The 115,343-nt window shown below is 38.0% G+C and carries 67 protein-coding genes and 1 CRISPR repeat array (1 of these 68 cut by a window edge); of the genes, 23 read left to right on the top strand and 44 right to left on the bottom strand.

What is annotated here, in order from left to right; all coding sequences use genetic code 11:
- Positions 1-2,156, top strand: the end of a protein-coding gene (locus tag ACYVHJ_RS23160; RefSeq protein ID WP_460519910.1) for an amino acid adenylation domain-containing protein. 6,877 nt of this gene lie to the left of the window's left edge; only the last 2,156 of its 9,033 coding nucleotides appear in the window; the start codon falls outside the window, past its left edge; it ends in the stop codon at positions 2,154-2,156.
- A 335-nt stretch (positions 2,157-2,491) separates the two neighbouring features.
- Positions 2,492-4,222: a CRISPR direct-repeat array (repeat unit 46 nt; unit sequence GTTGTGAATTGCTTTCAAATTGGTATCTTCATAGGATAATCACAGC).
- Between the two features lie 109 nt (positions 4,223-4,331).
- Here the strand turns inward: ACYVHJ_RS23160 and cas2 are convergent.
- The 4 genes from cas2 to cas9 form a co-directional block, all read right to left on the bottom strand.
- Entirely contained in the window at positions 4,332-4,679 is a 348-nt protein-coding gene (gene cas2 / locus ACYVHJ_RS23155; protein WP_460519907.1) for a CRISPR-associated endonuclease Cas2, read from the bottom strand.
- Positions 4,672-5,568 (bottom strand): CRISPR-associated endonuclease Cas1, encoded by an 897-nt coding sequence (gene cas1, locus ACYVHJ_RS23150; RefSeq protein ID WP_460519904.1) that lies wholly within the window; start codon positions 5,566-5,568, stop codon positions 4,672-4,674. The genes cas2 and cas1 overlap by 8 nt, the downstream gene beginning before the upstream one ends.
- Before the next feature lie 62 nt (positions 5,569-5,630).
- Positions 5,631-6,230, bottom strand: a complete 600-nt coding sequence (locus tag ACYVHJ_RS23145; RefSeq protein WP_460519900.1) for a transposase — start codon at positions 6,228-6,230, stop codon at positions 5,631-5,633.
- A 2-nt stretch (positions 6,231-6,232) separates the two neighbouring features.
- Positions 6,233-10,834: a type II CRISPR RNA-guided endonuclease Cas9 gene (cas9, locus tag ACYVHJ_RS23140; RefSeq protein ID WP_460519897.1), complete on the bottom strand. Its 4,602-nt coding sequence runs from the start codon at positions 10,832-10,834 to the stop codon at positions 6,233-6,235.
- 424 nt (positions 10,835-11,258) lie between these two features.
- On the opposite strand from cas9, the gene ACYVHJ_RS23135 reads away from it, so the two are divergent.
- Positions 11,259-12,509, top strand: a complete 1,251-nt coding sequence (locus tag ACYVHJ_RS23135) for an endo-1,4-beta-xylanase (RefSeq protein ID WP_460519894.1) — start codon at positions 11,259-11,261, stop codon at positions 12,507-12,509.
- A 9-nt stretch (positions 12,510-12,518) separates the two neighbouring features.
- On the opposite strand, the gene ACYVHJ_RS23130 is transcribed toward ACYVHJ_RS23135, so the two are convergent.
- From ACYVHJ_RS23130 to ACYVHJ_RS23020, 23 genes are all read right to left on the bottom strand, one after another.
- Complete coding sequence (locus tag ACYVHJ_RS23130) at positions 12,519-14,048, bottom strand: sulfatase family protein (RefSeq protein ID WP_460519891.1); 1,530 nt, start codon at positions 14,046-14,048, stop codon at positions 12,519-12,521.
- Between the two features lie 12 nt (positions 14,049-14,060).
- Complete coding sequence (locus tag ACYVHJ_RS23125) at positions 14,061-15,533, bottom strand: sulfatase (RefSeq protein ID WP_460519888.1); 1,473 nt, start codon at positions 15,531-15,533, stop codon at positions 14,061-14,063.
- An 8-nt stretch (positions 15,534-15,541) separates the two neighbouring features.
- On the bottom strand, positions 15,542-16,975 hold the full coding sequence (locus ACYVHJ_RS23120) for an alkaline phosphatase family protein (RefSeq protein WP_460519885.1): 1,434 nt from the start codon (positions 16,973-16,975) through the stop codon (positions 15,542-15,544).
- 280 nt (positions 16,976-17,255) lie between these two features.
- Positions 17,256-18,839: a RagB/SusD family nutrient uptake outer membrane protein gene (locus tag ACYVHJ_RS23115; RefSeq protein WP_460519882.1), complete on the bottom strand. Its 1,584-nt coding sequence runs from the start codon at positions 18,837-18,839 to the stop codon at positions 17,256-17,258.
- A gap of 18 nt (positions 18,840-18,857) precedes the next feature.
- Positions 18,858-22,220, bottom strand: a complete 3,363-nt coding sequence (locus ACYVHJ_RS23110; RefSeq protein WP_460519879.1) for a SusC/RagA family TonB-linked outer membrane protein — start codon at positions 22,218-22,220, stop codon at positions 18,858-18,860.
- 90 nt (positions 22,221-22,310) lie between these two features.
- Positions 22,311-23,309 (bottom strand): FecR family protein, encoded by a 999-nt coding sequence (locus ACYVHJ_RS23105; RefSeq protein WP_460519876.1) that lies wholly within the window; start codon positions 23,307-23,309, stop codon positions 22,311-22,313.
- A gap of 106 nt (positions 23,310-23,415) precedes the next feature.
- Complete coding sequence (locus tag ACYVHJ_RS23100; protein WP_460519873.1) at positions 23,416-24,009, bottom strand: RNA polymerase sigma factor; 594 nt, start codon at positions 24,007-24,009, stop codon at positions 23,416-23,418.
- 76 nt (positions 24,010-24,085) lie between these two features.
- Entirely contained in the window at positions 24,086-25,549 is a 1,464-nt protein-coding gene (locus tag ACYVHJ_RS23095) for an alkaline phosphatase D family protein (protein WP_460519870.1), read from the bottom strand.
- A gap of 348 nt (positions 25,550-25,897) precedes the next feature.
- Positions 25,898-27,535 carry a RagB/SusD family nutrient uptake outer membrane protein gene (locus ACYVHJ_RS23090; protein ID WP_460519867.1) on the bottom strand — a complete coding sequence of 546 codons (1,638 nt, stop codon included), beginning with the start codon at positions 27,533-27,535 and terminating at the stop codon, positions 25,898-25,900.
- A gap of 11 nt (positions 27,536-27,546) precedes the next feature.
- Entirely contained in the window at positions 27,547-30,615 is a 3,069-nt protein-coding gene (locus ACYVHJ_RS23085; RefSeq protein WP_460519864.1) for a SusC/RagA family TonB-linked outer membrane protein, read from the bottom strand.
- Between the two features lie 291 nt (positions 30,616-30,906).
- Positions 30,907-32,436, bottom strand: a complete 1,530-nt coding sequence (locus ACYVHJ_RS23080; RefSeq protein ID WP_460519861.1) for an alkaline phosphatase D family protein — start codon at positions 32,434-32,436, stop codon at positions 30,907-30,909.
- 22 nt (positions 32,437-32,458) lie between these two features.
- The gene (locus tag ACYVHJ_RS23075; RefSeq protein WP_460519858.1) at positions 32,459-33,934 is read right to left on the bottom strand and encodes an alkaline phosphatase D family protein; all 1,476 of its coding nucleotides are present in this window, start codon (positions 33,932-33,934) and stop codon (positions 32,459-32,461) included.
- A 328-nt stretch (positions 33,935-34,262) separates the two neighbouring features.
- Positions 34,263-35,963 (bottom strand): RagB/SusD family nutrient uptake outer membrane protein, encoded by a 1,701-nt coding sequence (locus ACYVHJ_RS23070; protein WP_460519855.1) that lies wholly within the window; start codon positions 35,961-35,963, stop codon positions 34,263-34,265.
- A 29-nt stretch (positions 35,964-35,992) separates the two neighbouring features.
- A complete protein-coding gene (locus ACYVHJ_RS23065) occupies positions 35,993-39,088 on the bottom strand; it encodes a SusC/RagA family TonB-linked outer membrane protein (RefSeq protein ID WP_460519852.1) in 3,096 nt (1,031 codons plus the stop codon).
- A gap of 659 nt (positions 39,089-39,747) precedes the next feature.
- The gene (locus ACYVHJ_RS23060; protein ID WP_460519849.1) at positions 39,748-41,745 is read right to left on the bottom strand and encodes a RagB/SusD family nutrient uptake outer membrane protein; all 1,998 of its coding nucleotides are present in this window, start codon (positions 41,743-41,745) and stop codon (positions 39,748-39,750) included.
- Positions 41,746-41,757: 12 nt separating this feature from the next.
- The gene (locus ACYVHJ_RS23055; RefSeq protein WP_460519846.1) at positions 41,758-45,267 is read right to left on the bottom strand and encodes a SusC/RagA family TonB-linked outer membrane protein; all 3,510 of its coding nucleotides are present in this window, start codon (positions 45,265-45,267) and stop codon (positions 41,758-41,760) included.
- A 136-nt stretch (positions 45,268-45,403) separates the two neighbouring features.
- Complete coding sequence (locus ACYVHJ_RS23050) at positions 45,404-46,372, bottom strand: FecR family protein (RefSeq protein WP_460519843.1); 969 nt, start codon at positions 46,370-46,372, stop codon at positions 45,404-45,406.
- 167 nt (positions 46,373-46,539) lie between these two features.
- Entirely contained in the window at positions 46,540-47,100 is a 561-nt protein-coding gene (locus tag ACYVHJ_RS23045; protein ID WP_460519840.1) for an RNA polymerase sigma-70 factor, read from the bottom strand.
- Between the two features lie 330 nt (positions 47,101-47,430).
- A complete protein-coding gene (locus ACYVHJ_RS23040; protein WP_460519837.1) occupies positions 47,431-48,315 on the bottom strand; it encodes a glycerophosphodiester phosphodiesterase in 885 nt (294 codons plus the stop codon).
- A gap of 301 nt (positions 48,316-48,616) precedes the next feature.
- On the bottom strand, positions 48,617-49,771 hold the full coding sequence (gene uxuA, locus ACYVHJ_RS23035; protein ID WP_460519834.1) for a mannonate dehydratase: 1,155 nt from the start codon (positions 49,769-49,771) through the stop codon (positions 48,617-48,619).
- A 19-nt stretch (positions 49,772-49,790) separates the two neighbouring features.
- A complete protein-coding gene (locus ACYVHJ_RS23030; protein ID WP_460519831.1) occupies positions 49,791-51,212 on the bottom strand; it encodes a Gfo/Idh/MocA family protein in 1,422 nt (473 codons plus the stop codon).
- Between the two features lie 56 nt (positions 51,213-51,268).
- Positions 51,269-52,141, bottom strand: coding sequence for a ThuA domain-containing protein (locus ACYVHJ_RS23025; protein ID WP_460519828.1), 873 nt, complete (start codon positions 52,139-52,141; stop codon positions 51,269-51,271).
- 37 nt (positions 52,142-52,178) lie between these two features.
- The gene (locus tag ACYVHJ_RS23020) at positions 52,179-53,426 is read right to left on the bottom strand and encodes a DUF6807 domain-containing protein (protein ID WP_460519825.1); all 1,248 of its coding nucleotides are present in this window, start codon (positions 53,424-53,426) and stop codon (positions 52,179-52,181) included.
- A gap of 367 nt (positions 53,427-53,793) precedes the next feature.
- Here ACYVHJ_RS23020 and ACYVHJ_RS23015 point away from each other — a divergent pair, with 367 nt between their 5' ends.
- Positions 53,794-54,819, top strand: coding sequence for a LacI family DNA-binding transcriptional regulator (locus tag ACYVHJ_RS23015; RefSeq protein ID WP_339901426.1), 1,026 nt, complete (start codon positions 53,794-53,796; stop codon positions 54,817-54,819).
- Positions 54,820-54,884: 65 nt separating this feature from the next.
- On the opposite strand, the gene ACYVHJ_RS23010 is transcribed toward ACYVHJ_RS23015, so the two are convergent.
- Positions 54,885-57,668, bottom strand: coding sequence for an alpha/beta hydrolase family protein (locus ACYVHJ_RS23010; protein WP_460519821.1), 2,784 nt, complete (start codon positions 57,666-57,668; stop codon positions 54,885-54,887).
- A 415-nt stretch (positions 57,669-58,083) separates the two neighbouring features.
- Between ACYVHJ_RS23010 and ACYVHJ_RS23005 the strand changes: the two genes are divergently transcribed.
- The 11 genes from ACYVHJ_RS23005 to ACYVHJ_RS22955 all read left to right on the top strand — a co-directional run bounded on the left by ACYVHJ_RS23005 (position 58,084) and on the right by ACYVHJ_RS22955 (position 69,134).
- The gene (locus ACYVHJ_RS23005; RefSeq protein ID WP_014022680.1) at positions 58,084-58,557 is read left to right on the top strand and encodes an Lrp/AsnC ligand binding domain-containing protein; all 474 of its coding nucleotides are present in this window, start codon (positions 58,084-58,086) and stop codon (positions 58,555-58,557) included.
- Between the two features lie 253 nt (positions 58,558-58,810).
- On the top strand, positions 58,811-60,256 hold the full coding sequence (sufB, locus tag ACYVHJ_RS23000) for a Fe-S cluster assembly protein SufB (RefSeq protein WP_339903093.1): 1,446 nt from the start codon (positions 58,811-58,813) through the stop codon (positions 60,254-60,256).
- A 12-nt stretch (positions 60,257-60,268) separates the two neighbouring features.
- Entirely contained in the window at positions 60,269-61,030 is a 762-nt protein-coding gene (gene sufC / locus ACYVHJ_RS22995; protein WP_014022682.1) for a Fe-S cluster assembly ATPase SufC, read from the top strand.
- Positions 61,031-61,055: 25 nt separating this feature from the next.
- Positions 61,056-62,363: a SufB/SufD family protein gene (sufD, locus tag ACYVHJ_RS22990; protein WP_460519816.1), complete on the top strand. Its 1,308-nt coding sequence runs from the start codon at positions 61,056-61,058 to the stop codon at positions 62,361-62,363.
- Positions 62,338-63,594, top strand: a complete 1,257-nt coding sequence (locus tag ACYVHJ_RS22985; RefSeq protein WP_460519813.1) for a SufS family cysteine desulfurase — start codon at positions 62,338-62,340, stop codon at positions 63,592-63,594. Before sufD ends, ACYVHJ_RS22985 begins: the two co-directional genes overlap by 26 nt.
- Positions 63,594-64,025, top strand: coding sequence for a SufE family protein (locus ACYVHJ_RS22980; protein WP_460519810.1), 432 nt, complete (start codon positions 63,594-63,596; stop codon positions 64,023-64,025). The genes ACYVHJ_RS22985 and ACYVHJ_RS22980 overlap by 1 nt, the downstream gene beginning before the upstream one ends.
- A complete protein-coding gene (locus ACYVHJ_RS22975) occupies positions 64,018-64,368 on the top strand; it encodes a DUF59 domain-containing protein (RefSeq protein ID WP_339903089.1) in 351 nt (116 codons plus the stop codon). The genes ACYVHJ_RS22980 and ACYVHJ_RS22975 overlap by 8 nt, the downstream gene beginning before the upstream one ends.
- A gap of 23 nt (positions 64,369-64,391) precedes the next feature.
- Positions 64,392-64,808 carry a BrxA/BrxB family bacilliredoxin gene (locus tag ACYVHJ_RS22970; protein WP_460519806.1) on the top strand — a complete coding sequence of 139 codons (417 nt, stop codon included), beginning with the start codon at positions 64,392-64,394 and terminating at the stop codon, positions 64,806-64,808.
- 294 nt (positions 64,809-65,102) lie between these two features.
- Entirely contained in the window at positions 65,103-66,389 is a 1,287-nt protein-coding gene (locus tag ACYVHJ_RS22965; RefSeq protein WP_339903088.1) for a citrate synthase, read from the top strand.
- A 261-nt stretch (positions 66,390-66,650) separates the two neighbouring features.
- Positions 66,651-68,345, top strand: a complete 1,695-nt coding sequence (locus ACYVHJ_RS22960) for a DEAD/DEAH box helicase (RefSeq protein WP_460519803.1) — start codon at positions 66,651-66,653, stop codon at positions 68,343-68,345.
- A 150-nt stretch (positions 68,346-68,495) separates the two neighbouring features.
- Positions 68,496-69,134 carry a Pr6Pr family membrane protein gene (locus tag ACYVHJ_RS22955; protein WP_460519800.1) on the top strand — a complete coding sequence of 213 codons (639 nt, stop codon included), beginning with the start codon at positions 68,496-68,498 and terminating at the stop codon, positions 69,132-69,134.
- A 50-nt stretch (positions 69,135-69,184) separates the two neighbouring features.
- Here ACYVHJ_RS22955 and ACYVHJ_RS22950 read toward each other — a convergent pair whose 3' ends face one another.
- A complete protein-coding gene (locus ACYVHJ_RS22950; protein WP_339904925.1) occupies positions 69,185-70,114 on the bottom strand; it encodes a ketopantoate reductase family protein in 930 nt (309 codons plus the stop codon).
- 196 nt (positions 70,115-70,310) lie between these two features.
- Here ACYVHJ_RS22950 and ACYVHJ_RS22945 point away from each other — a divergent pair, with 196 nt between their 5' ends.
- From ACYVHJ_RS22945 to ACYVHJ_RS22925, 5 genes are all read left to right on the top strand, one after another.
- Positions 70,311-71,006, top strand: a complete 696-nt coding sequence (locus tag ACYVHJ_RS22945) for a class I SAM-dependent methyltransferase (protein WP_339904923.1) — start codon at positions 70,311-70,313, stop codon at positions 71,004-71,006.
- Positions 71,007-71,317: 311 nt separating this feature from the next.
- On the top strand, positions 71,318-72,160 hold the full coding sequence (locus ACYVHJ_RS22940) for a hypothetical protein (RefSeq protein ID WP_460519795.1): 843 nt from the start codon (positions 71,318-71,320) through the stop codon (positions 72,158-72,160).
- Positions 72,157-72,567 carry a hypothetical protein gene (locus tag ACYVHJ_RS22935; RefSeq protein ID WP_339904919.1) on the top strand — a complete coding sequence of 137 codons (411 nt, stop codon included), beginning with the start codon at positions 72,157-72,159 and terminating at the stop codon, positions 72,565-72,567. Before ACYVHJ_RS22940 ends, ACYVHJ_RS22935 begins: the two co-directional genes overlap by 4 nt.
- Before the next feature lie 2 nt (positions 72,568-72,569).
- The gene (locus ACYVHJ_RS22930; RefSeq protein WP_339904917.1) at positions 72,570-72,731 is read left to right on the top strand and encodes a hypothetical protein; all 162 of its coding nucleotides are present in this window, start codon (positions 72,570-72,572) and stop codon (positions 72,729-72,731) included.
- Between the two features lie 178 nt (positions 72,732-72,909).
- Positions 72,910-74,379, top strand: coding sequence for a Gfo/Idh/MocA family oxidoreductase (locus ACYVHJ_RS22925; RefSeq protein WP_460519791.1), 1,470 nt, complete (start codon positions 72,910-72,912; stop codon positions 74,377-74,379).
- A 135-nt stretch (positions 74,380-74,514) separates the two neighbouring features.
- Here ACYVHJ_RS22925 and ACYVHJ_RS22920 read toward each other — a convergent pair whose 3' ends face one another.
- From ACYVHJ_RS22920 to ACYVHJ_RS22885, 8 genes are all read right to left on the bottom strand, one after another.
- Positions 74,515-82,173, bottom strand: a complete 7,659-nt coding sequence (locus ACYVHJ_RS22920; RefSeq protein ID WP_460519789.1) for a PAS domain-containing protein — start codon at positions 82,171-82,173, stop codon at positions 74,515-74,517.
- Positions 82,174-82,637: 464 nt separating this feature from the next.
- Positions 82,638-83,669, bottom strand: a complete 1,032-nt coding sequence (locus tag ACYVHJ_RS22915) for a Gfo/Idh/MocA family protein (RefSeq protein ID WP_339902706.1) — start codon at positions 83,667-83,669, stop codon at positions 82,638-82,640.
- Positions 83,670-83,684: 15 nt separating this feature from the next.
- Entirely contained in the window at positions 83,685-84,686 is a 1,002-nt protein-coding gene (locus ACYVHJ_RS22910) for a Gfo/Idh/MocA family protein (RefSeq protein ID WP_460519785.1), read from the bottom strand.
- A gap of 378 nt (positions 84,687-85,064) precedes the next feature.
- Complete coding sequence (locus ACYVHJ_RS22905; protein WP_460519782.1) at positions 85,065-86,342, bottom strand: Gfo/Idh/MocA family protein; 1,278 nt, start codon at positions 86,340-86,342, stop codon at positions 85,065-85,067.
- Between the two features lie 53 nt (positions 86,343-86,395).
- Complete coding sequence (locus ACYVHJ_RS22900) at positions 86,396-87,829, bottom strand: DUF1501 domain-containing protein (RefSeq protein WP_460519779.1); 1,434 nt, start codon at positions 87,827-87,829, stop codon at positions 86,396-86,398.
- A 64-nt stretch (positions 87,830-87,893) separates the two neighbouring features.
- The gene (locus ACYVHJ_RS22895; protein ID WP_460519776.1) at positions 87,894-91,172 is read right to left on the bottom strand and encodes a DUF1553 domain-containing protein; all 3,279 of its coding nucleotides are present in this window, start codon (positions 91,170-91,172) and stop codon (positions 87,894-87,896) included.
- A 175-nt stretch (positions 91,173-91,347) separates the two neighbouring features.
- A complete protein-coding gene (locus ACYVHJ_RS22890) occupies positions 91,348-92,886 on the bottom strand; it encodes a RagB/SusD family nutrient uptake outer membrane protein (protein WP_460519773.1) in 1,539 nt (512 codons plus the stop codon).
- Positions 92,887-92,891: 5 nt separating this feature from the next.
- Positions 92,892-96,038 carry a SusC/RagA family TonB-linked outer membrane protein gene (locus ACYVHJ_RS22885; protein ID WP_460519770.1) on the bottom strand — a complete coding sequence of 1,049 codons (3,147 nt, stop codon included), beginning with the start codon at positions 96,036-96,038 and terminating at the stop codon, positions 92,892-92,894.
- A 431-nt stretch (positions 96,039-96,469) separates the two neighbouring features.
- Between ACYVHJ_RS22885 and ACYVHJ_RS22880 the strand changes: the two genes are divergently transcribed.
- Complete coding sequence (locus ACYVHJ_RS22880; RefSeq protein WP_460519767.1) at positions 96,470-100,405, top strand: heparinase II/III family protein; 3,936 nt, start codon at positions 96,470-96,472, stop codon at positions 100,403-100,405.
- Between the two features lie 421 nt (positions 100,406-100,826).
- On the opposite strand, the gene ACYVHJ_RS22875 is transcribed toward ACYVHJ_RS22880, so the two are convergent.
- From ACYVHJ_RS22875 to ACYVHJ_RS22860, 4 genes are all read right to left on the bottom strand, one after another.
- Positions 100,827-102,440, bottom strand: a complete 1,614-nt coding sequence (locus tag ACYVHJ_RS22875; RefSeq protein WP_339900897.1) for a RagB/SusD family nutrient uptake outer membrane protein — start codon at positions 102,438-102,440, stop codon at positions 100,827-100,829.
- 18 nt (positions 102,441-102,458) lie between these two features.
- The gene (locus ACYVHJ_RS22870; RefSeq protein WP_460519763.1) at positions 102,459-105,710 is read right to left on the bottom strand and encodes a SusC/RagA family TonB-linked outer membrane protein; all 3,252 of its coding nucleotides are present in this window, start codon (positions 105,708-105,710) and stop codon (positions 102,459-102,461) included.
- Positions 105,711-105,790: 80 nt separating this feature from the next.
- On the bottom strand, positions 105,791-106,753 hold the full coding sequence (locus tag ACYVHJ_RS22865; RefSeq protein WP_460519760.1) for a FecR family protein: 963 nt from the start codon (positions 106,751-106,753) through the stop codon (positions 105,791-105,793).
- A 185-nt stretch (positions 106,754-106,938) separates the two neighbouring features.
- The gene (locus tag ACYVHJ_RS22860; RefSeq protein WP_339900892.1) at positions 106,939-107,478 is read right to left on the bottom strand and encodes an RNA polymerase sigma factor; all 540 of its coding nucleotides are present in this window, start codon (positions 107,476-107,478) and stop codon (positions 106,939-106,941) included.
- 471 nt (positions 107,479-107,949) lie between these two features.
- Here ACYVHJ_RS22860 and ACYVHJ_RS22855 point away from each other — a divergent pair, with 471 nt between their 5' ends.
- Together ACYVHJ_RS22855 and ACYVHJ_RS22850 are read left to right on the top strand one after the other, a co-directional pair.
- Entirely contained in the window at positions 107,950-108,771 is an 822-nt protein-coding gene (locus tag ACYVHJ_RS22855; protein WP_460519756.1) for a helix-turn-helix domain-containing protein, read from the top strand.
- A 77-nt stretch (positions 108,772-108,848) separates the two neighbouring features.
- The gene (locus ACYVHJ_RS22850; protein ID WP_460519753.1) at positions 108,849-111,308 is read left to right on the top strand and encodes a TonB-dependent receptor; all 2,460 of its coding nucleotides are present in this window, start codon (positions 108,849-108,851) and stop codon (positions 111,306-111,308) included.
- A gap of 28 nt (positions 111,309-111,336) precedes the next feature.
- Here the strand turns inward: ACYVHJ_RS22850 and ACYVHJ_RS22845 are convergent, their stop codons facing one another.
- On the bottom strand, positions 111,337-112,737 hold the full coding sequence (locus ACYVHJ_RS22845; protein WP_460519750.1) for an aminotransferase-like domain-containing protein: 1,401 nt from the start codon (positions 112,735-112,737) through the stop codon (positions 111,337-111,339).
- 269 nt (positions 112,738-113,006) lie between these two features.
- Here ACYVHJ_RS22845 and ACYVHJ_RS22840 point away from each other — a divergent pair, with 269 nt between their 5' ends.
- A complete protein-coding gene (locus tag ACYVHJ_RS22840; protein ID WP_460519747.1) occupies positions 113,007-114,047 on the top strand; it encodes a branched-chain amino acid transaminase in 1,041 nt (346 codons plus the stop codon).
- Between the two features lie 100 nt (positions 114,048-114,147).
- Here the strand turns inward: ACYVHJ_RS22840 and arfB are convergent, their stop codons facing one another.
- Both arfB and ACYVHJ_RS22830 read right to left on the bottom strand, forming a co-directional pair.
- Positions 114,148-114,564, bottom strand: a complete 417-nt coding sequence (arfB, locus tag ACYVHJ_RS22835; RefSeq protein ID WP_460519744.1) for an aminoacyl-tRNA hydrolase — start codon at positions 114,562-114,564, stop codon at positions 114,148-114,150.
- A 270-nt stretch (positions 114,565-114,834) separates the two neighbouring features.
- On the bottom strand, positions 114,835-115,302 hold the full coding sequence (locus ACYVHJ_RS22830) for a DUF6428 family protein (protein ID WP_339900884.1): 468 nt from the start codon (positions 115,300-115,302) through the stop codon (positions 114,835-114,837).
- Between the last annotated feature and the right edge of the window lie 41 nt (positions 115,303-115,343).

Raw genomic sequence — 115,343 nt, 5'->3', positions numbered from 1 at the left:
CCTCCGGATCTACAGGAAAGCCAAAAGGAGTAATGCTAACCCATGGCAACTTGTATAATTTCCTTAAAACCGTTAGCCATAAACCCGGAATCACGGCCAAAAATAAATTTCTTGCCGTCAGCTCTGCTTCTTTTGACATTGCACTTCTGGAGTTAATATTACCCTTTGTGCACGGGGCTCAAATTGTAATCCTTGATCAATTCGAAAGGAAAGATCCTCGAGTAATTTTACAATATTTGGACCAGAATAAAGCAGACATTATGTTCGCCACTCCCACCCATTGGAAAATGCTTTTGGAAAGTGGCTGGAAATCTCCTGTAGAAAACCTTCAAATAATTAGCGGTGGTGAAGCTTTAAGCAAGGATTTAGCCAGTCAACTATTGCCGTTATGCGATGGGCTCTGGAATATCTATGGCCCTACGGAAACCACAGTTTTCTCCACCATAAAAAAAATAGAAGCCAATCAGCCAATCATTACCATAGGGCGAGAAGTACTGAATACTAAAATTTATCTGCTTGATGAAAATCAAAAGCCAGTACCAAAAGGAAAGGAAGGAGAAATCTACATTTCCGGTAAAGGTGTAGCAAAGGGATACCTTAACCAATCTGAGTTAACCAGTCAAAAATTCTCCAAAGATCCTTTTCAATCGCAATTAGGTATCTGTATGTATAAAACTGGTGACAGAGCAAAATTCCTACCCGATGGGGAAATCCAAATCCTTGGTAGAATTGACAATCAAATCAAATTGAGAGGTCATAGGATTGAGCTTGAGGAAATTGAACAGGCCATAAATGAACTGAATTCAGTCAAAGAAAGTGTGGTTTTATTTAGAAAAACTTCTCGTAATGACATGGGTTTGGTGGCCTACCTCCTACTTAAGGATGATTTGGAGGACAAGTCTAGCAAGAACACAGAAGTAACAAGCACTCAGGTAAAAAGATGGAAAAAAGAACTTTCTTTAAATTTGCCGGTCTATATGATGCCATTTGATTACGTTGTAGTTGATCATTTCCCGCATACAGCCAGTGGGAAAATTGATCGCCTAAAACTTCCTGATCCTGAGCCAATGGTTTTAGATGTTGTTTTACTACCTAATACAGATAAAGAAAAGATAATAGCGGAAATATGGAAGACGGCTTTAGGCTTAAAAAAAATCGATATCACGGATAATTTTTTCGATCTAGGTGGGCATTCATTGATTGCTGTAAAAGTAATGACCCAGATAGAAAAAGAGTTAGGAACACTCCTACCACTATCAATTTTGTTTAAATACCCAACAATACAGCAATTAGGATTATTTTTGGAATCAAATGTGGGTTTAAACAAGGAATGGAAGTCCTTAGTACCTATACAGCCAAAAGGAAAAAAAGACCCAATATACTTAGTGCATGGAGCAGGCTTGAATGTAATGCCATTTCAGACCATTGCAAAATACTTTGACCCGGAGCAACCCATCTACGGCATTCAATCAAAAGGAATGGATGGAGAAAGTCCTGAATTCGAATCCATTGAAGAAATTGCTGCTTCTTATATTGACGAAATAATGCAAAACCACCCCCAAGGAAATATAATTTTGGGAGGCTATTCCATGGGAGGAATTATCGCCTTTGAAATGGCTAAGCAATTGGCGGAGACCAATATATCTGTAAAACACCTCTTTTTACTTGACAGTTTTGCAACTTTTGCCAAAAGTAAAAAAACACCTAAAAATAAGCTTGCTGCTAAACTTTATCGTGAATTGAATAAAAAATTCTTCGACATTAAATTATTATTCCGACATCCCAATATTTTAAGAGATATAAAATCCAGGTCAATTAGCAAAAAAATCAATGGTTTACTTGTCAAGCTTAGGGTAAAAACAAAAAAAATAGATAGTCCTATTATTGAAAGGATAAATAATATCAAAGCCATGCATGTGCTTGCTTGCAAGAATTATTCGCCAGGATTTTATGCGGGAGAGATAGTAATGATAAGGGCTAAAATTCGGACAAAATATTTCTTTGATCCAGAATATTTAGGATGGAAAGGCTGTTCCAAATCCATGCGAGTAATCGATATAGAATGCATACATTCGGACATGTTTACAGCACCAAATGAAAGTGAATTGGCCGCCATTATAAAACAAGTGATTGAGGGAGTTGAAGCGATCGAGTGATAGGGTGACCGTGATGCGGTTGTGAATTGTTTTCAAATTGGATAATCAATGTGGAAATGGTTAATTATCAATTGTTAATTAGGGTCTGAACAGAGCTGAGGGGGAAAAGATTTAGAGTGATCTGTGATAGGGGATCGCTTTACATCACTACATCACCCGATCACCCCATCTTACCCGAAAAGTTGTAAATTATTAATGGTTAATTGTTAATTTCGTTCTACATCAATAAAATCCAGAATGATAAACATACATAAAATTTCTTTCATCCTTTTTAGCCTAGTTATCCTGATTTGTACGTGCGTGCAAGCTATCGTTCAAGACGATACTATAAAGGTGTTGTAAATTGCTTTCAAATTGGTATCTTCATAGGATAATCACAGCTTAGCGATTCGTGGGAAGCTACTCCAGAATGTTGTGAATTGCTTTCAAATTGGTATCTTCATAGGATAATCACAGCTCGGCATTAGGGTGATCACGGAGCCAAGCCTGTTGTGAATTGCTTTCAAATTGGTATCTTCATAGGATAATCACAGCCTGAAGCTGTTCCTGAAGCTGTTCCTGAAGCTTCTTCTGTCTGTTGTGAATTGCTTTCAAATTGGTATCTTCATAGGATAATCACAGCGAAATTGGTCTGGTATTTATTATACAAATCGTTGTGAATTGCTTTCAAATTGGTATCTTCATAGGATAATCACAGCAGGCATATGGCACAGAAAACCACCATCGCAGTTGTGAATTGCTTTCAAATTGGTATCTTCATAGGATAATCACAGCAATCTGATTTGAATAAATTGTTTCACACACGTTGTGAATTGCTTTCAAATTGGTATCTTCATAGGATAATCACAGCAGGGAAACCGCTTGTTTTAAGAATTGATAGTTGTGAATTGCTTTCAAATTGGTATCTTCATAGGATAATCACAGCGTCTTTTCGGTCATGTTAGGTAAAAGTACGGTTGTGAATTGCTTTCAAATTGGTATCTTCATAGGATAATCACAGCGGTTGTCAGAATATTATGGTATGGTATGTCGTTGTGAATTGCTTTCAAATTGGTATCTTCATAGGATAATCACAGCTTCTTGGTGCATGTTGTTTATTTTAACGTAGTTGTGAATTGCTTTCAAATTGGTATCTTCATAGGATAATCACAGCTTATGAGGCGTATAATGAGTATTATTTGTTTGTTGTGAATTGCTTTCAAATTGGTATCTTCATAGGATAATCACAGCATTTTGGATATTTGGTACATGAAACCTACTGTTGTGAATTGCTTTCAAATTGGTATCTTCATAGGATAATCACAGCTATTGTTTTATGGAATGATTTTAAGTATTGTTGTGAATTGCTTTCAAATTGGTATCTTCATAGGATAATCACAGCCATTGCAGTGGGCATGCATTACAAGTGGTGGTTGTGAATTGCTTTCAAATTGGTATCTTCATAGGATAATCACAGCAAATCCAAATCGGGATTATCCTTTATTATCGTTGTGAATTGCTTTCAAATTGGTATCTTCATAGGATAATCACAGCCGCGTACCAAATCGCTTGGTCTTGTGTGGTGTTGTGAATTGCTTTCAAATTGGTATCTTCATAGGATAATCACAGCATGCTTTAAAGTCGGGAGGTGTCTCTTTGGGTTGTGAATTGCTTTCAAATTGGTATCTTCATAGGATAATCACAGCAATAGAGAGCTTCTCAATGGCTGGATTTGTGTTGTGAATTGCTTTCAAATTGGTATCTTCATAGGATAATCACAGCCCGGTAATTACTTTTGTTGAACTCATTTGTGTTGTGAATTGCTTTCAAATTGGTATCTTCATAGGATAATCACAGCCAAGTTTAATTAAAATATAACATAAAACCTGGTTGTGAATTGCTTTCAAATTGGTATCTTCATAGGATAATCACAGCTTAGCTGATGTACTGAGCAGGTCAAAGGACGTTGTGAATTGCTTTCAAATTGGTATCTTCATAGGATAATCACAGCACCGTATTATTTAATGTTTCTATTTTGTTTGTTGTGAATTGCTTTCAAATTGGTATCTTCATAGGATAATCACAGCATACCCCACGATAAGTGGCTGGTATGCTGTTTTTTATATCAGTTTTTTGAAATTAAAAAATTAAAGGAATTTAGCAGGTAAAACGTAATACCAAGCAGAATTTCTACTTTTAGAATAACTCCAATTGTTGAGGTGGAGCCTCCTTTTCCTGTGGCTTGGCTCCATAAAACAATTCCATCATACCAAACTGTTTGTCCGTAATGCACATAATCCCTACTTTTCCTCTGGGTGGAAGATTTTTTTTCGTTCGCTTGGTATGCACCTCTGCATTCTCCCGGCTGGCACAAAAGCGCATATAAATGGAAAATTGAAACATGGAAAACCCATCGTCCAAAAGTTGCTTCCTGAATTTGGTGGCCAGCTTTCTGTCCTTGCGGGTCTCAGTGGGCAGATCAAAAAAAACTAAGACCCACAAACTACGGTATTGATTAAGACGTGAGAAATAATTTTCATCCATATTCCGGGTAAATGATTTTTCGACCAATTCCGGCAAAGCAATCAAACAAGGAGGATGTAGTCCGAGAAGCAGCCACCATCAAAGGGCTTTTTTGTCCATCAATCTTTACATCCAAGGCCGGAATACTAAGCAATTCTTTTTTTAATTCAGTAGTCAATTCATCATAGGCATCATACGTTTCAACTATATGCGCCACCACCAAATCCACATAAGGCCGGTAAGGTTCCATGATATCATCTGCCAAACAATAAGCATTGTATTTGTTTCTGTGCCAAATGCCCACCCCTGGTAGCATTCCTGAAGAAACCAAAGCCCTGGCAATAACTGCTCTAAGAATGGCATAGCCATAATTCAGTAAGTTATTGGGGGGTACACCAAATTGTCCACGGTTAAATTCAGGTAATTCAAATAAGTACTGCCAGTAAATCGCTGCTGCCTGTGCCTCATGGTTACCGGTATCACCTGAGGTTACATTTTTATACAAGTACTCCATTCGTTTGGATTCCTTTCCTTTCTCCTTCAGTAAATCATATTGATTTTTTATCTTAGCCGTAACTGTCTGCTGCCAAAGGTTTTTCTTTAAGGGTTGGGATGCGCTTAACTGGTACCGGACGCGTTCTGTTTGTTCGGAATGTCCCTGCATAGGCAATAATAATCCTTCCGGGAGGTGCTGGGCATTGCAAGAAACAACTGCTACTTTCCGGGCTGTTAATTTGGCCAATAGGCCATTGGTAATGGTGGTTTGCTGGTTTTCCAAGACAATCATTCCAATATCTTCTATGGCCACCATCCTGTCCTCCTTTTCAGCCTCAGGAAAGCTGATTTTCAGTTGTTCATTTTTGGTACTGAGGTAAGCCGGGTTACCAAAGAATAAGGTACGCTTGATCATCTATTCTTTTATTTTGTTCAAAAAAATCACTGACAACCTTTAAACATGTTTTGTTATAAGTCTCATTCTAAATTCTTATTTATCAACCATTCCTTTTTCATCTCCATAAGGTTCAAAATGTGGTCCCAGCTCTCAAAGAAATTCAGATAGTATGACCTGTCAAGGTTAGATGCCATATCCGGATGTTCATAGGTCTTCCAACTGGACCATTTCCAATTCTTAGGATCTTTTACAAAGCCATGTTTTAATGGATTGAGGTGAATATAGAGGAATGTTTCCTGCCACTGTCCTTCAGTTTGAATTGGTGTTCTTTTAAAATGTTCTACAAAAAGACTTCCTCTTCTATCAAATCGTTTGTTAAAAGCCTTGGTATACGAATTAAAAAAATCACTATAGGCTTTGGTAGCAGGATTTCTGGAGGCATGGCCAAGTTTGTTTTGTCCTTTCAGACCTGCCAGGTTTTTAAAACCTGGCAGGTCTTCACGTACGGCAACCAAAAAATGGAAATGATTAGGCATCAAGCAGTAGGCATAGGTATTTACTACCTCCCCAAGATATCTGGCATATTGCCTAAGAAAAAACCGATAGTTTTCCTCCTCCCGAAAAAGATTTTCAGATCCATTGGCATGGTTGTAGATATGATACGTTTGTCCCGGCTCCATTGTTATGCCTTTGTAATATTCCCCAGACGATCCACTCGAAGTTTAATGCAGCGTTCTTTAATTGGACTATCACTTAAACTAGCCGTTTTGGAATCAAAAGAACCAGAAGCTTTTTTCTTTTTATAATTGTACCGCATATCAACCTCTTTGGGATAAATTGATTTTGCCAATCTATTTGGAGTAAAATAGCAAGTAACCCCAGAGAAATCATTTACATTATAAATCCTTTCTAATTGATCCTTGTCCAAATTTTTAAAATCTAGTAAATTAAGGCTATCCATCTCTTCATTTGTGGGTACATATACTAAATCTAAAGGAGATAACATTTGTTCTAAATTTACTTCTACTTGGTTCCCTTTCTTGTCTATGATAATTTTTTTAATTACAAACTTTGTTCTTTCATTTTTAGGAAGAGTAGAAACATCCTTTTGATGAAAAATAACTTCATTTAATGGAATAGTTTCAAACAATTTCCCATTCAAACTATTATAAATAGCGAAAAATAAATTCGGTGAACCCTGTGCATATTTTTTAGAAGAAATATAATTTATACCTAGGGGAAATCTACCATTCCCTTGTTCATAAAGCCTTACCTTGTAAATAGGTTTATGAGCTTTTTCATTATTATAGGTAGAAATATTTTTGTTTAAATCTTCCAATCCTTCTGCACTGAAAGCTTCTTCGACTTTAAAATTTATATTTCCATTTTTTTCTGTTTCTTTAAATTTTTCTTGAGACAAGTAATTTATTAATATTTTTTGTATCCCTTTATCTGTTATTTTTCTAATTTTACTTGAAGTGAAAGTTTTATCTAATTTTTTTCTAGTAGCTGTAATAAACTTACCTTTTTCAAATTTAACCCATGGCAAATTCACGATGCCTGATATAGTTTCTTCATGCAGAGATCTTCTTATCGCCCAATTATCTCCTTTGGTTTGTACACGCAATTTCTTTTTTGGCTTACCATCTTTACCAAAGTTGAGCTTGCCATTTTCATCTGTATATGACCAAAATTTATTTGTTGCTTTATTAATGACACGTAGGTTTTGTTTGAAGCTGATTACTGTTTTTTCAAGTTGACTTTTAGCTTGTATACTAAAGCCCTCCCATGGCAATTGAAAATGCTTCGTATATTTACCTTGATTATTTTTAATCAGAAGCTTGTCTCTTAAACTATGGTTTTCTTTTTCTGCATTTAATGCACTTAAATAATTGGTATGGCTTCGAGTTGTACATGCCACTACCAGTGCATCTAAAGCATGATGTCGATGATCTATACGTTTTTTATTAAAACCCTTACTTATTTCATCAGGCACTTGAATCCTAAAGGCATTAATGCTTTGGTCCCAAAATCCAAAATTATTGCTTAGGCTAAGTTTATTTAGACGCTCAAAACGTGGCGCAATGATTTCGTTCCACTTGTCATTTAATCCCCAGTCCTGCTTTAATTTAGAAGTAACTGCACCAGTTACAGGAATCAGGTTTTTAGAAGTAGCCTCTTGTTCACCTTCTTCACGTACAATATTGCTTAACAAGCTTTTTATAAATTTACTGATGTAACGGCTATCATTGAGTTGCCTATTGATGAATCCTTCCGGTATATCTTCACTAAGTAGGTTTTTAAGCTTGGTTTTGTTTTTTTTGAAAAATTTATTTACGTGGGATTCGTATTCTTCGAGACCAAAGATTCTGTGTCCATTAATAATGCTACCACCTTTATTTTTTATAAATGCATAAGCGGTTTGGTTGCCTTTCTCAGTATTCACATCAGTTTCACAAATCACTTTGTTACCCAAAGAGTTATCAAAAAATCGAGATTGTGGGATAATGTGTTCTATTTCATATACATTTGTAAATAATGCACTTAATTGGATAGGACTTCCTGTATATGGTGAAATATAACCTTGGTCCATCCATAGCCTGTAACGTTGAATATCTTTCTTGGTAGGAGCGTTGCTTTTTCTTATTTTTAAAATTTCGTCTTGGCTCACTTTTGAATAATCCGCCTCCGGGTTTAGGAAAATACCTTCTTCAAATATTTTTAATATTTCTTGTTGACTTGGAGAAAAGGAACGAACATCACCTTCAATATTTGGGTCTGTCATCAATTCGTTCAGGATTTCCTTTATTCGATAGTTAGTATTCTCATTTTCAGTATTTTGACCCGATATCTTCTTCCGCTTATCAGCCGGGTTTTTCATTTCTCTTCCCAACTCTAAATGAATCTCATCAAAGTAGGGTTTGTAACTTTTTATATTTCGCTTCCTAGTAGGGTCATAAACCTCAGTAAAGTCAAAATTGAATTTTTCACCATAGAATTCCCAAATATCTCTAACTACCCGAAGTGTTTCAGTAACTACTTGTTCTACAATAGGGTTACGAAGAGAATGTTGTTTAAATTCACGAAGGTATTTGGTTATTTCAAATGAATGGTTCCAATGTAATATATCTCCAACTTCAGAATACTTACCATAAACAAGGTAGGTAGCTTGATAGGTATTCAAACCTTTCAATGGGTTTTTATTTTTAAGTGGAATAAAGCTTTTTACCATTTGTCGTGGTATATCATCATCACTCACCAGAGCCAGTGCTTCGGACAGATCTTTTGAAGTATAATTTTCTTTAAGATTTAAATGGTCAACCCGTTCCATAATGGCCGCTGCCCGATTTTTCACCTCAGTCGAGATGGCATTCTCTTTCCAATAATTACCTATCCGCATTACAGGGAGTAATTTGTTAATGGCTTTTTTAGAATAGCTGGAGTAATCACTTTTAAATGGTTGAAATTTAAGAAATTTCTCTACAAAAGAAACTTCGTCCAAATGATGTTTTATGGCGTATTTTTTTAGTGCCTTTTCGTATTCTTTCAGATCAGAAACAGAATAGATAATGTGCCACAACTGCTCCAGTCTACTAACTGAAGGACTGGTTTGCTTTTTGCCCAGCTTGGTTTTTTCGTCTAGAAAATCCTCGGGGTTCTTTATTCCTCCAACTTTGGCAATTCTTGTAATAAGCTGTGCCCTAGTCTCTGCAAAAGGGTATTTTTTATCTTCTGGATAGTTCCAGCGAAATTGATCTTTCTCCCTCTTGTCAATCAACCTGAGTTTTACAAAATGGTCTATGAATTGCTTTTGATCCAGTTCCTTCTTGGTATTTAGAAAGTCAAAAAGCCTAACCCAAGCATCCTCATCCGGTAATAATTGATAGGTTACATCTTTTAATCCACCTTTTTCTACAACTTCCTTGTTGTATATTTTCAAATTCTTAAGCCATTGCCAAATTCTAAATTCCTGAAACAATGGATGCGATTTTGACATGGTCTTTACAGGAACTTTTTTATTTTCAAATTTGCCTGTCTCATTATTTTCAATTTTACGATATCGTTCCTCAAACGGACAAGCTGCAATAGTTCCTTTTTGACTCTTGAGGGGTCTTTGGTAAAAAATTATGTCCTCAATAAACAGGTACAAAAAGTCTTTGTCTTTGATATTGTATTGGTGTGCTTCGTTTCTTGGATATAATTCTTTAATGCAAGCTTGATACAATTCATTAGAGAAGAATTGTTTATTATATTCGATTTGTTTGGACAGAATCTGTCTAAGTTCATCCTTGTATAACTTTCTTTCAATTGTTTTGATTAATTTACCTCTTATTTTTTGAGTTGGATTTATTAGTAAAGTATTGTAAATGTATTCACCTACAGTTTTACCGGATTTGTTAATATTCTGCTCAGTTTTAGATTTTATAGCAATCCAATCTTCCTGTGAGTCAACAGTCTTAAAAGTTCTCTTAACATCACCATTTTTCAATGTTTTAGTAGTTACAATAAATTCCTTTGTTCGACCTACCCAATTTTCAATTTTTAATATTTGTTTATCGAATTGCCAGCCGTTTTCAAATATAACATTGTACAAAGGTTTGCCCTTCATTTGCTCACCAGAATCAACCACCTGATCAACTTTTAACTCAACAAATTCTTTATCATCATCTTTATCAGCTTCCTCTCCTCTCATTTGATAATACCCACGCTTCTGATTGAAATTGAGAATTAACCATGCCAGTTCATGTTTACTAATTGGTTTTGAAAGTGCTTTCTTCCGAAGATAGTAAAGTGTCCAATCGTAAGGGATTTTGGTTTCAATACCATTGTTTTTTAGGTAAAACAAATCAGGTTGTGCCGTTTTAAACTCAGCCACCATTTCTTGAAAAGCTTCAGTAAAAATAAATTGGTAATTTCCCTGTTCAGTTTCTCGATAATTCAGCTTCACCTCTTTACCAGGTTTAAATTGTCCTAGTTTTTTATCGAAATCAATACTTTCTCTGTAATGGCTTGGTAAAAAGCCTAAAATATTTAAAACTCTATGTAACCGTTCCCTGCGCAAATTGTCTCGTTGATAGAGCCTTCTCTTACTGCGGTAACCTGTTCTTTCAGCTGTATGTGAATGCGATAGCCCTGCATCGAACTTCCCTAAAACGCCTGCATTCATCGGGATAATTCGAACCCCTAAGCCGTCTATTTTCCCTTCTTTCTTTTCAAAGTTATGGCTAATCAAACTCCATCCAATCGAGTTTGTCCCTAAATCCAACCCCAAAATTTTTTTCATAATTATAAAAATTTAACTTTTAAAAGCTATATTGCATTACCAATTTGAAGCAATTCACAATAAGGATTATTCCGTTGTGAAAACATTTATAAGGGCCTCAGTAGATGTTTTCTGCTGGGGTCGTTATTTTTTACACCCCTTGTATATACTATATTTATAAAGATTAAAAATTTAGTATTAAATTTCAAACATTATATTAGTTATTAAAATAAATTCTGGTTATTCACTCCCCTAACTGCATTAAATTCTATTTTTTAAAGAAATAAAACAGTAGCTATTGTCCAATATACATTTACCTCCATTATATGTCTCTCCTGCAATTACTGAATACTAATCCTTCTAGGCGTTTCAAAATCCCATTTTTATATCAGTGAATAAATAATATATTTACTACTCATTTCCCAAAAGACAAACCTATCTCTCCATGCTTAAAATTCATTCTCTCCTCCCTATTTTGGTTATATTGTTTTCTATAGCTATACCATGCTTCTCCCAAACAAACCCTATAGACCAAGCTATTGCTAAGCATAGAAAAGGCAAGCTGATTGTCAATGCCAAGCCGGGAACCAAGGTCTCCATCAAGCAACTTTCCCATGAATTTTGGTTTGGGGCAGCCATTGCCAATGGACTGGGATCAGGGAAAATGTCCCAAGAGGATCTCAACCAATACAAATCCCATTTTCTTAAAAACTTTAACAGTGCCGTTACAGAAAATGCGCTCAAGTGGGCCAATATGGAAAGGGAAAAAGGCCAAGTCAATCATTTAACCGTAGAAGGAATCCTAAATTGGACAGAAGAAAATGATATTCCCCTGCGGGGGCATAACTTATTCTGGGGCATAGAAAAATTTGTGCAGCCTTGGATAATGGAGTTGAGTGATGCCGAACTGGAGGCCACCATAAAAAATCGAGCCATTAGCATTGCCCGAAAGTACAAAGGCCGCTTTGTAGAATACGATCTGAACAATGAAATGATCCATGGAAATTATTATGAAGATCGGTTGGGGCCGGACATTACCGCCAAAATGGCCAAATGGGTGCTTGAAGGAGATCCTGAGGCTCAACTTTACCTCAACGATTATGATATCTTAACAGGAAATAGGTTGGCGGACTATTTGGCGCAAATTAGGAATCTACTGGCTCAAAACGTTCCGATTGCCGGAATTGGCGTGCAAGGTCACTTGCATGGCAGCACCTTTGACAGAAAGGAACTGAAACGTAGCCTTGACTCCCTGGCCCAATTTGGTCTACCCATTCGAATCACCGAATTCAATATGCCGGGTCAACGATCCAAATTCCATAAAGACACGCAATTGGTAATGAGCCCGGAGGAGGAACAGCAAAACGCTATCGAATTGGTGGATTATTATAGCATCTGCTTTGCCCATCCGGCAGTGGAAGGTATCCTAATGTGGGGTTTTTGGGAAGGAGTCAATTGGATTCCTGCCTCCTCACTATATACCCGAGACTGGCAACCAAAGCCTGCAGCACATGCTTATCAAAAACTTGTTTTTGACACTTGGTGGACGGAGAAAACCGGTACTACTACTACTGAAGGCCAATATTCAGCCGATGCATTTTATGGGAAGTACCAAATAACCGTTGGTGGGCAAACGAGAATAATTTCGCATAAAAAAGAAAATGGAGCAACCACCATTGATTGCTCCACTCCTTGATTCATTTATTTATTGATAATCCTTTCCGATCAAACTCTCTAAGACGGATCGTTGCCAATCATGTAAGGTATTTTCCATGTTTTCGGCTATTTCCGGGTGATCAGATAATATATTATTTTCCTCTGCCGGATCTGCATTGATATCAAACAATTCTTTTTCGGCTTCCTCTCCGGTGCCTCCATGGATCACCAATTTGTATTGATTACCCAATAAAGTTCTGGGGCCTGAAAAATCCTCCTCTTGGATATCCGTTTGTTTATAATTTTTAAAGTTTCTGGTAGGTATCCCATTCATCAATTTCACCAAAGGGGAGGTGCCTTTTTGTAATTCCGGGTCTATATAATCGGCCAAACCTTCACCATTATTTCTTGGTCTTCCATTCCAGAAAGCGATAGGCTCAGGTCTTGTATCCATTTTGCCTTCTAGCATGGGCAATAGACTGATTCCATCTATAGGTCGGTCAGGAAGTGCTTGACCGGTGAGATCACAGAGGGTAGGAAATACATCACTGGAAACACCATGAACCTCGGTAATAAAAGGATTCTTTATTTTTTCAGGCCATTCCAAAACAGAAGGAACCCGTACACCTCCTTCATATACCCTTCCTTTTTGACCTCTGAAAGGAACAGTTGCATTACCCTCCTGAGGCGTTCCATTGTCACCAAAGTACCATAGCAGGGTATTTTCTCGAATTCCCTCCCCATCAAGATAGGTTCTTAATTGCCCTATAGACCTATCCATGGCCGTAATTTCAGCAAATCGCTCTCGCAATACCTCTCGTTGTAAACGTTTCACCGGCTTTCCTGTCTCATTGGAGGTCAACCTTACCATTCGATTTCCGAAATCTTCAGGCAAACTATCATACAAGGCCAGGTCCTCCGGTTTTGCGCTATAAGGCTCATGAGGTGAACCATACCAGATCACGATAAAAAAGGGCTGATTTTTTTCTTTGGAACGTTCAATAAAATCGATTGCCTCTGCAATCAAAATTTCAGAACTCTCGCCTTTGAAAACCAGAGGGTCTGCCCCATTCCTTGATAAATGTGGATTCATTTCAAAGAAATTGTCGTGTGAAAGGTATTCATCAAACCCAAACTGCTTTGGATTAGTAGGTGAAGCCTCTTTGACAGGGCCCAGGTGCCATTTCCCCAAATGAGAAGTAACATATCCTGTATTTTTCATGAGCTCTGCTATACTAATTTCTTCCGGTCGTATAGAATAACCGGGTGTAAAAGTGCCATATCTATTGGGATGCCTCCCGGTAATGATACTACCCCTGGTAGGAGAGCAAACCGGAGATGCCGAATAAAATCGATCCATTCGTACACCGGATTTAGCCATTTCATCCAATACAGGTGTATGGAGAAATGGATGCCCATTGTATCCTGTTTCATCCCAGCCATGGTCATCGCCAAGAAGTAGCACTACATTGGGGAGGCTTTCTTGAGTTTCAGCCTTTTCACTGCACGAGGCCAACAACCACAAAGTGGAAATCAATAGAAATGAAAGCTTCATGCCACTAGTTATCAGGTTATTCATTGGGTATATTATTTATTGTATAACCGGTTTATTCGGCAAATCATTATTTCTAATTGCTGCTAATTTCTTATTGACCTCTTCCTTTAGCTGAGCAACAATCTCTTGATAGGCCGGGTAGCTTGCCAGATTATTAAATTGTTTGGGATCATGTTCCATGTCAAATAATTCAATCCCATCACTTCCATCTTCATTGTAAAGGGTTAAGGCCCATTTGTCATTCCTCAGTAAGAAAGCATGCTTTCCTCTCCACCTATTGACAGAAAAGGCCATGTCTCTGGTTTTAAAATCAGGGTCGTCCAGGGTTGGAACAAAACTTATACCTTGAATCTTATCCTCCACTTTTACTCCAGCCAATTCAGCGATGGTTGGATACAGGTCAATCAATTCCACAAAACTATTGGAAACCTGTGCTTTTTGGCCCGGGATTTTTACGATCAAAGGCACCCTTACCGATTCCTCTTTTAAACTTACTTTCATCCAAAAATCATGTTCTCCTAAATGAAAACCATGGTCAGAAGTAAAGACTACTATGGTATTGTCTTCAAGGCCTTCTTCTTTTAAAGTGTTAAGAATTTTACCTACCTGAGCATCCATATAACTTACAGAAGCATAATAAGCAGCAATGGCTTTCTTTTGTTGCTCCTCGGTCATTTTAGCATTTTTTGTGGTGACGTAATTTATCCCTCGGGCAGGAATATCATCCCAATCACCATCTACTTTGGGAGGAAGGATTACCTGTTTGTATGGGAACCTTTCAAAGTAAGGTTTGGGGGCAACAAAGGGCACATGGGGCCTCACCAGACCTACGGCTAAAAAGAAAGGTTCGTCTTTGTGGGAACGAATCAATTCGGAAGCTTTTTCGGCTGTTTTACCATCCGAATGCACCAAGTCATCACCATCTGCTTTCACAATAGTCATCACATTCCCTCCTTTTCTTGGCAATAGGCCATATGGATTATTTTGCACCAATTCCGCTTCACCATCTGCAGTCCACTCTGGGCCCTGACTATTGTACCTTTCATTCCATGAAGCTTCATCGTCTGTGCCATTAGACCCTTTCTCAATATCTATGGGAACGCCCATATGATAAATCTTGCTTACCCTGGCCGTAAACCAACCATTCTCTTTGAACAATTGTGGCCACATTTTTTTATCCGGACCAATATTCTCTCTTCCACTCACATATCCGAAAGTCCCTGTAGCATGAGGATAATATCCTGACATCATAGATGCCCTTGAAGGACCACATACGGGATACTGACAATAAGCCCTGGTAAACCTGGTTCCTTCTTCCGCCAGCTGATCTATATTTGGCGTATACCCGGCAGCATTTTCGTAGGAAGAAACTGCTGTAGTAGTGAGGTCATCTGAAATTATAAAAAGAATATTCGGCTTCTTTGACTTTTGAGCCATCGTTTCCACTGATAGCGATAAACACAAAAGGTAGGTCGCAAATAATGCTATTCGTCTTAGCTGGGTATTCATGAATTTTATTAATTATTATTGGAGGTATAAGGTGTCAGTCGTTCTCGTTCCAAATCACTCTTAATCTCCGCTTCCGTTAATTTAAATGGTTCTTCTAATTTTTTCACCAAATCAGGCCTTTTCTCAGCCAAGTCATTGGTTTCTCCGATATCTTCCTGAAGGTTAAAAAGCTTCCAGGGCTCTTCATTACTTTCTCTAAAGATCTTATAATCTCCCCATATCAATGCTTCCTGCCCTTTGTATTTAAAAAACATGGAGGCGTGTGGTGAATGGCTGGTCTCCCCATTCAATACAGGCAATGGGTTTCTCCCATCATAATACCTGTCTTGTGGCAGCTCAGCCTGTGCCAAACTGGCTGCCGCCTGCATCAAGTCCAATGACCAAAGCCGGGTATTTATGGTAGAATTGGCCTTGACTTTACCCGGCCATCTCACCAATGCAGGTACCCGAATCCCTCCTTCCCAAAGGGTTACTCCGGCACCATTCAAAGGCGCGTTGGACTGAATATCCAGATAAGGGTAAAATGCGCCATTGTCGGAATAGAAGAAGACAAAGGTATTGTCTGCAATTCCCAATTCGTCTAGGGAATCCATAACTCTACCTACCGCCATATCTATGGCGGTCACGATGGCATTGAACCTTTTTTTAGGGTCCTTTTCATTTGGTTTTAATCCATAAGGCTTGAAAGCGTAATCCGGTGCTTTCCAAATATTCTCTTCTCCCGGCTCAATGTTTCTATTACCCGGATGATGTGGTGCATCAAAAGGCAAATAAACCATCCACGGCTTTTTATCAGTGGTTTTCTCGGTAATAAAATCTATGGCTGCATTGGCAAACAAGTCCGTACTGTACTCACCATGCCTATTGATGGAAGTTGTATTGTGATAAAGATCATGTCTGCCGGCATATACATGGGAAAAGTGGTCTACATTTCCGGAAGCAATTCCCAAAAATTCATCAAAACCTCTTTCTGTTGGTCTTGAACCCGGGGCAAAGCCTATGTTCCATTTCCCAAATGCACCCGTTTGGTAACCATAAGGGCTGTTTTTCAATACCTTTGGAATAATAATTTCAGTTTGTGGAAGACCAATGCCATAATTTCCTGCCAGTCCCCCTAGTTGGTAGTCCAACTTGTTTCTCTGCGGAATCCTTCCGGTAAGTAAACTGGCCCTGGAGGCAGTACAGGTAGGAGAACCCGTATAGAAATTGGTAAGAACAGCACCTTGTTTGGCCAATTTATTCAAATTTGGCGTTAATATGGGAGAATCTTTATTAAGGAATTTAAAATCTCCATAGCCAACATTGTCTACAGTAATGATAAGAATATTGGGAGGAGCACTTGAATTGGAATTTTGTCTTCCGAAAGAAGAAATACTGCTTAAAGAACAAACTCCTATTAGAATAAGAGCGATACTTTTAAGTTTAATATAAGGTCTTTGCATGTGAGGTGGTTGTAAGCAATCAATAGATGGAATTAAAAGATAAAATCAAATTTATCTCTTTGATAAGGGATATTAATCAAAATTTCTGAAGCCTACAAGGTTAATCTATTTAAGGTATTTATTTCAAGCCATGAAAGGAATTATAGCTTACCAATGGCAGCACTTATTTTTAAATGAGTCTTTGACTTTTCTCTCAATCAATGCTCACAGAAGTTACTTGCCTTACACCCTATTAATCAAAAAAAGTAAGCACTCCCGGATTTTCCGGGAGTGCTTACCATTACCAACCTGTGTTTTGGGTCAGTGCTGTATTCAATTCTCTTTCCCTGTTAGGGATAGGCCACAGGTAATCCCTTTCAGGATCAAAAGACCTATCAAAACCATCAAGGGATATTTGAACCAAATTGCCATCGCCATCTACGTATTGCATCCCAAGTGGAACACCGGGCATTACGTCTTCAGCAATTTTCCACCTTCGAATATCAAATAAGCGGAAGCCTTCAAAAGCTAACTCAATCTGTCGCTCATTTCTAACAATTTCCCGCATACTTTCTTGAGTAGCTGATTGTTCAGGAGTAACTAAAGGAAGCATAACGCTCTCTCTTTGTCTCACCTCATTAATGGCAGCATACACCGTTTCATCCAGCTCGCCCATTTCTATCTTGGCTTCAGCATAAGTCAATAATACTTCAGCATAACGAATTAACATGATATTTAAACCTGAGTTTGAAGGATTGCTATAATCTGCAGCATCCACATACTTTCTTACATTATAGCCCGAAGCAGTAGAATAAACAGTAATTTGAACTGCATCTGAACCATCTGTGCCGGGAATAGTTCCATAAGTTCCACCATCAGGCAAAGGAGTAATTCCTGTTAGAAAGACCGACTGAGCCAACCTTGGATCTCTGTTTTCATGAGGATTGTATGGATCATAGCCACTTTCCGGATCATCTATAGGCAATCCATTGGCCATTGGATAAGCATCTATGATGGCTTTGGTGGGTACATACAAACTCCCACTACTTCCAGAGGTTTGGCTCCAAGGTGCTACGCTCGAATAAATATTATGTGCGTTTACATCCACTGCAAATTCTCTCGCGAGAATGACCTCAGAATTGTTTTCACCTTCATATTGAAACAGGTTAAAATAGTCAGGGTATAAACTAAAGACCCCACTATCCATGACTTCTTTGGCGGCTTCTGCAGCCTCACTGTACTTTCCAGCATAAAGCATTGCTCTGGCTTTAAGTGCCAAAGCTGCTCCTTTTCCTATTCTACCATTGTTTTCATATGGCAACCATTCTGCTGCTTGGGTAAGTTCATCTTCTATAAAGTCCCAAATCTCAGCAATAGGAGTCCTGGTAATCGTACGCCCTTCTTCTATGTCTATGCCTGACGTAATCAAAGGTACATCTCCATACAACATAATCAGTTTTAGGTAAATATATGACCTAAGGGTCATTACCTCACCCTTAAACCTATTGATGGCTTCTTGGTCATCCTCTTCTACAAGGTCTACATTGTCCATGAAATCATTGGCTCTACGTATACCTTGGTAAGCATTTTGCCATTCGGCATAGAATTTACCTGAAGCGATGGTACCAAATCCACGTTGTATATCCGTATTTGAATTGAAAGGATGATTGGTCATCAATTGATCTGTTATTCCATCATAATAGAAAATATTAGTTCCATCTAGAGCGGGATAAACAGCATTTGATGCGTATTCTAAATCTTCGAGTGTTTTCCAAAAGATCTCTTTTGAAATCCTGTCGTTTGGAATTGTTTCCAATAGATCTTCCTGACATGCCACCAGTGAAACAATGGTGAAGCATAGCAATATATATTTAAATTTCTTCATGTTATCAGCTATTCAATCTTAAAACTTAACATTTGCTCCTAGGGAATACATGCTCACTTGTGGGTAATATTGCCCTCTTCCTGAAGGTATTTCAGGATCTAAATCCCATCTGTTTAACTCTGAAAAGGTCAACAAATTGGTAGCCCCAACAAAAACGCGAATACTACTTACCGAGATCTTTTCAATTATAGACTCAGGCAGGGTATAGCCTAAAACAATATTCTTCAGCCTTAGGTAAGAGGCATCAATCAACTGTGTGTCTGAAGTTTGAAAATTTCTCGGATCCCCTTTAATTGGTCTTGGAAATTCTGCATCAGGATTTTCCGGCGTCCAATAGTTGTCGGTGTAAATTGCATGGGTAAATGTTTCATAAGTGGCGATTTGCTGAAAAGCACCATCCAATCTTGTTTTATGACCTGCAGCACCCTGAAATTGGTAAAACAAATCAAAATTGCCATAGGTGAAAGTGCCGTTCGTTCCAAAATCAAACTTGGGAAAAGACAAGCCCAGGTATTGATGGTCATTTTCATTGATGACACCATCTTCATTGACATCCACATATTTAACATCGCCCGGAGCACTATTCGGTCTTAAGGTAGGGTAATTATCCACCTCTTCCTGGGTCTGGAATATTCCATCTGTGATATAACCCCAGTGAGAGTTGATAGGCATTCCCTCTTGAATTATAAATCGTGGAGCTGTAGTACCTCCTGAAATATAAGGTCCGGAATTCACGAGATCTTTTACCTCATTTTTGTTTTGACTAAAATTGAGCCCAAGATCATAACTTAATTTATTACCACCACGGAAATTCAATCCAATTTCATAACCTCTGTTGTTTACCACTCCCGCATTCTGTACAGGTGCTCCCAAACCAATTAAAGCAGGGATTGGCAACTGAAGTAAGATTCCATCAGTGGTTTTATCATAATAGTCAAAAGTCAAAGAAACCCTGTCTTCCAAAATCCCCATATCAAAACCTATATTGGTTTGGTAAGTAGTCTCCCATGTCAAATTTTGATTGGCTAAATTGGTTTGGGTAAAACCTTGTACCGGAGATTCATTGAAAGAATAATTGATAGCGCTTAGGGTTTCGTAGAATGAATATAACCCTACCGCTTGATTACCTGTACCTCCATATGACCCTCTTAACTTAAATTCATTAATCAAATCTTTCCATTCAGACCAGAAAGTTTCTTCAGAAAGCCTCCACCCTGCAGAAAAAGAAGGGAAAAAACTGTACCTGTTATCTTTGTTAAATCGAGAAGAACCATCATATCTGGCATTTACTTCAAAGAAATAACGGTCGTTGTAATTGTAATTTAATCTGGCAAAATAAGACCTTAAACCCCACTCACTATCAACTCCGGTAGCATCTCTATTTTCATTTGACCCTTGACTCAAAGACTGCACATCATTGTTATAGAACTCTTGTCGATAACCTGTAATGTAATTGGTCTCATGCTCGATGGTTGAATATCCTAGCAGTCCGGTAAATTTATGTTTGTCCAAAACTTTATTATAGGTCAAAAGACTGTTTAAGGTTCCTTCCCGTGTATTGGACCTGTATTCCCTTAAGCTGTTGAAAGCACGCTGGGCAACTCTTCCTGTAAGCGGATCCTCATTCCTGTATTTATTTAAGAAAGTTTTCACCTGAACATGGGTATTTCTTACTGCATACTGGGTGGAAAAATTTAACCCGGGCAAGATCTCATAATCAAATTTTACACTACCTGTCAAGTAATCATTGATGGTCCTGCTATCTCCTGTTAATTCAGCAAACAACAGTGGATTATTGACTTGAGAGCCTAATCCATATTCTCCTGATTCATATTGTGGCCAAGAAAATTTACTTGCATGAAGCATGTACTGAAATACCAATGACTCACCATTCCCTGCAACAGACCTCCCCGCCGGCTGTAGTGATTCTTTGGTACGGTAATTTAAATCACCGGAAAACTTAATTTTTTCAGAAGCTTTAAGATCCAGGTTCATCCTGAATTCATTCAGTTTATCACTGAAATTCGGTGCTACCCCATCAATTGCCTGATGCCTTACACTAAATCTGCCTGAAAAATTTTCTCCTCCACCGCTTACAGAAAGTGTATGGTTTTGCTGAGGAGCCGTTTTCAACATACCAAGTTCATCTTTTCTCCAGTAAGGAAAAGGAAGTGGATATTCAGGACTCGGTGCATTGGCTACATAATTAGCAATGAACTCATCCGTATAAGGAATGTTTCTTCCGGCATTGGCATAAGCATCGTTTTCCAGATAAAAGTAGCTTTCCAGATCCATATGTTCCGGACGATTGGTCACTTCCTGAAGGGCAAAGTAACCATCATAGCTCACCGCAATTTTACCTTCAGAACCACGCTTGGTGGTAACCAAAATTACACCATTGGCAGCTCTTGACCCATAGATCGCTGCAGAAGAGGCATCTTTAAGTACGGTTACAGAAGCGATATCATTAGGGTTGATATCATTGATTCTTTGCTCAATTCCATCCACAATTATCAATGGGTTATTGTTTCCTAAAGTAGTGATACCCCGAATTCGGATATTGATATTACTGTTACCAGGTCTTCCGCCTTGGTCTACTACAGTAACACCCGGAGCAAGTCCTTGAAGAGATTGCTGGAAATCGGCTACCGGTCTCCTTTCTAGTTTTTCACCGTCTACCTGTGCCAAAGAGTTGGTAACAGATAACTTCTCCTGAACACCGTATCCTACCACTACTACTTCATCAAGGGAAGTCTGATCCTCTTTCAGTACAATGGAAAGTTGAGTCTGTGACCCGGGTACAATACGCTGGGTTTCATAACCTATAAAACTGATGAGCAAGGCCTTTCCTTCCGGTACATCAATGCTAAAATTGCCATCAAGATCAGACACTGTACCAACAGTGGTTCCTTCTACAACTACTGTGGCACCCGGTATGGGAGCACCATTGACATCCTTGATTACCCCATTAATAGGAGCCATCAATTCTTCTTCATCCTCAGTCGGCTTCTGGGATTCAGGCAGTTTTCCAACATAGATGGTATTGTTTACCTGTTTAAACTTAAGTGCAGTTTTGGTTGATATTTCATATAGAATCTCATAGACAGATTTTCTGCCCGGCTGCAATACAATCTTGCTGTCAGCATTCAGCTGATCATCTGCAAAAACTAACCTATACTCAGTTTGTTTTTCAACCAAATCGATAATTTTTATTATTTGCCATTCGGTTTGGTTGACCTGAAGGTAAGTTTCATCTATTGGCTTAATCTGTGCATTTGTATCGTTCGCAAGTAAGGTACTTAGGAAGATCACCTGCAACAGTAAACCATATAAGATATGACGTGATACCATTTTAATTAGGTGAAGTATTTTTGTTTTCATATTTTAGTATGTTTTTATAGGATAAAATTTTATAAGAACGGACAGGGTAAACCCGGACATTTGGCGATGGAGGGTTTATCCTGTAATTATTTATCTCATAGGCTTATTATTATTAAGTTTGACATATTTATTATCAATTGTGTGTTTGAAGTTCATAGTAAAGCCTAATCCGGATAGTAAATTATCCAAATTATCATTTTGAAAGGTTCCTGTGACAGTCCTGTCTAAATTGATATTATTTTCGGGTTCAAATTTCACGCCGTACCAGTCCTCCAGCTGCTTTAAGATGGCTTTAAGTGGTTTCTTCTGAAATTTTAATTGACCATCTTTCCATGCCATTTCCTTGGCATATATAAATGATGTTATTTCCAATTTCCCGGAACTATCCATTCCATCCTCTACCATTTCTCCCGGTAATAAAAAGGCCTCTTCAGTATTATTCTTCACCTTTACCTTACCTTCCAATAAAGCTATTTTGGTACGCGCTAATCGGCTATTAATATTAAAGCTAGTTCCCAACACCTCCGTAGTAAGCTCTCTCGTAAAAACAAAGAATGGTCTTTCCGGATCCTTTTCCACTTCAAAAAATGCCTCTCCTTCTAAGTAAACTTCTCTGGAATCTTTCTCAAATGAAGTGGGGAATTTGATTTTAGAATTACTGTTCACCAGTACCTTGCTTTTATCCGGTAAGGTTAAAAGTAATTTTTCTCCGGATGGAACAGATTTCTCTACCCATTCCGTTAGGACCACCTGCTCACCTTCTTCCTTGTTGTTCTCCCAAATCACCTTGGCGGATAGCACTAGGAAGCCGGCCAATAATAACCAAACAGCAGCTGATCTTAAAAATGAATATTTATGCTGCTCCTCTTTGCGCTCAGGCTTATTTCCGGTCTTTTGATCTATTTTTTCCCAAAGGTGCTTCTTCTTGGTATCGGCATGGATGGTATTTCCAGACTTCTCCCAAGTTTCCTCAAATATCGCATTGATTTCTTTAGCTGAATTGCTCTCGTTAAGCCATTTGGCTATTTCTACTGCTTCCTCTTTGGAAGATAAACCATTCAGGTAACGTCTTAATTTTTCTTTGTCCAATTGCTTTGCCTTTTTTTATAATACACAGGCAAAAGAAAAAACACGTACTCATTATTTAAAAAATGTTAAAAAAATATTAATACAAGGTTAAATATTCACCCCTATTTCATAACCAAAACAAAATTTCATTAACAATAAGTATAATAAAACCATAATTTTCAATATTATTAACTTTAAAAAACTTCTTTGCTTTATAAATATGATGCTCTACCGTACGCGTAGAAATAGTTAATTTTTCTGCAATTTCCGAATTAGAAAAACCATCTATTTTGCTTAAAATAAAAACTTTTTGTTGAATCTTGGGCATCTTACTAACAATCTCCAAGGCTTCTCGGGTGGTTTCCTTAAGGCAAATTTCTCTTTCTATATCTAATCCATCCAATGATTTTTCTTCCGAAATATCAGATAGATCACACATTTTTTTTCGATCCCTAATCCGATTCAGCATTCTATTTTTGATGGATCGATATAGGTAGGCAGAGAATGGCTTACTTGGGTCTAAATTTCTTCTATTTTCCCACACCGAGATAAACACAATCTGAACCACCTCTTCTGCCTCTAAAGGATTAAAAAGAAAGGAGGAGGCAAAAGTCAACATTCTGTCTATATGCCGATGGTATAGCTCCTCAAATGCGGACTTATCCCCCTGCTTTAACAGAAAAACTAACTCAGCTTCTTTATGTTGATTTGGCTTCCTCACCCTAACCTTTTATATGATATCTTTCGTACTTTTTTAATTGACAGGCCTAAAATTAAAAATAATATCCATTTGTTCTCTATCCGACAATGGATTCCTCATGCATAATTTTTCCGTCAACATCTCGGTGGTGGAAACTAATTTTAGGACTGCCTGATGACCTATCCACTTGGATAGACAAAAAACCTCCTATTAAATTAAGGTATTGGTGTTCGGGACGAACATCTTCAGCATCCCATCCTTGGACGTGAAAATCACTTACCGGTCCGGAGCCAAACTCCATCAATCCCGTCTCTAAATCCTTGGAAACGTATTGCCAATGCCTGTCTCCATTGACAACAAACATATTTTTCTTCTCTGATAAGTATTGCCTAAGCCAATCCCCTTCATTTTTAAAATTACTATTGGCGTGATTGTCTTTCTTACCATCCCTATCCGGCCCCACTACCGGGGTTGCTGTAAATAGCAACTTGAAAGTTGCATCGGATGCATCTACAGATTTTGTAAACCATTCAATTTGTTCTTTGCCCCAGATACTTTTTTCACTCCCGTCCTCCATATCATTCCTAGACCTGTATTCTCTTCCTTCTACCATCCATAATTGCAGGTCTTTACCCCAGCGAACTGTACGGTAAGGTTTGTCTTCTATTGGAACATTTTCATACCAAAGTTTTACCCCCTCCTCAAAGGTCAAATCTCCATAGGGCCCTTTGCCTTTATAGGCATCGTCTTTCAAAACATCATGATCATCCTTTATCATGAAAATAGGTACTTTCTTGAAAAAGTCCCTTAAAGAAGGCCAGCCATTCATCGCATGCCATTTGTGACGGGCTTTCTCTATATTTTTAGCCAAGGGACCCGGCTTGTCATAATATAAATAATCACCTGTATGTACAAAAAAGTCAGGTTTTAGCTTGGCCATGCTGTCATAAGTATGGAACCCTCTTCTTTTGTCATCAAAACTCCAAAAATACTGACAAGTAGAAGTGGTTAATAGGACCGGTACCGCCTCACTATCACCGGGGGCAGTCGAAAAGGAACCTTTCTCCTTGGTCACCTTCGCTTCATCCAATGCCTTGGCTTCCCATAATATTATATAATCTTTGTTTTCCTTAAGCCCTGTAACACGAATTTTAACGGTAAAATCATTGTCCGATGTGGCTTTCTCCCAAGGCGAAGTGAAAATAGTTCTCCCTTTTTTATCTTTTATTATTACCCTTACTTCACCTTCTACTCCTGCCACTGCCCCATCCATTTTACTTACTTCCTGATTTTCATCAAAATCAATGGGGTGTCTAAAAACTTTCTCTTTACGTTCATGTCTCACCGGATTGGGAACAGCTTGAGCACACAATCTCGTCCATAGCATGCATTGGTTTTTCCCAACTTCTGAGACTTTAAATCCATTGGTAAAGTAGGGTCCTTTGGTATTTAAATTAAAAGTTGTCGGACCGGCTTTGGTAACAACTTTTGGGCTTAAAGTAAAAGTCACAAGTCCGGCAAGGACTTTTTTGACAAAACTTCGTCTTCTATTCAAATTCATATTTTATTGATTATTTTTATGGGGTTGCCACCAAATATAAAATTTTAGATCTACTTTATTGATAGGTTGACCTAACTCAATCTTATTGCCTTAAACAAACCAACTCTAAGCTAAAAACCATTTTTGCTTGATAAAACTAATTTTACCCTACTATTTTCTATGCTGCCAAAAGTATCGATAGAATGACTCCCTTTGTCTTTTCTCCAGTTCCAAGTAACATTGTGCGCTATTGAATCTCTATTCCCATCCTATGAAAAGGGTACATGGAGATGCCTGTTAAAAATAGCTTATTTCTAATAAAGAAAAAAAGCCTCTCGTTCTATTACGAGAGGCTCTTGTCCAAGTGGATTAATACCCCGGATTTTGCACAAACTCGCCAGGATTACTCGCCCTGTCAATCTGTGTTTGAGGAATAGGTCTCACCAAATGCATTTCTTTTATATTGGGATTGGCATCCAGGTTATATTCCCTAACCCTTTCGAGTAAAGTACCAGTCCTTTTCAGATCATACCAGCGGTGCTTCTCTCCTACCAATTCTCTTGCCCGTTCTTCCAAAATAAAATCCAAATTAATGTCATTGGCATCAACCAACATTTCTGCTTCTTTTCCGGGTATTGCGGCCCTGGATCTTAACACATTCATATAATCAGCAGCAGCACCTGCTTCTCCTTGTCTCCAGGCAGCCTCACTGGCTATCAGATACATTTCTGCCAATCTTACCACAGGAAAATCCCTACGTCCTGCTGTTTCATTGGTACTCGGACGCAGTGGGTCTAAAAACTTCAATAAGGAAGGATAATTTCTTCTCTGGTTTGTTCCAATTTCTTGGTAGGCATTCACATCTCCTATCCAATTTCCTTTGTAATCAATGATCCAATAGGGAGCAGCCATTTTGACTTCATCCGGAACAGGTTCCATGACTATATGAATCGCTGTATCTCCGGGGTTTACCTGGTGTCCATTGATTTCAGCGGAGATATTGGCATACCAAACGGTTTTAAATGAGCCGTTCCAACGTGCATCAATATCCCTATCGTATAGACTAAACAAGTAATTTGTCGGCAAAAATCGCTGAAAAGGTCGGCCATTTTCGACATCTCTAACCATCGCCGGATTAAAGGTGTAATCAAAGATAAAATACAAATGTCCTGAATTCCCCGGACCATTCAATAGCGGATCTTCAGTAAATTGTACGGACCAAATAAATTCCTTGTTGGTATCGTTTTTGATATCCCACAAGTCAGCATAAGGGGTAACCAGTTCAAAATCATAGTTCGTGATCACATTGGAGGCCAAGGCCTCGGCAGCTGCCCAATTACCTAATGTCAAGTGGACCCGTGCTAAAATGGCTTCGGCGGCTCCTTTAAAAGCCCTACCCTGTTCCCCTGCACTTGGCGGTAAATTTTCCACAGCAAATTCTAGATCCGGAAGTATACCGTTTTCATAAATGGTGGCTACAGGGGTTTTATTGGCCTCTGTTTCCACACCTTTTGTCTCTTCCAAAGTAAAATGCACATCCCCCCACTGCTGTACCAAGTGGAAATAATAAAGGGCACGCAGAAACCGAGCCTCTGCTTCCACTTCCTTCCTTCGCTCCTCAGAAATTCCAGTGACATCAGGGATTTTGCTCACTACGGTATTGCATTGGTTTACCCCCACATAAAGGGCATTCCAAACATTGGTTACCGTGGAATTAGTACCTAGAAAATTTGAAGAATAGTTATTGATATCAGGATTATTGGCAATTCCCCCAAACCCATTGGTAAAAATATCAGTACCGGTAACCGTTAAGAAAAACCCGTTTTGCTGCCCATAAAACCTTCTTAGGGTGGTATAGGAAGCTTTTAGCCCATCTTCAATTCCTCTCTCTGTTACATAATAACTATCAGAGGTTGCCAAACTTACAGGGTCTTCCGTCAATATTTCATTACACGAACTTATTGACAAGCCCAAAATGAAACTAATTATAAAATGAGAATATTTCATGTTTTCGTCAATTAAAATTTCAAATTAATTCCAAAAATATAGGAGGCTGTGGTGAGAGGACTACCTCCACCAACATTGCCATTGGAAGTTTCCGGATCCACTGTTTTATAAGGAGAAAATATAAATGCATTATTAACTGTAGAGTAAATCCTTGCTGAGGTTAAACCCAATTTTTTAATCCATCCGGGATCAAAATTATATCCTAATGCAATGTTTCTTATTTTAATATAAGAACCATCAAAATACCTAACTGCAGAGGCATACAATGGTGCTTCACCGGCATTTGGTCTAGGAATCGCATTGGTAGGATTATCGACGGTCCAATAATCCATGGTTATCGCATTGTATCTGCCTTGCCAGTTGTTGCCTCCCAAATTATGGTAACCACTATTCAGCATTTGGCCCATTCTGGCGTGCACGAGTACCGACAAGTCAAAGCTTTTATAGCTAAATCTATTGGTCAATCCTCCGGACCAGCTAGGCACGGTGGAACCCAAGACTTTTCGGTCGTCTGAATTAATATTCCCATCGGGCTGTTTGTTAAGTTCACCGTCTTCCCCTCTTCCATTTACATCATTGATGCGGATATCACCTGGTTGCTGCCCATAATCTGCGGCTAAATCTGCCTCATCCATTTGCCAGATGCCCCCTTGTTCAAAATTATAAAACACATTAATGGGCTCACCAATAAACCAGCTGTTTCCTACATCATCACTGTCTCCATCAAAAAGCTCTGTAATTTGTTCTTTGTTTGAAAACACATTCATGTTCACATCCCATCTTAGGCCTGTAGGTTGATTGATTAGGTTTGCATTCACAGACAATTCCCAACCTGAATTCCTAGTACTTCCTATATTTTGCAGTACAGAGTTATAACCTGAAGTGATGGGCAGTAATCTGTTCAGCAATAAATTACTGGTATTGGTAATATAATATTCCAGACTCCCATTAACTCGGTCTTCAAACAAGCCATAATCAAGACCTAAATTCATGGTTTTTGAAATCTCCCATTTCAAATCTGGATTTGGAATTAAATTATTGGCATAACCAAAGGCAGCAGTAGACCCAAAAACATATGTGGTTCTTTCCAGTCCACCGAGGGTCTGATAAGCAGAAATGGCAGTATTGCCCACTTCACCATATCCACCTCTAACCTTTAAAAAGGAAATTTTAGACCCCTGCATTAATTCTTCTTCAGATAAAATATAACCTGCAGAAAAGGCGGGGAAAAAGGCCCACTTATTACCTTCTGCTAACCTTGAAGATCCATCAGCTCTACCTGTAAGGGTAAACAGAAATTTGTCATCAAAGCGGTAATTAGCCCTTCCCATATAGGAGGTGAGTCCCCATTCTCCTAGAGAGCTACCAATTCCTGTAATGGTCGAAGAACTGCCCAGGTCATAAAACAAGGATTTTTCTATAGGAATGTCTTGTCCTGATAGGGATGAAGTTTCAAATCTGCTAGACTGTACCGAAAATAATCCTACAAGGTTCAAAGCATGTTTTCCAAAACTTTTATCATAGGTAAGGATGTTTTCTTGAGTATAGGCAAAATCCATTTGGTTATTTATAGACCCTGAGTTAATGTTGCCATCCAACATACCTCCGTACCTACCTCTTCTGGCTAGATTGAAGTCCGGACCATAATTTACTCTGAGTTTTAAATTGTCATTGAATTGGTATTCTGCATATAAATTGGCAAAAATCCTATGTCCTCTGGTTTCATCGACATATTGGTAAGGTTGATAATTTAACAAAGGGTTGGACAATAACCCCTCCCTAGGATTGGGAAAAGCCAGAAAATTACCTTCATCATCAAATGGCCCTACAAGTGGGGAATAGCCAATGGAATTTGAGAAGGGTGCACTTGACATTTGATTCCTTTCACTTAAACTTACCGTGGCACTAAGGCCCATTTTGAGTTTATCTGTTAATTTTGATTCAAGATTAACCCTTATGGCTGTTCTTTCGAAATCAGTACCCGGTATATAACCATCTTCTTTGAAAAAAGAGCCCGAAACATAATAATTTACTTTGTCCGTTCCCCCACTTACAGATACCTGATGATCTTGTTGACTGCCAGTTCTTAGGGCTAAATCAAGCCAGTTGGTAAATCTACCAGCCTGAAGATTTTCAATTTCCAAAGGTGCCAAAAAGTTACTGTCAAAAGATGGATCATCTCCATCGTGTCCCCTTGCAATTCTTGAATAAGCCGCAAAGGCATTTCCATTCATTAAATTCAGATCTTCAATCGGTTGTTTAACACCATAATAGCCATCATAGCTAATGACAGCCTTACCCGTTTTACCTTTCTTGGTGGTAATTAAGACCACACCATTTGCCCCTCGCGACCCATAAATGGCCACAGAACTTGCATCTTTTAAAACCTCCATAGATGCGATATCATTGGGGTTAAAATCATTGATATTCGCATTGGTAGGAATTCCATCAATCACATAGAGCGGTTCATTACTTGCATTAATAGATCGATTGCCTCGAATTCTAATTTGAACAGGAGAACCGGGGGATCCATTGGCCCTTACGATGTCTACACCGGCAAGTCTACCTTGGGATTGTTCCAAAAAATTGCCTGCTGGGGTTTCTTTAAGGTCTTCACTTGTAACAGAAGAAATAGCACCCGTCAAATCACTTTTTCGCTGGGTACCATAGCCCACCACTACCACTTCTTCAAGGGAAGAGGTATCCTCGATTAGGGTTATGTTTAATTCTGTTTGATTGCCAACAGTCACTTCCACAGATTCAAAGCCAATAAAGGATATCCGAATAACTTGACCGGGAGAAGCATCTAAAGTGAATTTACCGTCTATATCTGTAACGGTTCCGGTATTGGTTCCTACTACAATAACTGTTGCACCGGGAATGGGGGAATTGTTTTGATCTACTACGGTTCCACTGATGGATGCCGGAATGGTAAGATCATTAATAGTAGTCTCAATTTTAAAAGATGAATTGAGACTAGGGATTGTTGCATAGGCACTTGCCTGAAAATGTGTGTACAATAAAGACACAGCAAACACAGACAGCCATACCAACTGGTAGCTTGTAATTTTTTTTCTCATGGGTTTATTGTTTTGAATGAATAACTAAGTGGCTTTTAAAAAGAGTTTGTACTTACTCCTTTATTAAAATCCAATAATTTGACTTTACATTTACAATTGAATTTTTAATTTTTAGTTAATAAAATAGATTTTTCACCCCATAATTTATAAAAAAACTGATATAATATTATACTATATAATACCAATGGTTATTATTATTAAATAATCGGAATTATTTCATACCTATTGCAGGAGCTATTCTAAACAGTATAAGGTCAACTAGAGAATTTTTTATTTAATGGAGCCTAAATTTCAAGGTGCCAATTCACTTTTATGAATGGTTTTTTCATAGATAATATTACCTGCTTCTCCCACCAAACGAAAAACTACGGAGGGATCTTTACCAGAAGGAAGATAGGTGAATTCTCCAAAAGCAAATTGTCCATCAATCCCGTAGAGTTGGGTATCCCAGGTTGGATCTATGGCGGGTGGACCAACTCTCGCTCCTAAACTTGCAGCTTCAAACTCATAAAAACCGAAATCAGATTTTCTTGGAATCCTAAAGCCTCTGGCCCCATGTCTATCTCCAGAAATAAGCAAGACACCACTGATTTTATTCTCTTCGATAAAACTAAATAGCTCTTCTCTTCCTTCGGGGTCATTTACGCCCCATGAATCTTTGCCATTGGACACATAATCACTCCACATAGATCCACAAGACAGAATAATAAAAGGCCCTTCACAATCCAATAATTGTTCTTTAAGCCAATCCATCTGCTGAGGGCCTAAAAATGAGCCTTTTTCTCCGGTCCTAAAATAACGATTGTCTGTCATGATGATATCAAACGGACCTATTCTATCTCTCGTAAATATCCCCTCTTGAATAGCTTCATCCCCATAGGATTGGTTGACCCAAGAATGCTTGAATACTTCTCTGACACCACTACGCCCTTTTTCTGAGTACCCTTCAGGTATACCGGCCTTGTCGTTATCAAAATAGTCGTGGTCATCCCAGGAAGCATAAACGGGAGTTTGAGCAACAAAGCCCTGCCAGGCTGGTAAAAAATCTCTTAATAAATAATCAGCTCTGTGCATTCCCAAATGATCATTTCTATCCTGAACAGCAATGTCACCTAAAAACAGCATTGCTTGGTTACCTCTCTCTTGGATCTGCTCCAACAAAGTATGGTTTCCTAAGCCCCAGCGGTGCGGACAGGAACCAAAGGCTATTTTTACTTCTTCACCTTGATTAACATCCGGCAAAGTGGCAATGCTTTGTTCCAGCTCCGGTAAAACTTCCACTCCATTGATTATGATTTTGTAAGCATACTGACTGGAAGGTTTCAATCCTGTTATCTCTACAAGGCCTGCCAATTCAGTTGCTGTAGAGGTATACACCGGACCGTAAATAAAATTACCTTCCTTCCCTTCAACCTTTACCTCCACTTTTGCAGGACTTAAAGTCCTTACCCAAACAGAAGCACTTGTTGGTTTGATTTGACCAAGCATAGGGCCTGCTAAAATCTTTCGATTTTGGTCTTGAGCTAATTTTTTAAAGGCTTCGGACTTCATTAGTTCTGAATAATCAGCCTGTTTTTCGGCCGACAAAACTTTGTAAGCCTCTTCATACAGTTTTTTATCGGCCTCTTTGGTAGTTCCCCAAAAGGAAAGGATGTCTCGATTGTCTGTTAATTTATTCATCGAGTGCCCTTGTTCACCAAAATCCTGTGCCATCACAGTGAAAGACAAGAGTAGAAACAAAATAAGGCTTTTTGACAAAGCTTTAATCAGAAGGTGACCATTCATTTGGCTTGCAAAGTTATAGGTAGCGTATCTTGACATTTATTTTTGAAATTTATGCATTTTAATTCTCAAATTCTTCTTGATTCATAACATTTCCTTTAACATCATAATGGGTGAAATCAATTTTAGGCTTGCCTGCTTCACGGAATACTTTGATGCCCAAAAACCCACCTTTAACTCTCAAAAACTGATGTTCCGGCCTTTTATCTTCCTGGGACCAGCCTCCTGATTGTGCATCGGATACCGGCCCCGCCCCAAACTCCCTCAATCCTGTGGCATCATCTATGGAAAAATACTGCCAATGTCTGTCCCCATTGACCACAAAAACACTCTTTTTACCGGATAGAAACCCTCTTAACCAATTGCCTTCTTCTTCAAATAGTTTATTGGCATGATTGTCTCGTTTTTTCTCTCTGTCCGGTCCTACTACAGGGGTGGGTGAAAACAAAATTTTAAAAGTGGCATCAGAACTTTCTATGGTATCTATAAACCAATTCTTTTGCTCCTCACCCCAAATTGTTCTGGGACTTCCTTCCGGTATTTCTTTAGGACTTCGGTATTCCCTACCCTCCACAAGCCAAATCTGTAAATCCTTACCCCATCTGAAAGTCCTGTAAGGTTTGTCTTTTAAGGGGACATTTTCTCGCCAAACTTTTAAGCCATTTTCCAAAGTAAAGTCACCCAAGGGATCGGAATCAGGATAAACATCATCTTTCAACAAGTCATGATCATCTTTGAGCATATAAATAGGCACATTTTGGTAGAAATCTTTCAATGAAGGCCAACCGTCCATCGCATGCCACTTGTGCCTGGCTTTTTCTAAGTCGGTGGCCAAAGGGCCTATCCTATCATAATACACATAATCTCCTGTATGAACGAAAAAATCCGGCTTTAACTTTGCCATGGCATCATAAGTTTGGAAACCCCGCTTGGCATCATCATAATTCCAGAAATATTGGCAGGTGGAAGTGGTAAGGTTTACCGGCTTAACCTCTTCTGCATCATAAGCAGTCTTAAAACTACCTGGCACAGTCGACTTATCTGAACCATCTTCTGACATGGCCTCTAATTCAATGGAATAACGTTCACCTGCTTTAAGCTTTGACAAAGGTATTTGGGCGGTAAAATCATCAATCGAGTCAGTTTCATACCAATCTGATATTAATGTTTCCCCCATTGTCTTGTATTTTATTCTAACCTTTCCTTTTGCCCCTGCAATGGCCCCATCCATATTCTTTACCGGCTGGTTTTCATCAAAATCAACAGGATAGTAATTATTGGCTTTAGGCTTTGTTTTGGCCTTTTTATGTGTAATTGGTTTCGATTTTTCACTATGGCTGAGCCTGGTCCAAACAATGGCTTCCGTGGCTGATACTTCCGTCACTTTAAAGCCATTCGGGAAATACAGCTTCCCTTTGCTTTTGTTAAAGCCAAATGGGTTTCCCTTAGCAATCAAGGGTTTCACCTTCCCCACAAAAAAGGAGAATAGGAGGAAACTAAACTTCCCTAAAAAGGATCTTCTTTTTGACACTTTCATATTAATTAAATTATGTGTTTCAATATTCGCTTACTATGGCTTTTCCCTGAACCGGAATTAGAAAATCTATTTCGTACTGAAATCACTTGCACACTCGCCACTTTCTTGCTGTTTTCAATTTCAAAATAGCGATGCTCGGCTAAAATCTCTAAACAGATAATTTATCTTTTGATTATAACAGTCCTTGAGAAAGCTCAAGAAATTCAATTCCAAAATCCGAGTTGAAGTGGGATAAACACCAATGGAAATAGCCGGTATTATTGCCTCAATTGGACAATAATACCGACTTAGGATTGATCAGTACTGTTTCAGCCTAAGAATTGATGGATCAATAGCCCGGGTTTTGACCTAAATCCGCCTCAATATTTTTTTCAATTTCATTGAAAGGTATGGGCCATAAATTATTGTGACTTTGGTACAAATCTCCTACCCATGGATTCTTGGCTTTGGTCCATTCCACCAATTTACCTAATCTGGTAAGTGTTAGCAAGCGAAAGGATTCATAATGCAATTCACGCAAGCGCTCATCCAATAAATAGTCAATGTCTAAATCTGCAGGACTTAGGGCCGGGGCCTGAGCCCTACTCCTTACCGTATTTACATCTGCAGCAGCATTTTCCTTATCCCCCATCCCAAGGTAGGCTTCTGCTCTTAACAAATAAGTTTCTGCCAAGCGAATGACATACCTGTCTCTAAAAGTTCTTTTGGCTGAATTGGTAAGTGAGCCGGGAACAGTCTGATCGTTATGGTACAATTCTGTTGGGTGTTGACCGACGACGGAAGCTTTTGCAAATACCGGAAAGAAATTCCTTGTGGTATCATTTACAGAACTTAGGGCTATGGGTACATTGTCTTTGAAAACCCATTTTCCATTGTGATCTGAGCTTGGATTATTCACAATAAAATCCCTTACAATATTGTACTCCGAATTCCTCATGTCTTGATCATAGCCACTTTTCCTCCAAATATTGTCATACAAATAACGGGTAGGGCTCATGAATCCTGATCCTCTGCCGTAATAATTGGTATTAGGATAAGGGATCAATGGGTGAACGGATCCATCATTATTGGCTATTTTGGCTTGCCAAAGCCTTGGAATTACTGTCCTTTCCAGTTGGAAACCATCATTTCCTCCGGGAACATTAAATTCGTACTGCAATACCCAAATGGCTTCTGTATTTCCTGACATTCGGTTTTGGTTTCCTTGTCTGAATAAGTCCCAGTAAACATCCCCTCCAAAGGTAGGATGATCCACCATTGAGCCAAACCTTTCGGTCATCAATGCAGTTTGGGGATGATCAATAACTTGTGAAGCTGCATCCACGGCCTCCTGCCACCTACCCAAAGAAATATAAACCTCAGACAATAAATGGTAAGCTGCCAGTTTATTGATTCTGGAATTGTCCACATCATCCACATCAGGTAATTCTTGGGCAGCCAATAATAAATCAGCAGCACTTTGTTCATACACCTCAGCTCTGCTGGAACGAACAAAGTCTCTTCTTGGTGAAGTTACTTCCTCCAAAACTATGGGAACATCTCCATACAGGTTGGCCAACATTTTGTACATATAACCTCTAAAAAAGGCAGCTTCAGCTTGCGTGCGTTTCTTTTGTTCGGCTGTTAATTGGCTCTGGGGACCTTCGGATCTGCCTATGATTACATTGACATCATAGATAATGCGATAAGCAGGTTTCCACATGGCTCCATACACCAGACTTGTATTGGTGGGAAGTAGCAATGATCCTCCCCAATCCGGTCTTGTTCCAAAGTTCTTATGGGCATATACCATGTCCGTACCATCCCAGGAAATGGCAGGAAAACGGTTTTGATTATCACTTGAAAAAAATTCATTTCTTACCTGTGCATACAGGTTTAGCACTGCAGCATCAAAATCATTGACGGTAACATAAGCAATTTCCGGAGAAAGAAAATCCTTAGGAACCTCCTCCAAAAAACTATCCTCATTACAACCAATAACAAGATGGCATACGATTAATATTAGGAATTTATTTTTTATCGTTTTCATAATTTTAAAATTTAATGGCCAAAAAATCATTAAAACCCAAGGTTTAACCCCATGGAATAGCCCTTAAGTACGGGCCTTCCTGTTCGGTTAATATTTTGCCCGGTTTCAGGATCCCAGCCGGGCCATTGGGTAAGGGTATACAAGTTTTTGCCACTCACAAATACCTTAAGGTTTTGAATTTTTAACTTATTCAATAATTCCCTAGGAAAATTATAAGCCAGTGAAACATCCTGAAGTCTTACAAAACTTCTAGGGATGTACCTGGTACCCGCTATTCCACTGGAAATATTAATATTGGGGCGCTCATAAATTGCATCGGTATTTTCCGGCGTCCAATAATCCAAGCCCAAAGGAAAGTCATTGTTGAAGTGATTTTCCTGATTGATGATTTGCCAACTATTGATATTGTCCATCCCTAAATACCTTGAATTGCCACCTTGAATAGAATTGATAAAAAGTCTAAAGGTCCAATTTTTATAGTTAAGGGTATTGTTGATACTAAAGCGGAAGGAAGGCTCTTCGTAACCAATGATGCTACGATCTGCCGGATCAATTTCTCCATCTCCATTGATATCCACGACCTTGTAGGCCCCCAGATCAGAGTAAACAGGAATTTCTTCATTTAGCTGCCATAACCCATTGATGGAATAATCAAAGATCGCATCCAAAGGATATCCGATAAACAATCCTTCAGAAACCAAATCATCCTCTACCCCATCACCATCAAGGTCAAAACCAAGCAATTCTCTGAGTTCGTTCCTGTTTCTTGAAAACATAAAAGTACTTTCCCAAGTCAAATCATTTTTCCTAATATTGGCAGTGGTGATGGCTATATCCAGCCCTTGGTTATGAATTCGGCCGAGGTTGTCCGGAAAAGTTTCAAACCTACTGATGCCGGGTATGTCTACCTGATACAATAAGTCGGTGGTCTCGTTGTTGTAATAATCGATAGATCCACTGATCCTATTTCCGAGAATTGCAAAATCAACCCCTAGGTTAATCCCCGTAGTGGTTTCCCATTTTAGATTTGGGCTAGCCAATTTATTTATTGCTTGGGTATAAAGTGGAGTACCATCTGCAGTAATATAGTTAAACCCTCCGGCCACGGTGGCTAATGTTTGGTACCTGCCTACCGTTCTGTTTCCATTAGATCCATAGGAAACTCTTAATTTAAGATTGTTCAACCAATCTACATTGTCTGCAATAAATCTTTCTTCACTGGCAGCCCAGGCAAAAGATAGTGAGGGGAAAATGCCAAATTTATTGGTAGCACCGAAGCCGGAAAAGCCATCTCTCCTAATGGTTCCTGTAAATAAATACCTGTGGTCATATCCATAAAATAACCTGGCCATTTGATAAAGGCTGGATTCATCCCAGGCACCAGAACTGGTACGCTGTTGGTCTGCACTTCCGGATTGAAGGCTATTGTACCCTAGGGCTGTATTGGCATAGATAAATGAGCTGGCTTGGGTGTATTCAGATTCCCTACTCTCAGAACCATAAAGTAGGGTTAAGAATACATTGTGAACATCATTAAAGGTTTTGTTATAGGTAAGGATATGATCACTTGACCAGTTATAGTTCAATTGATACCTCTTTTGGCCTCCCCCTTGGAAATTACTGGCATATTCTCTAAAATAATAATCTTGATTTGTGGTATAATTGTTAAGATAATTAACCTTATAACTTAGGCCTTCCAAAAAGGGAAAGTCTATCTGGGCATAAAAGTTACCAAAGAAATTAAGCCTTTTGTCTACAAGATCTGCTTCCAATTGCACCATAGGGTTTATGGTGTTTCCCCCGGTAATTTGAATGTATTCTCCATTTTCGTCCCTCACCGTAGCAAAGGGAGATAGATACCGGTTCCCTAAGCTTGGGGTAGGCCCCAAATAATTGCTCCTTGTAAAGGAAGATTGCAGACCAAAGGTTAGCCAATCCGTTACATTAGTTTCCAGGTTAACCCTTGCGTTGATTCTATTGTAACCTTCATTCACCATATGCCCTTTTTGGTCTGTATGACCGAGTGAAATGTAATAATTGGACCGTTCGGTAGCATTTGCAAAGGACAAGTTATGATTTTGAATATAGGGGTTGTCATTGGTCATCAAGTCATACCAATTGTCCGATCTCCCTTGGTTATAGGCCAATATTTCATCACTCGTTTTAAAATTGGAGGAGGGTTCCCAGTTAGGGTTTGGCTCCAGGTATCCCGAAGCCTCAGTGCGGCTATTGTACAAATCAGATTCCTCAGTTTTCGTCAAATAGTCATCTGCAGTACTAGTCCTAAACTCTTTAATCGGCTGTTGAAAGGTAAAACTATTGGAGTAATTGATGGTGGGCTTCCCTAAATCCACCCCTTTCTTTGTGGTGAGAATAATCACACCATTGGAAGCTTGGGAACCATAAATGGCGGCTGCACTTGCATCTTTCAGCACATCAATCGACTTGATATCATTGGGGTTTAAATCATTGATATTCCCCCTATAAATGACTCCATCAATAACAATCAACGGACTTTGTTCTCCTGAAAGAGAAGTACGTCCACGAATCTGAATATCAGGTTCTCCACCCGCCTGATTCACTTGTCCCACATTTAACCCGGCAACTGAGCCTTGGAGGGATTGCATAATGGATACATTTGGAGATTCCTGAAAAGCTTCAATATCAGCCCTAACCACTGCCCCGGTTAGGTCAGATTTTTTCTGCACCCCATAACCAACAACCACCACCTCTTCTAAGGAAGCCATGTCTTCTTGTAAGACTACATCAATCACTGTTTGATTGGCTATGAGCACCTCAACAGGTTCAAAGCCGATAAATGAAACTTTTAGCACTTGTCCGGCACTGGCTTCAATATTAAATTTCCCGTCTATATCAGTAACGGTCCCGGTATTTGTACCTACCACTATAACTGTGGCTCCGGGTATTGGTTCATTGTTTGGATCAACTACTGTCCCACTAATAGAGGCAGGAAGTTGAATTTTGGAATGGGCACCCTCAATCTCGGAAGTTGAGTTGAGGATTGGAGATACTGTGTGGGCGCTTACTTGCACTTGAAGGCAATGTAAGGTTACAGCAAACACAAACAGCCATACCAACCTATAGGTTGTAGACTTCTTTCTCATAAGTTAATTATTTTGGGTTATTGAATAATTGTAAAATATCTGAATTGATACGTACAGAATAATTGCGGTTATCTAATTTCTTTCAATTTTTTAAGAATTATAAAACTAGGTTAAAGCTATTCGATTACCGGGCACCAATATATAAAATAAACCATATTTTTTTTTTTATTTTATATACTAAAATAAATACTAAACACTTAATCATGATTTAATATTCTGTATAAATCATTTTTCTATTAGCTTTATACTTATCAAACCTAAACTTGTTCCAACCCAAAACCTGATAAAAAAAATAATTGCTAACAGTCTATTGATTTCAATTTTTTATAAAGATTCAATGAATTTACCTGTTCACAATAACTAATGGTTTACTGCTTTCCTTTAAAAAGTGCTTGATCGCTTTTGGATTATTTATTGCAGCTAGCATCCCGAGAGGATTAGGAATTGCTGAGATTAGCCTGTTTTCAAAAAACTAAGTAATTAATTGCCTTAAACTCCGCTCCAAGAGATTAAATTATACCCTTCAAAGGTAAATACTTTCCAAACTCCTATTTTATAGATATCCTTCTACAAGGAAAATATACTGTTCGTTATAAAAAAAAGCAACACCCAAAAGGGTATTGCTTTTTTAGAAATTCTAGTTTTATACGAGTAAGTAATTACTCCAATGCACCTTCATTGGCCTGAAGTGACCATCCCGGATTTTGGTAAATCACAGAATTTGAAGGATCTCCACTTGGGGAAGTAATAATAAAATGTTGGATAGCAATTGGCTCCAAGTAATGAGCGTTGGCCCATTTGTACCCCTCTTTTACAAGGTTGGTACCACCAAGCATAATTCTGTAGGGAAGCAGGTAATCACTTTCATCAGGATTGGAAACATTTGGAGTAGCGGAACCATTTGTTCCGGCAGGAATCAATAAAGTTTCATTGGTCTCTTCATCCACGTACCAACTTTGCATAGGACCCCAAAGTTTGAATCCTTTTACGATATAAGGATCTGTTTTAAGTTGGTCCAAAGCTCTCCAACGTTTTAGGTCGAAGAATCTCATGCCTTCAGCAATCAACTCGTTTCTTCTTTCTCTTCTGATATTGTACAAAATAGGATCTGAGAGCATTTCTCCTGCAGAATAAGCACCCATATCCCCTTCAGCTTCCATGCTAATCACGGTATTGGCAATGGTAAGATTAAAGTCAGGACTAACACCAGCCCTCACCCTAAGTGCTTCCCAATAAGCTGCGGCTTTGGCATCAATGCTTCCTTTGGCTAGGTAAGAGGCTTCAATATAATTCAGGTATGCTTCTGCTGCTCTGAACACCATAGAACCTACAGTTCCTGCTTCACCTACTGTTTGAGAAGGCAAATAACTAAAGCCTTTCTTAATACCGTATCCCGTTACATATTTGGTTTCTTGGTTACCAATAATTTCAGGCTCAGTAATAAGGACAGGTGATCCATCGGCATTGGTTTGGCCTTTTAATCTTACTTCACCTTCATCCTTCATAAATAACTGAAGCCTGTTGTCCCTATCTTCCTTTACATCGGCAATAAAATCGTCACCTTTGTATCCAGACCCATCAGCATATATTGGTAGTCCATTGGCCATCAAAAAGCTTTCCACCAAACCTTTGGTATATCCGGTATTGCCTCCATTAGAATTGATATAAGCATTGATATTGTGACGAATGCCCAGTGTATGGTCATATTGCCTCCAAAGTAATACTTCATCATACTGACTCATGTCCAGGTCCCCAAACATTTTATGGTAAGGGTTTTCTGAGGAATCATAACCATCGTCTAAGGTATTGGGAGTCAAAGATACCTGATCAGCAACCTGCTCAGCTGCTTCCATGGCTTCTCCAAGGAAATAATCAATTTCCTGGTCTATATCCAGACTGAAATTAGGGTTATCACCCTCTCCAGGCCAACCCGGACCACCGGGTACATGAGCTGTACCTTTATGATAAAGCAACCATGTGGCTTCATGTAAGGCAACCCTTGATTTGAAAGTCAGTGCTGCCAATTGGTTGATTCTGTTTTTTCCCCCGGGAGGGCTTACCAATAGTAGATTGATAGCAGAATCAAGGTCAGAAATGATAAACCTTGCCACTTCATTTCTTGGTTTCCTCATGGAAACTTCAGTCAAAGTTTCCAAATCATCAGGAAGAGTATTTTTAACTATTGGAAAATCCCCCAAGTTTTGAACCTTATTAAAGTATTCATAGGCTCTAAGAAAATAGCCTTCTCCTACATAATGTTCCACATTGGAGGTATTTCCTGAAATCTCACCGGATTTCAATCGAGGTACAACCGTCTCCAGGAAATAATTCATGTCTCTAATTTGTCCAAAACCCCATGAACCACCAGTTTGACCGATTCTATATTCTCCGGGTATCCACCTATTGCTTGCATTGGTAGTGGCCTGATTATCTGTATGGTTGTCATAGCCAAAGGTACCTACATTCCATCCGGAATGCGTAGGAAAGGCATAATTGGCAATGGTGTATGCTGCCAAATCAGCTTCTGAGTGCAGGTAAGCTTCAGGTGTAACTACGGATAAAGGCTCTCTTTCCAGAAACTCATTACAAGACATATTCAACAATGGCAATACCATTGCTAAGGCTATATATAATTTAGATTTTATATGTATTCTCATCACAAATTCTCTTTAGAAGTTAACATTTAGACCCAATGAATAAACAGTTGAGAAAGGATAGGTTTTGCCATCATTCCAGCCGGATAATCCTACTGATTCAGGATCAAATATTTTAGACATTTTAGAGAAGGTCAAAAGATTTTCCCCTGAGACATAAAAGCGAGCGTTGCCTATACCGAGTCTGGAAACAATTGCTGATGGAAGGCTGTAACCAATTTGTAAGTTTTTAAGCCTCATATAGGCTGCACTTTGTAAAAACCTGGTTTGCGTTTGGTTATTTTTTCCGTTATCAAAGACTGGTCTCGGAAAATAGGAGTCAAGATTCACATCTGCTAAGCCAGCTTGTACCATTGGCGAATTCTCATCCCTGTAAAAGTCCATGTGCTCCATAAATCCAGCTGCCTGCCACATATTCTGACCTCCGGTTCCCCAAAAGTAAGGTCCGTTTGGCATCCAGTCTCTTTTAGCTACACCCTGAATAAAAATTCTGAAATCCCAATTTCTATATTGTCCGGAAAGGTCCAGGCTATATCTGAATCGAGGAGTAGAATTTCCTATTATTTTTCTATCACCTGAATCACCAAGTGTATTGCTTCCGCCATTAACCGTTCCATCACCATTCACGTCTTTGTACATGATATCACCAGCCATCCAGTTGGTACCCATTTGGTTTTGGTTGGTTGTTTCCAAGTGCTGATCCATTTCTGCTTGATCTTTTGCAATTCCAACTGTCTCATAGCCCCAAATATTGCCACTCAATTCACCTTCATACCATTGACTGAGGTTGTAGGTATCATTGGGATATTTTGTGACTTTCATTTGATCGTCAGAAAGCACACCTCTCACAGAATAATTAAAGTCTCCGATATTGTCTCTCCAGGTAGATTCAAATTCAAATCCCCAAGATTTTAAATCTGCATTATTGATAAGCGGAACACCTGTTCCCAAAATGGCAGGTAACTCCTGGGCAGGGCCCACCATGTCCAGAGTTAATCGGGTGAAATAATCAAAATTCAGGGTCAGGCGGTTATCAAACATCCCCAGATCCAGCCCTATATTGTAGCTTCTCACTCTTTCCCAAGTCATAAACCTACTGATTAAACCAGGAGCAGAAGCAGTATTTGGTCTAATACCATTCACTAACCAACTTCCTGAATTAACTGAGAAAGGCTGCGTGAGGTAAAAAGGATACCAACTTGAAGTGTTCTGGTTACCTAGTTCTCCATAAGAACCCCTGATTTTAAACATTTGAATTTTGTCGTCCCAAGTCCAAAAATCTTCTCTGGCCAAATTATAACCTACTGATGCAGAATTAAATAAATTCCATCTTAAATCTTGAATAAACCTGGAAGAGCCATCGTACCTGGAATTGAATTCAAATAGGTATTTTTCTTTGTAGTTATAGTTCAATCTTCCAAAGAAACCGGCGGTTGCCCAGTGATTAAGAGCCCCAGCATTTTGAAAATTGTCAGTAGCCGTATTGATAGAAATTACAGTGGGTGTAATTAAACCCGTTCTACTTGCACTAATGTTTCTGTATTTATTCAATTCAGAATTGAAACCGGCCATTAATTTAAAATTATGGCCTTCACCAACCTCAAAGCTGTAATCAGAATAGATATTTGTGGTAAAGAAATCCTCTTTCTGATTGAATTGACTTACTGCAGTATGTCCTGCAGCATTCCAGAATACAGGTGCAGGATATGTTTCCCCATCTACATCATAAGCAAAAGCTGGTAAAACGTTTGTGTCATTATTGGTGTTAATCAACCTATAGTTTAAACTGGCGATGATATTCCAGTTTTCTTTAGGGGTATAGGTCAATTGACCCTGCATATAATAGAAGTCTTTCAGGTTGTTTACCCTACCTCCTGTTTTCATCTGATTGATTTCAGAAGGATAGGAATAATAGCCATTGGGATCTTTTACCGGCACAGTTGGCCACCTTCTGGCAACATTGTGGTAGAACAAGTTATTCAAATGCATGGCTTTTGTGAAGTTCTCTCTCACAAACCTATTGTTATATAAAAAGGAAAGCTTGTCATTGATTTTAAGGTCAACTTTCGCAGTAATTCCGTACCTGTTGAAATTATCGTCTGCGTGTCTGGTAAGTCCTCCTTGATCCAAATAATTGGCTGAAACATAATATTTGGCATTTTCACTTCCACCATTCACACTCAAATTGTGCTCCTGACTGAAAGTCATGGACTTGTATTGCTCTGCAAACCAATCGGTATTACCGTTGGAAGCAGAATAATATTGCCAACGTTCTCCATTATTATCCGGTATAGTAGAAGTTTCCAATGTACCGTTTTGGTATTGAACAATGCGATCTATGGTTTCATCGTCAAAAATGGGGCTTCTACCGGCATGGTAGGCCGCTTCATTATAATACAAAGCAAATGTATGTGAATCCATCATTTCAGGTAAACCTCTAGGCTGGCCAAAGCGGAAGTTATTGTTGTAATTCACTTTAGCTTTTCCTTCTTTACCACTTTTAGTTGTTACTAAGATCACCCCAAACGCTGCTCTTGAACCATAAACAGAAGCTGCAGCTGCATCTTTTAGCACGGTAATATTTTCAATATCCTGCGGGTTAAGCGCATTCAAATCTCCATCCATTCCATCGATTAATACCAAAGGAGAAGATGTAGAGCCCTGACCTATAGTACCGGCACCTCTAATATTGAAGTTCAAAGATTGGTTCAATTCACCTCCAAGACCACCTGTTTGTAAGTTTAGTCCCGGAATGACGCCTTGAAGCATTTGTCCAACGTTCTGTACCGGCCTTTCTGCAATTACACCTGCATCTATGGTAGTTACTGCTCCTGTTAAGTTAGCCTTTTTCTGCTCCCCGAAACCGACAACAACCACTTCATTCAATGAAGAAATTTCTTCAACGAGCGTTACATTTATTTCGCTTTGAGATCCCACCTTAATCTGCTGAGCTTCGTAACCTATAAAAGAAAAAACCAATTCAGACCCTTCAGGAACACTGATGGAGTATTTTCCATCCAAATCCGTAGCGGTACCTATGGAGGTTCCCGGTATAGATACTGTTACCCCTGGTATTGGGGCACCGGTTTCATCCACAACCGTACCTCTAATAGCTATAGCAACTTTTTCGATTTTATTTTCTGCTAAAACCGGTGACAGTTTATCAACTTTTGGCTGCTTTATTACGTATATATTTTCATTGACTCTTTTAAAGTCAAAAGCCACTATGGTAGATAGCTTTTCAAGCGCCTCTTTCAGGTTTGAGGATACACTTAAGCTAACCTTGGTTTTGTCTGTCAAGACAGATTGGTTGTAAGCAAAAACCAAATCAGTTTGCTTTTCTAACTTGCTCAGTACTTCTACCAACGATTCTCCATTGGCATACAACTGAACCTGATAATCTTCCAGACTTTGACTGGAAGAGGGTTCTGCCACCAAGGTCTGGATTCCCAACAACATGGGTAAGAAGAGTTTTAAAGTTTGTTTTGTAATACGCACAATTATCCTCAGTAAATAATTTTTCATACTTTTATAAGGTTAAATTAATAAATGTAGGTTTTAGCCGGACTCGGATATTACCTTTTGATTTAATCCCGGGACTGTTGCAGCAGTTCCGGATCTTTTTGGTTTAAAATTATTAAGCTTACATAGGCAGTCTCGTTTAATTGATGCAACTTTTATAGTTTATAATAATCTTTCTTTCGTCTACTTTTTCCCAATCAAAATCAACTATGTTTTTTAATCCATAAAGAATTGAGTAAAGGCTTTTATTGGAATAGGTGGAACGGATGGTGCAGGATTCATCTACGTCTCCTTGTATTTCAATTTGAATGTGATACATGGATCCAATAGTGGCTATTACCTCTTCAAAAGGCACAAAGTCAAAAGACATTTTTTCAGCTTTCCAGGCCAGCTCTTCATCAATATCAACCTCTTCCACATCAACTTTTTCTTTGAACCGGTTGACAGTTGCTTTTTGGTTCGGGGCGATTCGATTTAATTTTGCCCCTTCAGTGAGATCATTTGTTACACCAACCTTTCCACTGGCAACTATCACTTCCACCAATTCCTCATTGGTTGCATTAATATTAAAGGAAGTTCCTAATACCCGTGTTAAAACGCCATTGCTAATTACCTCAAATGGTTTTTGCTTGTTTTTCACTACATCAAAAAACCCTTCTCCCTCTAAGATCACCTCTCTTTTGTCTTCGGAGAATTTCAGTGGAAAACGGATGCGAGAATTGGTATTTAAAAAAACTGTAGAACCATCCGGTAAGGTAAAGGTTCCTTTCTGAGTTTGACTGGTTACTTTATCTACCCAATCTTGGTCATTATTACTTCCAAAGCCGGAAGACAATAAAATATAGGTAAGTGAAAAACCGATCAATAAAACTGCTGCCCATTTAAGAATGGTCAAGGGTTTAAAGGAAACCTGCTTACTCTTTCTCCTTTCATCAATTCTTAGCTTGACATTGTTTTTCAGGACCTGTTCCTCTGCCGGAGAAAGTGACCAATCTATTTCCCGCCTTTGAATTAGATCTAATATCTGTCTTATTTGATCTATTTCTTCTCTACTAGCCTCTCCATTGGCCTGCTTCTTTAGTAAAGTAATAAATATTTCTTTGTTCATTGATTTCATGCTTGTCAAAATATAAGTAACATCAAACGCACTTCACACTTAGAAAATAAAAAATTTATTTAAACAAAAAGGTACTTTTAATAATTTATTAAGTAAACTAACGGCGTATTTTTAAATTATAATTTTAAATAAAATAGAAATTAAAAAAAATATACAAATTACAGATTGAAAATTTGAGAAAAACAAAAAAATATTCCGTTCATATTATTTTTAATAAATTTTAAGGCTTTATTCAAATGGGCTTCAACTGTTCGGATTGATATATTCAATTGGCCGGCAATTTCTTTGTTGGACATTTGTTCTTCTCTACTTAGAATAAAAACTTTCCTACACTTAGCGGGTAATTGATTGATGATAACCTCCAAATTTGACGCCATCTCTTTTTCTTCCAAAAGCAAATCTACACCCAAATTATCCGGCAAATGATTAAAAAACTGTTCAAGATCAGTCGTTGGTTTTAAGTTCCTAATGGCATTCATCGCTTGAAATTTTACCGCCCTAAATAGATAGCTCTCTAGCTTTTCAATTTCATTTGACTGCGCCCTTTCCCATAACTTTACAAATACCTCTTGTACAATATCTTCGCAAACAATCTGGTCCTCAAAAATTTTAAAGGCATAAACATATAGCTTCTTCCAATACTTCTCGTAAATAGCATTGAAAGCTTCCTCTTTCCCTTTATAAAGGAGACGACTAAGATCTTTATCAGTTAAGTTCAATTAGCTTTATAGGACATTTTGACCGCTAAATAAAGCTATTTTTTATTTATCAAAAAAATTAAAATTTCACGAAATAACTAAAATAAAATGATTAAGGAATTTCTATTACCCAGCCCTTCAAAAGGAAAGAGATCAGGCTTAACACCTGATTACAAACAAATTAGCTATCAAATAAAAATGAGATCTAAAAAAATCGGTAATGTCAATTTCTTTTAAATTATAAATTTTTTGGAATAAAATTCCGGAAAGTTTTGCCACCTATCCTGCCTAGAAAGGCTCCACTTAATAGTGACCATTCATTGCCACCCAAAGCTCAAATAAATCTTTTAATTAAGGTTTCTTTAGAGCACTATAACTGGGAACCACGGGTTTAACCCCAAATTCATCGGCATATTGCATGGCCGTAACTATGTCATTGACTAAGGGAAACTCAATTCCCAGGTCAAACAATTGCTTAAAAACCTCAGGGTTATCTGTCCCAAAATAATTGATACCTATACCTTTTTCATGAAGGCTTTTGGTATAACTTTTAAAATCCGGAGTAATCGCACCCTTTAATTGAATAAAATTGGCATTCATAGCAATGGTTCCTTCAACATAGTCTAACCCTCCCGATTGCCTCTCCATATTGCAAATCAAGATTTTGTCTGATACTGACCTGGCCCCTTTTGCCGCATCTGCCATCACTGCCATGACTGCCTGATGCGTTTTGCCCATTTCAAGAATAAGAGCCGCCACCTTTTTACCCAACTCATACCCACCTTTAAGGTGAACATTTAACCAAATATTAGCAGGCATCATCTCTAAAACTTCTCTTAATACAGGCACCTTGGTCCCAGAAAAAGCTTTGTCCTTCCAGCTTCCTGCATCCAAACTTCTAATGTCCCTTGAATCCATCAAGGCTACTTCCCCACTTCCATTGGTAGTCCTGTCCAATGTCCCATCATGCATAATGATAAGGGCAGAATCCTTGCTAAATTGAACATCAAACTCAATCATCTGAGCACCTGAGGCGATGGATTGTTCAAATGCCGGAATGGTGTTTTCAGGATGACTTGTCATGGCTCCTCTGTGCGCACAAAAGCCTTTTATTGGCATTTCAATGTTTTGTCCCAGGCTATTGTGTAGCATCAATGGATTGAGAATTAAAGCCAAAATAATAAGGCCTAAAATACCGCCATCAAACGCTACCTTAAAGGAAATTTTACTTATCATTGGTTTTTGGAAGGACATTTTTTCTTCGAATGGGTTAATCAATTTGCTTTATTGCAATGAAATAACAAGGTAATTCCCTTTTCTCAAAATTTCAAACGATTATTATACTGAAGGAGCCAAATAATTCTATTGTTAACAAGAACTTGATAATTATTTAAAAGGAGGTTTCATGCCTTTTAGAAAAATTTTGATTTTCTGAATTGTAGATTAGCACAAAACCGGAGCTAAATTAGCACCAATAGTCCAATTGATTTTGAAACGTATAGTTGAGCCTATGACAGGTTTATCCCTAAACCAACTACTACCTATCCAAACCTATTTCCAATCCCCTTAGCTCAGCCAAACCTTTCAAACGACCAATGGCTGAATACCCCGGATTGGTTTCCTTCTTAAGGTCATCCAATATTTGATGGCCATGGTCAGGTCTATAGAAGATAGGCCTCTCTCGGTTTTTATTCAAGGCTATTAGTTGTTGCATAATCGCAGCCATGTCTACATCACCATCTAAGTGTTCCGCTTCATAAAAATCCCCTCTACTGTTCTTTTTAACATTTCTCAAATGAGCAAAATGTACCCTATCACCAATTCTAGAAAGAATATCCGGTAGTGCATTGTGCCCTCCTGCACCAAGTGAACCAGTACAAAAACAAATTCCATTAAAGGATTCGGGAACCTGGCTAATAATGTATAGTAAGTCCTCCTTATCTGAAGCAATTCTAGGCAAACCTAAAATGGGATATGGAGGATCATCAGGATGAATGGTCATGGTGATTTCTTCCGTTTCACAGGTCTGTTGTATGGACTTCAGAAAAAAAACAAGGTTATCCCTCAGTCCTGATTTCCCTATTTTTGCATAGATGCCAATGCTTTTCATCAAGTCTTCCTTAGACATGCTTTTTTCGGTAGGCACTCCCATGAGTACAATATCTGAGAGTTCCTTTTTTCTAACCTTGCTCATTTCGGCCCATCGACTTGTAGCTGATTCTACAACTTCTTCGGAATAAAACGAAAAGGCATTCTTCCGTTGCAGTATGAAATGATCAAAAGCCGCTAAATCCGCCCAATCAAAATACAATGCTTTAGCTCCATTGGCTAATGAATACGAGAGGTCTGTCCTAGTCCAATCCAGCACAGGCATAAAATTATAACAAACAAGGTTTAGGCCTGCTTTAGAGAGGTTTTTTAAGGTTTGAATATAATTTTCTATATAAAATTCGCTCTCTTCATTTCTGGTTTTAATGGCTTCATGTACAGGTACAGACTCTACAATAGACCATTTTAAACCTACCGATTGGATAAGGGCTTTTCTTTCCAAAATATCTTCCAGAGGCCAAACTTCTCCATGGGGTATATAATGCAAGGCAGAAACTACATCTGTAGCTCCTGCCTGCTGTATATCTCTAAGACTTACCGGGTCATTGGGACCAAACCAACGCCAGCTTTGATTTAATGTCATATTTACTATAATGGTTGGATCATATTACATTATTCGTTCCATAAGGGTACCTCTGAGGACGAGATAGCATTGCATTGGCCTCATCGTCGTTTTTAAATTTCTCCTTAACAGGATCCCAATACAGTTTCCTAGGAAGTTTCATGGCTATATGAGAAACCAAACAAGCACTGCATGACCTATGCGCTACTTCTACTGGGGCGATGGGCTGCTCTCTTGAAACGATACAGTCAAGCCAATTTTTATGTTGTTCTTCACTTTCATAAAGATGGATCTCATCAGGCCCTATTTCAGAAGTAAGAATCTTTTGGTCACTCGCTTTAAATGCCTCACTTGCTTTGCCTCCGGGTACCGGATCACTGGCTGTCACACCAACATTTCCTCTTGCAACAAAAATCCAGCCTTCGGTTCCTTCAAATCGAACACCATTGGGATAATCTCCACTCACTTCCATAATAACATCATTGTCATACTTGGCCTTAACATGGAAATCACCATGAACTGACCATAAGCCTTCAGTAGGAAATGAAGCTGTCGCTTCAACTTCAATTGGGCCGGAATACTCTTTACCCATTCCCCAATGGGCAATATCCAAATGATGGGCTCCCCAACCTGTAATCATCCCTGCACCAAACTGCTCGCAACGTAACCAACCGGGCCTGGAAGTAATTTCATTTTGAGAATGAACGCGATCCAGCGTATAAGGCACCCAAGGTGTTGAACCTAACCACATTTCATAATTAAGGTTTTCTGGAATCGGCATCTCAGATGCAATTCCTCCAGCCGGATCTCCGGGCAAACCAATAAAGATTTTTTCAACTTTTCCTATACGACCATTGCGAACCAATTCACATGCTCTTTTAAATTGTGGCCAGGGGTTTTGAGACCGTTGCTGACTCCCCATTTGAAAAACAGCACCTGTCCTATGCACCGTATCACTCAGCATTCTACCCTCTTCAATGGTTAGAGAGGTGGGTTTTTGCAAGTAGATATCTTTTCCTGCAAGAGCTGCTTCCATAGCCGGCTGCGCATGCCAATGATCCGGAGTACTGATGATCACCGCATCTAAATCCTTGCGTTGAATCATTTCCTTGTAATCGTCATAGACACTGACGTCAATATATTTGGCTTTACCGGTCTTTTTCTCGTATACTCCTTCAATCCACTTCTTACCTTGTAAACCACGATTGCTGTCCACATCAGCCACTGCTATTACCCTTGCAATGTCATTCTTAATTGTTTCAGGCAGGTCATGGGTCTTGCCAATCCTTCCAAAACCAATTTGACCGATATTGATCTTATTGCTTGGCGCATTTTTTCCTAATACTGAAGCGGGAACAATGGTTGGAAACCCTGTAGCGGCCAAAGAAGCAGCTATTGCTCCTTTGCCGGTAGATTTTATAAAGTTCCTTCTGGATTCACTGTTATTTTTGAGGTTTTTCATAGAAACATTTTTTTTTCGTTCTATAGACTTATAGCTACTTATGGATAATTATTATTTTATTTAAATTGTACGGGACTGTCCCAAGCTTTAGCATAAGCTTGGGTATAGTCCTTTTTGTTTATGCGACCGGCTACATAGTTCATCCCCTGATAAATATGTTTTAAAAACACAGGGTTTTCATAGTCATCTTTATGATGACCTAAAGCTGTCACCCATGCAACCCCCCCATCAAAGTCTTGATGCCATACGGCTGGGTAATATCTGTGAAAAGAGGCGGTTAATTCTTTAACTTTATCATTTTGATCTCCATTTAAAGAGGTAAGGTCATGAGCCATTACTACTTTTATTCCGGGATAAAGTTCCTTCATCAGGTAACATTCATCTTCCTTTTTCCAAATATTGGGTAATCCATCCATGGAAACATGACTTGGGTCAATTTTGGTGATGGCAAGCTCTTGGAATTTTGGATGCCAAACAAACCTTCCTCCAATAAGCATTTTGAACCACTCCCAATTTCTTTCCGTACCTACTGCTGAATGAATACCCACGATTCCACCTCCCGATTGAATATACCTTCTGAATGCCAACCGCTGACTGTTATCGGTAAAAACTTCATTGTTTGTACTTGGAAAAACCATTAGATCGATGGTCTTTAGGTTTTCTTCGGTAAAGTAACCCGCATCATCGGTCACCGTTACATTAAATTTATACTTTACCGCCAATTTTTCAAGACTAGCAACAGCAAAAGGAACGTTATCATGAACAAAGCCTTCTCCATTCTTGAAAAAAACCAAAACATTTTTATTCTTTAAGTGATTCTTGGGTGGTTTGGCATCAGCTGAAAAATTACTAAACAAGACAAAGACAGCCATAAAAATGGCCAATTGTACTTGTTTTATAAAAGTTGAATTTCTTGAACGACTTAACATTATCAATGGTTGGTTTAGAACTTATATTAATTGGACACTAAAATTTTTCTATGGTGATTTTTGGAGACTGGGCAAAATGTTTCCAAGCTTCTTCTGCTTCCTCTGGCCCAATTTTCTTCGAAGATACTAAAAACCTGTAATTAAGCTGATAAGCCTTGCCGGAATCAAGCACCCAATCTTTATTTTTTGTAGGAGCAAAATTGGCATACATATCCCCTCTATCATATATATCTTCCGGCCAGATCCTAAGCGGTTCCGGATGATTGAAGTTTGCCGGGTAGGACATCATAACTACAGCCCCATAATCCTCTCCTAGCTCTCCTTGCACAATGCACCACCTTGCCAAGCTGCCATCGGCCGATTTTCTATCCAAACCTTCCGAAGTAATCACTTCACTATTGTACCGGTTCCACAATTCAGTTGCCCGCCAACCTAAGCTTCCATACCTATATTCTTGGAGGACGACTGAATCTTCCGGATTCGTATTCAGCACAATACTAATATCGGCCAAATAATAACTGTCATCTTCTTTTTCTGCAAAAATCCTTACTCCCTGTACCTCAGTAAAAGCTACCTCCGGAACTTCCCTGTCTTTCAAAACCACATGTTCATGCAAAACCTTATAATCTGCATAAACCGGACCTGATGTTTTATTTACAAAATTCGCAAATCTAACAGTGCCCTGCTTATCATTCAAGTTCCAAAAATCAATCGTGTCATTTTTATACCCCACCCTTGTCCAAGGATTCCAAAGGCCATAATGATGGTAATGATCTGAAGGTTGAATTCTTGTCAATGAAAGCCCTTCAGGTGTTCGCATGGGATGTACAAATCCACTTCGGGCATAAGCAGGAGCTACTCCCTCTGGAGGCATGGCCAAACCTTGGTTATATTGCCATAAACCCAAACCTTCTTTTTTGATAACCAGGGCTTTTTCACTTAAATCCAAAGAAAAAAATTGTTCGCCCACTCTTTTATTCTCGGTCTTGCGGAGCTCATAGGTATAGCTTGTTCTTCCTTCTATTGGTTTTACCATCCAAGTCAACTTCCTCCCATTTAGATTATCTAATTGAAAAGGGATTTCATAGGGTTGGTCCTCGCCTATAATTACCAGTGTCAATAGTGAATCCGGTAGCTCTGTGATGGAATTTAAATCTATGGATATAGGGTAAGCAAATTTGGAAGGCACCACATCGTCCAATGATATCTTTGCAAGGGTTTGTCCTTTTCCTACCAAAGGGAGCAAACATACCATTAATGAACAGAGGAGTTGATTTAATTTCATATTGTAGCGTTATTGGGATATTGCATTATACGTCTCTTTCCGTAAACATATCAATATATTTAATTCAATACAACCGATTTCATAAATTATTTTAACACATTTGAAGTAGAAAAACCACTGAAAATGAAATTTTTTAGGTTCAATTTCTATTGACATTGTAAATAATAGTAAGAAAAATGATTAAACAGACAACAATTGGGTAGATATAATTTTATTTTTAGACTTATTTTAAAATTTTACCTTTATTTAAAGGATGAAAATCATTACACAGAAATAGTATGCTTAAATCCCTAACCATTGAAATCGGTTGCATTATTCTATATTTTTAAGTAGTATTATGTCTAATTATCGCCAAGTAACCTAATAAATGGATAAAGAAACAACGATTTACGACATTGCCAAAGTAGTCGGATTGTCCCCTACTACGGTGAGTAGGGCCCTTAGTAACCACCCACGAGTCAAAGAAAATACAAAGGAAAAAATCCTGGCTACGGCAAAAAAAATGGGGTATCAATCCAATATATTCGCTTCCAGTCTTCGTAAAAAAAGGTCAAAAAGCATTGGCGTTATTATTCCGAAATTAAATAGTCCCTTCCAATCCTCGGTTATGGCAGGAATGGAAGAGATCGCAACCCAGGCCGGCTACAACTTGGTAATCAGTCAATCAACTGAGTCTTTGGAAAAGGAAATTTCGAATGCAACAACCATGTTTAATAGCAGAGTTGATGGTCTTTTGGTATCAAAAGCCGGCACTACTGACGATATAGGGCATTTCTCTCCGTTTTTTAAAAAACATATTCCGGTTTTATTTTTTGACAGGGTTCCTGAAAACAACAATTGTACAGGAGTAGTAATCAACAATACCCAAGCCATATACGATGCTACCAGTCATTTAATCAAAGAAGGATGTAAGCGAATTGTCCATGTTTTAGGTAATCTAAAAATAAATGTTTACGCCGATCGCTTAAAAGGATATAAATACGCCCTTTTAGATCACGGTATTGTTCTTGAAGAAAAAAATGTAATCAATAATGACTTAGGAGAAGAATCTGGTGAACGGATTGTTGAACAAATATTAAAACTTGACCCAAAACCGGACGGCCTACTCGTTTCAAATGACACTTGTGCTGCCAGTTGCCTGATGGCTTTGAAAAGAAGAAACATAAAAGTACCCGAGGATATTGCCATTGTAGGTTTCAACAATGACCTAATTTCTAGAATGGTAGAGCCAAACCTTAGCACAATAAATTACCCAAGCTATCATATGGGAGAAGTAGCCATGAAAAACTTAATCAACCACCTGGATGATGAGCATCACGAAATTCTTCAAAAAACCAATACCATTACACTTAGGCATGAATTAATTATCCGTGGCTCGTCAAAAAGGAAATAACTACCTTCCCATTCTTGGAAAAAAAGCATTAATATATTGACAATCAAAAATTAAGTACGGAATTTCTAGTCCTCACTTAACTTATATTTTAAAGTCTTGCCTTTTTCTATGGCCGGAATTCCTTCCGTCATCCATAATGGAGCCTTTGCCCCTTTTAGGTAGTGGTCAAAGAACTGAGACAAGCGAATGCTCAAATCTTTTTTATTTTTTCTTTCTTTAAGGTTATGATCCTCACCATTGTAAACCAACAACCAGGAAGGAACATTATTTCTTTTTAAAGCCATGAAAAACTCAATCCCTTGGTACCAAGGTACAGCACCATCTCTGTCATTGTGCATGATTAGCGTAGGGGTTTCTACTCGATCAGTAAAAAACAATGGAGAGTTTTCAATAAAATGCGAAGGCTTTTCCCAAAGTGTCCCTCCTATTCTTGACTGGGTTTGTTCGTATTGAAACATCCGACTCATCCCTGAACCCCAGCGAATACCTCCATAGGCAGAGGTCATGTTCACAACAGGGGCTCCTGCTCCTGCTGCTTTAAACATATTGGTCTGGGTAATAACGTATGCCACTTGATAACCACCCCAACTTTGTCCTTGTATTCCAATATTTTCTTTGTCAACAAAACCTTTTGCTATCATTGCCTGGACTCCCGGAACAATACAGTCAAAAGCGCTGGGGCCCGGCAGACCAATTTTGTATTTAATATCCGGTACGAAAACCAAATAGTCATTGCTTACAAAATAGGGGATGTTAATAATGGAAGCTGAAGGTACAGGAGAGTAATAATGGTGCAGTGCATCAGATCTTCTCTCGTAAAAATAAACCATCATGGGATATTTCTTTTGAGGGTCAAAATTTTCAGGCTTAAAAAGCAGGCCTTTCATCGAATCCCCATCATTGGATAAAAAATCTACCAATTCTACTTCTCCCCATTTAATCTTACTTTGCTGCGGATTAATTTCACTTAATTGTTCCTGCTTTCGAAAATTTGCATTGGTATAGAAAACATTAGGGCTGTCTTTAAAAGTAGCCTTTTGATAAATAAAATGACTATGGTCATCAGAAACTTTCAATCCACTGTAATTGGCTTCTCCAAAAATCAATTCTTTGGGCTGTTTATTTCCTTCCCAATCTCCACGAAAATAACCACTACTTTTGCTATCCTGGTCAAAACCTCTTAGCACCATTTCTTTATTTAGCTCATAATAATCCTGTTCAGCATCCAAATTCACCAATCGATAGGTGATGTGGTCATTTTCAGACTCACCCTTGGTAAGGTTTTCAGCTTTTTGTGTCTGCAATGGGTTCACTTTCCATATATGATATTGGCCATAAATGAGAAAATATTGATCAGATGTTGTCCAACCTGCATTTCCATAGCTTCCGGGTAAGGAAGGGCTATCGTGTAGTTGATTGTAAAAATCATCTTCAATTTCCGCTGTGAGGTCAATTTCAATCTTACTTTTTAAATCTATGGCTTTCCAGGAGCTGTCCGGAGCATTGTACCAATACGCATATTTCCCTGCGGGTGAAACCTTTGGCCTACCCATCACATTTTCTTTCAATAATTCCACATCTCCGGTATTCAAATTGATCCTGCTTAGGTCTTCTCCGGATTGGATGTCCCAACTGTAATTCCTTCTGTAAGGGCTGTTGTCACGTTTGATGGCCCAATCCCCTTGTTTAAATCGATTGAAATGCACTTGACTACTATTAGTCCCTCCCAAATCAATGATCTCATCGGTATCGATATGGTAAACGGCGAGATTGCTCTCTTTTTCTTTATTTTTTAGGTTCTTTATTTGCATGGGCTGAATCTCCTTGTCTTGCCAGCCCCAAATATCAATTTCCACCCTTTCTTCCTCCAAAATAGTCGTGTCTTCTGAATAGGGGTAATCTTTGGGCATTGGCTGCCATCCAAAAACCAACAACTTACCGGAACTTGAAAATGCTGGGGAGTAATGTTCACTTATATTATGTGCAGGAACATTCGGCACTTCCTTTAAGACCCTGAGCTCATCCCTGGCATCCAGTAGCATTAATTGATAAGATTTTAACTCCTCTTCAGGAGCTGTTTGGCTAGTCAAAATGGCAAATTGATCTCCTTCTGAAGAAAAGACAGGAAACTTATAAGAAGTTAAATTCTCAATGGGCTTTATCATATGACCGGATTCCAAATGAAGGATGGTTAAGGATTTTGACGCGGCTACAGTATCAAGTACTTTTTTGACCAAATACATGCGCTCCCCATTATCAGAAAAACCATAATCCAATACTTTGGTAAAGTTATAGGTCTTATCTGTGCCAAATTCATGCACCTTTAAATCATATGTCTTGTCGTCTTTTGAATCAGTCTTGTTTGCACTTGAGTCAAGGACTGCCATGGTGGATTGGTGGTAAGCAAACCATCTTTTTTCTTTTTTGGGTAATTTAAAACCTGTGATATCAGAAATTTTTGTTTTTTCTCCACTTTTCAAATTAACGAGCAATAAGCTATCATTTGGGAAATCTTCTTTCTTTACCTTATTGAGTTTTAATTTGCGAATGCTATCCTTTTCCGGTTGAATCAAACCAATCAACCAATCACTGTCTGAAGAAAAAGCCACATTGCTTAGTCGCGGAAAAGATGCTTTATTCTTTTTAGAACTACCCTCAAACAGTTCCAGCCTTCCGTCACCATCTTGTAAGGAAATCTCCAGCGAGACCCAATTTCCATCATTTGATATTTGCTTACTTTTAATGTTCTCCCAGGCATCATAATCCTGATGGTTTAAAGGGCGTTTATTTTCTTGAGCCTTTACATTGTGGAATAAAAATAGCAAAAGCAGGATACAGGGAAATCTCAATCTCAAAATATTTTAAGGGTTTTACAATTTAGAACTAAGATAAACCTTTCCTTACTCCTTTCAATAAAAACAAACAATTTTCAGCAAAAATCATATCGCTCTTTCTTTTAATGGAGAAGTTTTCACACCTAAAAAACACCACCAATGGGGTAAACAATGAAACTACCAATACAAAGGATTTTTCTGTAAAAATTAATCCTTTGTAGTAATTTAAAACTTAAATAATAGTAATTAATTTGGCTTTAAAGGTAGCCGTAGGTTCTATCTTTTAAAATTAATTGATAAAAAACAGGCATCTTATATACGAAAAACAGGAATTCTTATTCTTGAAATCAAAAATAGTTATTAAATTCTTTGACAATTTAATAATTTAACCAGATCTTTATTTTGGAATTAACAATTAACTTAATAAAAAATGGATAAAATTTTAGATATTGACAATGTAGACCTGAAAATAATTTCACTACTCAACAAAGATGCTAAAACCCCATATACCGAGATCGCTAAAAAGGTATTCGTTTCTTCCGGGACTGTTCATGTAAGAATGAGAAAGTTGGAGGACCTTGGGGTTGTTAAGAGCGCAACTTTGAACATTGACTATTCTAAACTAGGTTACGATATTTCTGCATTCCTCGGGATTTACTTAGAAAAAAGCTCCTTATACGATACGGTTATTGAGAAACTAAAAGATATATCAGAGGTCATCAATGCTTATTATACTACCGGTAATTATAGCATCTTCGCCAAAATCATTTGTAAAGACACCAATCATTTAAGGGACGTACTAAACAAAATTCAGTTGGTAGAAGGGATTGACAGGACAGAAACCCTAATTGTTCTTGAAGAAAGTATCAATAGGCCAATTCATTTAATTACCGATAAAAAATAAACTTAAATTAATTATTAAGATTAAATCTAAATAAATTTTTTATTTAGATTTTCATATATTGTATATGGTTTTTTCAATATTCACTATTGAATTCAATAGTATTTTTTAAAATATCAAAGTACTGAAAATCAGGTTTTTAAGTTCCTAAAAAAAAGTATTTTTATATTATTTGACCACTTTTAGAACAATAAAAAATAGATTAATGTTGTATATTTGTGGTTCAAAATATAATTAGTCTAAATAACTCTTTTTTATGAGCAAGGACAATGAAATCTTAGAAGAATTTACATCCAAAGAATATGAGCATGGCTGGTCAGTTGATTATGAAACTGATGAGGCTCCTATTGGTTTAAATGAAAACATCATTCGATGGATTTCTTCAAAAAAAGAAGAGCCAAAATGGCTCTTAGATTGGCGCCTTAAAGCTTTTGAACAGTGGAGTAAGATGGAAGAGCCTACTTGGGCAAATGTTCAATATCCTAAAGTAGACCTTCAATCATTGAGGTTTTATTCAGCTCCAAAACAAAAAAGCAAGCCAAAAAGTATCAGTGATGTTGATCCTGAACTTTTGAAAATATATGAAAGACTTGGTATTTCATTAAATGAACAAAAAAGACTTCAAGGAGTAGCTGTAGATGTGGTATTGGATTCAGTATCAGTCGGAACTACCTTTAAGGAGACCCTTTCAAAACTTGGTGTAATCTTTTGTTCTTTTAGTGAGGCAGTGAAAGAGCACCCGGAATTGGTCAAAAAGTACCTGGGATCTGTTGTTCCTGCTACTGACAATTATTATGCTGCCCTTAACGCAGCTGTATTTTCAGATGGTTCATTTTGTTATATACCCAAAGGTGTGCGCTGCCCAATGGAACTGTCCACCTATTTCAGAATTAATGCTGCCAATACCGGTCAATTTGAAAGAACGCTAATTGTTGCAGAAGATCAGTCTTACGTTTCTTATTTGGAAGGTTGCACTGCACCTCAAAGAGACGAGAATCAACTTCATGCTGCGGTTGTAGAGATATATGCCAAAGAAAATGCAGAGGTAAAATACTCCACTGTTCAAAATTGGTATCCTGGGGATAAAGATGGAAAAGGAGGCATATACAATTTTGTAACAAAAAGAGGAATATGTGCCGGCGACAATTCAAAAATTTCATGGACTCAGGTAGAAACAGGTTCAGCAGTAACATGGAAATACCCATCTTGTATTCTTAAAGGAAACAATTCAATTGGAGAATTTTACTCTGTTGCTGTGACAAACAACTACCAACAAGCAGATACGGGAACTAAAATGATTCATATTGGAAAAAACACACGTTCCAGAATCGTTTCTAAAGGAATTTCCGCGGGCAAGTCCCAGAATTCTTACAGGGGTCAGGTGCAGGTTATGAAAAGAGCCAGCAACGCTCGTAATTTCTCTCAATGTGATTCACTTTTGATGGGAGATAAATGTGGAGCACATACTTTCCCTTATATAGATATTCAAAATTCTTCTGCCAAGGTAGAGCACGAAGCCACTACCTCAAAAATTGGAGAAGATCAAATCTTCTATTGTAACCAAAGAGGGATTAGCTCTGAAGATGCTGTAGCCTTGATTGTTAACGGTTATGCAAAGGAAGTGCTCAATCAACTACCAATGGAGTTTGCTGTAGAGGCCCAAAAACTATTGGCTCTTACTTTGGAAGGAAGCGTAGGATAAAAAATTAGAAAAATGTTATCAATAAAAAATTTACATGCTGCAATTGAAGGCAGCCCGATATTGAATGGTATAAACCTTGAAATCAAACCTGGGGAAGTACATGCCATCATGGGACCAAATGGTTCAGGAAAATCCACTTTAGCTTCAGTTTTGGCCGGACGGGAGGAATATGAGGTCACCGAAGGTTCTGTAACCTTTAAGGGTAAGGACATATTGGAACTGAGCCCGGAAGATAGGGCGAGAGAAGGTGTGTTTTTAGCATTTCAGTACCCTGTGGAAATACCGGGAGTAAGCTCTACAAATTTCCTTAGAACGGCTGTAAACCAAGTAAGAGAGTACAGAGGTGAAAGCCCATTGGATGCAGTAAAATTCCTTTCATTGATGAAAGAGAAGATGAAATTGGTCGAAATTGACCAGAAATTATTGAGTAGGGCTTTGAATGAAGGCTTTTCCGGTGGAGAAAAGAAAAAGAATGAAATTTTTCAGATGGCCATGTTGGAACCTTCCCTTTCTATATTGGATGAAACTGATTCCGGTTTAGATATTGATGCCCTTAAAGTGGTAGCCAACGGAGTCAATCAGCTAAAATCAAAAGACAATGCGACGATAGTTGTTACACACTATCAGCGTTTGCTGGATTATATCGTCCCGGATTATGTACATGTATTGTACAAGGGTAAAATTGTGAAATCCGGAACTAAAGAATTGGCCTTAGAACTTGAAGCCAAAGGTTACGACTGGATCAAGGATGAATTATCAGGAGCAACGGTTTAGTTTTAATCCAAGATTATAATTTCTAATGACATTATCAACAAAGAAAGATCATAAACTGGTAGAATTATTCCTTTCTAAGCAGGCGGATTTAAACGATTCAAACCCTTTCAAGGAATTGAAAACGGAGGCGATATCATCGCTTAATGCTACCGGTTTTCCTACTTTGAAAGAAGAGGAATATAAATATACAAATATCACCAAGCGGGTCATTGACAAGATAGAAAATTATACTTCTCCCCAATCAATTGATAACCTTGCTGAGATAATCAAAAACAATCAGTTGATCAATACACTTGATGGGTATACACTTGTCAGGAATAATGGTCTATTTGATCCTTCATTATCCAATTACAAGGATGCAGCGTTTTCTGTAAAGCCCTTTTCTGAATTGGATGAAGAACAAGCTAGTGAAATTGGATCCATCGAAACGATTGATAAAGATGCTTTCACCGCATTAAACGCTTATTGCTTTGAATCTGGAATCCGAATTGACATTCCTGATGGCTTGATTATCGAAAAGCCCATAGTAGTAGTGGATTTTGTTAACACAGACGCTACCGGCCAATGTGTTCAACATAGGGCCTTTTATCATGCAGGCAAAAACAGTCAGGCTACAGTCATAGAAATAACGGTTTACTTGAACGAGTCCACTGTTTTCCTCAATGAGGTGGCTGAATGGAATGTTGAAGACAATGCGCATATCAGACATTATAAGCTTCAAGACGGTCATAAATCAGAACTTGGGGTAAGCAATACGGGGACAGAAATCGCTCGGGATGCCACCTTTACTTCTGTGTTATTGAGTTTAAGTGGGGAAATGCTAAGAAATAACCTTAGTCTCAATATCAACGCAAGCAATTGTGTGGGTAATATGTATGGCCTCTACCTACTGAATGGAAAAACGCATGTTGACAACCATACCAATGTGGACCACAAAATGCCTCATTCAGAATCGAATGAGCTGTACAAAGGAATTTTAACGGACCATTCCAGAGGTGTTTTCAACGGAAAGATCTTTGTAAGACAGGATGCCCAGAAAACAAATGCGTTTCAGCAAAACAACAATATTTTGTTGTCAGAGGATGCGACTTTAAACACCAAACCACAACTTGAGATTTGGGCAGATGATGTGAAATGCTCTCATGGCTGTACTACCGGTCAACTGGATGAAGAGGCTCTCTTTTACCTTAGAGCAAGGGGCATAGGCAAAAAAAGCGCAAAATCATTGCTGCTATACGCATTTGCAGGAGAAGTTCTGGACCATATCACCAATGAATCCTTTAAAAATTACTGTGAAAAAATAGTACATGAACGACTTGGAGGCAGCCATTAAAAATAATTCAGGAATTATAGTTGAAAATAAGGTCAGGGAATATTTCCCTATACTTCATCAAGAAGTAAATGGAAGGCCTCTGGCCTATTTTGACAATGCTGCAACCACGCAAAAGCCCATTCAAGTGATTGAAGCTTTGCGAAAATACTATGAATTAGACAATTCAAATATTCACAGGGGAGCGCATACCCTGGCTTCCAGGTCCACAGATTACTTTGAAAACACCCGGCATCTAGTAAAAGATTTTATTAATGCTCCTTCGTCAGAAGAAGTTATTATTACCAAGGGAACAACAGAAAGTATCAATTTGGTAGCAAGTACATTTGGAAGGGATTTTATAGAAAAGGGAGATGAAATTGTCATTTCAACCCTAGAGCACCATTCTAATATAGTACCTTGGCAAATCTTATGTGAAGAAAAAGGAGCGATCTTAAAAATAATCCCAATTCACGACAATGGTGAATTGGACATGGATGCCTACCGTCAATTGCTTTCTGAAAAGACCAAGCTGGTGGCCGTTGTCCATGCATCCAATGCTTTGGGTACCATCAACCCTATCAAAGATATGATCAGGCAAGCCCATACCGTTGGGGCGAAATTCCTTATGGACGGCGCACAAAGTACAGCTCATATGGATATAGACGTGCAGGATTTGGATTGTGATTTTTTCGCTTTCTCTGCACACAAGGTCTATGGCCCTACCGGGGTAGGATTTTTGTATGGGAAACGAGCGCTTTTAGAAGCTATGCCCCCTTATCAAGGAGGAGGAGAAATGATTAAGGAAGTCAGCTTTGAAAAAACAACCTTTAATGATCTGCCTTATAAATTTGAAGCAGGAACACCTAATATTGGAGATGTAATTGCCTTTGGTGAAGCCATCAAATTTGTAAATAATCTGGGTAAAGAGGCCATAAGAAATCATGAAAATGAGCTATTGAAGCATGCTGTGGAAAGAAGCAGGGAAATTAAAGGGTTTATTCCCATAGGCACCGCAAAAGAAAAAGTTAGCGTATTAAGCTTTGGAATTAATAACATTCATCCCTTTGATGTAGGTTTGATGTTGGATGCTTCAGGTATTGCCGTTAGAACCGGTCACCATTGCACCCAGCCACTTATGGATAGGTTACAAGTAGAGGGAACTGTCAGGGCTTCTTTTGCTGTTTACAATACCATAGAAGAAATTGACAGGCTAATTGAGAGCTTGAAAAGAATCTCAAAAAGGAAAAATTAATGTCAGAAATAAACAGTATTCAAGAAGAAATAATTGGTGAATTTGAAATTCTTGGTGATGACAAGGAATCCACAATTTATTATATCATGGAACTTGGAGACCAATTGCCTGAATTTCCTGAAAAAGATAAAATCGAGGACAATATCATCAAAGGTTGCCAATCAAAGGTTTGGTTAACAAGTAGTTTAGAAGAGGGAAAGGTTCATTTTCAGGCTGATTCCAATACCGATATCACCAAAGGTTTAATCAGTCTTTTGATTAGGGTGCTTTCCGGGCAACCGGCCAATGCAATCATCAATGCAGACCTTTACTTTATAGAAAAGATTGGCATGGGAAATATCATCGGTTCGCAGCGTTCCAATGGTCTTACTGCGATGATCAAACAAATGAAATTATTTGCAATAGCTTATAAAGCCAAAATTAATGCATAAACCAGCTATGGAAAATAAAGAGCAGTCAACGGATGATCAAGAAGCCTTAAAGGGGAAGGTGATCAACGCCATAAAAGATGTATACGATCCTGAAATTCCGGTAGACGTATATGAGCTTGGCCTGATCTATGAGATAACTGTTTACCCTGTAAACAATGTTTATATTTTAATGACACTTACTTCTCCCAATTGTCCCGCAGCGGAATCTATACCTTCAGAGGTAAAAGAAAGTGTTGGAAGTATTGAAGGAGTAAATAATGTAGAAGTAGAACTCACTTTTGACCCACCTTATTCTCAAGACATGATGTCGGAGGTTGCGAAGTTAGAATTGGGATTTTTATAAAAATACAATAAAAAAAAACTAATATGTATCCAGAAGAATTGATTGCACCAATGCGTGCAGAGCTTACAGAAGCAGGTTTTAAGGAATTCAAGTCCGCTCAGGATGTAGAAGATCACCTTAGTGAGCAAAAAGGGACTACCTTTATCGTAGTAAATTCAGTATGTGGATGTGCAGCAGGTGCAGCCCGTCCGGGTGTTAGAGCCGCATTGGAAAAAGCCTCCAAGCAACCGGATGTATTGGCAACAGTTTTCGCCGGTAACGATGCAGATGCAGTTGCGAAATTTAGAGAATTGGTTCTTCCTTATCCCCCCTCCTCACCAGCCATGGCATTATTTAAAGATGGAGAGTTGGTTCATTTCATTGAGCGACACCACATTGAAGGAAGAAATGCCCAAATGATCGGGGATCACTTGGTTGAGGTTTTCGAACATTTTTGTTAAAGAGTGCCCTTTTAGGGCATTTTTTATTCATGTACAAAACATTAATCAACTCTTGAAATAAATTTTGTCAATTCAACAGAAAATAATTTGAATTGATGAATTTATGGATACAATAATTGCTATACTGAGGAAGTTAACACTTTATTCCAAATATAATTTTTATTTCGAAAACACTTTCCTACAGCATTTGCGTTATGTTTTTAAAAAATATTGCACAAATTTTACTAAATTGTATTCAAATTTATTTTAACTGTATAAGTTAGGAACTTTATAAAATCATTTAATAATAAACACATGTCGGATATTGCTAAACTATCCTTTAAAGGTAAAGAATATGATCTTCCAGTCACCGAAGGTACAGAAAATGAAATTGCGGTTGATATTGCGAAATTACGTGGTCAATCGGGGTTAATTACCATTGATCCGGGTTTTAAAAATACCGGATCGACCAAAAGTGCCATTACGTTTTTGGATGGGGAGAAAGGTATTTTAAGGTATAGAGGCTATAATATTGAAGACTTAGCAGAAAATTCTAATTTCTTAGAAGTTTCATATTTGTTGATAAATGGTGAATTACCAACCACAGAGCAGTACAATGATTTTGCAGGAAGAATCACAAACCACACCTTGGTACATGAAGACATCAAGAAGATTCTTGACGGATTTCCATCCGTAGCTCATCCGATGGGTGTACTTTCTTCATTAATTTGCTCACTTACTGCATTTTATCCAAATTCATTGGATCCAAACAATACCGATGAGGAAATTAAGCTAAGCATGGTTAGGTTATTGGCTAAAATGCCAACCTTTGCTGCTTGGGCTTATAAAAACAAAATGGGACATCCTGTAAATTACCCTGACAATAGCCTTGATTATTGTGGTAATTTCATGAAAATGATGTTCTCCTTGCCTTCTGAGAAATATGAAATAGATCCTGTTATTTCAAAAGCCTTGGATAAATTATTGATTCTTCATGCAGATCATGAACAAAACTGTTCTACATCTACAGTAAGAATTGTAGGTTCTTCACAGGCCAGTATTTATGCATCCATTTCTGCAGGTATCAATGCGCTTTGGGGACCACTTCATGGAGGTGCCAATCAATCTGTAATTGAAATGCTCGAAGCAATTAAGGCAGATGGTGGTGATTCTAAGAAATACTTAGAGAAAGCTAAAGACAAGAATGATCCATTTAGATTAATGGGTTTTGGGCACAGGGTTTACAAAAACTTTGATCCAAGGGCTAAAATCATCAAGAAGGCTGCTGATGATGTATTAGAGAAATTAGGTATCAATGATCCTGTTTTAGACATCGCCAAAGAACTTGAAAGTGCTGCCTTAAATGATCAGTACTTTGTAGATAGAAAACTTTATCCTAATGTTGATTTCTATTCAGGAATCATTTACAGGGCTTTGGGTATCCCTACTGATATGTTTACCGTAATGTTTGCCTTGGGAAGACTCCCGGGTTGGATCGCACAATGGAAAGAAATGCGTGAAAACAATGAACCAATTGGTAGACCAAGGCAAGTCTACGTAGGCAATACAGAAAGACCTTTCGTACCTATTGATAAAAGATAATCCAAAGTTTTTAGATTAAATAAAAAAAGGGTCTTTAGACCCTTTTTTTATTCCTTTTCAAAATATAATTTAGTAAAATCAGCTGATAATTAGAATATATTTTACAAACTGCTTAGTAATAGTTGTAAGCTAAGTTAATTTTTCTTACCTTTGCAACTTATTTAAATTATACATTTTTCTCCTACGCCGTGGGGTTCCTTATTGTTGATCGACACTGGGATATTTGGGAATACCGTGGCTTTGAGAAGTAAGGAACATTTCATGGAAAAAGAAATATTATTTTCAGACCTTGGGGTTTCGGAAGAAATCTTAAGGGCAGTGGAAGATATGGGCTATACCCAACCTTCCCCCATTCAAGCACAAACCATCCCCTTATTATTACAAGGAGCCGATGTTATTGGTCAGGCTCAAACAGGCACCGGTAAGACCGCAGCCTTCGGGATTCCGATTATTGATCGCATTGACAGCAATAACAAGAAACCACAGGCCCTAATTTTGTGCCCCACAAGAGAGCTTGCTGTCCAAGTAGAAGGTGAGATCGTTAAACTTACCAAATACAATAGGAAAATTTCTTCTACCTGTATTTACGGTGGCGAATCTATAGACAGACAAATTAGAAGTTTAAAAAAAGGCGTTCAAATTGTGGTGGGTACTCCCGGCAGAATCATGGACCATATGGATAGAAGAACCTTGGACCTAAGCCAGGTTAGCATCATTGTGTTGGATGAAGCTGATGAAATGCTAGACATGGGTTTTAGAGATGACATTGAAAAAATACTTAGTTCTATGCCTATCGAAAGGCAAACAGTATTCTTTTCTGCTACCATGCCCAAGCCAATTTTAGAGCTTACTAGAAAATACCAAACAGAGCCTGAGATCATCAAGGTATTAAGAAAAGAGCTTACAGTTGAAAATATTTCTCAATTGTACTTTGATGTAAGATCCGGATTAAAAACGGATTTAATAAGCAGACTTATTAACCTTCACCAGTATAAACTGAGTGTAATTTTCTGTAACACCAAAAGGGTTACAGATGAAGTAACCGAAGAGCTGACAGCGAAGGGTATCCCTGCAGAGGCTTTACATGGTGATTTGTCTCAAGCGCAAAGAACCAAGGTTATGAACAAGTTTCGAAAAGGACATTGTTCGGTTTTAGTAGCAACAGATGTAGCTGCAAGGGGGATTGACGTTGAAAACGTTGAAGCGGTTTTCAATTATGACCTACCTCTTGATGAGGAAAATTATGTACATAGGATAGGTCGTACCGGAAGGGCCGGTAGATCAGGTACTGCCATTAGCTTTGTATCAGGAAGAAGAGATGCCGGAAGGTTGAGGGATCTTGAAAGGTTTATCAAAACCCAAATAGAGAAAGCTGCTCCTCCATCCGTGGATCAGCTTATCCAGATGAAAAAAGACCAGTTGACCAAGGATATTCATAGGCAACTAGCTAAGGAGGAAGACAATAGCATCTATGAGCAAGCCGTAGAAAGTCTTCTTGCGGAAGGAATATCTATAGAGCAAGTCGCCTTGAGTTTGGTGAAAATGCAATTGGGTGAAGCCATTGATAAGTTCAAAGAAATGAATTTTACCCCCGATAAAGATCGTGGTGGAAGAGACGATAGAAGGAAAAGAGACCGCAATGATCGAGGAGCAAGAGGGCGTAATGGAGAAAGAGGCGATCGCAGCGGTAGAAGGGGAAATAAAAAAGAAAGAGAACCTAATATGGCTCGTCTCTTTTTGAACCTAGGAAAAAAAGACCGCATTCGCCCGAATGATATTGTAGGCGCTATCGCAGGAGAAACTGGAGTATCTGGTGGAAGTATAGGTGAAATTGATATTTATGACAGCTTTTCTTTTGTAGACATCCCTAAAAAAGATGCCAGCCATGTAATTAACGTAATGAATACCAATACCATCAAAGGTAAATCAGTCAATTTTGAAATATCTAAACCTTAAGTTTAGATATTCAATTTGATTTAAACAAAACAAGCCTTCCATAATTGGAAGGCTTGTTTTGTTTAATAGGATTAAGAAGGTATTATCATACAATAATAGCCCTCACTTTTGTTTATATTTGGTGAATGGGAATAGGATAACCGAATATCTATGAAAAAGAATATTGAATTATTTGCCTCAATTATCGTTTGGTTTGCTGTTCTTGCACAGTTCTATTTAATGATTATTAATAGACAGGCAGGCATCATAGAAACCATTGTAAGATTTTTTAGTTTTTTCACCATTTTAACCAACACACTCGTTGCCCTGTATTTTACATCCAAAGCTTTTAAGTTAAAGAAATTTCCATTTTCAATTTTTCATAATACCGGTGCACTTACTGCCATAACCACATTTATACTTATTGTAGGCTTAGTTTATCAAATTGCTCTGAGAGGAATATGGCAACCTACCGGATTTCAATACCTTATTGATGAATTATTGCATAGTATTGTCCCACTTTGGGTTTTAATCTATTGGTTTATGAATGTGGCTAAATTTGATTTGAAATTCAAATCCGTATCCTATTGGATACTGTATCCCATTTGCTATTTACTATTTGTGTTAATTAGAGGGCATTTTTCAGGCTTTTACCCCTACCCTTTTTTAAATATATCCATTATTGGGTACTTGGATACCTTTCAGAATATTGGTCTTATTATATTCTTGTTCTTATTCATCCTGGCCTTGTTGGTATTCTTAGGAAAAAAACTCCCTAGAAACCGGGGGATTGAATCAAATACTAATTAAAAAAACGAGGCATTAACCCTAAGAATCATTGTTATGTCCTTAGTTTTCTTTTAGTTATTCCCCAAACTCTCAGATATCTTACTTTCTAAAAGCTGATAATTGGTACAACTTAATCCATATTTTTTAGAATCAATAATGACTTCATCCACCAAGGTCTTTTTTTCTCCAAACCGGCCTGCTTCAACGTCTAACTGAAATGAAGACTTGGCATCTTCGGGAAAATTTGAAATCATAGCCAGTGCATTCTTTATATCAGATTCGTCAAGCATTACCTCCTGTTTTTGAGCCAATTGAATCAATTCCTCCATCAAACCAATCCATACTCCTTTTAATTCCTGACTGGATCTGATTTCTCCAAATGTCACATTCCTCGCAGCTGTTAAAGTTCCGAGACTAGATATAAACAAGAACTTCTTCCAAAGCTGAAATTTTACATCAGACACTAAGTTTAACGGTATTCCACATTCATTTAAATAATTAATAACCCAGTCATAAGTACCCGTGTTTGAAGAACCAACGATTACTTTCCCAGGCCCTCCCAGATGCTTGATATGCCCGGGTTTTTGAACATTTGAAATCAGGTAAATACAAGCATCCAAAACCATAGCTTTCCCAACGAAAGGTCGAATAAGGGCTGCCGCATTCGTCATATTCTGTAAAGGGAGAACCAAGGTGTCTTTTCCAAAAATTGCTTGATTTTCTAAAACAGCTTGCTTCATGGACTGTGACTTTGTAGCCAAAATCACCAAATCATAAGTGTTTTTAGATTCCCCACTCAGAATTAGCCCATCTGGGTGTAAAATCTTCTTAGAGTCGGGATTGCTAAAGACCAAGCCTTTTGATTTAATATTATCATAAGTGGCTCCTCTTGAAATTAAGTCAAGTTTTACAGATTTATCTAAACGATTTGCCAAAATTCTAGCAGCAACAAATCCACCAACTCCTCCAATCCCGAGGATAGCTATTGATTTACCTTTCATTATTTCAATTTTACAAAATGACTTAAACTAAATATGTAATCCAAAATAAAATATTATTCTTTTTCAATTTCCGGCTATTAATTGGAAAAATCAATTTATTTTAAACCAAGCTAAGCCATGTAAATCTGCTTTGAAATTCGGATATTTAACTAAATAGAAGAATTAAATACAGAAATAAACACAAAAGTAATATATCATGATTACAAAATGGCTTTACAACGAATTTCAGCAAACCGGAAAAGATTACACATTGCAAAAAGAGGTAGATGTTTACGACCCCTCACATGATGATTTCAGAAATTTAGCTAAAGAAATCCAAGAAGTAATTGAATGGTTAAGACCCAATAAAAGATTGAGATTTTTAGACATCGGATGTGGTACAGGCAATTTTTCCTTAGCACTGGCAGCCCATAGCGAAAAAGTATATGCGATAGATGTTTCAGAAACCATGTTAAAAGCTGCCAAAGCTAAAGCAGATATCAAGCAAATCAAAAATATTTCCTTTTCTCATACCGGTTATTTAAATTTTAATCTCCCTGAGAAAAGCATAGATGGAGTGATCAGCTCCTTGTCCTTACATCATCTTCCGGACTATTGGAAAAGTATTGCACTAGAAAAAATCTTCCATATTTTAAAACCTGGAGGAAGGTTTTATTTTTATGATGTAGTTATTCCAGATCACAATTCAATTGATAAAATTAATGCCTTTATTAAAAGTCAAGAATTAAAAGGAGGTGATTTTATGAGAGAGGATACGATTATCCATTTTAAAGAAGAGTATTCTACCTTAGATTGGATCATGAAAACACTACTTACCAACGCCGGTTTTGTAGTCATTAGAGAAGAAATTCAAGATGGGGTACTTAAAAAATTCTTTTGTGAAAAAACTTGATCGTTCTTTTATCTCTTTGGGCATCAAGTAGAATTGACTTGGTGTTTATGAATGTTGTATTTCCTCTAGTTGTGAAATAAATAAAATTATATACCTGACTTATCTTTATTAATAATTTGAACCCTAAAGACAAAAATCCGATTTCTTAAAAGTGCATCAAAAGATTTTTAGCATAGGGTATGCAGTTGATTCATACTATTTTATTTTTGATCTGACCTATTTGATACAAAAGCTATTCACAAGTTTTGCAAAATCCGTTATTTGGCAACAGACTTACCATCAAAATACCGGAATAATCGGTATATTTAAACATGCAATTGATTTCAAAAATAGTCGGTATTTTTATCATAGGGCTATCATTATCCTGCTCCAGCCTAATACCTGTTGAGGATTTGTCAAAGGAAGCTTTAATAGGAATCGGCAAATTAAAGGAACTCAAATATAATTTCCACGCTGCATGTCTTGAAGAATGTACCTTTACCAAGGTAAGTCAATTTGAAATTGAAAGGGAAGCAAATTGTGCTTGTGAAGTTTACTTAAAAGCAGATGAACAAGTAAATAATCTTTATTTTGTTTTAATAGACTACTGGGAAGGGCTTTATCAATTGTCTTCTACAGAAATTAACCAATATAATTTGAATAGGCCTGCTACCACTTTAGCTGCCTCAAACCTGATTGAGTTTAAGGAAGAACAATTATTGGCCTTTCAAAAATTAACGGAATTAAGCTTAAAAGCAGTAACAGGTCAATACAGAAAAAATAGGATAAAAAGTTATATGGAGGACGCAGACCCCTATCAACAATTAATTAGCGAAAAATTAATATTTGTACTAAAGGAAAATCTTCTGGGCTTGATGGAAATTCAAAACGAAGTTTGGTATTCCTTTTACAAATCCATGAGTTTCGATCCAGCCCTCAATACAATGGATAAAGCTGCTGCAGCTAGGGAATACTATGGTTTAATAGACGAACATAGGATAAAAACAGGTCAGATTAAGGCACTCATAGAAGTTATTGAACTCATTGCTAAAGAACACCATAAGTTGGTATCCTCCGATTTAAAATTAAATAGCGCCAATTTCAAAGCAGAAATTGGGCGAATATCTGCAGATTTACGTACACTACATTATACCTATGAGCAACTTAAAAAATGAAAGATAGATTTGACAGTGAACAAATTAGCCAATTGGCAGATGAATTTTTAGAGATTGCAAAAAAATTCAATGACTATCGATTTGAAAAAATTAGCCAGCAAAAAATCAGCCATGAGACTTTTCTTGAAATGGGCAAAAAGTCAAATCAATTAATGAAAACAGCCAGGGAGATGAAGCTTTTGTCAACCATAATTGTTGGAGAAGAGACAGCCACGGCCATATCAAAGTTGAGCAACATCAATAAGGAGATTAAGAGCAGCATCAATTCTTTAATAGATATTCAAAAGGCCTTTGATTTCATTGGGGCCTTAGGGGATATAGGCTTAGCAATTGTAGACAAAAACCCCACTGCTATTGGAAACAATATTTCATTAATTGCTGAGTTGTTGAAAGAAAAAACAAGTTGAAAATGAAAGGTCAAATAAAAGATAAAACAAGCCTTCCTGAAAATACTTCACCGGTATGTTATCAAAATGATCCTGCCATACAAGAGGAATACCTCTTGCCTATACCTAAAATAATAAATTTAAAAAAAACAAGTCAAGCAGAAAGTAAAAGCGAAGACCAATAATCATTGGTCTTTTTCATTGATTAATGGAAGAATACGTTGGGAAAAGGTATAACCCAATGGCTCAGTTTTTTATTATACAAAGGAGGATTTTCAAAAACTATTTTTCCATATAAAAAAACAAGAAACTTTCATCAATTTTTAATATTTTAGACATTTATAATAATTTAAAAAATTACCAATGAAAGATATCAGTAAATCCACAAAGAACAATTCCAGAAGGAATTTTATGAAAGCCTCTGCTATGGCAGCAGCCGGGTTCTACATTGTACCCAGACATGTACTTGGAGGTCCCGGTTTTAAGGCACCAAGCGACAAACTTAGAATTGCAGGTATAGGTGCCGGTGGTAAAGGTGGAAGTGATATTAGAAGTTTCTATGAAAGTGGAAATGCAGATATAGTGGCGCTATGCGACGTGGATCCAAAAAGGGCATCAGGAAGGATCAAAGCTCATCCTAAAGCGAAGTTCTATGAAGATTATAGAGAAATGTTGGAAAAGGAAGACAACAATATAGACGCCGTCTCTGTTTCAACTCCTGATCACAACCACGCAGTTCAAGCCTTATCAGCAATGAAAATGGGCAAACATGTCTACGTCCAAAAACCATTGACCCATACGATCCATGAAGCACGAGTACTTACACAAGCAGCTGAAAAATACAAGTTGGTAACCCAAATGGGTAATCAAGGGGCTTCTGGAGATGGAGTCCGTAAAATGCGCGAATGGTATGCTGCAGGATTAATCGGTGAGGCAACCAAAGTGCAAGTATGGACCAATCGACCAGTTTGGCCTCAGGGTGTTCCCTGGCCTGGAGAATCAGGGAAAAAAGCACCAAAAAATCTCAATTGGGATTTGTGGTTAGGTACTGCAAGACAAATGGATTATGTAGAAAATTTACATCCCTTTAATTGGCGAGGTTGGTGGGAGTTTGGTACCGGAGCACTTGGAGATATGGCATGCCACCTAATGGAGCCGGCCTTCCGAACTTTAGATTTAGGTTACCCAACCGGAGCAGAATGTAGTGTTGGCTCAGTATATACCGGAGAATTCACAAAAGGCTATTTTCCTGAAAGCTGTCCTCCGTCTTCTCATATCACTTTGGGTTTTGACAAGCCTAATGGAGGCAATCTTGAATTTCACTGGATGGATGGTGGTATTCAACCTAGCAGGCCGGAAGAGCTTGGCCCAAATGAACAAATGGGAGATGGTGGCAATGGCGTAATTATAGAAGGAACCAGAGGTAAAATGATGTGTTCAACCTATGGAATGAACCCTAAATTATTACCTACTTCTATCAATGACAGCGTAGAAGTAGCACCAACTTTACCTCGTGTGGAAGGTGGTGTTGGTGGTCACTATGCGCAATGGGTTAATGCATGTATTGCAGGCCATGGTAGTAAAGAATACGATGAGCTTAGCTCTCCTTTTTCCATCGCGGGACCTTTGACTGAATCCGTCCTTATGGGGAATTTAGCCATTAAGAGTTATGATTTTAGAACTCCGAAAGCAGATGGAAAAGGCTTTGACTATCCTGGAAGAGGCATTAAGCTAATGTGGGATGGTGAAAACATGAAGGTCACCAATTTTGAACCTGCCAACCAATTTGTATCCAAAGATTACAGAGAAGGTTTTGAACTTCCAAAAATATAAGCCTAATCTTTGCTGAACAGGTAGCACTGGCTATTTATAGCGCTTCTAGGAAGCACAAATGAAAATAAGAAAGCCTCGGAACAATCATTCCGAGGCTTTCTTGATTTAACCCAATGTTCAAAACATTTTAATGATTTAAATCCCCTCTTCTATCTCCGGGTTGGTTTTAGGAATTGTAAAATAAAACTTCGAACCTTCATCTTTTTTGGATTCGACCCAAACTTCTCCACCTAAATTGTCAATAATCTTTCTTACTATCGCCAGTCCCATTCCAGTGCCCTCATATTTGCCTTTTCCATGGAGGCGTTTGAAAATAGTGAAAATTGTATCATGGTGTGTCGGATCTATACCTATTCCATTGTCAACCACAGAGAATTGCCAAAAGACAACTTTCTCTTCGCATTTAATTTCTATCACAGGTTTTTCTTTTTCATTCCTATACTTTAGCGCATTTCCAATTAGATTATAAAACACTTGAAAAATAGGGGTTTTGTAAGACAATATCCGTGGTAGCGTATTGCATTTTACTATAGCTTCAGATTCTCTAATTCTTTTTTTCTGAAGGACACAAACCTCATTTACAATTTCCTCTATATTCAAGATTTTGAGCTTGTCTTCATGCTTTCCTATTCTTGAAAACTCCAATAAATCCAGAATAATCTGCCGCATCCGCATGGCGCCATCTACCGCGAAACCTATATATTGGTGAGCCTTATCATCCAATTTATCCTGGTATTTCCTTTCTAATAACCCCATAAAATTACTCACCATTCTTAGCGGTTCCTGCAAGTCATGTGATGCCACATAAGCAAATTGTTCCAGCTCTTTATTTGAGCGTTCGAGCTCAATGGCATGCTGGGCCATCTGCTCATTCATTGCTTGAAGAGATTCTTCATATTCTTTTCTATAGGTAATATCGGTTATGGCCCCTACAACCCTTGTTACTTTTTTATATTTATTTCTTATAAAAATGGCCCTATCAATTACAAAAGCATAATGTCCTTCTTTACATAGCAAGCGATACTCTTCAAACCAATTGGTCAGTGTATCGCTATTTAGAAATTCCTTGAACTTCACCCTTATTCTTTCCCTATCTTCTGGATGAATCAATTTTTGTAAGGCCGCTATATCTGTAGAAATATCTTTTAGACCATATCCAAAAAGGTTTTTAAAACCCACACCTCGAAAAACTTCGTTGTTTTCAACATCATAATCCCAAATGGCATCATTGGTGGCTTCAGCTATTTTCTCAAATCGCTCATTGGAAAGTTGAATTTTTTCGGATATTAACTTTTCTTGAGTAATGTCTTTAGTAAAAACACTTATTCCTTCTTCTGAGGGATAACAATTTACATTTAACCATATTTTCCTTCGCTCAGAAAACATCTCAAAATGAATATTTTTACGATATTGAAAGGCATACAATAATTGCTTTTTAAACTCTGTTTCATTTACACCCGGGATCACTTCCCAAATTATATTATTGAGGGCTTGTTCTTTTAGTATACCAATAATCTCTTCAGATCTTTGATTCCAGTATAAAATTTTGAAATTATTATCCAAAGCAAAAAAGGCCTCACCTATACTCTCCAAAATGGCGTTTTTTTCTTTAAAGGATTGCAATAGGGCCTTTTGACTATTTGTGCGCTGAATAGCTGCAGAAAAATTGGATGAAATGGTTTGTAAAAATGAGAGCTCACTCTCCGTCCAATTTCGCTCAGAATTGCAGGTATTAAAGCTCAAAAATCCATAAAATTTATTCTTAATGGAAATGGGAATAGAAATATTTGAATAGATTCCTCTCTTTTTAAAATTCTTTTTCAATATACATTCAGGTAGATCACGAGTATGCATAATAAACAACTCCCCTCTTTTCAAGACCTCCATTATCTCAGGAAAATCATCTATAGCAAAGGTTTGAATAGGATCCTGTTCCGGAAAATTTAAATCCCCTCCTAGCGTCCATTCTATCATTTTATTAACATATTCCTTCCCATCAGCTCCAACCTTATTTTTTTGAAAATAATTGATTGTATCAATTTGAACTGCTTCGCTTGTAAGCTGAAAAACTTTCTCTATGGCTTCATTCCAATCCTCAACCACCAAAAATTTCTCTATTACCTTTGAAATAATTTCAAGAAGCTGATTGTTTTTAGCCAATTCTAATTCGTTTGTTTTTTGTGCATGTATGTCCTGAAGTGAACCGGAAATTCGAACACATTTACCCTTACTAAATTCCGGCTGACCTATGCTTCTTGCCCATAATTCCCTGCCATCTCTTAGTTTTAATAAAATCTGATAATCCCATGAACTACCATCTTTTTCTGCCTGTGCTATTGCCTTTCGAATAGAATTCTTTGTGTTTTCATCATAATACTTACTTAGATCTTCAAAGCTAGGAGTGCTTTCTTGAGGAATACCATAGATCTCCTTGGTGGTAGACGATAGATAAAGTTCATTATTAATTAAATCAATCTCCCAACTACCCATCCTCGAAAGTTTTGAGGCATTGTCAAGTAAAGTTTGTAAGGATACTAATTCAGTAATATCATGGCCAAAAACAAAGACCAATCCTTCTTCTCCAAACTTATCGGAAGTATTCCAAGAAATCCATTTGTATTGACCAGTTTTTGTTTGGTATCTATTAATTAAATTTTTTGCATGTATCCCTTTCTCTAATGAAAAATTTTTCCGCGACATACTTTTATCATCAGGATGAATAAAGTCCTCAAACTTTTTGGTCAACATCTCCTCTTCCGTATAGCCAAACACCTTACAAAATGAAGGATTAATTTTAACAAAATTCCCTTTGGTATCAATTACAGTCAGCATTTCAGGAGCACTTTCAAAAAGAAGTTTCATTTCTTCTTCCTGCTGTTTTCGCTTGATTATTCCACCAAGTAAATTTCCTATGGGTTCAAAAAATTGTTGACAATCTTTGGGCAATGTGACGATATTATTAACATATAAGAGCATCACCCCTACTTTAATATTATTTTGGAATAATGGTATCCCTAACACCAACTTGATTGAATCAAGTAACTCAGGGTTTACTTGGGTAAAAATGGGCTCCTTATCCAGATTATCTAATTTCAATAGTGAACCTGAGATCAAAGCTTGATTAGCTAGATTTTTATTTACTTTTTGTAAATCATTCCTATACCTAAGCTGATAATTCTCGCTCCAATAATCTTCAATCAAATTAATTCCTGCTTGTTTTCGATTTAATAGCCAAATCTCACAACCTGAAAAATCTGATATAGATGAAATATATTTTAAAACTTCTTTTAAAATTACCTTCAACGATAAATCATCTTTGAAGTATTTAGCAATCTGGTGCTGAACTTCTTTTTGGAAAAAATCCTCCTTTTCATCTGTTTTATCCCGTAACACACCAATCATTCTTAATGGACTCCCATGACTGTCTCTTATCATATAGCTAATTTCTTCTATGTGAAGAAATTGACCGGATTTATGCCGAAACCTGTACTCTTTATGCCACCTGTTGTTTTTTGCATCAAAAACAAAATCATCCCATATTTTGTCTGTTTCAATGACGTCAGCAGGATGCATGAATGTGCTCCATTCTGAAATTTTATTGATCTCTTCACCTTTTTGATAGCCAAAAATCCTATAAAATCCCTCTCCCCAATGGAATTCATCCTTTATTAAATCCCAATCAAATATTGCATCATTGGTAACCATATTGACATAGGTAAATCGTTCGTTACTCTTATGCAGGTTTTCAAAATACTCAAATTTGGTAATCAAAACAGGGAAAATTCGCTGACTTCTTTGAATGGCATAGTGTTCCCAACCTCCTGGCATTTTTGAATCCTCAAAAAAGTTAATCAAAACTGCATCCAGGCTTCCTCCTGAGTTCATAATCGGCAAGAACCAGCAAGAGCGGGTATTCTTTTCCTTAGTAAAGTTTAAAAGGCCTTTCCATTGAGGGTCCTTTTTAATTTCAGCAATATAAATTTCCTTATTAAAATAATCTGAAGATTGGTCAAGGCTGATTGAATCATTTAAATAATTTTCAAAATCACTGACACTGACTTTGTCTAAATCAAGAAATGTAGGCGTCGCCAAATTTTGTAAACGATTGCCTGTAACCTTTAAAATAGCCATTTTCATACTTGGAAAAAGTTTTTCCAAATTGGAAAGGAAACTATACAACAAATCGGAAAGGTTGGCCTCTTTATTCATGCTTGTCTCCATCAAGTCTTTTTCAATGGCCTCAAGTTCGCCATAGAAATGCTCTAAGGTAGTGTCTTTAATTGCACCTACAATCCTATAAGCTTTACCTTCTGAGTCCCTTAGAATGATGGCTTTCTCTTTTACATAAGCTATTTCACCATTCGCTTTTAAAAGACGATATTCTGTTTCTAATTGATTTTCTAAGCTATTAAACAATACCTGTTTGACCTTTTTTGTATAGTGATCAAGATCTTCGTGATGGATGCTATTGCAAAAGACCTCGTAATTTATTGACGGATCCTGGATTTGTAAACCAAAGTTTACTGCAAAACCTTCTCCTAAAAACATATCACTGTTATTGGGATCAAAATCCCAAATACTTCCCGAGTCTGTCTGCATCACTAACTCAAAGCGCTCATTGCTCTTTTTTAATTCTTCTTCAAAAGCAATTCGTTCGGAAATATCTATTCCATTACATTGAATTTCTTTAGGTTTACCATCCATCCCCAGTATACCTACAAAATCCCATAGGGTGGTATAAGCTCCCTTTTCATGATTTAATTTATGAAGTTCTACCTTGTGGGCTTTTTCTGGTTCTGTTAAACACTTTTTTATTATTCCTTTGATTTTACTTCTATCTTCTTCCTGTACCGTATAGATCACATTAATTTTTTCATTACCGGAAAAAAGCCAATTGAAAGTCTCTATATATTTGGTATTAGCAAAAGTGATGTACCCCTCAAGATCGATTCTAATAACAAATGTAGTTTGGGAGTCAAGAAAACTTTTGTACCTGGCCTCACTTGTAATTAGTTTTCCTTGCGCTTCAATAAGTTTACTGATATCCATACTATTAACCACTACTCCACCTACACTTGGGTCGTCCGATAGATTGGTTGCCACAGTTAGTAGCCAGCACCAGGAGCCGTCCTTACGCCTATACCGGTAAGGATGGCCTTTGGTTCTTTCTCTAAGTGGAAGATTACTAAATTCAAAAATGACTCGATCTTTGTCATCAGGATGAAAATAATTGGTGGGATAATCGCCAATTAATTCCTCTTCTTCATAGCCCAGAATATGAGGGTAGTTAGGACTAACGTATATATATTTACCTGTTTCAGAAACTATAGCTGTCAAATCGGAGCCCTCTTTAACCATTGAGCGAAACCGTTTTTCACTTTTCTCCATCTGGTTATTTAGCTTCACTTTTTCAGTTATATCTCTGAAATTGTCAACTATTCCATTAATGTCGGGATCATCCAAAAAATTGGTTATCGTGGATTCCATCCATCTCCAAGTACCATCTTTATGTTTGGTTCTAATAATCCCACCCTCAATCGGTAAACCCGGTGAAGCCAAAGTCCTTTTAAATTTATCCAAAGACAGGTCTAGGTCCTCGGGATGTATCGACTCATTTAATTTTAATTGGTAGGCTTCTTCTTCAGTATATCCCAATACTTGAGTAATGGAAGGTGAAACATACTTTTGAACACCTTCAGCATCAAAAATAACGATGGCATCTCTTCCATTTTCCACAAGTGCTTTAAACCTTTTTTCATTTTTCTTGAGGGCTATTTCAGCAGCTTTCCTTTTGGTAATATCTACCATTAGCCCCCTATATTTTAGTCCATCGTTTTCATCAATAATCACTGTGATTAAATCGCTGATCCAGACTACCCTTCCATCCTTCCTTAAAAACCTATATTCAATTGTAAAATCATTATTGGTATGAGAATGTTTTTCAATTAATTGAAGAACAATTTCTTTATCATCTTTATAAATATGATTCACCCAAAAACCCGGGTCCTGACACCATTCTTCAGGAGAATAACCTAAAATATCTTCAACCTGAGGACTTACATAACTCAATTTAAAACTATCCGGTTGTGATTCCCAAAATACGCCTGGTATGGTTTGAATAAGGGTTCCTATCCGCTCATTTGAGACCCTTAACGCTTCTTGGCTGCTTAATTGATCTATATAGTTACCTAAATGATACATCAGGTTATCAATTAGTCTAGTTTTATTCTTTAGTTTGCTAGAACCATTACCTATCTCAACATTTTCAGGCAGTCCTATTTCAAGTGCTAGTAACTTTCCATCGTGTAAAACATATTTAGACCTTAATAAAGAACCTGAAGGTTTAAATCCTGAACTGAAATACGCTTTATTTTGAAATGTAATTTTAGCATGAGTTTCATCAGAATTAGGCCAAGCTAAGGGAAAAATATTGCATGCGCTTTGAAACAAATCATCAATTTGATCCCAAGTATAATCAAATCTACTTATGTTGAAAATGCATTCTTGTTCTTTAATTTTATTTTGAAGAAAGAACAAGGTCTCTCCTAACTTTTCTTCTACCCCCTTCCTTTGTGTCACATCCATTATGATGGAGTCCCAGGCTATACTTCCATCTTCTAACTTTTGAGGAGTGCCTGCACCCTTGTGCCATCGAACTGTACCATCTGGATGAAGATACCTGTATTCTTTCAACCAATTCATTAAACTTTCGGCAGATTTATCAATAGATGCTCTTAGCCCATCGACATCATCTTGGTGTATCCGACTCCAGACCAATTCACTACTTTCCATGACTTGACTTGGAGATAATCCAAAAATTTGATTGGCTCCATTACTTACCCATTCAAAACGATTTTGTTCTGAAGAGCGCTTGATATAACGGTAAACAACACCCGGAATATTAGCTGAAACAGTTTGAAATTGAATCTCATTAATTTTTCTATTGGTAATATCTGCATGGGTACCAGACATCTGTAAAGGCTTACCTGTGGAAGACCATCTGGTCACCCTACCTTTATCATTGACCCAAACCTCTTGCCCATTTTTATGAATTAACCTGCACTCTATGTCATAATAATCTAATTCCCTATTGAAGCAGGCTTTTAAAACACGATCAGAATTTTCCCTATCAGCCGGATGCAATATTTTGTACCAGACATCCATGGTAAAAGGTGTCAATTCTTCGAGCTCATACCCTATCATTGATGCAAAACGTTCATTGATAGATACTAGGTTTTTTTCTATATCCCACTCCCAAGCACCCAATTGAGTCGCCTCTAAAATATTATTTAATCTACCTGATTCTCTTTTTAGCTTTTCTTTGGTTTTTGCTATTTCACTGTGACTTTGTTCTAATTCTAAAAGTTTTGTTATTTGTGATGCTAAAATTTTAAGGCCTTGAATTTTCCTTTCATCCAATTCTCTTGGCTCAAAATCAATAACACATATCATTCCCCACATTTCATCAGTGGAAGTTTTAATTGGCACCCCTGCAAAGAAGTCCATTCCGGGTATAGAATTTTGTGAAAGTTTGGGCTTCCTTTTACAATCACCCACCACAAGCATCTCCTTGTTGGCTTTTGTAACAAAATTCATGAAGCATAAATTTTCGAGGGATGATTGATCATCTAGGCCATTATTAGAAACTATGGTGGTTTGTCCGGCTTTGATTTTAAAAAGTAAACTAACAGGAGCTCCGGTCAAAATCCCTGCTAAATTGGTAATTGAATCCAACTCAGCATTGATTCCCTGAGCAACTATTCCACTTTCTTCTTCTTTTTTATTTTCTTCCATGGTATAATAAATACTTGGTCAGCCCACCTCTACATCTTCGCTACTATCTAAAAATAACCAAATTATATTAAACCTATTCTAAAAACTAAGTTTATGTGAGAAATCGAAAGAATTATTTTATCAATAAAATTGAGGTATCCTATGAAATAGTTAAGACCTCTGATGTATTAAAACAATCATAACCTAATGGCATTAAAAAAAAGCCTATCAGATAATAAGAGTTATAATCACTTGATTATAAGGTATATTCATCACTCAAAATAAAACATACCTTTATATGGAATTTAACCTCCCACTACAAAAAACACCAGCTTTAACAAGAGTAATCTCTATGCCTAAAAAAAATAATCTCTTCAAACAGAATATATTCGTCTATAGACTATTCTGCTTGAAGAGATCCTAGTTCTACTCTCCGGTAGGAGAAATTATCCACCATCAAAGTTTATTTCTAAATTTAATGATGTTTATAAATTAATTTTTTTGTTTTCAGTAGAAGATGCATACACTCCTAAAATTAACGCCAGCGATCTTTTGGCATCATGTCCTGTTACTACAGGGTCAGTGTCATTTCTTATTGCCTCTACAAAGTCTTCAATTTGAACTTGGTGTAGTTTGAAATCTATGGCCATAGGATCTGATGCGCCAGATCCTCCAATATCAGAACCGGGAATCATGTGATCTTCTTCACCTTTAATATTCCAAGCAATTATTTTACCTCCTTCTAATATTATATTACCTTTTTCTCCATAGATTTCTAGTCTTTCAGGATTTCCCGGGAAAAGTGAAGTCCCACCGGTAATTGTTCCTAAAGCACCACTTTTAAAATTCACTATTGCAGAAGCAAGATCTTCACCTTCAATTTTATGAACCATGGTTCTTACCTGTCCATAAACAGCTTCAGCATCTCCCATAATATCCAATAGCAAATCAATGGTGTGTACTCCTTGGTTGATAAGGGCTGCACCACCATCTCCCTCTATGGTACCTTTCCAATCACTTGAACTATAATAGGATGGATCTCTGTACCAATTTATAGCAGCAGTACCCATTAGCAATCTCCCAATCTTACCTGACTTTACAGCTTCCTTTAACTTAAGGTAGCCCGGTTTTAGCCTGTTTTGGAAGATTACGCCTAATTTTACTCCACTCTCTTCACAAGCTCTAATCAGTAAATCAGCGCGTTCTATGCTGACCTCAATGGGTTTCTCCAATAGTACATGTTTACCTGCTTTTGCAGCAGCCATTGCAGGCTCTAAATGATTTCCACTATGGGTGCAAATACAAACCACATCCAAATCACTATTATTCAAAAATTTATCTATTTCAAAGTAGGCGGGAACATTAAACTTTTCTTCAGCCAACTTTGCTCTTTCTTCAGTGGAACTCAATACAGCAATCAGTTCGCTTTCTTCACTAGCATTGAGGGCTGCTGCATGCATTCCTGCAATTGCTCCTGTTCCTATAATTCCAAACTTCAATGGTTTTTGTTTAGACATTTCTAAAGTATTTAATCATTTAAAATTTTTAGTCATTTGTTCCATCGCCCAGTTGGTTCTGGCAGCAGAAACTCCCGTACTTGGACAGTCTCCCCCCTTTTCAAGCAACTCGTTAACAATGGACTGAATCAGATAAAACTGGATATTTTCAGGCATTTCAAATTCAAAAACTTCATCCGGCATGCCATCTTTTTTTAGTGTGACCGAAGTCCCCCAAAAACAAGGAAATCTTATTTCTCCTTTGTTCCCAACGATGACAATTTCATCTTTTTGAGAAGTTTCACCGGTAGTAAAACACCAATTACCGCAGCCCAGCACACCACTTTCAAAAGTGAAATTTCCTAAAACAATATCTTCAGCCGGATAATCTCCTGATTGGTTCGCTGCCACACCATTCACCTCCTTCATCGGACCAAAAAGGAAGTCTAAATAATCCAATTGATGGGAGCCTAAATCATAAAAATATCCCCCACCGGCTACTTCAGGGTCTATTCTCCAATTGGATTCATCCCTGATTACATCAGGATGTTTGGATTGGTTAATGACGATATTTACATACCTTGGATCTCCAATGGCCCCCTCTTCTAGTAAACTTTTAACTTTTAAAAAATTGGGAAGAGTCCTTCGATAATAAGCTACATACAGCGGCAGGCCTGCATCCTCACAAACTTTTATCATTTCTAAACACTCAGCATGATTTCTAGCCATTGGCTTTTCCACATAAACCGGTTTCCCGGCTTCAACAGCTTTTTTTGTTAATTCCAGATGTGAATTGGGTGGGGTGGCAATATAAATTGCATTTACCTCCGGATCATTGATTAATTCATCCGCATCCGCATACCATTTTGGAACCCCATGCCTTTTAGCGTAATCCTTTGCCTTTTCTGCATTTCTACGCATCACAGCCACCACTGATGAATCAGGTATTTTATTCATTGCTGGGGCACTTTTTTTCTCACAAACACTTCCTGCTCCAATCACTCCCCAACATACTTTACTTGAGTTAAATTTCTCCATATATATTAATTTGCCTTAATTATTAACTAATTGATGCTTTATCAGTAAAAACACTGGTTTCTTTTATCTGCTTCCACGATACTTACCATTTTGACTAAAATGGAATTTTAACTATTACCCTTTTACCAAAATTAGTTTTTTTTGGACAAAAGCCGATGTGTGAAAGCTAAACCTTATTTATTTTTTAATCAAGTTACCCCATTTAAGGAAAAATGGTATCAAAGTTTTTTCATGAAAGGCCTAACCTACCTAAACACTCCGTAATCACAAAAGTATTGGCTTCAAATCATGAGTAACATTGATTCTATTAATATAGGAACCATATAAACATATGATTACGGCCCTATTCCTTAAGGTAGTAGTAGATTGAAAGTTAATTCAATCAAACTGGGCTAAATTCAAATTTGGATTTATACTTTCATTAGAATTAAGCATCGCATCCCAAAGAACTTGTTCCCCTCTTTCAGCGGCCATTCTACCCAAAATTGCAGTATAGGTAGAAGTAGCACCTGAGTTTGCCTCGTTCAAGTATTTTCCGGATTGAATACTACCAATAAAGCTTTTGACTTTGTTTTCATTGGAATCATGCAAGGCTGAAGTAAATACTCCTGCGGCTTGCTGCTCTCTATCTTCGCTTGCCCCTTTATGCCTAAGGATCCCGGAATCCCAAGCATTTTCACCGTCAATAAATACACCACCACTGTAATGAGCGGTGGCCGTTCCTTTGGTACCCAAGAAGCGGGCGCAAACATCTCCAAAATTGGGCCCTAATTGAGTAGAATGAAAACTCACCTTGATGTCATTGGGGTATTTATATATTATTTGGTAATTGTTCCATGCATCCCCAAAAGCGTTATTATGATCTCTTCCACCGGATCCCATAGCCAATAATGGTTTTCTTTGGAGTGTCCAACTGCAAACATCAAGCATGTGAATTCCCTGGTCTAAAAGAATCCCCCCGGACAAAGACCTGAAATGAAATTGATTTCGAATCTTTGCTTCAGTTTTTGACATATTTTCAATTGGATGGATTGGAAGGCCCGAAGCTAAATAATACAATTGAGCGGTGACCAAATCTCCAATAGCTCCTTCTTGAACTCTTTTTACCATTTCCTGATAAGCGGTAGCATGACGAATTTGAAAACCCACCACCATGCTAAGCTTTCCATTGATAGACTGTCCTGCCTTTTCTATACGCTTTACCCCTTGAACATCTATTGCCACCGGTTTCTCACAATAAATATGCACCCCTGCTGCTACAGCTGCCTCCACAAATTCAGGATGAGTGTAGGCTGGAGAAGCTATCAATACTGCTTCTACTTCAGAATTATTTAACAACTCCATATAGGCTTGAGAACCCTGATAAATATTTTTTGAGTCAATTTTCCCAAAGCCATTTGCTTGGTTTAATTCATCATATTTTTCTTTCCCGGCCTTAAGTTTATCATTAAATAGGTCTGCCATAGCCATTATATTAACATTGGTATGCTTAGACATGGATGAGATAACAGATGTACCTCTATTTCCACAACCGATAATTCCAAGTTGAATAGCAGAGTTAGCTTTGCTGCCAAACACGGTGCTTGGTTTTAAAATTGTGATTGCAGATACTGCTGCAGCGCCTTTGATAAAAGACCTTCTTTCTAAGTTTGTCATTTCTTGGGTTGGTTATTTGTTTTGGTGATTTGGTTCAATTTTAAATCTAGATGCTAACTGATGATCTCATGAACCACCCGTCCACTTACATCCGTAAGTCTAAACCTTCTACCTTGATGTTTAAATATTAACTTTTCATGGTCCACTCCCATAAGGTGAAGCATGGTGGCTTGAAAATCGTGAACATGAACAGGGTCTTGTACTATATTGTAGCCAAATTCGCAGGTTTCTCCGTGGGTATAACCTTTTTTCACACCTCCACCGGCCATCCACATCGTAAAACACCTTGGATGATGATCTCTACCATAATTGTCTTTTGTCAATTTGCCTTGGGAATAATTGGTACGTCCAAATTCTCCGCCCCAAACCACAAGCGTATCTTCCAATAAACCTCTTTGTTTTAAATCCATTACCAAAGCAGCCCCTGCCTGATCCACACTTTTACTCATGAGCTGAATATCACGTGGTAGATTCCCATGTTGATCCCATCCTTGGTGGTAAAGTTGAATGAATTTCACATCCTTTTCAGCCAATCTCCTTGCTAATAGGCAATTTGCTGCAAAAGTGCCCGGCTTTCTAGAATCAGGGCCATACATATCATATATATAATCCGGCTCATTTGAAATATCCATTGTTTCTGGAACCGAAGACTGCATTCTATAGGCCATTTCATATTGTGAAATCCTAGAATTGATTTCCGGATCCATTACCTCATCATATTTAATTTCATGAAGTTCCTTCAGTGCATCTAGCATTCTTCTCCGGCTATGATTTTTTAACCCATTGGGGTTATTCAGGTATAATACCGGATCTTTTCCGGATCTAAATTGCACCCCTTGATGTAAAGATGGTAAAAAACCACTTCCCCACAACTTGGCATATAAGGGTTGACCACCATTTTTACCTCTGGAAAGTAAAACACAAAATTCCGGTAAGTTTTTATTGTCACTGCCTAAACCATAACTTATCCAAGAACCCATGGAAGGCCTTCCGCTTAATTGCGAACCGGTTTGAAAGAAAGTGATGGCAGGATCATGATTGATAGCCTCGGTGTGCATGGATTTCACAAAGCACAATTCATCTACAATCTTAGCAGTATGAGGCATTAATTCACTTACCCAAGCTCCACTTTGACCATATTGAGCAAAATCAAAAACAGAACCTGCTAAAGGAAATGAATTTTGACTTGAGGTCATACCTGTCAATCTTTGGCCAGCCCTAATTGATTCCGGTAATTCTTGGCCAAAACGTTCATTAAGCAAAGGTTTATAATCAAATAACTCCATTTGAGATGGTCCGCCACTTTGAAAAAGATAAATCACTCGTTTAGCCTTAGGTACAAGAGGAATATTATTTAAGCCCAGAGGGTTTCTAGCGAAAAGGTTACCTGGCCCCAGTAAAGAAGACAAAGCCATACTTCCCAGCCCCAAGCTGGTTTTCGATAAAAACTGACGACGATCCATATTCGGGTTATGTAACAAACTCATTATCTATTTTTTCCAATCAAAATCCTTAAATAATTTGGCTAAAATGTTCCTCCTAAAATTCCTATTATCGTTTATAGATGGCTTCATCATAGTTCAATAAAGTAGAATTGACCAAAGTTAGTGCAGCCAATTTCTCTTTTGACAATGTCTTATCATTCTTATATTCACCTACTTGTAGCAAACTATCTGCGTCTTGCGGTGCTTTTTCAAATCCTTCCAATTCACTTAGATACAGTTCTTTTATAATCTCCAACTCTGCTTTTTCGGGATTTCTACTTGTAATTGCTTTAAAACCAAATTTCAACTGATCAATTGTTTTTTCTCCACCATGGGTCAACATCTTTTCAGCCAACACCCTTGAGGCTTCTATATACTGAGGATCATTCATCAATACCAGTGCCTGTAAGGGAGTATTTGTATTTTGTCGTTTTATAATACACATGTATTTATCCGAAGCATCAAAATTGATCATTGCGGGTGGTGGTGAACTTCGTTTCCAAATGGTGTACAGGCTACGTCTATATAATTTTTCTCCGGTATCCTGAACGTATTCATTCGCATAATTAGTGGTTAACTCTCGCCAGAGTCCTTTAGGTTGATAAGGTTTAACACTTTCCCCTCCAATTTTTCTAACCAGTAATCCACTTGAAGCCAAAGCTTGGTCCCTAACCATTTCCGCTGGAAGTCGAGAAGCATTGGCTCTTGATAACCAGATATTGTCCGGATCTTTAATTCTACCATTTACATTTACAACGGAGGATTGTTGGTAGGTCGCAGAGCTTACCAACAATTTTATCAATTCTTTTAGATTCCAGTCTGATGCTATAAATTTGATTGCAAGGTAATCCAACAGTTCAGGATGTGAAGGAAACTCCCCCTGATTACCAAAATCATCTGGTGTGGCCACAATCCCTCTACCAAATATCATTTCCCAATATTGGTTTACTATTACCCTCGCAGTCAAAGGGTTTTTTTTATCTAAAAGCCATTTGGCTAATCCCAATCTATTCTTTGGCAATGTGTCAGAGAATTTTAAGATGACATCAGGAGTACCCGGAAATACCTGTTCAGTGGGAGCATCATAAACCCCTCTGTCCAAGATGTGGGTGGCCCTCTTCTCCCTTCTTTCTCGCATAACCATCACTTCTCCCTTGGAACTTACCAATTCATTCTCCTCTATGCGCAATTGATGCAAAACTTTATTTTGCATGCCATATGGCTCGTTTACCACTGCAAAATAATAATCTTTGAGAGCGGCAATGTTTCCTTTATTTTTATTCTCGAGCAAAGGATTAAGCACCCCTGCTAACAACTGGGCTTCAATTTCTGTTAGATTACGATCAAACAACCTAAGTTCATCCACAATAGAATGGTCTAGGGTTTCAGCAAAATTTGTCCCCCTTTTTCCAATTTGCAAATTACCGGGGCTACCAATACTCCTTTTTTCCTTACCATAAGCCAAAATGCTTTGCTTTAAATGATCGGTTATTACTTTTGTTTTCATTGGTTTGCCATCCATATAGAGCTTTAAGCCGGAGGCTTTGCTTGATCCGTCATAGGACATGACTAAATGTACCCATTCACCCACAGGTATTGCCTCTTCAGTATGGACTTCTATGGCATTTGCCGGCCATGTATGGCTCATTAATCCTGCTAGACTTCCATCTTCTCTAATTAATAATTCATATCCTCTAAACCCATTTGCGAAGCCACCGGTTTTGGAAAAAATGGGCCCATTCAAACTATCTTTAAGGGCCTTGTACCATATACTTATAGAAAAAGGATCACTCCGTTCGAAATAAGCTATATCTGCACCTAAATCCACATAACTATCCCCAACCAGTTTTATTCCTTTTCCAATCTTTCCTTTCACCGATATTAATTCCTTATCCTTTTGAATGACTACCATATCAGCAGGTTTGGCTTTATCAATGAGATTATAGAATTTATTATTGACAGGCTTATCTAGAGGATAGTATGCAATTTCTCCCCTTGGAACCCTTAATGGAGCTTTGGTCTTTGAAAGATTGTTTTGCCAGCTTTCAAAAGAAGCCAAATCATCCTTGGTATATATTTTTAACCTTTTTTCCTCTTCCTCAATTTTTTCTTTTAAATAAGCAATCTTTTTCTCCACTTCCTCATCTTCCTTAAGGATCAATGTCGGACTTGGATCTCCTACATAGGGTACTTGCCCTGTTTCATTTACATTGTTAAAAAAAGCATAAAATTGAAAATATTCTTTTTGAGAAATAGGGTCGTATTTATGGTCGTGGCATCTTGCACACTCTGTAGATAATCCTAGAAAAGCTTTGCCTAGCGTATTGGTACGATCTGCTACATACTCAACACGGTATTCTTCCGGAATAATCCCGCCTTCTTGGCTTTGCGGATGGTTTCGATTAAAACCTGTTGCCAAAATTTGATCATAAGTTGGATTAGGCAATAAATCTCCGGCCAATTGCCAAAGTATAAAATCATCATAAGGCAAATTTTCGTTAAATGCCTTAATTACCCAATCTCTCCATGGCCACATATTTCTCATGCCATCATCTTGATATCCATTGGAGTCGGCATACCTCGCCAGATCAAGCCATTTAGTAGCCATTCTCTCTCCATATTGCGGGGAATTTAATAATTGATCCACATAAGTAAGGTAAGCTTCGGAAGACGTGTCATTTAAAAATTCATCAACTTCCTGTAAAGAAGGTGGTAGCCCGGTAAGATCAAAAGAAAGTCTTCGGATAAGAGTTTCTTTACTTGCTCTTTCTGTAGGCTTAAACCCTTTTGAAATCATTTTATCGTAAACAAAATGATCTATATCGTTATTGGCCCAAATAAGCCCTGAATCATTTAAAGCAGGGACCATTTGTTGTTTAGGTGGTGTAAAAGACCAATGGGGTTGATATTCTGCTCCTTGCTCGATCCATCGGGTAATAAGTGCTATTTCAGTCTGGGAAAGTTTCAAATTTGAATCAATGGGAGGCATTCTAAGATCTGTCTCTTCAGTAACCATACGCTCATAAACAGCACTTCTCAAAGGATTTCCCGGTACGATCGCATAATGATCTTTATTTTCCCCAATCAAAGCCAAGGCTTCAGACTCCACATCCAACCTCAAATTAGCTTCTCTTTTGTTCACATCAGGACCATGACAAGCAAAGCATCGGTCAGATAAAATAGGTTTAATATGCAAGTTAAAATTTACCTTTTCAGGTAATTTGGCCTCGACTTCTTTAGGAAATTCAATGGATTTATTGAATGAGACCACCCAAATAATTACCAGGGCAATCGTCACAAAAAAAGCAATTTTTAATATAAGGCCTTTGTTCATCTTATACGCCATTCACAAAATTTTACATTACAATATACGAATTGCCTTTATAAAAATTAATGAAAATGTCATGACCTGAAATATTTGTATTTGTAAGGACAATCCAAATACTCTTTGGTCATGACAAAATTCAAGTGAGCCAGTTTTAATTTACTATTTTACGATTAACATTTTTTTAAATAAGCAATTACCAGCCAGGGTTTTGTTCTAAATTATTATTGAAAGCAATTTCATTGTCCGGGATCGGCAATAGGTTATGCCGGTCTTCATAACCATTCGGAAACTTAACTTCTATCAACCCTCCATCTGCGGCTTTAATATCCACCGGATAAATATCTTGACCTATCTTCCACCGCTTTATATCCGCCCACAAAATGCCTTCACCAAAAAATTCAACTACCTTTTCATGCCTTAGTTTTTCTCTTGCTTCTTCTTGAGAAAGTCCAGTGGACAATGAGGTTATTTTAACATCTGTCCGTTCAGTTCTTATTCGATTGATAATACTTATTGCTTCAGGAATATTTTGATTGGTTTCAATTAGGGCTTCGGCTTTAGCCAACAGGACATCGGCATATCTCAAAACTATAAAATTTAAAGGAGATACCCTCGGAGTAAGTAAAGCTATCCCCTCACCTACATTTTTACGCAACCCAAAACCCACTCTCTGTCCGGTGTGATTAGGTACTTCAGAGGGGTACAATTTACCTTCAAAGGTGGCGCCTGGTCTAAGAATAGAAAAATCTAATCTGGGATCTCTGCCCTCAAATTCATTATTTGGATCCACTGCAGATCCATCAATCATTTCATATTCGTCAATAATATGTTGAGTAGGAGCTGGATCACTGGCACCTGCTGCCGCAACACCACCCGGAAGCGCCAACCAAGCAAAGAAATTACCTTGTCCTTGCTCCCCAGCAATGTATTGTATATCAAAAAGTACCTCTTCATTGTTTTCATTATCCAACTTGAACAAGCCTTCATAGCTTGGAAAGAGATCATACATTTCAAGCGCATCTATTTGTTCTATAACCTGCAAAACTTCGGCGTATTTGTTTTGGTATAGGTATGCTCTCATTTTCATCCCTAATGCGGCACCTTTGGTAGCCCTTCCTAACTCATAACTGACAGGGGCTAAATTTTGTACTGCAAAATCATAATCCGAAATAGCCTGAGCCCAGGTTTCTTCTAATGTATTTCTACTTAATGAAGTTATTTCTTCCGTGCTTAATTTTGTCAAAATAATAGGTACACCACCATAAGTTTCTGCCAATAAGGCATAGGCAAGTCCTCTGATAAAACGTACTTCTCCTAAGTAAGTAGCTTTCACATCAGCAGCAAGTTCCACATTTTCTATATTGGATATAAAGTCGTTTGAGAAATTTATTATACGGTAACACATGGTCCACCGCTCATTTAACAAACCTCCTGAAGTACTGGCAGTAATGGATCCGTTTCCAATTTGCTTTTCCATACCATTCCAGTGAGCCCATTGATAAGCGTAAGGGGTGATGGCGTCAAAAGTTGGTCCTGAACCATATACCCCCCGGTGTTTAAGCACACTATAAATTCCATTCAAAGCCAATTTAACATCACTTTCATTTTGCCAAAAAGAAACCGTTGTAATCCTGTCGGTTGGATACACTTCCAGAAAATCATCTCCACAGGCGGTACCAAGGAGCATCGCCACTAATACGAAATTAATTTTAAATATTTTCATCGTTTTCATAAGGTTTACAGATTAATATTAACACCAAGAGAAAGGATTCTAGGAAGGGGATAATAATTATCTCCTGAATTAAATGTGTTTCTTTCCGGATCAAATCCCTCATAGTCTTTGGACACTATGGAACCCAAATTTTGTGCATTACCATAAAGGTAAAGTTTTTGGACACCAAGTCTCTCGGTGATGGAGGCAGGAAAAGTATAACCCAATTGAACATTTCTGAGTTTTATAAAAGAAATATCACTCACCCAATAGGAAGATGCTTCACTTCTCCAGGTATCACTTATTGATATTCTCGGTACGGTCGTACTTGGATTGTCTGGAGTCCAGGCATCTCTCCATTTTTCTGTGATGGTTCCTCCTGAAATACCCAATGGTTGGGTCCAGGCATTTTGTGTATAAACACTAGCCCCCGCGATACCCATAACCAAAACGCTCAAATCAAAACCTTTAAAATTTAAACTGGGTGTAAGCCCAAAAGTATACTTAGGGATGGTGTTCCCCAAAGCCATTTTGTCCTCAAAACCCAAACGGCCGTCATTGTTAACATCTTCATATTTCAATTCACCAGCTTGAGGAATATAGCCATTTGCATTCATATGTTCGGAAGCTTCCTGATCCGATTGATAGATACCTATGGCTTTGTATCCATAAAGCTCCCGATAAGAAAATCCCTCACGAATTAGATACAATTGGTCGGGTGAATTTTCTCTAAACTTGGTTACCTGATTGACTATATAAGTCATATTCACTCCAAGGTTATACCCCAGTTCGTCCCTGTCTGTAGCCAACTTCGAATAATTTATATTGAATTCAAAACCATTGTTGGTCATCTCCCCTACATTTTCAAATGGCGCACTTACCCCCCCCAAAATGGCGGGAATAGGTAATTGTACAATGATGTCGTTGGTGGTTTTTCTAAAATAGTCTGCTTCAACAAAAATCTGATTGTTTAATAAACCAAATTCTAATCCCAAATCAGTAGTTACCGAAGTTTCCCATCCGATGCTTTCATCAACAAGAGCCGTAATGCCTGCGCCGGGCGCAAAGCTTCCTGAAAAGTTATAACTTAGTCCGTTTGTTTGGTTGACTACAGCCAAATATGGCCAATAAGAATTTATATTTTGATTGCCTAATTTACCCCAAGAGGCTCGAACTTTCAGGTCTGATATCAAATTTTGACTTTTCATAAACTCTTCCTCTCCCAATCTCCAACCGGCTGAAAATGCAGGGAAAACACCCCAACGATAGTCTTCTTTAAACCTTGAACTACCATCTGCCCTGAGGTTCATTTCAAATAAGTATTTGTCTGATAAAGCATAATTCACACGTCCGAAGTAAGACATCATTTTAAGCTCACTCATATTTCCATTCGCTTGGAACCCTGCAGTACCGGCATCTATTTGAATTAAACCCTCCTTAGGGGGACTAGACCTTCTGCCATATACATTTTTTATAACAGTACTTTCAATTTGAATACCTGCAATCGCAGAAACATTATGTTTTTCATTAAATGTTTTGTTGAAATTTAAAGTGGAATACAAGGTATTATAGTTACTCTGCACATTACTTCTACTGGCTTCTAAAATAGTAAGGTAATCCAGGTTTTTGCCTTCCACTCCGGTATGAGTATATCCGTAAACTAAGTCATTATGTCTATCTACCAAATTACTGTTATATTGAGAAGTTAAGTTGGTTTTTAAACTCAGATAGTCAGTAAAATCTATATTAGCAAACACGTTCATTTTGAAAAAATTATTCTCTGTAACGGATAAACCGTTGGCCGTTTCTATCAAAGGGTTTCTATTTCCGACAATTGTATTACCATCACTATTAATCGCTTGCACTGATCCAAATCTTCCATCTTCAGTATAGGGAGCTGTAAAAGGGTAACCTCCATTAGAAAAAATATACATCATCCGACCCAAATTAAATGGTTCTTCAGAGGCTTTTTTGATGCCATTAAGCCTTCCTCCTATCGTAAGCCAATCTTTAAGCTTAGTTTCCAAATTTACAGTCAACCCATATCGGTTTGATTTAGAATTGAGCATGATCCCATCCTGATCTAAATAGTTCATTGATACATAGAATTTGGTTTGCTCAGAACCTCCATTTACCGAAATATTGTGTTCTGTAATGGGTGCATTCCTAAAAACCTCTTCAAAAAAATTAGTGTTTGGATATACATAAGGATCATTATTGTTTCTAAAATCATTGATCACTGTTTCTGGAAACAAGGGGCTTCCGCCTTGATTTGCCAAAGCTTGATTCCACATGCCCATGTACTCCACACTATTCTCAATAATATTGTACCTTCTCCCAAGGCTTTGCTGTCCTACATAACTTCCAATATTAATACTAGTCCTTTCACCAAATTTTCCTGATTTAAGGGTAATCAAGACAACACCATTGGCTGCTCTTGAACCATAAATAGCCGAACTTGCCGCATCTTTTAGCACTGTCATGCTTTCAATATCATTTGGGTTAATCTCGTTTATTGATGCCTCCACACCGTCTACAAGAATAAGTGGGTTTGAATTATTTAATGTTCCCCATCCTCTAACCCTGATCTGAGCACCATCACTTCCGGGTTTTCCTGAATTCTGACTGATCCAAACGCCTGGTACTTGACCACTCAATGCTTGAGATGCATTGGTTAAAGGCCTATTTTGTAGTTCTTCATCAAAATTCACAGAGGAAACGGCACCTGTCAAATTTTCTCTCTTTTGGGTGCCATACCCTACAACCACCACTTCATCGAGGGCCGATGTATCTTCAAGTAGTGTTATATTAATCATGCTTTGGTCAGAAACTTGAATTCTTTGTGAGACAAATCCAATAAATGAAAAAACCAATGTTGCCCCTTCATCTACATTAATCCTATACTTCCCATCCAAATCAGTAGCAGTACCACTGCCAGTGCCGGGTACAGAAACCGTAACCCCGGGGATCGGTTCACCATTTACATCTACGACCGTACCGGTAATTTCAGCTCTTGGTTTGGGGCTAGCGGGGTGAAATGCTTTCGAGACAAAACTGTTACCGTACCCGAAACTAGATATCATTAATAATGCAATTAATACATTTAAGCTTACAATGGCTTTACTAGTAGGGAGATAAGCCCCCCAACAACTTTTAATTGGTACATTTTTCATTGATTTGCGGTTTGGTGAATAATTTCTTAAAAATCATTAGAATAAAATGATGTCAAACACTAAATTTTATCATTAAAGTCAAATGACACTTAATAATACTACTAAAATTTAAAAATTTATATATTATCAAATATTTTTTCCTTTATTATTTCAATTGATATTAATTATACTCTCCTAAAAACTTGCTGAAGTAACCTATATCATCATTTTGAGTATCATTTTTATTTCACTACTAGCCATATTTAAAATATTGTCCAACCATAGTTGGGTGGGCTTCATTGATGTTCCTAGACAGGTTGTTCTAAAAAATGAATTATCGCTTTATTTTCTCCTTATTCTCAATACCGGTCGCTCCCCCTCATCCATTTTTCACTTTCATTTTTGCCTGTATACTCGTATATTTTCACGCAATATAAAACTCAAAACTACCTATGAAATCATTCCTATTAGCCCTAACAGTTTTTGCTTTTTCATTTTTGTTAGGGGCCCATAGCTTTGCTCAGCTTGCTGATGTAAAATCTGACTTGATCTATCCTACCTCATTTGTACATCCCGGTATTTTACAAAACCAAGCTGATTTGGATTATATGAAATCTCAGGTGGTTCAAGAGAAAGAACCATGGAAAACAGCCTATGAGAACCTTAAAAATGAAGCATCAATTGATTTTCAACCCCAAGCATTTACCCATGTAGTGAGGGGCTCATATGGTCGCAAAGGGGAAGGACATAAAGAACTTTCAGCCGGAGCCTTGGAAGCCTACAGACAGGCTTTGCTCTGGTACATTTCTTCAGATAAGCAACATGCATTAAAGTCCATAGAAATAATCAACGCTTGGGCCGAAAGGTTATGGGATTTTGATGACAATGATGCAAAGCTCATCGCAGCACTGACCGGTCAACACTTCCTGAATGCAGCAGAGATTTTACGGTATAGCGATTCTGGTTGGGATCCGGAAGAAATCCAAAAATTTGAGCAATTAATGCTTACGGTATTTTACCCATACATCAGAGACTTTTTCACAGAAGCCAACGGGAACTGGGATGCAGCCATGATCAATACCATGCTTGGAATTGGGGTTTTTACGAATCGACCTGAAATATTTAAAGAAGCAGTAGACAGGTATTTCTGGGGACCTAACAATGGGAGTATCTCCAAATACATTTACCCCAACGGGCAAATCCAAGAAACAACAAGGGATTGGCCCCATGTTCAATTGGGTTTAGGAGAATTTGCCAAAGCTGCTCAGGTTGCCTGGACACAGGGAGTAGACTTCTATTCAGTGGCTGACAATAGACTGGCTTTAGGTTTTGAATACAGTGCAAAATTCATGCTTGGCAATGAAGTTCCTGTTTATGGAATTATTTCTCAACGTGGACGTGGTGAGTTCAGAGATATCTATGAATTTGTATATACACACTACACTGATATTAAAAATATTCCCATGCCATATTCAAAAAAGGCGATCGAAAAAACAAGGAATGAGTCAAGCTGGGAGTTTTTAGTCGCTCAAAAAGCCCAATCAAAAAAATCTTCATCAATAACAAAAACTCCGCTATCGCTTGCGCGAAAGCAAAGTGGTGCCTCCAGAGCAAAATTAGGCAAAACTCCAACAGATTATATAAATGTAAAAGCAGGACAATCAATTCAACAGGCCATTGTAAAGGCTCAAAAATCTGGGCAAAAAATACTCCTTGAAAAAGGTGTGCACGTATTGGAGGCCCCACTAATATTACCCGATGATATTCATTTAGAAGGCTTTGGATTATCCACCATTCTTTTGCTTGAAGAGCAACTGAGAGGAATAACCATTGGCAACCTAAACCCTTCAACAGCAAACATTACGCTTAAAAATTTTGTGATCGAGGGTAGGTCAAGTGCTGAAGCAGAATATGATCCCAATCAAGGTAGAAGGGCTCGCGCCAGACAATCAGCTCCTAGAAGGGAGGGCTTGGTATTGTCTGCTGATTTCCCAGGTCAAATCCAAAATATTCATTTGGAAAACCTTACGGTAAGAAACTTTACCAAAAATGGGGTTTCACTACGCGGAGCAAATAAAGTAAACATCATCGATTGTGATTTTAGTGACAATGGTTCTAATGTTGTTCCCGGTAAAGGCATTCATCATAACCTCCATCTTTTCCAATCGAGCAATATCAAAATTTCCAATAGCCGATTTAGTAATTCACCATGGGGCTCCGGTATAATGGCCAGTCTTTGTGAAAACGTTAAAATCGTCAACAATGAAAGCAGCCGTAACAAAGGCGATGGCATACAGGTCAATGAATCTCATGCTGTGGAAATCAAATACAACCTCCTGGAAGGCAATGATCGAAACGGTTTGCTTTTAGAAAATCTTTATAAGGGCAATAGTCAACTTACCATCGCTCAAAACACCATTCAGACAAATGGAGGTATGGGTATCAAATCTACCAACAACTTCAGCCAGCTTAGAAATTACAATATAATTCAACACAATGGAACACAAACTTCAACAGCCGTTCCAAACGAGCATTTTCTTAACAATTGGCAAAAGATATCTGAAAAGCTAAACCTCACACAAAAAGTAAAGGCCAATATTGACAACCCTATATTGGCTGCCAGGTATTTACTGGAATATTTTAGGAGTAGAACAGGTTTAGCTCATCCTTCCGACAACAAAAACTATAATGGAAAACCTTCATCCAAGGATTTTATTTATGCTGAAAATGCCCTAAAACATGTGATGGTAGGCCAACCTGCCTATCCACCATCCTTTGTAGGCTGGGACATCAATTGGGAAACCCAACCGGTAAAAGATAAAGAATGGGTATGGCAGCTTAATAGAATGGTCTTCTGGCAAAGCATGGGAAAAGTTTACAAAGCGCAAAGGGATGAAAAGTATGCCCAAGAATGGAACAAACAACTTATTGACTGGGTAATAAAAAACCCAAGAGATGAAAATCATCAACTGGCATGGCGATCTATAGAAGCCGGTATTAGAGGAAACAGGTGGACCCACCTATTCAATTATTTTCTTCACTCCCCTAATTTCAGTCCGGAGGCCCTGGTATTCTTCCTTAGTAGTATGTATGATCATGCTGACTTCCTAATGACCAAATACAGTTCTGGAAGCAATTGGGCCTTAATGGAGGCTGAAGGAATGGCTTTTATCGCCATGACGTTTCCTGAATTCATAGACTCAGACCAATGGTTGAATGAGGCGATCAAGCGTTTTAACAATGAGATTCACGAACAAGTATATCCTGATGGTCACCAAAGAGAATTGGCTTTTGGGTATCATATGGGAAGCATAAGTTGGTTTTTGAGGACCTATGAACTTGCTCAAATGAATGGCAAGGCGGATCTTTTTTCTGAAGATTACCTGAAGATGATTGAGAAAATGGCTGAGGTTCCCATGAAGCTTGCTTTTCCTGATGGTACAACTCCTCAATTTGGAGACGCATGGACAGGAAGCCCCGGACAACATTACGATAAACTTAAAGTATATGCCAAACTCTTTGACAGACCAGATTTTCTGTATGTGGCCACTGAAGGAAAAGAAGGCAACAAACCCGAAAATACGGCTTTTGCTTTCCCTCAGAGTGGGCTTTATTCCATGCGAAGCTCTTGGGATCCTTCAGCCATTGCCTTGGTATTAAAATGTGGCCCCAACGGAGGCGGACATAGTCAACCGGACAATGGGACCTTTTCTCTTTTTGCCGGAGGAAGAAATCTCACTCCTGATTCCGGTAGCTTTATTTATAGTGGTGATCCGGAAGGGAGAGCTTGGTTCAGGCAGAGCAAAGTACACCAAACCCTTACTTTAAATGGGGAAAACATTAATTATGCACCAAAATTATTACTATGGAAACCCGGAGAAAAACATGATATTCTAGTGGTTGAAAATCAAAATTATGAAGGAATGGCCCACCGTAGAGCGGTAATATTCTACAACAAATCATTTTTTATTCTAGTGGATGAGGCCATTGGGACTGAGAATGGTATACTGGATTTAAATTTTCAACTCGCCCCCGGTAAGGTTTCGATGGACAAAGAAAACCTTTCGGTCCAGACCTTGTTTCAAAATGGCTATAATCTTTCTATAAAAGCGCACGAAACAACAAAATTAGGCTTAAACGAAAAAGAAGGGCAAGTCTCTTTTATTTATACCATAAAAGAGCCTCGTCCGGCATTTTCTTTTAGTAAAGAATGGGATGGCAAGAAAAATGGTGTGCTGTTTATTACAAGTTTGGTTCCTTTTCAAGGGGAAGAAGCCCCTCAACTAGATATTCAATTGGGATCAAAAACAAAAATAGGTAGTGATAAGGTTACTTTAGAAGTAATTACCAACGGAGAAAAAGAAACCATCAGCTACAACTTTAAATAAGTATAAGCACCAACACCGTACTTTGAAGAAAGGGGTTTCCATGAAATGCAAATGACAATGCTAAATACTCCATGGTGTTTCTATCAATAAGGTTTAACCCGAAATATGAAATAGACAATCTATTACGTGCTGAAATCGCTTCAAAATCAGCCACTTTGTTGCTGTTTTCAATTTCACCATAGCGGTGCTATGCTAAAATCTCCAAACAGCCTGATTTTCTTGCGATTGCAACACTTCCCGTAAACACGGGACAGGCTTCACCCCTGACCTTGTCAGGGCGGAGAAATCCTATTACATAATCCGGGTTTAAAAAAATGCCCCCTTGGCTTATTAAAAGCTGAAGGGGGCAAATTATGTCCACTAAGGAATTTTATTTCACAAAATGCTTTCCTCTGTAATCAAATTCTTGCGAGCAAAGATACTAATAACCATCATTTTGAGGGAAATCATTCTTTGTTCGGTCAATTTGACTTTGAGGAATGGGACGAAGCATATGGTACTCTTGAATATTGGGTGCAGCATTAGGGTTGTACATTTTCACCCTTTCCAATAGCTTCCCTGTTCTTTTCAAATCAGGCCACCTATGCAATTCTCCGGCCAACTCTCTTCCTCTTTCGTCAAGGATCATATCGATATCCAACTCATCCGGTGTGATTAAAGGAATTTCTTCTCCACCCGGGAATTCAGCCCTTTTTCTCAAAATATTGAAATAGTAGGTTGCTTCATCCAGCTTGCCCTGCATCATCAATGCCTCTGCAGCAATTAGGTAAGTTTCTCCTAAACGCATGTACATATAATCCCTGCCATTGTTTCGTAAGTAAGGGTAGCGATGCTTCTGAACAGTTGGAGAAAATACATCATTTCTGTCTTCAATAATTACCAACCTATAAGGTGCCGCATCAATTTGCTCCTGGGAATATTCCTGTCTGATAGGATCATTGGTAAACCAAGCAGCAGTATCTCCAATAGAAAAACCTTCAGGAACATTAGGTTCGTCATTGTAAAGCCAAGCTTCCTTGAAAGTAACGCTATATCGAGAATCGTTCCTGATATGCAGGCCTTCATTCCTGTAATCATTTCCAAACAAGGTAGTCAGGGTAAAATCTGTAGGCCAAAAACGAGCAATACCAACATGATACATATCATCACCAATTAAACCTGGCAGCAACCATTGCCTTGGGCCTAAGTACCTTTGAAGTTCATTTCCGGGATTGTTTACCTCTGTGTCATCTCCCCACTGTACCGACCAAATTACCTCATCATGCCTCTGGTTAAAAGGATCAAATACATCTGCATAATTGTCTAATAACCGATGTCTTCCGCCTTCAATTACCTGGATTGCCAGTTCTGCAGCTTTCTCCCAATTGCCAATGGTTAAGTGTACCTTTGCCAAATGGTTGGTAGCCGCATCATAGGTAGGCCTCCCATATTGCACTTGTTCTAAAGGAAGATGCTCCATACCATATTCCAAATCTGCTATAATTGCTTGATAAACTTCCTCCTCAGAAGTTCTAAAAGCCTCCAATTCTACACCTGTTGTTTCCTCCAAAGTCAAATGAACGGGACCAAAATGCTGTACTAAGACGAAATAATAGTGCGCACGCAAAAATTTTGCCTCTGCTATTTTCGCCAATTTAGTGGTTTCATTCATCCCTTCTATACCATCTGCTCTGGATATTACCGTATTGGCATAATTGATTCCTCTGTAAAAATGCTCCCACACCAGCACATCACCTGATGGAGAAAGCACCGTTGAAGCATTTAATCCGGGACCATAATTGTCCCATTCTGAATTATAGCTTTGCCCTTCCATGAACATATCCGTTCCAAATAGGTTCATCAATAGTCCGGGTTCCCGCCCATAGTACCATCTTAAAGGTACATAAGCACCAACCAAAGCTTCATCCAACCCTTCTATTGTAGAAAATTGAACATCAGCAACAGTGTCTGTAATCATATTTTCTGTCAAGTCAGCACAACTTATGCTGGTACTGAAGACAGCCAATCCAAGTATATATTTTATTATTGATTTCATCTTTTAGACATTAGTGGTTTAAAATCCAAGTTCAATACCGAACAAAATGGTTCTGTAATTTGGCATATCAAGATCTCTTGCCCCTTCAGGATCAAGTCCTGGAAATGAGGTAAAAGTAAAAGGATTCTGTACACCTGAATAAATTCTGGATTTACGTAAACCCCATCGATCCAATAGCTTATCAGGAAGACTATAACCTAGAGTTATGTTTCTCACCCTAACAAAACTTGCATCAAAATAACCCATAGGCGTAGAATAATCATGTCCTCTAACTCTAGGTTGAGGGTATTCATTACTTGGATTATCCGGTGTCCAATAATTAACATCTCTTGAGTTTAGGTTATAACCTCGACGTAGGTTAAGCATCCCCCCTAGAGAAGTCCCACCAGCCTCACTGAAAATGTTTATCCCCTGAGTGGTGTAAATGAAAAAAGCAAAATCAAAATTATTATAAGTTATTCTATTGTTTAAACTACCGGTCCAGTTAGGAACATCAGATCCTAATAAAATCCTATCATCCGCCCCTATTCTTCCATCATTGTTGATGTCATTCAATTTCATATCTCCCGGGTTGGCGCCATATGAATTGGCCAAATCTCTTTCAGACTCTTGCCAAACGCCAATATACTCCCAATCATAATATACGTTTATTGGTTGCCCTATGAACCATAAGTTACCAGGATCATCTTCTTTGCCTCCATACAATTCAGTAATCTCATTTTTGTTGGCATGGAAAACAAAGTCTGTAGTCCATCTAAACCCTCCCGGTCTTTTGGCTTCTATATTCACCACAGAGACATTGAACTCAATCCCTCTGTTTCTGGTGGCACCTACATTTTCTAAGGTACTTGCAAAACCCGAGGTTGGAGGCAATTGTCTGTTCATAAGCAAATCAATTGTTCTTTGCTGATAAACACCAAAAGTACCCATTACTCGACTGTTCCATAAGGAGAAATCTACACCTATATCAATTTGCCTGGTCCTTTCCCATCTCAATTCCGAATTGGCCAACTCAGCACTTTGAAAACCATAAACAGATTGGTCACCAAATGCATAACCAACTCTTTGTACTCTTCCTTGCGTTTGGTATGGAGCAATACCCGTGTTTCCTACATCGCCATAACTGGCTCTAAGTTTTAATTCATCAAAGATTGAATTATTGGACATAAAATCTTCTTTATCCAACAGCCAAGCCAAGGCCATTGAAGGGAAAAGGCCGTACTTATTACCTTCTGCAAGTCTGGAAGAGCCATCCACTCTTCCTGTCATGGTCACAATGTATTTGTCCTTCATTGAATAATTCAATCGAAGCATATATGATTCAAGCGCCCACTCACTTAAATAAGAGCTTCTAGAGGTAGTCTCTTCAGCAGTTCCAATATTATGGTAACGTTGTTGTTCGAAAGGCAAGCCACGGACAGAAACACCTGAACCTGTTTCTCTGAAATTCTGAACACTGTACAAACCTGTTGCTCGGATTTTATGATCTGTACCTATGTCTTTGGAATAGTTAACAATATTCTCATACAAAATATTGCTGGTTTTGCTATTCGCCACACTAGCCGTAGAGGTTTGCCAAGTATGGGTTCCTCTATCGTAATAAGTCAAATCGGGAGCAAAATTAAATCGATAACTCAATCCTTCGATAATATCTGCCTCAGCATAAATATTGGTGATGATACGTGTTCTGTCTCTTCTATCGATGTACAAATCTCTATCTAAGGCCAAAGTCGGAAAACTCTCCCCTACTGCAAATTCACTTGATAGGGCTCCTTCAGCTCTTTCGGGCCAATCCAAAGGACTCCTTAGGATAATGCTACCAAAATCGCCTCCTCGATACTCTTCACTAGTAGTTACCTGAGCGGATACTCCGGCTCTAAACCTATCACTGACTTCTTGATCCAAGTTTAACCTTCCTACAAATCGAGAAAAATCGTTGTTAGAAACAATAGATTTGTGATCCAAATACGTTCCTGATATGGCATATTTGGTGTCTTCTGTTCCGCCTCTAACACTCAGCTGGTGATTTTGTTGGAAGCCGGTTTTAAAGGCTTCTTCCTGCCAGTCGGTGTCAACACCATTTTGAATCCCTTCTAATTCCCAATCCAAAAATAAATCCTCATCTGTGGTATAAGACCCTTGTTGTCTGGCTGCATCTCTCTGCATTTCAGTAAAAGCCGCTGCATCCATCAAATCCACTTTATTGGCTATATTTTGAATGCCGGCAAACGCACTGTATTCAATCTGCGTTCCACCTGAATAACCTCTTCTTGTGGTAATCAAAATCACACCATTTGACCCCCTAGATCCATAAATAGCAGTGGCAGAGGCATCTTTAAGAATCTCTATGGATTCGATATCGGAAGGGTTAATATCCATAAGATTCCCTGCAATAGGAATACCATCCATTACGATCAAGGGATCATTTCCGGCCACCAAAGACCTTGCTCCCCTAATCCTTACGGTAGCTCCTGCACCAGGCCTGTAGCTATCTGCCACAACATCCACTCCGGCAGCCCTACCCTGAAGTAAGCTTTCAAAAGAATAAGTAGGTTCACTCACAATATCTTGTCTACCAATAGAAGCAATTGAACCGGTAATTTCCCTTCTTTCTACGGAACCGTACCCTACCACAACGAACTCATCTAAAGCAGACTCATCTTCTTTCAAGGTGATGCTTAATTTGGTTTGGTTTCCTACGTCTACCTTTAGCGACTCATAGCCAATAAAAGAAATTAATAAAACAGCGCCTGAGGGAGCATCGATAGAAAAATTACCATCTAAATCTGTGGCTGTACCAATACTTGTTCCTTCTACCAAAATGGTGGCTCCGGGTATTGGACTTCCATTTTCATCAACAATGATACCGGTGATAATTTTCATAACATCAGCTGCCTCCGCAGAATGATCTTCAGGCGTTTTATCGGCAACGGTAATGGTGTGATTTATCTGTTTAAATACTAGGTTGCTATTCCTTGAAATTTCTTCAAGTACAGCTTCAACATTCGATTTTCCCAGATCGATATTCAAAACTTCATCCTTCCTTAGCGCAATTTCATACACAAAGTTAAAATCAGTTTGGCGTTCTATCTGATCAAAAATGTCAACCAAAGTTTCGGCTTCAGGAGAAAGAACGACCTTGGCCTCTTTCATTATTTGAGCATCTGAATTAAATGCCCAACCTACTCCCAAGCCTAAATAAAATAGGCAAGCAATGGAAAATATCCGCATAGTAATCCTCAAAAAAAGGATGAGTAACTTTTTTTTCATAATTTTGTAATGGTTAAATGTAATTCATTTGTAAATGAATTGCTTTTCTATAGTGGCGCTACTTCGACCTAGCGCCACTTTTAGCAATTCCCTTTTTTAACTTTTAATTGTTTTCCGTTTATCTCATAGGCAATTCCAGTAGCGTATTTAATTGATTCCATAATATCTTCTAAGGTCATTCTGGTATAAGTCCCTGTAACAAAACATTTCATATTTTTATCACTCAGTTCTACAGATTCTAAACCATACCAGTCAGACAAGACTGAGAACACTTCATTGATAGGCGTTTTATCAAATATTATTTTACCGTTGATCCAGGCAAACTTTTTATCCGGATTGATCCGCTGTTTGCTTCCTAAACCTATTCCCTCCTTAAAAGTCAACTGCTCATTGGCGGTTAAAAAATTACTTTCGGTAGATTTTTCTTCATGGGCCTCCGACACCTTGACTTTACCTTCTTTGACAGCTACAAACTGTGGTTTATCTTCATATGCGCTTACAGTAAATTCTGTACCCAACACTCTAGTTTCTAGCCCCTCTGTTACTACCACAAAAGGATTGGCCGAATCTTTCTCCACATCAAAAAATGCCTCCCCTTTCAAAAACACCTTCCTATTGGCTGAAAATTGCTTGCTTATTTTCACCTTGCTATTCCCATTCAAAAAAATCTTAGACCCGTCTGGCAATGTAAGCTGCCGCCTTACTCCTCGAGGGTTTACAAATTCTTCAAAACGCTCTTCTACTACAGTCTCTACGGTCGGTTCGGTTGAATATTTATTATTATAAACTTCAAACATTCCAATAAAAACAATCACTACTGCAGCTGCCCAGCCTATCCAACTGAAATCAATTTTATAACTGGGCTTTGGTGCCATAAAAGCTCTTAATCTCTTTAAATTTTTCTCTTTTCTGGAATCAAAATCAACCTCATCCGAATTGTCAAGATTTTCATACCATTCATTCAGGATCAATCTTTCCTCAGGACTTAGCTTACCTTCTAATTCCTTCTTAATGAGCCGCAAAATATGATTTGGAAAATTCATAATATCTCTTCTATATATACTAAGTGTTAAAAAACTTAGAACACTACCTAAAAAAAAGGCATTATTTTAAATTTTTCCTAAAAAAACTTAAATGAGCTAACTATACAATGACTATCACCTCTAAATATTAAAGATATTGAAAGAGAAAAAATATAGATTTTTAAAATTTTATTTGGAATTAACAGTTAACCTAAAAGATAATTCTTTATTTCTGCCCGGATAAAAAGTAAAGACATATGGATTTTATTGTGTACTGTTTGAGGGGCAATCTGCAATTTGGAGGCTATTTCTTTTGTAGAAAGTTGATTAATTCTGCTTAACTTAAAAGTTTCTCTTTGCCCTTTAGGCAATTTATTAATGGCTACTTCAATTTTTTCGTACAATTCTTCAAACTCCAAGATTCTGGGCGCTTCAGATTTCATTTGAACCTCATCAAGCCCGGCTATATCACATAAAAACTTTCTTTTATAAATGACCCTATAAACCTTATATTTTACAGCAGTGAGCAAATACACCTTGAGGTCTTTTTGAATGGCTAAGGATTTTCTGTTATTCCAGAGGGTTAAAAAAATATCCTGCACCAAATCTTCTGCTTCTGAAGAGTCGCCCAGTTTGGCATAAGCCTGCCTCACTAATAGCTCCCAATATTTATTGTAAATGGCTTCAAATGCTTTCACATTGTCCAAGGCCATGGCTTTTAACAACAGTACATCGGAATCTTTCATTTTATTTTTAGTAGGATAAATAACGCTACACCTTTCGAATTTATGGGAACATTTCCTAGTTTCCAATTTAGTAATCCATTTCGAAGGAGAAATTTCAATAATTTAATGGTTATTTGACAATAAAATTATCTATTATTTTCTTAAAATCATCCATCTAACTGACCAATTATATAACGAAACCTTTTATTTATGAAATAATTTTTATTCAATTTAAATAACAAGGAAACCAAATGGCTTGATGACAACCTTTCATTGTAAGTTTTTATTTTCACCGGCAGATAAACTTATTGATTTATAAGTGTTTATTCTTTCATTTTAAAGACTAAAAAGTCAGTAGGAAATAGTTGGGTAGGTAAAGATTTAATTGCTTCGGTCGAAATAAATCCCATTTAAGTGGTAATTTCTCTAAAATGCTTCTGTAAGTTTGCTATATGTAAATAAGGGGAAAAAATTAGAAAGTTCACAAGGGTTATGGAAAAAGAAGTGAAGGAAATAGGCAAAAAAAATAAAATTGAGAAAGAATTGATTATTAAGGTTTCAAAAATGAAGCCTGTTATTAAACCAACCAAACCCCATCGACATGAGGGATACCATGAATTGATATTTTTAAATCAGGGATCCGGATACCATGTAGTTGATGACATCAAACATGAAGTCCGCCCTCCTGTTGGTTTTTATTTAAATTTTGGGCAAGTCCACTGCTGGGATTTTTCGAAAATCCCTGAAGGTTATGTGGTAATGTTTAAGGAGGAAGCACTTGCCAAATACCCTGCTGCTTTGGACAATCTTTTTCGATTGCATAATAAATTTAACCTTCCAAGGCAAGACTCTATTTTGATGGATCAACTCAACCTATTCTATAGGGATTTTAAAGCCAATGAACCCTTGGAACTGCTGTCAGCTCACCTCAATACTATTATTTTAAAAACGCTTTACCTCCCTGCCTTAAAAGACCAAGTTCATCCAAGCTTTGTAAGTGAGTTCAGTAGGCTAAAAAAATTACTCAATGAAAATTATATCAAATTGAGGACTGTGGAAGAGTATGCCAACCTTATGAATTTAAGCAGCCGGAAATTGAATCAAATTTGTCAGGCAGCTGCAGGTTGTAATACCATTGAAATAATCAAAGAAAAACTATTAATAGAATCCAAAAATTTACTAACACATACCAATCTTCCTGTCAATGAGGTTGCCTACCAACTGAATTTTTCAGATGCATCCAACTTTATAAAGTTCTTTAAATCTCAAACTACCTTAACTCCTTTGGAGTATCGTGCCCGATTATTGTCCTAAAATCACCATTATTGGTAAAAATCTACCGCTGTATTAGCACTTTTCCTGACTTATTTTGCATCTTAACAAAATAAGAAATGAGAAAAGCCCATCTAATCGTATTTTATTTATTCTTTTTCAATGCTGCCTTTGGACAGACGCTAATAAAAGGAACCTTAAATGACGCCAATGAAAACACTTCCATTGAGTATGGAAGCATAGGCCTTTACAGTCCTGCGGATTCAAGCCTTGTAAATGGAACTATCACTGAACCTGATGGTACATTTGTTTTGGAAGGATTAAAAGAAGGTGAATATTATTTAAGCGCCCAATTTATGGGCTATAAAAATTTAATTATTAGCCCTGTAAATGTTGAGAAAGGTAAAGCCTTAAATTTAGGCACATTGCTAATCTCTCCGGATGAGCAGTTACTGGCCATGGTGGAAGTTTCCGGTTCTCGGTTTACCGCCATGCACAAAGTGGACCGCCAGGTTTTTGCCTCCTCCGAGTTTTTGACGGGAAAAGGAGGCAACGCTATAGATCTGATAAGAAATCTACCATCGGTTTCAATCAATGCAGAAGGAGAGCTGTCTGTTCGGGGTGCAACAGGTTTTGTGGTGATGATCAATGGCAAACCTGTGCAATCTGATCCCTCAATTATTCTCAGTCAGTTACCGGCCAATGCCATTAAAAACATTGAATTAGTCACTGCCCCATCAGCTAAATATGACCCTGAAGGCAAGGCCGGAATTATAAATATAACTACAGAGAAAGGAGCAACAGATGGTACCTATATTCAAGTGAATACAAGGCTTGGACTCCCAAGCATTCAAGATTATAACAACAAAGAAAAACCTCAAAGATACGGAGCAGATTTCACTATCAACCACAAAAGTGAAGCTTGGGACCTCTCTTTTGGAGCCAGTTATTTGAGAAATGACATCAATGGGCGAAGAGAAGGTGAAGTTTACACCATAATTGATGGCATAACAACTTATTTCCCATCAGATGGCGAGCGAGGGTTTGATGAGGAGGCATACTCAGGAAGGTTTACTTTAGGCTATTCCCCCAATGTCAAAAATAATTTCAGCCTGGGATTTTATGGAGGAATCAGAAGTAAAGACCGTACTGCTGATATCCTTTATTATGACAACCATGCAGAAAGGGATGGTGAGCGGCTGTACACCATGCAATATTACAATGAGAATTTGAGGATACGTAAAAGTGATTTTGCTTTGGGGAGTTTTGATTACACCCACCTATTTGACAATGAAGCAAGCATATCTTCTTCTTTTCTTTACGAATACACCATGTTGGGAGGCCCCACCACCAATAGAAACCTTGGCTACCCAAATATGGATTTTATCTACCAAGATGAGTACAATACCAATGATAATCCTTTGCATGGAATTCGGTGGAAAATTGACTATAAGGCAAAACCCAAGCCCTGGGGATCATTTGAGGGAGGATATCAATTTAGAAGTTTGAACCATTCCGGAGACTTTGTCTACGAAAGAAGAAATACTGAAGGGAAATTTGTGTTGGTTCCTGAGTTTTCTTCAAATGTAGATTTAAAACGATTGATTCATGCAGCCTACGGTCAGGTAAATGGCAACAAAGGCAAGTGGAGTTATACGGCAGGTTTAAGGTTTGAGTATATGGATCGTTCACTGCATTTAAAAGACAAAGGCAATACGGTTGACAGCACCTATACCTACGATTTCTTTAAACCTTACCCCTCAGCCAATATTCAATACAGAGTAAACGAGAATTTAAACTTTAAAGCTGCTTACAGCCGAAGAGTAGATCGCACTACAACATTTAAAATGAACCCCTTCCCTGAAAGGGAACATTCCGAAACATTGGAACAAGGAGATCCAACTTTATTGCCTGAATTTATCGATCTTGTTGAGGCGGGCTTAGTTAAAAACTTTGGTGAAAATAGTTTTTATACAACAGCTTACTACAGAAATGTTCAAAACTTAGTAAATAGAGTAAACACCATTTATAACGACACCATATTGAATCGCATTTATTCAAATGTGGGCACAGGAAGATCTCTTGGACTGGAAGCGGGCCTGGAGCTCAACCCAACAAACAATTGGAAAATATTTGCCGGTGGGAATGTATACCAATATCAAATTACCGGAGAGTTTGACAATCGCCCCATTGATAATTCAGCCTGGGTGTATTCCATCAATGCCAATGCGAGTTATGCTTTTTCTTCTACCTTTAGTTTGCAATGGTCCCTAAACTACCTTTCTAAAAGGATTACAGCTCAAGGAGAAGACTCCAGATTTTTATCCCCAAATCTAGTAGCAAAGAAAACTTTTATGGGAGACAGGCTCACTGCCAGTTTACAGTGGTTAAATATGGACATGGGGCTATTGCCGACAAACGAACAAAGAATTACCACCTGGAGAAAAGATGCTTTTTACACCACTACCAACTATGTTTTGGAAGTAGATATGATACTTTTAAATCTTAGCTACACCATTAATCCCGGTAAAAACAAATCGAGATTTGTGAAAAGTGAGTTTGGTGAAAAAGAATTTTAACATCCATAGGGGCAGATTTTAGGAAAATTTATTCTTTTAAAATCTGCCCCAACAATTCTAGTTCTTTTTCCAACTTTTCCGACCATGGCAGCCCATAATTTAATCTGAGACAATTGTGAAACTGACTTTGCAAGGTAAACATCCTACCGGGAGCGATGCTAATCCCTCTGGACAAGACTTTATCAAATAATTTACCCGTATCCCATTTTTTATCCAATTCCACCCATAACACAAAGCCTCCTTGAGGTCTACTTATTTTAGTTCCCTTTGGGAAATAGTCGGCAATGGCTCGAATAAAATGCAAAGAATTGCTATATAACCTTGCCCTTAGCTGCCGGAGGTGCTTTTCATAATAATCGTTTTCTAAAAATAAACCTATGGCTTCTTGGGTAATGGTTGTCCCGGACACGGAATGAAATAATTTAAGCTTTAAAATCGCTTTCATGAATTTCCCGGGAGCCATCCAGCCTACCCTATAGCCCGGAGCAAGGGTTTTGGAAACTGAGCCACACCACAACACAATCCCCTCGTTATCAAAAGCTTTACATGGTTTAGGGCGTGATTGACCAAAATATACATCTCCATACAAATCGTCTTCAATGAGTGGCACATTGTGCCTGGTTAAGAGCTTAACAACTTCTTTTTTATTTTTATCAGGCATACAACTACCTAAAGGATTGTTAAAATTACTCACCAGCAAACATATGTCTATTTTATCAACCAATTCTTCCAAATCTTTGGGCAAAACCCCATATTCAGGATCAGTAGGCAGTTCAATCACTTTAAGCCCCATGTTTTTGGCCAATTGTAAAATACCAAAGTAAACAGGGCTTTCGACACCTATTCGGTCACCGGGCTTGGTCAAAGCCATAAAGGCCAAGGAAATGGCGTGCATGGCTCCGGAAGTTGTCACCAATTCATCCACCCCCAGGTTCCCTCCCCAAGTAAAGGACCATTTGGAAACATTTTTCCTTAACCGCATATTGCCTTGAATATCATCGTAGGCGGTTCCTCCTGCCCCCAATGTTTTGGTGGCCGTTTGGATGCATTTATTTAACCTGGCCACAGGAAAAAAAGACTCGTCAGGAACACTTAAAGACATCTGGGTGATGTCTTTGTTTACAAAATGAGAAAAGACTTTGCCAATTAAACCATCTTCTTTTCCTACCATGCCATTGACATTGGGGCTACTTGCCATGGGCATGGGCAAGATTTGGTCTTCTCTTTGACAAACAAAAAAACCCACCTGCGGCCTGGAAACTATAAAGGATCTGCTTTCTAAAAGCAAATAAGCTTGAATTACTGTATTTTTACTGACTCCGTATTCTTTGCTAACCGTTCGAATAGAAGGCATTTTGTCACCTAATTTTAAGGTTTTTTTTGTAATCAGGTTTTCGAAATTCTCTGCCAATTCTTCGAATAAAGTCATTGATGTAGATTTTGAACTGTACCCTTCAAATTTAAATAAATTGTATCTGTAACCAATCAAAGATTCTTATTTAATTTGCAATCACAATCAATTGATTTTGTAGAACAAACGAGTAGCCTATTTATTTATAGGTAATAAACTTTCTTAAGGAACCCATAAAGCATGGGCTTTTATCACCCCTAAAAAAGCAATTGATATTCAATAGGTTAAAAAGAATTACTTTTTTCTTAAAATGAAAAGAAAGAAGTTTCAATAATTTGATATTACCCATGATGAACGAAACGATAACTCAGAAGCCTGATTTTGATTTTGATAATTTCACCTTTGGATTACAGGCAACCGACCGGATGTTGGTAGCTCGCTATGAAAATGGCGCTTGGTCAGATTTTAAAATTGGGCCGGTTCAAAATATTTCATTGTCACCCTTGGCCATGTGTTTACACTATGGGCAAACTGTCTTTGAGGGCCTAAAAGCCTTTCGCACGGTGGATGGTAAAATCAATGTATTTCGATTGGAAAGCCATTATAAACGAATGAACCGTTCCTTAGAAAGAATGGCCATGCCCCCATTGCCTGCTTCATGTTTTATCGATGGAATACGCGAACTGCTAAGCAAAGAAAGTAAATGGGTAATAGATGACCCTGAATATGCCCTTTATATTCGACCATTTGCCGTTGCAACTGAAAACAAATTAGGGGTAGATGCCTCCAAGGAGTACCTATTTATGGTGGTGCTCTCTCCTCTGAAGGCCTATTATTCCAGACCATTAAGAGTAAAAGTAGAAACTGATTATATCCGCTCTTCAAGAGGTGGCACCGGCTCAGCAAAAAATGGGGGGAATTATGGCGCTTCCCTTTTACCACAGATCAAAGCCAAAGAAGATGGCTTTGATCAAATAATATGGCTAGACGCCAAAGAGCGTAAATTTATAGAAGAGTCAGGCACCATGAATATCATGTTTATTCTCAATGGAAAAACCTTGCTTACCCCTTCTTTGAGTGACAGTATTTTGGATGGGATTACCAGAAACTCAATTCTTAGCCTTGCTCCCGACTTGGGACTTGAAGTTGAAGAAAGAGCCATTGAAGTTACCGAGATTCTGAAAAGAATTCGTTCAGGTGAAAAGGTAGAAGCCTTTGGGGTAGGTACAGCAGCTGTAATTTCACCTATTAAGGAAATCTCTTATAAAGGTGAGATCTTTAAAACCTTTGTCGATGAGAATGCAGACATGTATCGAATAAAAAATAAACTTGCTGACATCCGAAGAGGCTTGAGTCCAGACAAATTCGGTTGGTCAGATTTGGTTTAAGCATTTAAAAAGTATCATTCAATAAGCCTAAAGCTGTCATTGGCAGTTTTAGGATTATTTTTATATAGGTAGGTCTTGAGAAATAAGGTTTTGAATCAGGTCAAAAGTTTTTATTTCTCAGGGCTTTTTTTTCTGAACGGAATCGTTTTGCTTTTAATCTTCTTTCTTTTGCAGCTTTGCTAGGTCGAGTGGCTTTTCTTTTCTTTCTCTTTTCAAATGCTTTTTCTAGAAATTCATTGAACTTTCTTACCACCGTTTTTTTATTTTCCAGTTGAGATCTAGAGGATTGCGCATCAAATTGAAGACTTCCTTCTTTATCCAATTTACTAGAAAATTTACTCATTAATAGCTCTTTTTCTGCTTCAGTTAAAAACTGAGAATTGGGCACATTAAAAAACAAAGTAACTCTTGAGTTTACCTTGTTTACATTTTGCCCTCCAGGCCCACTACTTCTAGAGGCCTGAAAGTTAAATTCAGAATGAAAAACTTTATTTTTTATCTTATCTCCAATTGTCATAAAGGTGCAAAAGACTATTTTATACAAAAATAGGAAACATGACCAGAATAATTGCCCCTATTTTAAAATCCATTAATCAAAGTCCAATTTTTGTAATCAACGAAAGCAACAAATAATCACAGATTTTGAAGGGATTTGACCAATTATATTTAAGGGTTCAGTCCGAGACACCATTAAGAAAGCTTTAAAAGAAAAAAAATTAACCTTCACCATATCTCCTATTAAGAATTTATGATGAAGGGTAATTTGACTTTTTTCTATGCCTACCTATTAACAACAACCTCCACCGGGAGTACAGGACCCTGCAGATTCAGCTGAAACCATTTTCAATGTTGGCTTCTTTTCAGGAATACCACATTGCTCTTTGGCCAAACAATCGGTTTGTTTACTTGTAAGTAAAAAACGATCGTTACTAAATTCTAAGCCAAATTTTTGGATGGTCTGACCCTGATATTCAACTTCAATCTCGCTATCATTTAACTTCAGCACCTTTTCCGACAATTCAATGATGTGAAGTAACTTTTCCGGGTGTAAACGATGGTTGTAATCATCTGCAGACCAAAGCTGAAAATTAATCACTTCCTCTTTTCTTTCTGTTCCTCCACAGTCTATGAAATGTTTTACCACCTTCCCTACTTCCGTCACATGAAAATGCTCCGGAACCAAAGATCCATCAGGTAGTTGAAATAATAATTCTTCCTGTTTAGTCAACAGGGGTTTGATTTCTGAAAGTTTCATATCCTTATTGTTTTAATCATTCGATTGTATCACGATGGTTA

The organism is Cyclobacterium sediminis (assembly GCF_054781075.1).
The sequence above is the reverse complement of the archived record's forward strand: the minus strand, read 5'-3'. Positions and strand labels throughout refer to the sequence as shown.

What these genes read in the sequence shown, in the direction of transcription:
- ACYVHJ_RS22840 (WP_460519747.1), top strand. Translation starts at nt 113,007, where the DNA reads ATGATGAACGAAACGATAACTCAGAAGCCTGATTTTGATTTTGATAAT.
- ACYVHJ_RS23145 (WP_460519900.1), bottom strand. Translation starts at nt 6,230, where the DNA reads ATGGAGCCGGGACAAACGTATCATATCTACAACCATGCCAATGGATCT.
- arfB (WP_460519744.1), bottom strand. Translation starts at nt 114,564, where the DNA reads ATGACAATTGGAGATAAGATAAAAAATAAAGTTTTTCATTCTGAATTT.
- ACYVHJ_RS23075 (WP_460519858.1), bottom strand. Translation starts at nt 33,934, where the DNA reads ATGAAAGTGTCAAAAAGAAGATCCTTTTTAGGGAAGTTTAGTTTCCTC.
- ACYVHJ_RS22845 (WP_460519750.1), bottom strand. Translation starts at nt 112,737, where the DNA reads ATGACTTTATTCGAAGAATTGGCAGAGAATTTCGAAAACCTGATTACA.
- ACYVHJ_RS23130 (WP_460519891.1), bottom strand. Translation starts at nt 14,048, where the DNA reads ATGAATAACCTGATAACTAGTGGCATGAAGCTTTCATTTCTATTGATT.
- ACYVHJ_RS22875 (WP_339900897.1), bottom strand. Translation starts at nt 102,440, where the DNA reads ATGAAATCAATAATAAAATATATACTTGGATTGGCTGTCTTCAGTACC.
- ACYVHJ_RS23050 (WP_460519843.1), bottom strand. Translation starts at nt 46,372, where the DNA reads ATGAACAAAGAAATATTTATTACTTTACTAAAGAAGCAGGCCAATGGA.
- ACYVHJ_RS22955 (WP_460519800.1), top strand. Translation starts at nt 68,496, where the DNA reads ATGAAAAAGAATATTGAATTATTTGCCTCAATTATCGTTTGGTTTGCT.
- ACYVHJ_RS22880 (WP_460519767.1), top strand. Translation starts at nt 96,470, where the DNA reads ATGAAATCATTCCTATTAGCCCTAACAGTTTTTGCTTTTTCATTTTTG.
- ACYVHJ_RS22965 (WP_339903088.1), top strand. Translation starts at nt 65,103, where the DNA reads ATGTCGGATATTGCTAAACTATCCTTTAAAGGTAAAGAATATGATCTT.
- ACYVHJ_RS23095 (WP_460519870.1), bottom strand. Translation starts at nt 25,549, where the DNA reads ATGAATTTGAATAGAAGACGAAGTTTTGTCAAAAAAGTCCTTGCCGGA.
- ACYVHJ_RS22900 (WP_460519779.1), bottom strand. Translation starts at nt 87,829, where the DNA reads ATGAGTTTGTTACATAACCCGAATATGGATCGTCGTCAGTTTTTATCG.
- ACYVHJ_RS22870 (WP_460519763.1), bottom strand. Translation starts at nt 105,710, where the DNA reads ATGAAAAAAAAGTTACTCATCCTTTTTTTGAGGATTACTATGCGGATA.
- ACYVHJ_RS22935 (WP_339904919.1), top strand. Translation starts at nt 72,157, where the DNA reads ATGAAAGATAGATTTGACAGTGAACAAATTAGCCAATTGGCAGATGAA.
- ACYVHJ_RS22940 (WP_460519795.1), top strand. Translation starts at nt 71,318, where the DNA reads ATGCAATTGATTTCAAAAATAGTCGGTATTTTTATCATAGGGCTATCA.
- ACYVHJ_RS22910 (WP_460519785.1), bottom strand. Translation starts at nt 84,686, where the DNA reads ATGGAGAAATTTAACTCAAGTAAAGTATGTTGGGGAGTGATTGGAGCA.
- ACYVHJ_RS23030 (WP_460519831.1), bottom strand. Translation starts at nt 51,212, where the DNA reads ATGAAAAACCTCAAAAATAACAGTGAATCCAGAAGGAACTTTATAAAA.
- ACYVHJ_RS22960 (WP_460519803.1), top strand. Translation starts at nt 66,651, where the DNA reads ATGGAAAAAGAAATATTATTTTCAGACCTTGGGGTTTCGGAAGAAATC.
- ACYVHJ_RS22850 (WP_460519753.1), top strand. Translation starts at nt 108,849, where the DNA reads ATGAGAAAAGCCCATCTAATCGTATTTTATTTATTCTTTTTCAATGCT.
- ACYVHJ_RS23125 (WP_460519888.1), bottom strand. Translation starts at nt 15,533, where the DNA reads ATGAATACCCAGCTAAGACGAATAGCATTATTTGCGACCTACCTTTTG.
- ACYVHJ_RS22945 (WP_339904923.1), top strand. Translation starts at nt 70,311, where the DNA reads ATGATTACAAAATGGCTTTACAACGAATTTCAGCAAACCGGAAAAGAT.
- ACYVHJ_RS23020 (WP_460519825.1), bottom strand. Translation starts at nt 53,426, where the DNA reads ATGAAATTAAATCAACTCCTCTGTTCATTAATGGTATGTTTGCTCCCT.
- ACYVHJ_RS23090 (WP_460519867.1), bottom strand. Translation starts at nt 27,535, where the DNA reads ATGAAATATTCTCATTTTATAATTAGTTTCATTTTGGGCTTGTCAATA.
- ACYVHJ_RS23070 (WP_460519855.1), bottom strand. Translation starts at nt 35,963, where the DNA reads ATGAAAACGATAAAAAATAAATTCCTAATATTAATCGTATGCCATCTT.
- ACYVHJ_RS23080 (WP_460519861.1), bottom strand. Translation starts at nt 32,436, where the DNA reads ATGTCAAGATACGCTACCTATAACTTTGCAAGCCAAATGAATGGTCAC.
- ACYVHJ_RS23120 (WP_460519885.1), bottom strand. Translation starts at nt 16,975, where the DNA reads ATGCAAAGACCTTATATTAAACTTAAAAGTATCGCTCTTATTCTAATA.
- ACYVHJ_RS22890 (WP_460519773.1), bottom strand. Translation starts at nt 92,886, where the DNA reads ATGAAAACGATGAAAATATTTAAAATTAATTTCGTATTAGTGGCGATG.
- ACYVHJ_RS22980 (WP_460519810.1), top strand. Translation starts at nt 63,594, where the DNA reads ATGTCAGAAATAAACAGTATTCAAGAAGAAATAATTGGTGAATTTGAA.
- sufD (WP_460519816.1), top strand. Translation starts at nt 61,056, where the DNA reads ATGACATTATCAACAAAGAAAGATCATAAACTGGTAGAATTATTCCTT.
- ACYVHJ_RS23055 (WP_460519846.1), bottom strand. Translation starts at nt 45,267, where the DNA reads ATGAAAAATTATTTACTGAGGATAATTGTGCGTATTACAAAACAAACT.
- cas1 (WP_460519904.1), bottom strand. Translation starts at nt 5,568, where the DNA reads ATGATCAAGCGTACCTTATTCTTTGGTAACCCGGCTTACCTCAGTACC.
- ACYVHJ_RS23040 (WP_460519837.1), bottom strand. Translation starts at nt 48,315, where the DNA reads ATGATAAGTAAAATTTCCTTTAAGGTAGCGTTTGATGGCGGTATTTTA.
- ACYVHJ_RS23060 (WP_460519849.1), bottom strand. Translation starts at nt 41,745, where the DNA reads ATGAGAATACATATAAAATCTAAATTATATATAGCCTTAGCAATGGTA.
- sufC (WP_014022682.1), top strand. Translation starts at nt 60,269, where the DNA reads ATGTTATCAATAAAAAATTTACATGCTGCAATTGAAGGCAGCCCGATA.
- ACYVHJ_RS23135 (WP_460519894.1), top strand. Translation starts at nt 11,259, where the DNA reads ATGCTTAAAATTCATTCTCTCCTCCCTATTTTGGTTATATTGTTTTCT.
- ACYVHJ_RS22860 (WP_339900892.1), bottom strand. Translation starts at nt 107,478, where the DNA reads ATGAAAGATTCCGATGTACTGTTGTTAAAAGCCATGGCCTTGGACAAT.
- cas2 (WP_460519907.1), bottom strand. Translation starts at nt 4,679, where the DNA reads ATGGATGAAAATTATTTCTCACGTCTTAATCAATACCGTAGTTTGTGG.
- ACYVHJ_RS22855 (WP_460519756.1), top strand. Translation starts at nt 107,950, where the DNA reads ATGGAAAAAGAAGTGAAGGAAATAGGCAAAAAAAATAAAATTGAGAAA.
- cas9 (WP_460519897.1), bottom strand. Translation starts at nt 10,834, where the DNA reads ATGAAAAAAATTTTGGGGTTGGATTTAGGGACAAACTCGATTGGATGG.
- ACYVHJ_RS22975 (WP_339903089.1), top strand. Translation starts at nt 64,018, where the DNA reads ATGCATAAACCAGCTATGGAAAATAAAGAGCAGTCAACGGATGATCAA.
- uxuA (WP_460519834.1), bottom strand. Translation starts at nt 49,771, where the DNA reads ATGACATTAAATCAAAGCTGGCGTTGGTTTGGTCCCAATGACCCGGTA.
- ACYVHJ_RS22925 (WP_460519791.1), top strand. Translation starts at nt 72,910, where the DNA reads ATGAAAGATATCAGTAAATCCACAAAGAACAATTCCAGAAGGAATTTT.
- sufB (WP_339903093.1), top strand. Translation starts at nt 58,811, where the DNA reads ATGAGCAAGGACAATGAAATCTTAGAAGAATTTACATCCAAAGAATAT.
- ACYVHJ_RS22920 (WP_460519789.1), bottom strand. Translation starts at nt 82,173, where the DNA reads ATGGAAGAAAATAAAAAAGAAGAAGAAAGTGGAATAGTTGCTCAGGGA.
- ACYVHJ_RS22930 (WP_339904917.1), top strand. Translation starts at nt 72,570, where the DNA reads ATGAAAGGTCAAATAAAAGATAAAACAAGCCTTCCTGAAAATACTTCA.
- ACYVHJ_RS22985 (WP_460519813.1), top strand. Translation starts at nt 62,338, where the DNA reads ATGAACGACTTGGAGGCAGCCATTAAAAATAATTCAGGAATTATAGTT.
- ACYVHJ_RS23085 (WP_460519864.1), bottom strand. Translation starts at nt 30,615, where the DNA reads ATGAGAAAAAAAATTACAAGCTACCAGTTGGTATGGCTGTCTGTGTTT.
- ACYVHJ_RS22895 (WP_460519776.1), bottom strand. Translation starts at nt 91,172, where the DNA reads ATGGCGTATAAGATGAACAAAGGCCTTATATTAAAAATTGCTTTTTTT.
- ACYVHJ_RS22915 (WP_339902706.1), bottom strand. Translation starts at nt 83,669, where the DNA reads ATGTCTAAACAAAAACCATTGAAGTTTGGAATTATAGGAACAGGAGCA.
- ACYVHJ_RS22950 (WP_339904925.1), bottom strand. Translation starts at nt 70,114, where the DNA reads ATGAAAGGTAAATCAATAGCTATCCTCGGGATTGGAGGAGTTGGTGGA.
- ACYVHJ_RS22885 (WP_460519770.1), bottom strand. Translation starts at nt 96,038, where the DNA reads ATGAAAAATGTACCAATTAAAAGTTGTTGGGGGGCTTATCTCCCTACT.
- ACYVHJ_RS23110 (WP_460519879.1), bottom strand. Translation starts at nt 22,220, where the DNA reads ATGAAAACAAAAATACTTCACCTAATTAAAATGGTATCACGTCATATC.
- ACYVHJ_RS23115 (WP_460519882.1), bottom strand. Translation starts at nt 18,839, where the DNA reads ATGAAGAAATTTAAATATATATTGCTATGCTTCACCATTGTTTCACTG.
- ACYVHJ_RS23015 (WP_339901426.1), top strand. Translation starts at nt 53,794, where the DNA reads ATGGATAAAGAAACAACGATTTACGACATTGCCAAAGTAGTCGGATTG.
- ACYVHJ_RS22905 (WP_460519782.1), bottom strand. Translation starts at nt 86,342, where the DNA reads ATGACAAACTTAGAAAGAAGGTCTTTTATCAAAGGCGCTGCAGCAGTA.
- ACYVHJ_RS22865 (WP_460519760.1), bottom strand. Translation starts at nt 106,753, where the DNA reads ATGAATTTTCCAAATCATATTTTGCGGCTCATTAAGAAGGAATTAGAA.
- ACYVHJ_RS23005 (WP_014022680.1), top strand. Translation starts at nt 58,084, where the DNA reads ATGGATAAAATTTTAGATATTGACAATGTAGACCTGAAAATAATTTCA.
- ACYVHJ_RS23065 (WP_460519852.1), bottom strand. Translation starts at nt 39,088, where the DNA reads ATGAGAAAGAAGTCTACAACCTATAGGTTGGTATGGCTGTTTGTGTTT.
- ACYVHJ_RS23025 (WP_460519828.1), bottom strand. Translation starts at nt 52,141, where the DNA reads ATGTTAAGTCGTTCAAGAAATTCAACTTTTATAAAACAAGTACAATTG.
- ACYVHJ_RS22830 (WP_339900884.1), bottom strand. Translation starts at nt 115,302, where the DNA reads ATGAAACTTTCAGAAATCAAACCCCTGTTGACTAAACAGGAAGAATTA.
- ACYVHJ_RS22970 (WP_460519806.1), top strand. Translation starts at nt 64,392, where the DNA reads ATGTATCCAGAAGAATTGATTGCACCAATGCGTGCAGAGCTTACAGAA.